General features: G+C 68.1%; 93 protein-coding genes and 3 tRNA genes. 44 read left to right on the top strand and 52 right to left on the bottom strand.

Annotated elements, in window-relative coordinates:
• Window positions 1-245 precede the first annotated feature (245 nt).
• The gene (locus tag ACFWYW_RS48685) at window positions 246-1,007 is read right to left on the bottom strand and encodes a MerR family transcriptional regulator (protein ID WP_379615463.1); all 762 of its coding nucleotides are present in this window, start codon (window positions 1,005-1,007) and stop codon (window positions 246-248) included.
• 55 nt (window positions 1,008-1,062) lie between these two features.
• Between ACFWYW_RS48685 and ACFWYW_RS48680 the strand changes: the two genes are divergently transcribed.
• From ACFWYW_RS48680 to ACFWYW_RS48670, 3 genes are read left to right on the top strand one after another with little or no spacing between them, the layout of a single operon-like run.
• Complete coding sequence (locus ACFWYW_RS48680) at window positions 1,063-2,352, top strand: TIGR04013 family B12-binding domain/radical SAM domain-containing protein (protein ID WP_379615465.1); 1,290 nt, start codon at window positions 1,063-1,065, stop codon at window positions 2,350-2,352.
• 52 nt (window positions 2,353-2,404) lie between these two features.
• Window positions 2,405-3,598 (top strand): FxsB family cyclophane-forming radical SAM/SPASM peptide maturase, encoded by a 1,194-nt coding sequence (locus ACFWYW_RS48675; protein ID WP_379615467.1) that lies wholly within the window; start codon window positions 2,405-2,407, stop codon window positions 3,596-3,598.
• A complete protein-coding gene (locus ACFWYW_RS48670; protein ID WP_379615469.1) occupies window positions 3,598-4,908 on the top strand; it encodes an HEXXH motif domain-containing protein in 1,311 nt (436 codons plus the stop codon). The genes ACFWYW_RS48675 and ACFWYW_RS48670 overlap by 1 nt, the downstream gene beginning before the upstream one ends.
• Here ACFWYW_RS48670 and fxsT (ACFWYW_RS48665) read toward each other — a convergent pair.
• Both fxsT (ACFWYW_RS48665) and fxsT (ACFWYW_RS48660) read right to left on the bottom strand, forming a co-directional pair.
• Complete coding sequence (gene fxsT, locus ACFWYW_RS48665; RefSeq protein ID WP_379615471.1) at window positions 4,868-7,342, bottom strand: FxSxx-COOH system tetratricopeptide repeat protein; 2,475 nt, start codon at window positions 7,340-7,342, stop codon at window positions 4,868-4,870. The genes ACFWYW_RS48670 and fxsT (ACFWYW_RS48665) overlap by 41 nt on opposite strands.
• A gap of 326 nt (window positions 7,343-7,668) precedes the next feature.
• On the bottom strand, window positions 7,669-10,194 hold the full coding sequence (gene fxsT, locus ACFWYW_RS48660; protein WP_379615473.1) for an FxSxx-COOH system tetratricopeptide repeat protein: 2,526 nt from the start codon (window positions 10,192-10,194) through the stop codon (window positions 7,669-7,671).
• A gap of 114 nt (window positions 10,195-10,308) precedes the next feature.
• On the opposite strand from fxsT (ACFWYW_RS48660), the gene fxsA reads away from it, so the two are divergent.
• The 3 genes from fxsA to ACFWYW_RS48645 all read left to right on the top strand — a co-directional run bounded on the left by fxsA (window position 10,309) and on the right by ACFWYW_RS48645 (window position 13,419).
• Complete coding sequence (gene fxsA, locus ACFWYW_RS48655) at window positions 10,309-10,494, top strand: FxSxx-COOH cyclophane-containing RiPP peptide (RefSeq protein ID WP_379615475.1); 186 nt, start codon at window positions 10,309-10,311, stop codon at window positions 10,492-10,494.
• Window positions 10,495-10,555: 61 nt separating this feature from the next.
• Window positions 10,556-11,446, top strand: a complete 891-nt coding sequence (locus ACFWYW_RS48650; RefSeq protein WP_379615477.1) for an SIR2 family protein — start codon at window positions 10,556-10,558, stop codon at window positions 11,444-11,446.
• Window positions 11,443-13,419, top strand: coding sequence for a tetratricopeptide repeat protein (locus ACFWYW_RS48645; protein WP_379615479.1), 1,977 nt, complete (start codon window positions 11,443-11,445; stop codon window positions 13,417-13,419). The genes ACFWYW_RS48650 and ACFWYW_RS48645 overlap by 4 nt, the downstream gene beginning before the upstream one ends.
• A 90-nt stretch (window positions 13,420-13,509) precedes the next feature.
• Here ACFWYW_RS48645 and ACFWYW_RS48640 read toward each other — a convergent pair whose 3' ends face one another.
• Together ACFWYW_RS48640 and ACFWYW_RS48635 are read right to left on the bottom strand one after the other, a co-directional pair.
• Window positions 13,510-14,448, bottom strand: a complete 939-nt coding sequence (locus ACFWYW_RS48640; RefSeq protein WP_379615481.1) for a carbohydrate kinase family protein — start codon at window positions 14,446-14,448, stop codon at window positions 13,510-13,512.
• A complete protein-coding gene (locus ACFWYW_RS48635) occupies window positions 14,445-15,614 on the bottom strand; it encodes a hypothetical protein (RefSeq protein ID WP_379615483.1) in 1,170 nt (389 codons plus the stop codon). Before ACFWYW_RS48635 ends, ACFWYW_RS48640 begins: the two co-directional genes overlap by 4 nt.
• Before the next feature lie 269 nt (window positions 15,615-15,883).
• On the opposite strand from ACFWYW_RS48635, the gene ACFWYW_RS48630 reads away from it, so the two are divergent.
• Window positions 15,884-19,024: a tetratricopeptide repeat protein gene (locus ACFWYW_RS48630; RefSeq protein WP_379615485.1), complete on the top strand. Its 3,141-nt coding sequence runs from the start codon at window positions 15,884-15,886 to the stop codon at window positions 19,022-19,024.
• Between the two features lie 229 nt (window positions 19,025-19,253).
• Here the strand turns inward: ACFWYW_RS48630 and ACFWYW_RS48625 are convergent, their stop codons facing one another.
• Window positions 19,254-21,368 (bottom strand): tetratricopeptide repeat protein, encoded by a 2,115-nt coding sequence (locus ACFWYW_RS48625; RefSeq protein ID WP_379615487.1) that lies wholly within the window; start codon window positions 21,366-21,368, stop codon window positions 19,254-19,256.
• Between the two features lie 675 nt (window positions 21,369-22,043).
• On the opposite strand from ACFWYW_RS48625, the gene ACFWYW_RS48620 reads away from it, so the two are divergent.
• Complete coding sequence (locus ACFWYW_RS48620) at window positions 22,044-22,400, top strand: hypothetical protein (protein WP_379615489.1); 357 nt, start codon at window positions 22,044-22,046, stop codon at window positions 22,398-22,400.
• Window positions 22,401-22,615: 215 nt separating this feature from the next.
• Here ACFWYW_RS48620 and ACFWYW_RS48615 read toward each other — a convergent pair whose 3' ends face one another.
• From ACFWYW_RS48615 to ACFWYW_RS48600, 4 genes are all read right to left on the bottom strand, one after another.
• Complete coding sequence (locus ACFWYW_RS48615; protein ID WP_379615491.1) at window positions 22,616-23,257, bottom strand: hypothetical protein; 642 nt, start codon at window positions 23,255-23,257, stop codon at window positions 22,616-22,618.
• 12 nt (window positions 23,258-23,269) lie between these two features.
• Complete coding sequence (locus tag ACFWYW_RS48610; protein WP_379615493.1) at window positions 23,270-24,145, bottom strand: hypothetical protein; 876 nt, start codon at window positions 24,143-24,145, stop codon at window positions 23,270-23,272.
• Window positions 24,142-25,857 (bottom strand): hypothetical protein, encoded by a 1,716-nt coding sequence (locus tag ACFWYW_RS48605; protein ID WP_379615495.1) that lies wholly within the window; start codon window positions 25,855-25,857, stop codon window positions 24,142-24,144. The genes ACFWYW_RS48610 and ACFWYW_RS48605 overlap by 4 nt, the downstream gene beginning before the upstream one ends.
• A 524-nt stretch (window positions 25,858-26,381) precedes the next feature.
• Window positions 26,382-26,457, bottom strand: a tRNA-Arg gene (locus ACFWYW_RS48600).
• 144 nt (window positions 26,458-26,601) lie between these two features.
• Here ACFWYW_RS48600 and ACFWYW_RS48595 point away from each other — a divergent pair.
• The gene (locus ACFWYW_RS48595; RefSeq protein WP_379615497.1) at window positions 26,602-27,729 is read left to right on the top strand and encodes a sensor histidine kinase; all 1,128 of its coding nucleotides are present in this window, start codon (window positions 26,602-26,604) and stop codon (window positions 27,727-27,729) included.
• Window positions 27,726-28,361 carry a response regulator gene (locus tag ACFWYW_RS48590; protein ID WP_379615499.1) on the top strand — a complete coding sequence of 212 codons (636 nt, stop codon included), beginning with the start codon at window positions 27,726-27,728 and terminating at the stop codon, window positions 28,359-28,361. The genes ACFWYW_RS48595 and ACFWYW_RS48590 overlap by 4 nt, the downstream gene beginning before the upstream one ends.
• Here the strand turns inward: ACFWYW_RS48590 and ACFWYW_RS48585 are convergent, their stop codons facing one another.
• From ACFWYW_RS48585 to ACFWYW_RS48575, 3 genes are read right to left on the bottom strand one after another with little or no spacing between them, the layout of a single operon-like run.
• Complete coding sequence (locus ACFWYW_RS48585; protein WP_379615501.1) at window positions 28,362-29,591, bottom strand: hypothetical protein; 1,230 nt, start codon at window positions 29,589-29,591, stop codon at window positions 28,362-28,364. It abuts the gene before it with no gap.
• Window positions 29,588-30,064: a SigE family RNA polymerase sigma factor gene (locus tag ACFWYW_RS48580; RefSeq protein WP_184958952.1), complete on the bottom strand. Its 477-nt coding sequence runs from the start codon at window positions 30,062-30,064 to the stop codon at window positions 29,588-29,590. Before ACFWYW_RS48580 ends, ACFWYW_RS48585 begins: the two co-directional genes overlap by 4 nt.
• 39 nt (window positions 30,065-30,103) lie before the next feature.
• Window positions 30,104-30,559 carry a MaoC family dehydratase gene (locus ACFWYW_RS48575; RefSeq protein ID WP_184958953.1) on the bottom strand — a complete coding sequence of 152 codons (456 nt, stop codon included), beginning with the start codon at window positions 30,557-30,559 and terminating at the stop codon, window positions 30,104-30,106.
• A gap of 272 nt (window positions 30,560-30,831) precedes the next feature.
• Here ACFWYW_RS48575 and ACFWYW_RS48570 point away from each other — a divergent pair, with 272 nt between their 5' ends.
• Window positions 30,832-32,013: an AAA family ATPase gene (locus ACFWYW_RS48570; protein WP_379615504.1), complete on the top strand. Its 1,182-nt coding sequence runs from the start codon at window positions 30,832-30,834 to the stop codon at window positions 32,011-32,013.
• A 103-nt stretch (window positions 32,014-32,116) separates the two neighbouring features.
• Here the strand turns inward: ACFWYW_RS48570 and ACFWYW_RS48565 are convergent, their stop codons facing one another.
• Together ACFWYW_RS48565 and ACFWYW_RS48560 are read right to left on the bottom strand one after the other, a co-directional pair.
• Entirely contained in the window at window positions 32,117-32,899 is a 783-nt protein-coding gene (locus tag ACFWYW_RS48565; RefSeq protein WP_379615506.1) for a MauE/DoxX family redox-associated membrane protein, read from the bottom strand.
• 6 nt (window positions 32,900-32,905) lie between these two features.
• Window positions 32,906-33,859, bottom strand: coding sequence for a hypothetical protein (locus tag ACFWYW_RS48560; RefSeq protein ID WP_379641307.1), 954 nt, complete (start codon window positions 33,857-33,859; stop codon window positions 32,906-32,908).
• Window positions 33,860-34,053: 194 nt separating this feature from the next.
• Between ACFWYW_RS48560 and ACFWYW_RS48555 the strand changes: the two genes are divergently transcribed.
• Window positions 34,054-34,563: a SigE family RNA polymerase sigma factor gene (locus tag ACFWYW_RS48555; protein ID WP_379615510.1), complete on the top strand. Its 510-nt coding sequence runs from the start codon at window positions 34,054-34,056 to the stop codon at window positions 34,561-34,563.
• On the opposite strand, the gene ACFWYW_RS48550 is transcribed toward ACFWYW_RS48555, so the two are convergent.
• Entirely contained in the window at window positions 34,517-35,014 is a 498-nt protein-coding gene (locus ACFWYW_RS48550; RefSeq protein ID WP_379615512.1) for a MarR family winged helix-turn-helix transcriptional regulator, read from the bottom strand. The genes ACFWYW_RS48555 and ACFWYW_RS48550 overlap by 47 nt on opposite strands.
• A 104-nt stretch (window positions 35,015-35,118) precedes the next feature.
• Between ACFWYW_RS48550 and ACFWYW_RS48545 the strand changes: the two genes are divergently transcribed.
• On the top strand, window positions 35,119-35,679 hold the full coding sequence (locus ACFWYW_RS48545) for a YceI family protein (RefSeq protein WP_379615514.1): 561 nt from the start codon (window positions 35,119-35,121) through the stop codon (window positions 35,677-35,679).
• A gap of 132 nt (window positions 35,680-35,811) precedes the next feature.
• Window positions 35,812-35,901, top strand: a tRNA-Ser gene (locus tag ACFWYW_RS48540).
• 316 nt (window positions 35,902-36,217) lie between these two features.
• Here the strand turns inward: ACFWYW_RS48540 and ACFWYW_RS48535 are convergent.
• The 5 genes from ACFWYW_RS48535 to ACFWYW_RS48515 form a co-directional block, all read right to left on the bottom strand.
• Window positions 36,218-37,027, bottom strand: a complete 810-nt coding sequence (locus ACFWYW_RS48535; protein WP_379615516.1) for a protein phosphatase 2C domain-containing protein — start codon at window positions 37,025-37,027, stop codon at window positions 36,218-36,220.
• 3 nt (window positions 37,028-37,030) lie between these two features.
• The gene (locus ACFWYW_RS48530; protein ID WP_379615518.1) at window positions 37,031-37,870 is read right to left on the bottom strand and encodes a sigma factor-like helix-turn-helix DNA-binding protein; all 840 of its coding nucleotides are present in this window, start codon (window positions 37,868-37,870) and stop codon (window positions 37,031-37,033) included.
• A gap of 146 nt (window positions 37,871-38,016) precedes the next feature.
• Complete coding sequence (locus ACFWYW_RS48525; protein WP_379615520.1) at window positions 38,017-38,298, bottom strand: hypothetical protein; 282 nt, start codon at window positions 38,296-38,298, stop codon at window positions 38,017-38,019.
• Window positions 38,289-38,687, bottom strand: coding sequence for an ATP-binding protein (locus ACFWYW_RS48520; protein ID WP_379615522.1), 399 nt, complete (start codon window positions 38,685-38,687; stop codon window positions 38,289-38,291). The genes ACFWYW_RS48525 and ACFWYW_RS48520 overlap by 10 nt, the downstream gene beginning before the upstream one ends.
• A 95-nt stretch (window positions 38,688-38,782) precedes the next feature.
• Window positions 38,783-39,622, bottom strand: coding sequence for a helix-turn-helix domain-containing protein (locus ACFWYW_RS48515; RefSeq protein WP_379615524.1), 840 nt, complete (start codon window positions 39,620-39,622; stop codon window positions 38,783-38,785).
• 199 nt (window positions 39,623-39,821) lie between these two features.
• Between ACFWYW_RS48515 and ACFWYW_RS48510 the strand changes: the two genes are divergently transcribed.
• Window positions 39,822-40,691: a helix-turn-helix domain-containing protein gene (locus tag ACFWYW_RS48510; protein WP_379615526.1), complete on the top strand. Its 870-nt coding sequence runs from the start codon at window positions 39,822-39,824 to the stop codon at window positions 40,689-40,691.
• 1,685 nt (window positions 40,692-42,376) lie between these two features.
• Here ACFWYW_RS48510 and ACFWYW_RS48505 read toward each other — a convergent pair.
• Genes ACFWYW_RS48505 through ACFWYW_RS48490 form a run of 4 tightly spaced genes read right to left on the bottom strand, consistent with a single transcriptional unit; the run spans window position 42,377 to window position 44,195 of the window.
• Complete coding sequence (locus ACFWYW_RS48505) at window positions 42,377-42,538, bottom strand: hypothetical protein (RefSeq protein WP_379615528.1); 162 nt, start codon at window positions 42,536-42,538, stop codon at window positions 42,377-42,379.
• Window positions 42,504-43,238, bottom strand: coding sequence for a hypothetical protein (locus tag ACFWYW_RS48500; protein ID WP_379615530.1), 735 nt, complete (start codon window positions 43,236-43,238; stop codon window positions 42,504-42,506). Before ACFWYW_RS48500 ends, ACFWYW_RS48505 begins: the two co-directional genes overlap by 35 nt.
• Window positions 43,211-43,789 carry a hypothetical protein gene (locus ACFWYW_RS48495; RefSeq protein ID WP_379615532.1) on the bottom strand — a complete coding sequence of 193 codons (579 nt, stop codon included), beginning with the start codon at window positions 43,787-43,789 and terminating at the stop codon, window positions 43,211-43,213. The genes ACFWYW_RS48500 and ACFWYW_RS48495 overlap by 28 nt, the downstream gene beginning before the upstream one ends.
• Complete coding sequence (locus tag ACFWYW_RS48490) at window positions 43,782-44,195, bottom strand: hypothetical protein (RefSeq protein WP_379615534.1); 414 nt, start codon at window positions 44,193-44,195, stop codon at window positions 43,782-43,784. The genes ACFWYW_RS48495 and ACFWYW_RS48490 overlap by 8 nt, the downstream gene beginning before the upstream one ends.
• 437 nt (window positions 44,196-44,632) lie before the next feature.
• On the opposite strand from ACFWYW_RS48490, the gene ACFWYW_RS48485 reads away from it, so the two are divergent.
• The 6 genes from ACFWYW_RS48485 (at window position 44,633) to ACFWYW_RS48460 (ending at window position 48,481) form a co-directional block, all read left to right on the top strand.
• Window positions 44,633-44,833, top strand: a complete 201-nt coding sequence (locus ACFWYW_RS48485) for a hypothetical protein (protein WP_379615536.1) — start codon at window positions 44,633-44,635, stop codon at window positions 44,831-44,833.
• 23 nt (window positions 44,834-44,856) lie between these two features.
• Window positions 44,857-45,153: a hypothetical protein gene (locus tag ACFWYW_RS48480; protein ID WP_379615538.1), complete on the top strand. Its 297-nt coding sequence runs from the start codon at window positions 44,857-44,859 to the stop codon at window positions 45,151-45,153.
• Window positions 45,154-45,202: 49 nt separating this feature from the next.
• Window positions 45,203-45,988, top strand: a complete 786-nt coding sequence (locus tag ACFWYW_RS48475) for a CHAP domain-containing protein (protein ID WP_379615540.1) — start codon at window positions 45,203-45,205, stop codon at window positions 45,986-45,988.
• Between the two features lie 92 nt (window positions 45,989-46,080).
• Window positions 46,081-46,344: a holin gene (locus tag ACFWYW_RS48470; RefSeq protein WP_379615542.1), complete on the top strand. Its 264-nt coding sequence runs from the start codon at window positions 46,081-46,083 to the stop codon at window positions 46,342-46,344.
• A gap of 295 nt (window positions 46,345-46,639) precedes the next feature.
• Window positions 46,640-47,095 (top strand): hypothetical protein, encoded by a 456-nt coding sequence (locus ACFWYW_RS48465; protein WP_379615544.1) that lies wholly within the window; start codon window positions 46,640-46,642, stop codon window positions 47,093-47,095.
• A 75-nt stretch (window positions 47,096-47,170) separates the two neighbouring features.
• Window positions 47,171-48,481 (top strand): IS701 family transposase, encoded by a 1,311-nt coding sequence (locus ACFWYW_RS48460; RefSeq protein WP_379615546.1) that lies wholly within the window; start codon window positions 47,171-47,173, stop codon window positions 48,479-48,481.
• A gap of 91 nt (window positions 48,482-48,572) precedes the next feature.
• Here the strand turns inward: ACFWYW_RS48460 and ACFWYW_RS48455 are convergent, their stop codons facing one another.
• Both ACFWYW_RS48455 and ACFWYW_RS48450 read right to left on the bottom strand, forming a co-directional pair.
• Window positions 48,573-48,977, bottom strand: a complete 405-nt coding sequence (locus tag ACFWYW_RS48455) for a hypothetical protein (RefSeq protein ID WP_379615548.1) — start codon at window positions 48,975-48,977, stop codon at window positions 48,573-48,575.
• Window positions 48,978-49,242: 265 nt separating this feature from the next.
• Window positions 49,243-49,866 (bottom strand): hypothetical protein, encoded by a 624-nt coding sequence (locus ACFWYW_RS48450; RefSeq protein ID WP_379615550.1) that lies wholly within the window; start codon window positions 49,864-49,866, stop codon window positions 49,243-49,245.
• A 245-nt stretch (window positions 49,867-50,111) separates the two neighbouring features.
• Here ACFWYW_RS48450 and ACFWYW_RS48445 point away from each other — a divergent pair, with 245 nt between their 5' ends.
• Together ACFWYW_RS48445 and ACFWYW_RS48440 are read left to right on the top strand one after the other, a co-directional pair.
• Window positions 50,112-51,284, top strand: a complete 1,173-nt coding sequence (locus ACFWYW_RS48445) for a Fic family protein (protein ID WP_379615552.1) — start codon at window positions 50,112-50,114, stop codon at window positions 51,282-51,284.
• A gap of 269 nt (window positions 51,285-51,553) precedes the next feature.
• Window positions 51,554-51,796, top strand: coding sequence for a hypothetical protein (locus ACFWYW_RS48440; protein ID WP_379615554.1), 243 nt, complete (start codon window positions 51,554-51,556; stop codon window positions 51,794-51,796).
• Window positions 51,797-52,559: 763 nt separating this feature from the next.
• Here the strand turns inward: ACFWYW_RS48440 and ACFWYW_RS48435 are convergent.
• Complete coding sequence (locus tag ACFWYW_RS48435) at window positions 52,560-52,988, bottom strand: hypothetical protein (protein WP_379615556.1); 429 nt, start codon at window positions 52,986-52,988, stop codon at window positions 52,560-52,562.
• A gap of 248 nt (window positions 52,989-53,236) precedes the next feature.
• Here ACFWYW_RS48435 and ACFWYW_RS48430 point away from each other — a divergent pair, with 248 nt between their 5' ends.
• Window positions 53,237-53,437 (top strand): hypothetical protein, encoded by a 201-nt coding sequence (locus tag ACFWYW_RS48430; protein WP_379615558.1) that lies wholly within the window; start codon window positions 53,237-53,239, stop codon window positions 53,435-53,437.
• Window position 53,438: 1 nt separating this feature from the next.
• On the opposite strand, the gene ACFWYW_RS48425 is transcribed toward ACFWYW_RS48430, so the two are convergent.
• Window positions 53,439-54,485 carry a hypothetical protein gene (locus ACFWYW_RS48425; protein ID WP_379615560.1) on the bottom strand — a complete coding sequence of 349 codons (1,047 nt, stop codon included), beginning with the start codon at window positions 54,483-54,485 and terminating at the stop codon, window positions 53,439-53,441.
• A gap of 422 nt (window positions 54,486-54,907) precedes the next feature.
• Between ACFWYW_RS48425 and ACFWYW_RS48420 the strand changes: the two genes are divergently transcribed.
• Together ACFWYW_RS48420 and ACFWYW_RS48415 are read left to right on the top strand one after the other, a co-directional pair.
• Window positions 54,908-55,303 carry a hypothetical protein gene (locus ACFWYW_RS48420; RefSeq protein ID WP_379615562.1) on the top strand — a complete coding sequence of 132 codons (396 nt, stop codon included), beginning with the start codon at window positions 54,908-54,910 and terminating at the stop codon, window positions 55,301-55,303.
• 324 nt (window positions 55,304-55,627) lie between these two features.
• Complete coding sequence (locus ACFWYW_RS48415; protein WP_379615564.1) at window positions 55,628-55,777, top strand: hypothetical protein; 150 nt, start codon at window positions 55,628-55,630, stop codon at window positions 55,775-55,777.
• Window positions 55,778-55,782: 5 nt separating this feature from the next.
• On the opposite strand, the gene ACFWYW_RS48410 is transcribed toward ACFWYW_RS48415, so the two are convergent.
• From ACFWYW_RS48410 to ACFWYW_RS48385, 6 genes are all read right to left on the bottom strand, one after another.
• Window positions 55,783-55,959 carry a hypothetical protein gene (locus tag ACFWYW_RS48410; protein ID WP_379615567.1) on the bottom strand — a complete coding sequence of 59 codons (177 nt, stop codon included), beginning with the start codon at window positions 55,957-55,959 and terminating at the stop codon, window positions 55,783-55,785.
• An 11-nt stretch (window positions 55,960-55,970) separates the two neighbouring features.
• On the bottom strand, window positions 55,971-56,417 hold the full coding sequence (locus ACFWYW_RS48405; RefSeq protein WP_379615569.1) for a lamin tail domain-containing protein: 447 nt from the start codon (window positions 56,415-56,417) through the stop codon (window positions 55,971-55,973).
• Window positions 56,418-56,571: 154 nt separating this feature from the next.
• A complete protein-coding gene (kstD, locus tag ACFWYW_RS48400; protein ID WP_379615571.1) occupies window positions 56,572-58,305 on the bottom strand; it encodes a 3-oxosteroid 1-dehydrogenase in 1,734 nt (577 codons plus the stop codon).
• Window positions 58,306-58,396: 91 nt separating this feature from the next.
• Entirely contained in the window at window positions 58,397-59,326 is a 930-nt protein-coding gene (locus tag ACFWYW_RS48395) for a hypothetical protein (RefSeq protein ID WP_379615573.1), read from the bottom strand.
• Window positions 59,317-59,652 (bottom strand): hypothetical protein, encoded by a 336-nt coding sequence (locus ACFWYW_RS48390; protein WP_379615575.1) that lies wholly within the window; start codon window positions 59,650-59,652, stop codon window positions 59,317-59,319. The genes ACFWYW_RS48395 and ACFWYW_RS48390 overlap by 10 nt, the downstream gene beginning before the upstream one ends.
• Before the next feature lie 53 nt (window positions 59,653-59,705).
• Window positions 59,706-60,275, bottom strand: a complete 570-nt coding sequence (locus ACFWYW_RS48385; protein ID WP_379615577.1) for a TetR family transcriptional regulator — start codon at window positions 60,273-60,275, stop codon at window positions 59,706-59,708.
• A gap of 85 nt (window positions 60,276-60,360) precedes the next feature.
• Between ACFWYW_RS48385 and ACFWYW_RS48380 the strand changes: the two genes are divergently transcribed.
• The 6 genes from ACFWYW_RS48380 (at window position 60,361) to ACFWYW_RS48355 (ending at window position 64,834) form a co-directional block, all read left to right on the top strand.
• Window positions 60,361-62,145: an MDR family MFS transporter gene (locus ACFWYW_RS48380; RefSeq protein WP_379615579.1), complete on the top strand. Its 1,785-nt coding sequence runs from the start codon at window positions 60,361-60,363 to the stop codon at window positions 62,143-62,145.
• Window positions 62,142-62,528, top strand: coding sequence for a hypothetical protein (locus ACFWYW_RS48375; protein WP_379615581.1), 387 nt, complete (start codon window positions 62,142-62,144; stop codon window positions 62,526-62,528). Before ACFWYW_RS48380 ends, ACFWYW_RS48375 begins: the two co-directional genes overlap by 4 nt.
• Window positions 62,525-62,767 (top strand): hypothetical protein, encoded by a 243-nt coding sequence (locus tag ACFWYW_RS48370; protein ID WP_379615583.1) that lies wholly within the window; start codon window positions 62,525-62,527, stop codon window positions 62,765-62,767. The genes ACFWYW_RS48375 and ACFWYW_RS48370 overlap by 4 nt, the downstream gene beginning before the upstream one ends.
• Window positions 62,768-62,780: 13 nt before the next feature.
• Window positions 62,781-63,239: a universal stress protein gene (locus tag ACFWYW_RS48365; protein ID WP_379615585.1), complete on the top strand. Its 459-nt coding sequence runs from the start codon at window positions 62,781-62,783 to the stop codon at window positions 63,237-63,239.
• A gap of 23 nt (window positions 63,240-63,262) precedes the next feature.
• The gene (locus ACFWYW_RS48360; RefSeq protein WP_379615587.1) at window positions 63,263-63,973 is read left to right on the top strand and encodes a M15 family metallopeptidase; all 711 of its coding nucleotides are present in this window, start codon (window positions 63,263-63,265) and stop codon (window positions 63,971-63,973) included.
• A gap of 72 nt (window positions 63,974-64,045) precedes the next feature.
• Complete coding sequence (locus ACFWYW_RS48355) at window positions 64,046-64,834, top strand: NUDIX domain-containing protein (protein WP_379615589.1); 789 nt, start codon at window positions 64,046-64,048, stop codon at window positions 64,832-64,834.
• On the opposite strand, the gene ACFWYW_RS48350 is transcribed toward ACFWYW_RS48355, so the two are convergent.
• Both ACFWYW_RS48350 and ACFWYW_RS48345 read right to left on the bottom strand, forming a co-directional pair.
• A complete protein-coding gene (locus ACFWYW_RS48350; protein WP_379615591.1) occupies window positions 64,817-65,728 on the bottom strand; it encodes a BtrH N-terminal domain-containing protein in 912 nt (303 codons plus the stop codon). The two genes, ACFWYW_RS48355 and ACFWYW_RS48350, sit on opposite strands and share 18 nt — an antisense overlap.
• The gene (locus ACFWYW_RS48345; protein WP_379615593.1) at window positions 65,725-66,042 is read right to left on the bottom strand and encodes an STAS domain-containing protein; all 318 of its coding nucleotides are present in this window, start codon (window positions 66,040-66,042) and stop codon (window positions 65,725-65,727) included. The genes ACFWYW_RS48350 and ACFWYW_RS48345 overlap by 4 nt, the downstream gene beginning before the upstream one ends.
• Before the next feature lie 58 nt (window positions 66,043-66,100).
• On the opposite strand from ACFWYW_RS48345, the gene ACFWYW_RS48340 reads away from it, so the two are divergent.
• Window positions 66,101-66,187 (top strand) — tRNA-Ser (locus ACFWYW_RS48340).
• A 1-nt stretch (window position 66,188) separates the two neighbouring features.
• On the opposite strand, the gene ACFWYW_RS48335 is transcribed toward ACFWYW_RS48340, so the two are convergent.
• Window positions 66,189-68,177, bottom strand: coding sequence for an AAA family ATPase (locus tag ACFWYW_RS48335; RefSeq protein WP_379615595.1), 1,989 nt, complete (start codon window positions 68,175-68,177; stop codon window positions 66,189-66,191).
• Window positions 68,178-68,327: 150 nt separating this feature from the next.
• Here ACFWYW_RS48335 and ACFWYW_RS48330 point away from each other — a divergent pair, with 150 nt between their 5' ends.
• Both ACFWYW_RS48330 and ACFWYW_RS48325 read left to right on the top strand, forming a co-directional pair.
• A complete protein-coding gene (locus tag ACFWYW_RS48330) occupies window positions 68,328-69,284 on the top strand; it encodes an NAD(P)H-quinone oxidoreductase (protein ID WP_379615597.1) in 957 nt (318 codons plus the stop codon).
• A 5-nt stretch (window positions 69,285-69,289) separates the two neighbouring features.
• On the top strand, window positions 69,290-69,802 hold the full coding sequence (locus ACFWYW_RS48325) for a bacterial proteasome activator family protein (RefSeq protein ID WP_379615599.1): 513 nt from the start codon (window positions 69,290-69,292) through the stop codon (window positions 69,800-69,802).
• Here the strand turns inward: ACFWYW_RS48325 and ACFWYW_RS48320 are convergent.
• Window positions 69,793-70,590 carry an HAD family hydrolase gene (locus tag ACFWYW_RS48320; RefSeq protein WP_379615601.1) on the bottom strand — a complete coding sequence of 266 codons (798 nt, stop codon included), beginning with the start codon at window positions 70,588-70,590 and terminating at the stop codon, window positions 69,793-69,795. The genes ACFWYW_RS48325 and ACFWYW_RS48320 overlap by 10 nt on opposite strands.
• Window positions 70,591-70,813: 223 nt before the next feature.
• On the opposite strand from ACFWYW_RS48320, the gene ACFWYW_RS48315 reads away from it, so the two are divergent.
• Window positions 70,814-71,017: a cold-shock protein gene (locus ACFWYW_RS48315; RefSeq protein ID WP_157248489.1), complete on the top strand. Its 204-nt coding sequence runs from the start codon at window positions 70,814-70,816 to the stop codon at window positions 71,015-71,017.
• 71 nt (window positions 71,018-71,088) lie between these two features.
• On the opposite strand, the gene ACFWYW_RS48310 is transcribed toward ACFWYW_RS48315, so the two are convergent.
• Entirely contained in the window at window positions 71,089-72,234 is a 1,146-nt protein-coding gene (locus ACFWYW_RS48310) for an FAD-dependent oxidoreductase (RefSeq protein ID WP_379615604.1), read from the bottom strand.
• Between the two features lie 90 nt (window positions 72,235-72,324).
• Here ACFWYW_RS48310 and ACFWYW_RS48305 point away from each other — a divergent pair, with 90 nt between their 5' ends.
• The 3 genes from ACFWYW_RS48305 (at window position 72,325) to ACFWYW_RS48295 (ending at window position 75,995) form a co-directional block, all read left to right on the top strand.
• A complete protein-coding gene (locus ACFWYW_RS48305) occupies window positions 72,325-72,867 on the top strand; it encodes a TetR family transcriptional regulator (RefSeq protein WP_379615606.1) in 543 nt (180 codons plus the stop codon).
• Window positions 72,868-73,176: 309 nt separating this feature from the next.
• Window positions 73,177-74,544 (top strand): hypothetical protein, encoded by a 1,368-nt coding sequence (locus ACFWYW_RS48300; protein WP_379615608.1) that lies wholly within the window; start codon window positions 73,177-73,179, stop codon window positions 74,542-74,544.
• Window positions 74,541-75,995 carry a hypothetical protein gene (locus ACFWYW_RS48295; protein ID WP_379615611.1) on the top strand — a complete coding sequence of 485 codons (1,455 nt, stop codon included), beginning with the start codon at window positions 74,541-74,543 and terminating at the stop codon, window positions 75,993-75,995. Before ACFWYW_RS48300 ends, ACFWYW_RS48295 begins: the two co-directional genes overlap by 4 nt.
• On the opposite strand, the gene serS is transcribed toward ACFWYW_RS48295, so the two are convergent.
• From serS to ACFWYW_RS48275, 4 genes are all read right to left on the bottom strand, one after another.
• A complete protein-coding gene (serS, locus tag ACFWYW_RS48290; protein ID WP_379615613.1) occupies window positions 75,959-77,221 on the bottom strand; it encodes a serine--tRNA ligase in 1,263 nt (420 codons plus the stop codon). The two genes, ACFWYW_RS48295 and serS, sit on opposite strands and share 37 nt — an antisense overlap.
• A gap of 194 nt (window positions 77,222-77,415) precedes the next feature.
• Window positions 77,416-78,336: a prephenate dehydratase gene (gene pheA, locus ACFWYW_RS48285; protein ID WP_379615615.1), complete on the bottom strand. Its 921-nt coding sequence runs from the start codon at window positions 78,334-78,336 to the stop codon at window positions 77,416-77,418.
• 18 nt (window positions 78,337-78,354) lie between these two features.
• The gene (locus ACFWYW_RS48280) at window positions 78,355-78,756 is read right to left on the bottom strand and encodes a DUF4446 family protein (protein ID WP_379615617.1); all 402 of its coding nucleotides are present in this window, start codon (window positions 78,754-78,756) and stop codon (window positions 78,355-78,357) included.
• Window positions 78,757-78,791: 35 nt separating this feature from the next.
• Window positions 78,792-79,973 (bottom strand): glycosyltransferase family 87 protein, encoded by a 1,182-nt coding sequence (locus ACFWYW_RS48275; protein ID WP_379615619.1) that lies wholly within the window; start codon window positions 79,971-79,973, stop codon window positions 78,792-78,794.
• Between the two features lie 60 nt (window positions 79,974-80,033).
• Between ACFWYW_RS48275 and ACFWYW_RS48270 the strand changes: the two genes are divergently transcribed.
• On the top strand, window positions 80,034-82,235 hold the full coding sequence (locus ACFWYW_RS48270) for a hypothetical protein (RefSeq protein ID WP_379615621.1): 2,202 nt from the start codon (window positions 80,034-80,036) through the stop codon (window positions 82,233-82,235).
• Here the strand turns inward: ACFWYW_RS48270 and ACFWYW_RS48265 are convergent.
• Window positions 82,117-83,523 carry a glycosyltransferase 87 family protein gene (locus tag ACFWYW_RS48265; protein ID WP_379615623.1) on the bottom strand — a complete coding sequence of 469 codons (1,407 nt, stop codon included), beginning with the start codon at window positions 83,521-83,523 and terminating at the stop codon, window positions 82,117-82,119. The two genes, ACFWYW_RS48270 and ACFWYW_RS48265, sit on opposite strands and share 119 nt — an antisense overlap.
• Window positions 83,524-83,614: 91 nt before the next feature.
• Between ACFWYW_RS48265 and ACFWYW_RS48260 the strand changes: the two genes are divergently transcribed.
• Complete coding sequence (locus ACFWYW_RS48260) at window positions 83,615-85,042, top strand: serine hydrolase domain-containing protein (protein WP_379615625.1); 1,428 nt, start codon at window positions 83,615-83,617, stop codon at window positions 85,040-85,042.
• On the opposite strand, the gene ACFWYW_RS48255 is transcribed toward ACFWYW_RS48260, so the two are convergent.
• Window positions 85,039-85,374, bottom strand: coding sequence for a winged helix-turn-helix transcriptional regulator (locus ACFWYW_RS48255; protein WP_379615627.1), 336 nt, complete (start codon window positions 85,372-85,374; stop codon window positions 85,039-85,041). The two genes, ACFWYW_RS48260 and ACFWYW_RS48255, sit on opposite strands and share 4 nt — an antisense overlap.
• Before the next feature lie 54 nt (window positions 85,375-85,428).
• Here ACFWYW_RS48255 and ACFWYW_RS48250 point away from each other — a divergent pair, with 54 nt between their 5' ends.
• Window positions 85,429-86,289, top strand: a complete 861-nt coding sequence (locus ACFWYW_RS48250; RefSeq protein ID WP_379615629.1) for an NAD(P)-dependent oxidoreductase — start codon at window positions 85,429-85,431, stop codon at window positions 86,287-86,289.
• A gap of 69 nt (window positions 86,290-86,358) precedes the next feature.
• Here ACFWYW_RS48250 and ACFWYW_RS48245 read toward each other — a convergent pair whose 3' ends face one another.
• Together ACFWYW_RS48245 and ACFWYW_RS48240 are read right to left on the bottom strand one after the other, a co-directional pair.
• On the bottom strand, window positions 86,359-87,084 hold the full coding sequence (locus tag ACFWYW_RS48245) for a glycosyltransferase family 2 protein (protein WP_379615631.1): 726 nt from the start codon (window positions 87,082-87,084) through the stop codon (window positions 86,359-86,361).
• Window positions 87,081-87,428, bottom strand: a complete 348-nt coding sequence (locus tag ACFWYW_RS48240; RefSeq protein WP_184959005.1) for an STAS domain-containing protein — start codon at window positions 87,426-87,428, stop codon at window positions 87,081-87,083. Before ACFWYW_RS48240 ends, ACFWYW_RS48245 begins: the two co-directional genes overlap by 4 nt.
• A 208-nt stretch (window positions 87,429-87,636) precedes the next feature.
• Between ACFWYW_RS48240 and ACFWYW_RS48235 the strand changes: the two genes are divergently transcribed.
• The gene (locus ACFWYW_RS48235) at window positions 87,637-88,029 is read left to right on the top strand and encodes a hypothetical protein (protein WP_379615634.1); all 393 of its coding nucleotides are present in this window, start codon (window positions 87,637-87,639) and stop codon (window positions 88,027-88,029) included.
• Between the two features lie 131 nt (window positions 88,030-88,160).
• Here the strand turns inward: ACFWYW_RS48235 and ACFWYW_RS48230 are convergent, their stop codons facing one another.
• Window positions 88,161-88,799, bottom strand: coding sequence for a DUF6461 domain-containing protein (locus ACFWYW_RS48230; protein WP_379615636.1), 639 nt, complete (start codon window positions 88,797-88,799; stop codon window positions 88,161-88,163).
• 61 nt (window positions 88,800-88,860) lie between these two features.
• Here ACFWYW_RS48230 and ACFWYW_RS48225 point away from each other — a divergent pair, with 61 nt between their 5' ends.
• The gene (locus ACFWYW_RS48225) at window positions 88,861-89,517 is read left to right on the top strand and encodes a maleylpyruvate isomerase N-terminal domain-containing protein (protein ID WP_379615638.1); all 657 of its coding nucleotides are present in this window, start codon (window positions 88,861-88,863) and stop codon (window positions 89,515-89,517) included.
• A gap of 3 nt (window positions 89,518-89,520) precedes the next feature.
• Here ACFWYW_RS48225 and ACFWYW_RS48220 read toward each other — a convergent pair whose 3' ends face one another.
• The 3 genes from ACFWYW_RS48220 to ACFWYW_RS48210 are packed head-to-tail and all read right to left on the bottom strand — an operon-like array spanning window position 89,521 to window position 90,758.
• The gene (locus ACFWYW_RS48220) at window positions 89,521-89,955 is read right to left on the bottom strand and encodes an SRPBCC domain-containing protein (protein WP_379615640.1); all 435 of its coding nucleotides are present in this window, start codon (window positions 89,953-89,955) and stop codon (window positions 89,521-89,523) included.
• Between the two features lie 12 nt (window positions 89,956-89,967).
• Entirely contained in the window at window positions 89,968-90,309 is a 342-nt protein-coding gene (locus tag ACFWYW_RS48215) for an ArsR/SmtB family transcription factor (protein WP_379615643.1), read from the bottom strand.
• Window positions 90,306-90,758 carry an SRPBCC family protein gene (locus ACFWYW_RS48210; RefSeq protein ID WP_379615645.1) on the bottom strand — a complete coding sequence of 151 codons (453 nt, stop codon included), beginning with the start codon at window positions 90,756-90,758 and terminating at the stop codon, window positions 90,306-90,308. The genes ACFWYW_RS48215 and ACFWYW_RS48210 overlap by 4 nt, the downstream gene beginning before the upstream one ends.
• Between the last annotated feature and the right edge of the window lie 533 nt (window positions 90,759-91,291).

The following is a 91,291-nucleotide window of genomic DNA, read 5'->3' as shown; positions in this document are numbered from 1 at the left end:
CACATCCACTACTCCACCCTGGCCGGCTCCGGACCGGGCCCCCTCCTCGGCCTCACCCTCGTGACCACCGGCCTCGTAGCAGCGGGCCTGTACGGGCTCCGCCGCCGCGACCTGGCCCTGTAACCACCAGCCGCACCCCGCACCCAGGACATGCCCTGCCCCGGCCCTCGGCCGGCACACCGTGGCATACGCCAGGCGTCAGAGAGCAGCCGTTGACGCAGGTCAGGCAAGGGTTCCGGCCGCTCCTAGGACTCGTGCCGCGCCGCGTTGGCGTGGATGGCGTCCCTGATGTACTGGGTCAGTCCCTCGGCCAGTGGCTCGTAGTTGGCCGCGAACCGAGGGTCGGCCACGTACATGTCGCCGAGTCCGCGGTGGATCTCGAAGGTGCAGTCGTAGCACCAGCGGGTGAGGTGCTGCCGGTGTTCCTCGGCCAGGTCCATGGCCCGCGGGCCGTCGGCGGGCGCGCCCGCCTGGTACGCCTCGGCCAGCGCACGGGCCACGGCCCCGCCCTCCTCGGTGAACTTCACCCAGTCGGCCTTCGTCATGTTCGCCATGCGCGTGCGGGACTGCTCGTAGGCCGTGCCGCCGCCCCAGCGCCGCTCCGCCTCCTCGGCGTGGTCCTCGGGGCGGAAGTCCCCGAACACCTCGAAACGCTCCTCGGGCGTCAGGTTGATGCCCATCGTCCGTGCCTCCATCTCCTTCTCGATGGCCGCGGTCAAGTTCTTGAGCCGGTCGATGCGCCGCACGAGCAGTTCGTGCTGGCGCCGCAGGTGCGTCATCGCGCTCGCGTCCGGCCGGTCGAGGATGACCGCGATCTCCTCCAGGGGGAACCCGAGCTCGCGGTAGAACAACACCTGCTGGAGCCGGTCCAGGTCGGACTCGGTGTACCTGCGGTAGCCCGCCACCGTGCGCTCACCCGGGCTGAGCAGCCCGATCTCGTCGTAGTGGTGGAGCGCGCGCACGGTGACACCGGCGAGCCTGGCGACCTGGCCGACCGAGTAGCTCATGTCAGAAGTCTGCGGCCTCACGCTACGTGAGGGTCAACCGCGTAGCCTGGCCTGCATGCCGTACCGAGTGAGCGTGGTCGTGCGTTACCGCAAGGCGGTGACCTACGGCGTGCACGCGCTGCTGGCCGCGCTCGAACGTGCGGGGGCGGAGTGCGAGATCCACTTCGGCGCGTCCGCGGCGGAGACGGCGGCGCTGGTCGCGGCGAGCGGCGGCGAGCGGGTGCTGGTCCTGTGGTCGTTCTACTCCCCCGACGCCGAGGCGATGGCCGCCGAGCTCGCGGAGGTGCGCGCGCTGGGCGACGACTCGCGCGCTCTCCACATCGCGGGCGGGGTTCACGCCACCGCCGAGCCGCAGCAGGTCATCGACGCCGGATGGGACCTGGCGGCGATCGGCGAGGGCGAGTCCACGATCGTGGCGCTGGTGGCGGCGCTGCGCGCGGACTCTCCGCTGCGCGAGGTCCCCGGCCTGGCCCTGCGCGACCACGACGGCGTGGCCCTGCGCACCCGCCCGGCCCCGCAGCTCCCGCTGGACGCCTACCCGTCCTTCCCCGACCGGCGGCGCAACTTCGGCCCCATCGAGATCACCCGCGGCTGCCGCTACACCTGCCGCTTCTGCCAGACGCCGTTCATGTTCGGCGCGCAGTTCCGCCACCGGTCCGTGGAGTCGGTGCGCGAGCACGTCCGGCTGATGACCGCGCACGGCATCAAGGACGTGCGCTTCATCACCCCCACCTCCCTCTCGTACGGCGCGCCCGGCCCGGACCCCGACCTGGACCGCGTCGAAGAGCTCCTGGACGGCGTCCGCTCCGAGCTGCCGGCCCACGGCCGCGTCTTCTTCGGCAGCTTCCCCTCCGAGATCCGCCCCGAGCACGTGACGCCGGAGGCGATGCGCCTGCTGAAGCGGTACGTGGCCAACGACAACATCATCATCGGCGCCCAGTCGGGCTCCGACCGCGTCCTCGACGCCTCCGGCCGCGGCCACGGCGTGGAGCCCGTGCGCGCCGCGGTGCGAATCGCCATGGAGTACGGCTTCCGCCCCAACGTCGACTTCATCTTCGGCATGCCGGGCGAGTCGGCGGCCGACCAGTCCGACTCCCTGAAGCTGGCCGCGGATCTGGCCGGAATGGGCGCCCGCATCCACACGCACACGTTCATGCCGCTGCCGGGCACGCCGTGGCGCGACGCCGAGCCCGCGTTCATCCCGATATCCACGAGGACCGAGCTCGACCGCCTGGCCCAGCGCGGCGACGCGTACGGCCATTGGCGCAGGCAGGCCGAGCACGCCACCCGGCTGGCGGAGACGGCCAGGTCGTATCCGCGAAGGACGCCGCGCCGCCGTACCTGACGACTGTGTTTTTCGATGCGTCCAAAGTGGTACAGGGGTAAGGTTCGGCCACGTGTCATCCTCGAATGGAGACTGGCCGGGCGGTGTAAAGCCCCAGGTCACGGCGCCGTGGCCTTTGTGTCAGTTCGTCCTAAAAATACATAGTAGATGTGACTTGAGGTGCGATTATTGTTATGTCTACGAAATGGCCGACCAGAGCTGGAAAGAGCAGCCGCGTCGGATTTCGAAAGACGTCATCGCACACACGGCTTCCCGGATCGCTGAGCACGCGCACGCGCACCGGCTGCCCTCCGTCCACCTGATCCTGCACGGCGGGGAGCCGCTGCTGGCCGGTGCCGATCACATCGCCCACGCCGTGCGCTCCGTCCGGCAGGCTCTGGGGCCGGAGGTCCGGCTCAACGTCAGCCTGCAGACGAACGGGATGCGTCTCGACGAGGCCTACCTGAAACTCTTCGACGACCTCGGGATCCGCGTCGGCGTCAGCCTGGACGGCGGCGCCGACGATCATGACCGGCACCGGCGGCGGCGCGACGGACGCGGCAGCCACGCGACCGTGTCCGCCGCGCTCGGGCTGCTCTCCGAGCGCTACCCGCACCTGTACGCCGGCCTGCTCTGCACCGTCGACCTCGACAACGACCCGATCGCCACCTACGAGGCCCTGCTCAAGTCCGAGCCGCCCAGGATCGACTTCCTGCTGCCGCACGGCAACTGGGCCGAGCCACCACCCGGCCTGCCCGCCGAAGGCGGCGCGACGCCGTACGCGGACTGGCTGATCCCGATCTTCGACCGATGGTACGACGCCCCGCGGCAGGAGACCGAAGTACGGCTTTTCGCCGACATCCTGCACCTGCTCATGGGCGGAACGTCATCCAGCGAGTCCCTCGGACTCGGCCCGGCCCGGATGGCGGTGATCGAGACCGACGGCGGCGTCGAGCAGTCCGACACCCTCAAATCCGCCTATCCCGGCGCCCCCGCCACCGGTTTCCACGTCGCCCGCGACACCTTCGACGCCGTGCTGCGGCATCCGGCCGTCATGGCCCGTCAGCTCGGCGCCGACGCCCTGGCGCAGGAGTGCCGGGGCTGCCCGATCGTGTCGGTCTGCGGCGGCGGGCTCTACGCGCACCGCTACGACCCGGCCAACGGCTTCGGCAATCGCTCGGTGTACTGCGCCGACCTGTTCCGCCTGATCACCCATGTTCGCGGCAGAGTCCAGCGCGACGTCGCCACTTTGATGGAAGGCCGCTGATGAACCTCAAGCACCATGTCATCCCGGACGAGCACTTCCTGGCGCTGGGCGCGGGCGAAGGGGGCGCGCGGGCGGCCCGGCTCCTGTCCGACGCCCAGTACAGCAAGCACCTGCTGCTCGTCGCCGGTCTGGCCGACGGCGCCGCGCGGGCGTACCGGCTGCTGGGCGAGGCCCAGCGGCACCGGCCGGAAGCGGCGCAGGCCGTGCTCCGCCACCCCGCGGTCGGCGCCTGGGCCTGGCGCACCTACCACGCGCGGGTGACGGGCTCCGGCGGGCACTCCGCCGCCCGCCTCGCGGCGGTCGCCGCCGCCGCCGCGGTCCGTTCCGGCATGGACTTCGAGGTCGAGCTGCCCACGGAGGCGGGCGGTCTCGTGCTGCCGTCGCTCGGCCGCGCCGTACTCGACGATCCTCTTGTGACGGTACGACGGGTCCGCGGCGGACCGGCGCAGGTGGTCGGCGCCGGCACGGTACGCATCCCCGATGACCCCCACCGCGACGCCCCCGGCTGGCAGGCGATGCGCTACCTGGAAGCCGAGGCCCAGGGCAGAACGCTCCGGCTCTGCGTCGACGACCTCGACCCGTACCGGATGCCCGGCGCCAGGCTCGCCGCCGACCGGCTGTCCGCCGACGAGCTGATCGTCTGGCAGGAGGCGCTGCGGCGGGCATGGGACCTGCTGCTGACCCATCACCGGACCGTCGCGGAGGAGGTGTCCGTGGCCACGCGGGTGCTGACGCCCCTGACGCACATCCCCGGTGACCAGATCAGCGGCAGTTCCCGTGAGGCGTTCGGCTGCGTCGCGCTGTCCACGCCGCCCGACGCGACGACGCTGGCCCTGACGTTCGCGCACGAGGTCCAGCACGGCAAGCTGGCGGCGCTGCTCGACGTGATCCCCCTGCTCAGGCCGTCGGCCGGCCGGCGCTACTACGCGCCCTGGCGCAATGATCCCCGCCCGCTGGGCGGCCTCTTCCAGGGGGCGTACGCCTACGTCGGCGTCAGCGGATTCTGGCGCAGGCAGCGCCGCCACGAGCAGGGGGCGGCCGCGCTCGCCGCGAGCGCCGAGTTCTACCGGTGGCGGGAGGCCGCGGAAGGGGCTACCCGGGTGATCGCCGAGAGCGGGTTCCTGACCCCGCCCGGCGAGCGGTTCGTCGCCCGGATGGCCGCGACGCTGGACGCCTGGAGGGACGAGGAGGTCTCCGCCGAGGCCGTGGAGAAGGCCCACCAGGACGCGGCGGCCCACCGGCAGACGTGGGAGGAGCGCAACGGAACGGTCACGCCGTCGACTCCAGGCGGCGTGACAGTTCCTGGATGAAGTCGCGGGCGTCTCCCCAGAAGACGGCGGCGCGCATGTTCAGCCGGGCGATCCGGGCCAGGTGGTAGTTTCTGGCGGCCTCCTCCATCCCGCCGGGGCCCGGATCGTACAGCACCATGACGATGTTCCTCCTGGGGGTGGAAACACCTGACAGGAGGGACATCAGCAGGTCGAACGCCGACGACCGCGGGTTGTAGCCGATCATCAGGAACGGGTTGGTCACCAGCGCCCCGACGATGTCGGCCGACCCTCTGTCGTACTCGACCCGCAGGCACCTCATCCGGTCGGTCTGGGACAACACCAGCGAGCCCGGCTGGTCGTACGATCCGGCCAGGTGGCAGACGAGGGGCCGCTCGGGGGTGGGCGCGATCACGGGCTCGGCCGTGGACAGCTCCGGGCGCCACGGCAGCACCTTCATGACCGGTTCCCTGCCCGCGCGGGCCAGCGACTGGGTGAGCTGGTCGTGGTAGCTGGTGGTCAGATAGGACGTGGCGGGCACTTTCGCGAGAAACGCGTGCGGGTCCTCTTCCTCACGCTGCTCCCACGTCGCCCGGAGTCCGGTCAGGATCTCCTCGGCCATGGCCGCCTGGTCCGGCAGCGTCACCGCGTAGTCGAGGATCGACTCGAAGTTCCACGCGTCCGCGAACGGGTAGCCGAGCCGGCTGGCCCACTCCCAGCTCATCGCCCGGATCCGGGCGGCCTTCTCCCAGGAGATGTCGGCGCCGACGATCGGCGTGCAGTCGCCGGTGGTCACCTGGTAGACGAGCCTGGCCCAGTCGTCGCTCTCCATCTCCCTGGCCATCAGCGCCCTGCGGGCCGAGGAGGGGGCGGGCGACGGCGGCGGGGCCGTATCGCCGGGAACGGCGGGGTGCGTACCGGTTTCGGGGGCGACGCCGCTGTAGCGTTCGGCGCTCTCGCCGTCGTTGATCGCCCGGAAGTACGTGATCAGCCGGGCGACGAAACCCAGGACGCCCTCGTCCGCCGAGTCGGCCAGGGACGACGCCTCGGCGTGTCCGGCCAGTTCGGCGTATCTGGGGAAGTTCGCCCGGTTCTCCGGGTCTCCGCAGTCGGATCCGGCCAGCAGCCGGTGGACGTCGTGCCGTACCCGCTCCTGTTCCTGGACGGTCATGCGCTCCTTCACCGTCGACTGGAGCAGGCGGTGCACCTGGATCGTGCCCCGGCTGGCCAGCCGGACGAACCCGTAGCGGGTGAGCGCCCTGATCGCGTTGTCGGCCAGCACGGGATCCTGGAACACCGCGGCCGACTCGCCCGGCAGCGGCAGCGACCCCTGGCGAAGCAGGCCGCGCGAGATCGACTCCGGCCGGAGGAACGCGCAGCACCGCAGCAAGTGGAGTCCCTCCGGGCAGGTCTGCCTGAGCGTCTCGAACCCGAGATCCCATGCCGAGGCCAGGCCGCGCCCGTAGTCGACCGGCGGATGCTTGTCCAGCATGCGGCCGGGCTGTTCGTGCAACCGCGCCAGGTAGGCCCCGGGCGCCAGGCCGGAGCCCTTGATGTACGTGATCGCCTGTACGAGGCCCAGCGGCATGTCCTCCAGTTCCCCCGCCACCTGCCCGGCCTCCTCGACGGACATGCCGGGCACGCGGCGCGTGAGCAGTTCGACACTGTCCTCCCGCTCGAACACGCCCACCTCGATGGGCACCGCGACCTCTTCCCAGGCGGGCTCGCGCGAGGTGATGAGCACGTGCCCCGGCCCGGAACGCGGCAGGAACGACCCCACGCTCTCCGGGTGCCCGGCGTTGTCGAAGATGAGCAGCCACGGGCTCCAGCGGGAGTCCTCTCGCAGCATCTTCAGCGTCCTGGAGACGATCTCCGCCTCGCCGATGCCCTCGTCCAGCCGCCTGCCGAGAGAGGCCAGATCGGTCCTGATCAGGCTCGGCTGCTCGGCCCTGATCCACCAGACGGCCATGTACCTGGACGAATGCCGATGGATGTATTCGGAGGCGAGCTGGGTCTTGCCATGGCCACCGGGCCCGACCAGGCACACCGGCCAGTCGGTCTGCGCGACCATCGCGGCGTCCAGATCGGCCAGCAGGCTGGTGCGGCCGGAGAAATGACCCCTGACCGGCGGCGAACCGCCCCCGAGAATCCGCGGCAGGTCCTCCTGCTCCCCCGTCCTGCTCATGGTCGCGGAGACACTCCGGTGCCGGTCCAGCCACCCCCGTACGCACGCTTCCTCGTCGTCTGCGAGCCCCAGCCCGTTCTCGCGCCCGAAGGCGAGGCAGGCGCGGATGTACGCGTCGACGAGCAGCCACGAGGGCGGCCGCTTGCGATCACCTTCCAGCAGGCTCTGCACGGTGCTGGGGGCCAGCCGCTCGGGATTCAGCCGGCGCAGTTCGCGGTAGGAGGGGCTGCCGACCTGCCGTCGTAGTTCGCTCATGGCGGCGATGAACGCCTGGAGGGGCTCTTCTGGCATCGGCCCTGCCTATCCGAACTCGTCCATGATTATCCACTTTATCGGCGCATTTCCCCAAGAAGGTGTTCCTGATTGTCCAGACTGTTCCGGCATCGATCCGCATCATTGCGGGACACCTCCGCGCCCGGCTTCCCTGAATACAGGACGCATCACAAGGGAGGCACAATGTGGCCCGAAATTGCCCTCTTCCTGTCGGCCGCCGCTTTTCTCGCACAGGCGCTGCGATTCCTGGTCCTGTTCCTGGGGTTCAGGCTCGCGCTCGGAAAGGCACGCCAAAGAGACCACGCGAGCCTGTATCGCGACTTCGCCAAGGCCGTAAGACCGGATCAGATGGGTGGCGGGTCGAAGTCGCAGTCCATTCGCGCGTCCTGCTCCAACGCCAGCCGGGCGTCCGGGTGATCGGTGCCCATGCCCTCGGCATAGCCTCGCTGGGCCTCGGCGTGCAGCGCGTCCGCCTCCTCCGTCCGGCCGGAGGCGCGTGTGTCGAGGACCAGATTCGTCAGGCAGGCGAGCAGCAGCGGGTACTCGCGCGTGACGATCCGCCGCAGCCTGGTCATCGTCTCGATGCCCGATTGCCGGGCCGATTCGTACTCGCCCAGCGCCGCATGGTCGCTGGCCAGGTTGATGGCGCAGGTCAGGGCGTAGTGATGGTCACGTCCGAGGCGCTCGTCGAGGCCGATCAACGCCCGCTCGTTGGAGCGCCTGGCCGCCTCGGGGTCGCCGCGGAGCCGCTGCAGGATCGCGAGGTTGGTCGCGCAGCCGTACACGTAGGGGTGGTTCTCGCCGTAGACGGCCTCGTACATCGCGACCGCCTGCTCGGCGATCGCGTAGGCGGCGGCGATGTCGCCGGTCGCGCGCAGCACGTTGGACAGGTTGCTGGCCGCCGCGACGGTCTCCGGGTGGTGGTCGCCCATGATGCGCTGCAGGCGGGAATGAACGTCCTTGGCGAGTTCGAGCGATCCGTCGAGGTCGCCCGCCCGGCGCTTGGCGATCGACAGGTCGCGGGCCGTGCGCAGCGTCCACAGGTGCTCGGCGCCGAGTTCCTGCACCCCGTAGGCGTAGGCGTCCTCGCCGAGGTCGACGGCCTCTCGCGAGTCGCCCGTCAGGCGGACGGCCCTGGCCAGGCCGTTCCAGCTGTTGAGGACGTCGGCCTCGCCGATCCGCTCCTCGCTCTCGCTCTGCTTGCGGTGCACGGTGTCGTGCAGGCTCCTGGCCGCCTGGTAGTCGCCGTTGAGCCCGTAGTCGATGGCCAGGTTGTTCATGATCTGCAGGGTCGCCGCCGCCTGCTCGCCGAACGCGGTCGTGTGCTGGGACTGCAGCCTCTCGTCCAGTTGCTGCGCCGCCGACCAGTCCCCCATGGCCCGCAGGTCGGCCGCGAACCCGCTGCTGAGCACCAGCGTCTCGCGGTGCTCGGGACCCAGAACCTCGGTCATCTTGGTCAGCGTGGCGCTGTCGAGATCGTAGGCGGCACGGTATTCGCCCAGCTCGCGGATGATCCCGCCGAGGTGGCGCTGGGCGATCAGCACGTCCGGATGGTCCGGCCCCGACACCTCGGCCCACCGCCGCACGAACTGCTCGGCGAACGAGCGCGCCGACTGGTAGCTGCCCGACCGGTAGAGGTAGTAGATGACGTCGCGCGCCATGCCCCGCACCGCCGGATCGGGGCAGTCCTCCACCTGTGAAGGCAGGATGTGCGCGATCAGCTCGTTGTAGCGCTGCCAGCTGGCCGTCTCGTCGGGCATTCTCGGGGCGGCTCCGGCCAGCAGGAGATGCACCTCGTGCCGGTACCGGCTGCGTTCGTCCTCGTCCAGTTCGTCCCGCAGGAGCGCCTGGACCAGCCGGTGCACCTGGATCGTGCGCGCCTGCGAGTCGATGGCCGCCAGCGCGAACCTGCCCAGCTCCCTGATCGCCCTGGTCAGCAGGATCGTGTCACCGAAGATGCCGCTCAACCTCAGGTCGGACGCCTGGTGGCCGGCCCGGCGGAAGACGTCGCGCGGGATCGGCTCCGGGCCGAAGAACGCGCAGCAGCGCAGCACGTCGACGGCCTCGGGAAGCTTGCTGCGCAACTGCCCCACCGAGAGCGCCCAGGCGGCGGTCATGGGCATCGGGTACTCCGACGGCTTGCTCTCCGAGAGCAGGGCGCTGGTCTGCTCCTTCAGCAGCCGCAGGTAGTCGTCCACCGAGATGCCGGTCTCGACGTGCAGCGCACCCGCCTGTTCCAGCGCGAGAGGAAGATCACCCAGCTGCTCGGCCAAGCGGTCCGCGTCACTGTCGGACAGCGACGCCCGCCTGGACAGGAACTCCACGCTCTCCTCACGGCGGAAGACGTCCACCGGCACGGTGTCGACGATGCCCTGCCAGCGGTGGTTGCGCGAGGTGATGATCACCTGTCCGGGCCCGCGCGGGATGAGGTCGCTGATCTCCTCCGGCTGGTCGGCGTTGTCGAAGACCAACAGCCATCGGTCGTACGGCTCGCCGCGCCGCAGGGCGTCGAGCACCGCGTCCGCCGCGTCCTCGGCCCCGCTTCTGGTCGCGGCCTGCAGCCCCAGGTGCGGCGCCAGGCCCGCCAGCGACGACTTGACCAGGACGGGCTGGTCCGCCGGGATCCACCAGACCACGTCGTACTCGGACCGGAACCGGTGGGCGTACTCGACCGCGAGTTGTGTCTTGCCCACGCCGCCCAGCCCGTGCAGGGCGTGCGGGACCACGGCGGTCACCTCGGTGGACAGGCCCGCGTGCAACCGCTCCAGCAGGATGGACCGACCGGTGAAGTTGACGTTGCGGGGCGGGATCTTGCCCCAGATCTCGGGAATCCGCCCAGCTCTGACCTTCTCTGGCCGTGAACCTGACATCACGCCTCCGAGGGGGGATCGTCCACCCGATAATAGAGGCTTAGCCTTTCCGACTCCTAGGACACATTTGCCGTTATCCTTTTGCGGACAGGGTTCCGGATCGTAAGGGCTTCAATGAGCGATGAGCAGGCCGAGCCAGGCCTAGTCGATGTGAGTGGCTTGTCGCTGGTCGAACTCGACAAACTGGACAAGTCAGCACTTTCCCATGCTCTGCGCGCATTGATGCGGGTGGGCGAAGATGCGATGGGGCCGATCTCCGGGTTCAGCCAGAGCATCGACGGCCACGTCACCGCCAGTTAAAAATAGGGGACATACCTCGTGCTCCACGCCCTCGTCGTGCCAGGAGAGCAGGTCGTCCCCCATGAAGGACTCCGACTGGGCCCGGCTGATCGATCAGCTTCGCACCGGTGACTGCACGCCGTTCATCGGTGCGGGGGCCAGCGGCGGCAGCATGCCGTCCAGCAGAGAGCTGAGCCGCGAATGGGCGGACCGCTTCGGCTACCCCTTCACCGACGACGGCGACCTCGCCCGGGTCACGCAGTACGTCCGCAGCGTCCTGGGCGACTCCGGGCTCAAACACGAACTCAGCCGCCGCCTCACCGCACTCGACCCCCCTGACTTCACCGCGCCGGGCGAGATCCACTCCTCCATCGCCGGCTTCCCCATCCCGGTGTTCCTGACCACCAACTACGACGACTTCCTGGTACGCGCGCTCCGCGGCTCCGGCAAAGAACCGAGCTCGGCCATATTTCCGTGGCACGAGGGCGTGCCGTACGACAGAAACCTTTTCGAGCGCGGCGCCGGCATCCGCCCCGACGCCGACCGGCCGATGGTCTACCACCTGCACGGAAGCGTGAGCCTGCCGTCATCCATCGTGCTGACCGAGGACGACTACATCGATTTCCTGGTCCACCTGACAGCGGCCCGCGCGCAGGGCAACCGGCACGTGATCCCCCCGATCATCCTCGACGCCGTCGCGAACCGGCCGCTGCTCTTTCTCGGTTACACCCTTCAGGAATGGACGTTTCGCGTGCTGTTCCACGGGCTCATCAGACGGTATCCGGCCATTCGCCGACGACGTCATGTCAGTGTCCAGCTCACGCCGGAGAACGAGAACGTGAAGCCGGGAGCCGCCCTTCGCGCCATGGAATACCTCGACCGGTATTTCGACGGCTGGGAGGTCTCCGTCTATTGGGGCACCCCGCGCCAGTTCTGCGAGGAACTCGACGAGCGAATGGGGAACCGGTCATGAGCGCCCCGCCGTACGTGGGACTGCGCTCTTATACGAAGGACGACCAGCAGCGATTCTTCGGCCGCGCGGCGAAGGCGTACGAGATCTCCGTGAAGTGGCAGGCGTACCGGTTCACGATGCTGCACGGGCAGTCGGGAGTGGGCAAGACGTCGGTGCTTGAGGCGGGCGTGCTGCCGGAACTGGCCGACAGGCGGGTGGATGTATTGCCGATCGGGCGGCTCTCCCACGGCTCCGCCTTTCCGATGGCCGCCCTGCCGGAACGTAATCCGTTCACGGTGGCGCTGCTGTCATCATGGGCGCCGGGCGAATCGCTCACGCGGCTTTCCGGGCTCACCGTCCGGCAGTTTCTCCGGCGCCGCGGGCCCAGGTTCGACAAATACGGCGACCCCATTCCCATCCTGGCCGCCATCGACCAGGCGGAGGAACTCTTCTTCGACTTCCCCCACCGCCAGGGGTTCCGCGACCCCTTTATCGCGCAACTCGCCGAGGCGCTGGCCGACAACGAGGACCTGTACCTTCTCCTGTCGATCAGGGACGAGTATCTGGCCAGGCTCAAGGCGCACGGGAACCCTCTGATGAACGCCGGCCAGTACACGGAGGTGGTGGTGGACCCCTTCGACGAACAGGAGGCGCTGGCCGCGATCAGCAAACCGCTCGCCGGCACGGGACGCTCCTACGCGCCCCAGGCGGCGGAAACCCTGGTCAGAGAGCTGCGCACGGTCCATCTCCAAGGCATCGGAACCCCGTCCTCCTACACCGTGGACACCATCGAACCGGTGCAGCTCCAGATCGTCTGCTCCGCCCTGTGGAACTCCTGCCCGAGCGATCTGACCGTCATCACCCCGGAATACGTGGAACGGCACACCGACATCGATCGATCCCTGGGCGACTTCCTCGACCAGGCCCTGGCTGAGATCGCGCGCGACCACGAGATCCCTCTCGAACGGCTCAGCGCCTGGCTAAGAGAGACGTTCATCACCGAACTCGGCACCCGCGGCACCGCGTACGAGGGCGAGACCCAGACCACCGGCATGCCCAACAGCGTGGTCAAGGCCCTGATCGACCGCCACGTGCTCAAGGCCGAGATGCGCTCGGGCCTGCGGTGGTGCGAACTGCAGCACGACCGGCTGCTTCAGCCGGTACAGCGCGCCTTCGGCGGCGCCCGCCCGCGCCCCGACTCCGGCCAGCCGCCCGTGAGCGCCGCCGAGCACCTGCGCGTGGCCGAACAGGTGCTGGCCGACGGCAACCTCACACTGGCCGAGACCCACGGCGACAAGGCAAGGCGCGCCTGCGGCGAAGACGACCTGCGCACGCTGGCGGAGATCGAGTCGTTCCTCGGCAACCTCGCCCATACCCGCGGCGACTGGGAGGTGGCCGAGCGCTGCTACAAACAGGCCAGCCAGGTGTACGAACGCCTGCGCGACACCCCGGCCGTAGGCCGCTCACTGGCCTCCGCCGGACGCGTGATCCTGCACCAGGGCCGCCCGGACGACGCCATAGACGAACTGCGATCCGCCGTAGGACGAGTACCGAACGACCTCAACCTCCAGGTAGAACTGGCCATCACGGTATGGCACACCGGCAACCCCCAGGCCGCGCTATCCATCCTCCAAGCCGTCCTGTCCGCGGACGGCGACAGACCCATCGCATTGCAGGCCCGCGGAGAAATCCTCGCCGACCTCGGCTCCCCCATCCAGGCCCTACGAGACCTGGACCGGGTACGCGAACCCACGGAACCGGCCACCATCGCCGCCAGAGCACTGGCATTGGCCGACCTGGACCGCGTCGAGGAGGCGTCAGTCGAGCTGGAGGCCGCCCTGGTCGGCGGGCGCGACCACGGCCTGGTGGCGTACCTGTGCGCCCGCGCCCTGTCCCGCATGGGCAACCGCGCCCGAGCCGCCCAAATAGCCCGCGAAGCCACCCGCCCACCCCTGACGGCCTACCAGCGCAGAATCCTGGCAGACCTGCTGTGAACGGATTCCAGGGGTTGGCAGCAGGCGACAGGCTCGGTGACCAGGCCCCGATGGGGCACCGAGCCTGGTTCGACGCGTACCGCCGAACGTTCATGCGTCGAGGTCCCAGCGGTCAAGAAGCGTGACGACAGGGTGGCTCTCCCGCATCCTGGCCAGTTCCATGGCCGTCAGCGAGGTCGCGCCGGGAAAAGTGTCACCCACTTTCCATCCGGCGTGCAGCACCGCGTCTTCGAGCGCCGCCACGGGGTTCCGGGTGGCCAGCCAACTGTGCAGGAATGACGCGAAGAGCGCGTCCCCCGCCCCCGCGGTGCTCACGACACCCCGTGGCGCCACGGCGGCGACCTCGACCAGGACCCCGTCGGCCAGCCCCATGACGCATCCTCGCCCGCCGAGGCCGACGGCCGCGATCAAGCAGCCCGGATAGCGCTGGAAGATCTTCGCCACCCATTGTCTCGGTGGGCAGGGCAGGCGTTCGTGGCTGCAGAAGATGATGTCGGCGACCTTCAGCCACGGCCGGTTGTACGCGTCGTCCACGTCCGCGATCAGATGGACATCGACCGCGATCGGCACGCCCTCCTCACATGCCGGTTCCAGGAGTGGCCGGACGAACGCGGTGTTGGTGAGCACGGCCAGGTCGGCGCCACGCACGAGACGGCGGAACACCTCGACGGGATACTCCACCGTGTTGACGGCGGCGACGTACGGATGGCCCGAGCGCTGGCCGTTCAGGGCCACCAGAACGACGCCGAGGGAAGACCGCGGCGCTGTCACCACCCCCGGGCCCCACAGCCCTCGGGCGCGCACCGCCGTGCTGATCGTGCCTCCCGCCAGATCCTCCCCGACGAAGGTGCACAGGCGTGCCTCGTCGCCGAGGGTGTGGAGTGTGCTGGCGATGTGGCACGCCGCTCCTGACACCTCTGCTCTCATCCACTCGGGGAAGCGTTCCTGCGCGTACGGCAGCGGGAAGCCCGCCACCGGCATGGCCATGTACAGGCTGGTGACACCTGCCACGACTACCGAACTACTCATGGTCCCTCCTGACGGATCGCGTGGTCGGGCGTACAGATCAGATAGGGCGCGGGGACCGGATCGGCAGGGGGCAGGATGAGGGGCTGAGGCAACCGCATCAGCCGGTACATCAGCCGTCTCATGTTCCGGTCGAAGCGGCCCGGAGCCGAGGTGAGCCGGTTCACGACCTCGGCGTGGCGTGCCGCCGGGCGGCGCGCGGCCGCCGTACGGAGTTGGGCGCACAGCGGCTGGTCAAGCCGTAACCGGGGGGCCGCCGACGCCAGGAGTCCGCCGGCGGACTCCGGATCCACGGCGTCTCGCACGTCGTCGACCAGGGATACGGAGGCACCGCACACCGTGCCGTACACCGCGATGGAACCGTGGTCTCCGACCACGTGGTCCGCAGCGACGAGGACACCGCGCCAGTCCGCCTCGGGAGGAACCAGGGCCAGTTCGTCCCGCAGGCAGTCGGCCAGCCAGTTGCGGATCTGCCAGATGCCGTGGCCGAACCAGATGTTCGGATGGAGAAGGGCGGCGAGGCGGTAGCGGTCGCGGGGAAGCTCGGCCAGCATCCGGCGGAGCAACCCCGTGTGTCTTCCGAAGAGCGAGTCCGATCCCCAGGTGGAGGTCATCACTACGAGCTCGTGCTCGTCCGTGACGCCGAGGGCGCCTCGATAGGCGCGGCGCTCGGGCGAACTGGCGATCAGCCGATCGTGGGAAGCGTCGCCGACGACTTCAGCGACGGCCACGGCCTCTGGGCAGTATCGCGCCAGCCGCTGACGTTCGCTGTCGTGGGCGAGCACGATGGCCGACGGGATCACGGCGCCGTCTCGGATCAGTTCCTGGGCGCTGAGCCCGTACACACCTCGGGACGCGACTGCTCCGCCACCCAGCCGGCGGCTGACGAGCTTGTTGTATCCGGCGCCGTGGGGCATTACCACGAGCGGTGCGTGAACATACTCGATTCCTCCGTAGGCGGCGGAGATGGCGAGGTCGAATTGCTCACGGATCGCCAGATGCCATGGCAGCGTCACGCCGCCTATGCGTCTGAGCAATTCGGTCGCCCCATTGCCGAAGACGTCAGGAGCGATCGTGAAAACCACCTGGACCCGGAGGTCGGCGGAGAGAAGGCGGACGACGTCCAGCAGGCGCTGCCCGGAGGTGACCGTGTGGACGATCACCAACACTGTTCTCTGGCTACGACGCGTCATCCAGCGTGGTGCATCCGGTCCAACCGGAACGCGGTACCCCTCCGAACACGTCATCGGATTTTTGACCCCCTGTCCTGGCCGAATCCCCAAATAGACGGCCTAATCCGATAATGTCTCGGCGTCCTAGACAAAACCTTGCAACAACCGTGAAGTGGCTATGTCTGGACAGCAGGCGGCATATGGACCGTTAACCGAGTTTGCGGGAAACTGGTGGCGAGGGCCCTCTGATCTCTGGAAGGACATTCATGGAGTTCCGGATACTCGGCTCCGTGGAAGTATGGGTCGACGGGGAGGCATGTGAGCTCGGCTCGGCCAAGGAACGGCACGTCCTGGCCGTACTGCTGCTGACTCCTGGGCAGCCTGTGTCCATCGAAAACATGATCAACCGCGTCTGGGATGACGCGCCGCCGTCAAAGGCGCGTGAGAGCGTCCACAGCTACATCGCACGCCTGCGTCGTCGCTTGAACGGGCGAGCCGGCGACCGGGCGGCACGGCTCAACTCTCGATCAGGCGCCTATGTGCTGGAAATCGATCCCCAAACGATTGACCTGCACCGATTTCGACGGCTCAGCGCACAAGCACGGGCCATCTCCGACAGCGGCGACCAGGAGGAGGCGCTGCGACTCCTCCTGGCAGCGGAGAAGCTGTGGCGCGGTGATCCGCTTTCCGGCCTGTCCGGAGAGTGGGTCACCAAACTGAGGACGAGTCTGGAGAGTGAGCATCGCGCCGCGATCGGCATGCGGCTCGCCATGGAGCGCGACATGGGCCATCACGCCGAACTGGTCGGAGAGCTGTACGGCCTCGTCCACGAGTATCCCTACGACGAGTCGTTCGCCGAGCATCTGATGGTCGCGCTCCGCCGTTGCGGGCGCCAGGGTGAGGCGCTGGAGATCTACCATCGGGCGAGCCATCGTCTCGTCGAGGACCTCGGCGCCGAGCCCGGTCCTTCGCTTCGCGGCACGTACGAGCGCATATTGCGCGGAGATGCGGACCTGACCGCGCCACCTCCACGCAACCGCGTCCCTGTCGGGCCGCTCGCCGACAATCTCCCCCGCGACATTCCGGACTTCACCGGGCGAGAGGCAGAGCTGAGCCACCTGTACGGCGAGCTGGAACGATCTCCTTCGACAGCCGTGATCAAGCCCATCGACGGAATGGCCGGAGTCGGCAAGACCGCGCTCGCCGTCCACATGGCTCACCAGCTTGCGGACCGCTATCCAGACGGACAGTGGTATCTCCATCTCCGTGCCCACGACCCCCATCAACCGCCGATCGACCCCACCCAGGGTCTTGAGGTCTTGTTACGGCTTCTCGGGGAGGACCCCGAGCGGATTCCCGAGGCTCTGGAGCCACGTGCCGCGCTGTGGCGCGCGCGACTCGCCAACCGCCGGATGCTGATCGTGCTCGACGACGCGGCCAGCGCCGACCAGGTTAGACCGTTCCTGCCGGGGAGGCCCGGCTGCCTGGTGCTGATCACGAGCCGACGGCGGCTCACTGGGCTGGAGGGGGCCCGGCCGCTGTCTCTGCCCGCGCTCATGCCCCCTGAGGCGGCGCTGCTTTTCCGCCGGATCGTCGGGCAGGACCGACGGCTCGACGCCGGGGACGTCAATCAACTCGTCCGCCTGTGCGGTCACCTCCCGCTTGCGGTCACGATCATGGCCAACCGGCTTCGCCACCGGCCGGCTCGTGGCGTCGGGGACCTGGTGACGAAATTGTCGCGGTCGAAGGACCGGCTCGCCGAGATGTACGCGGGAGACAGGGATCTCCTCACCGCGTTCGATCTGTCCTATCGAGAACTGTCACCGGAACGGCAGCAGGCATTTCGTCGCCTCGGGCTGCACATCGGCGCCGATCTCTCGGTCGATGCGGCCGCCGCGCTGATCGGCTGCGAGGCCAATCGGGCGGAACACGCCCTCGAGGAACTGATCGACCGCCATCTCGTGGAGGAGCCGGACTCCGGCCGGGTCCGCTTTCACGACCTTCTGCGGGCGTACGCCAGGGAGCGCGCCATCGAGGAAGAATCCGCGGAAGAGCCGCGGCGGGCCGTCCATCGGCTGCTCGACTTTTACCTGTGCGCCGCCGACCAGGCCGATCGCGTACTGTACCCGCACAGGCGGCGCGCCAGCGTGAATGTCGTCCACCCGTGCGATGCCGCACCCATGGAGGGGTCACGCTCCGCCGCCGAATGGTTGCGTGCCGAGCGGGCCAACGTGTTGATGTGCGTTCGCTACGCCGCGGAGCACGGATTTCCCACGCATGCCATTCAGCTTTCGCAGGCCATCGCCCTGCATCTCGAACGCTCTGCCCACTGGGAGGACGGCGCACGCGTTCACGATCTGGCCCGCCGCGTCTGCCGGGAGATCGGTGACCGCGCGGGAGAGGCGCGGGTGGAGCTCGAACTCAGCCTGGTGCGAAGTCGCATGAGCCACTACGCCGCCGCCTTCGAGCACGCCGGAAGAGGTCTCGGCATCTTCCAGGCGATCGGCGACCGGCGCGGAGAGGCCGAGACACTGGATCATCTCGCCCGTGTGTCCTGGCTGTCCGGCCGTAACAGGGAGGCTCTGGGATACGCGGAGAGGGCGCTCGAGTTGTTCAGCGCGATCGCGGACCGGCACGGCGAAGGCAACGCGCTGCTGCATGCGGGAATCGCCCTGTCGTATCTGGGACGTGCCGAGGAGGCGGTAGCGGTCTTCGAGGCCGCACTCGAGATCGTGAACGGGACGGGCGACGTCGCCACAAAGGCGATGATCCTCAACAACCTGGGCGAGCTTCATTTCAACCGCGGCGGCTATCCCACCGCGCTCGGACTTTTCCGGAAGGCGCTCGCCATTCTGCGTGAGGCGGGCTGGCGGCAGAACGAGGCTGTCGCACTCAATAATATCGCCAATTGCCATGAGCGAGAGGGCCGTCGTGACGAGGCTCTGCAATTCTATCGCGAGGCGTTGACGATTTATCGGGAGACCGGCGACCGGCGACATGAGGCCGACACGCTGAGCAACATCGGGTCGACCTATTTGGCCATGGATCTCAAAGCCGAGGCGCTGATTCATTTTCAGAAGGCGCTCTCCATCGCGGAGAACATAGGAGATCCATACGAATCGTCGCGCGCGCTCCAGAGGATCGGTGAAAGCCAGCGGCTCAGCGGCCAGTTCGCTCTGGCTCGGAATACCTGCGAGAGGGCGCGGGTCCTCGCCCGCGAACTCGGCGATCCGTTTCTCGAGGCCAATGCCCTTCTTGGCCTGGGTGAAGCCCTTCTGTCCATGCATGGGAGGACGGTCGCGGCGCGGCCCTGGACCGAGGCGCTAACGATCTTCGAGCGTCTGGGCGCACCAGAGGCGAACACCTTGAGGCGACGCCTCGAAGCGCTGAAGGCCACCGGGGCCTAGTTTTCCAAACTTGTGGCGGTCAGCAATATTTCCGGATACTGTGTAATACCTCAGGGTGTCGTGTCCGTATATGTCGGGAAGGTGTAAGTTGTTCCTGAATACTCTATATATGGTACCAACGGCCATCGCGGGCATCATGATGGGAGTTATTGACATCATGATGGGCTGATCAGCCACGACCTGGCCCTCGGTCGCCGCCCCACCTGGGGCGGCGACCTTCTTTTTCACCTTATGTTCTAGGATAACGGTCAAAAGCCTCAAGTCGCTCCTTAATTCTGAAATATCCGATAGACCCGTCTTGTCCAATAGCTTCCAGTGCGGCCTCGTACTTCCGTTTTGCCTCATCCTCACGACCGGTGCGCTCCAGGAGGCGTCCCATCGCCTCTAGGGCTGAGGCCCTGCCCGCGGCCGACCCCAGCCCGGCCATCGCCTCAAACGCGGCACGCAGTTCCTGGTCCGCCTTGTCGTGATCGCCCAGCGCAGCGCACGCATGACCGAGGAAGATACCTACGCGGGCCTGGTTGTACGGGTCGAGGGCACTGGCCAGCAGATGTCGCGCCCGTTCCAAATGGACCACGGCGTCCAGACCACGGTCCTGCGCCAGGAGCACACCCGCGAGGTCGATCAGGGCCAGAGCCGTCTTGCGGTCGGCGCCCAGAGCCTGGAACGCGGTGATCGCGTCCGTGAGGCGGGCGATGGCCTCGCCGTGGTCACCGCGTTCTGCGGCGACCAACCCGAGTCTGCGCAGCGAACCGACTTCCCTCTCCCGCTCCCCCAGCCGCCGCCAGATCACGAGCGCTTCTTCGAATCGTGCGCCGGCCTCATCGTGCCGCCCGAGGGCAAGCAGGCTCAGGCCCAAGCGGTTCAACATCTTCGCCTCGGCGTACGCGTCGCCGCAGGAACGCGCCGCGGCCAACCCCGTCTCCTCCACCGCGACACGCTCCAAGTGGTGGCCCATGAAGAGGAAGAGCGCCCACATGCTGTCCGTGAGCTGGTACGCGGTCGCTTCGCGCCCGAGCTCGCGCGCAAGGGTGACGGCGGCGCTCAGGTTCGCGCGTTCCGACTCCAGCCACTTGAGCGCGTCTTCCGGACCACCGAAGTCCGTCACCTCGGCGGGAGGCGGTTCGGCGTCACGGGGCAGTTGGGTACGGTGCGGCCGCAGTCGGCGTTCCGCGCACGCGGCGGTGGCGAGATACCAGGACAGCAGGCGGCCAACGGCGAGATCCCGAGCTTCGGGCCGGTCCTCGGCCTCGACCAGATGGGAGGCGTGCAACCGGACCAGCGCGTGGTGAAAGCGGTAGCGCCCGTCGGGCTGGTCGGTCAAAAGGTTCGCGTCCGTCAGTTCCCCCAGCAACCGCCTGGCCTCCATCCTCGGGATTCCGGCCAGCGCCGCCGCCGCGCCATCGGCGAACCTGTCTCCAGGAGCGAGGCTGAGCAGCCGGTAGAGCCTGGCCGCGTCGGGACGGAGGGCCCGATAGGACAGGTCCAGCGCGGAACGCATCGCCATGTCATCTCCGATCGTCAGCACCGCCAGGGTCCTCTGCTCCTCGGCCAGCGCGGAGACCATCTCGCGGAGGGGCCAGCTCGGGCGTACAGCTAGGCGGGCCGCCGCGACGCTCAGGGCCAGCGGCAGCCGCATACACAACTCCACCAGTTCTGAGGCGGCCTCGTGCTGCTGCTCCAGCCGGTCGCTGCCCAACGCGTCGCGCAGGAGAGCAAGACTCGCCTCAGCGTCGAACCGATCGACATACACGCCACGCACTCCGTGTGTCATCAGGCCCGCCAGCCGGTATCTGCTGGTCACCACGGTGATACTCGCGAACGAGGCCGGGAGCAACGGCCGCACCTGAGCGGCGGTCATCGCGTCATCGAGGAGGACGAGAACCCGCTGGTCCTTCGTCACCGTGCGATACAAGGCCGCACGCTGCGCCAGATTGCCGGGAATGAGGTCCGTCGGGACACCCAGGGATTGGAGAAAGTCGCCAAGAATCTCCTGCGGCGACGCCGGGTCGGCACCGGAATGCCCGCGCAGATCAGCGTACAGCTGCGCGTCCGGAAAATGCGGGCGAATCATGTGCGCCCAGGCCAGGGACAGCGCGGTCTTCCCCACGCCCACAGGTCCCGTCAACAACACGGTCAGCGGGCCCTCGGTCGCTTCCTCCCGCAGCGCGTCGAGCTGGGCGATGGCGGCCTCGCGATCGACCAGGCGCGGCGGTGGCGGAAGCTGGCTCGGCGCGGGCAGAGTAGCCGTGGCCTGGAAATGGATACCACCGAATACATCACGTGCTTGAACCAGCGGACCGTGAATCACTCCCGTGACATCGTTATGCACAATTTCGGACATATTTCGGTTGGCTATCACGTCGTTTCGAAACCAATCCCTTATTGGGCCAGCGAAACATATGCAACGATGACGCATCACCGAGGGGTCCGCAATCCGCCAATGAACGCGATGTCCCGGCACACCAACCACTCAGGGCTATCGCGGCGCCAGCCGTATCGGATCGCCGGGCGTGTGGTGGACTGGAGCAGAATCACGCGAGACCGAGATTTCAGATTCCGTGCCCGGCATGGCCCATGAACGAGTCTGCGGAAACCGATCGCTGCCTGTCCTGACAGCGCCTCATCATGTCTGCCGCCCGAAGGCTGGGCTGATCCCGGTGGAGGGCGGGCGTTGCGAGATCACCCTGGCGGTCGTCGATGTGGGCGGCCTACGATCCCGACGAGGAAGGGGACGAGTGGTAAGACGGCCATGAGGACTCGCTCAGTATCGGCGATACTTCCATGACGACCGCCCTGTCGGCGATCAAGTCAGTGAGGCGATCGACGATCATCGCGTGAGGAAGCTGAGCGACGCCCACGCCGGCTGTTCGCATTGCGCGGCAAAGCGGTAACGGAGCACCGCCACTTTGTCGAGAACTGCTAAAGATGTCCGGGCCCGAGCCCATCTGACCAATGGGTTGCGCATCCGCCGGGCGATCGATTCATAATTGGCATCACCCTACCGCTGGAGGAAAGCGTGGACACAGCTTTGGTAACCGAGGTTGTCGCCGCACTTCTCGGCGGCGCCGCCGGCGAGGTGGGAAAGAACGCGTGGGCGTCGCTGACCGCGCTCGCGAAGCGACGCTTCGGGTCCGACGAAGACTCGGTCACTGCTCTGGAGAACGCTGAAACGGCCGACACCCAGCGTGTCGTCACCATCCTCGAGCGAAAGGCAGCCGAACACCCCGAGTTCGCCTCCGAGCTTTCAGCCTGGGCAACGCAGACACAGCAGGCGATCCAGTTCACCTCGACAACCAACATCATCGGCGGAAACGCCACCATTCACGGAAACGCCATTCAAGCCGGCAACATCGGATCCATCACATTCAACTAGCCCCCACGACGCAATAGAGCCGTTGGCCAGCAGACTCGTATCGACAAAGATCGAAAAAGACCCTCTGGGATGATCCCGAAGGGCCTTTGAGCTGTGGCGCGGCCGGAGGTACTCGAAACCCCACCCATCTGATCCGTGGGTCAGTGTGTGATGGTGCATGCACCTCGCAAGATCATCCCACGTATGTGCCGGTACCCGATGATGGCACGATGTTCCTAGGCATGGTCCCAGGCTGTGGTGAAGAACTGGAGAGCGTAGTCGTACATCAGGCCGGGGCGGGGTGCCACTATGCAGGGCGAGTCGCGGCCGTGGGCCGCCCGACGGTAGAGGGTGAGGAAGGCGACGCGGTCGGTGATCACTATTCGGTGGAGGTTGGGGAAGTTGTAGCGGCGCAACTCGATGTTGTCCCTGTCAACGGCGACCTCGCTGATGTACCCGGCGTTGATATCGACCTGCTCGGCCAGCATTCCCCGGGAGAAGCCCGGGTCAATGCGCCGGATCTCGTCCTCGCGCCACTCCAGCCATGATGCGGAGGGATGGTTGGTATCGGGAAGCAGTACGTCAACGAACTCTAGGCGACGTCCTTCATCCTCCCACAGAGCGACGAACCCGTCGCGAGTGAGTTCATTCCCTCGGCCGGCCAGCACCCGTACCCACCGGGCTTTGCCGAGCTCTGCCGTGAGATCTTCGGCGGCGCCGCGCTGTCGCGGATGCACCCGAGAGATCCCCAAGCCGGTGAGTCTGGACAGAAGTAGGACCGGCCAGGAGCGCGCCCGCGGTGACAGTGCCATCCCGCCCACTACGGCAAGCGCGGCCGCGACGAGCGAACTCACCACCCCGATCACGAACTCTCCCATCGGGGCTCCCGGTCAGGTGTGATGCGGAAGGTAGGGGATTAGCGCACGCAATACCTCGGCGGCATTCCGGGCAGCGGTCTTCTGCAGAGCGTCATTCTTGTCTTTGTCCGAGTGGTCGGAGACTCCGCGAACAACTACCCAGCCGCGCATCCCAGCCTGATTGCCGCGCTCGTGGAACGCCTGAGCCAGACCGCCGGCTTCCATGTCAACCACTGAGATCTTGTCATTGTAGTGTTTGAGATATCTCCGGACCTCAGATTCGGCGTCTGCGATAACGGCGTCGCCAGTTCCGACAATACAGGGAATGACGCGAAACTCGCCCTCGCCGTTTGTGAATCGCGCCGGTTCACCGTAGTCGGTGAAAAAGCTGTTCACGGCATTTCCCACCATGGCAGACGTCTCACGGTCCTCGCCTCTGCGCTGGATTCCGTCAGCGGTTTCCTTCCGGAGGTCGTAGTAGACCGCTCGCGTTGCTATGGCGACGTCGCCCGCTGAGATGTCCGGTTGGAATCCGCCGCCGATGCCGACAAGTGCGACGACCGTCGGCCGGAACATCTCCCTGAGATTCTCGAACGCGGCCATTGTCGATCGTTGGCCCTGGCCCAGCGATCGAGTCATCACCACTCTGGTGGCGACGCCTCGGAGGTCGATGGTGCCGCACCAGAAGGGAATCCCGTTCACGGGGGCGCCTTCGAGGTTGAGGACATCTATGACTGCCCTTGCCTCCGATTCTTTGATTGTTATCACGCCGACGTCTGCGCGCCTACTGACCACCTCCCCGGTCAGATGATGGTGGACGACCGTTGCACCATCGCCGATGGCAGCGCCACTGATGGTCATGGGGCCGCCCTGATTGATTATTCCGCTGTTCTTGAACTGATCGTTCATGCGCGACCCCCGCTGGATGCGCTGCCGAAGCTCTCAGGTAGGTCGAGTTTCATCGAATTGGTGCCGACCGCAGAGTTCTCTACATTCATGGATTCGCCGAAGTTCATGATTCCGGTATTGATGATGCTCGTAGCACGTTCCTCGAACTCCGAGATGTCGACCTCTTTTTTGCGCAGGAACTCGGTCGCCGCCTTCAGCAGGCGGTCCTCTATGAGTTTCACGTGGTCGGAGATGAGCGTTCGGTCGAGTTGGGCCGTCTCCCATGGCATGCGTTTTTCTTCGCGCACACTCAATCTTGCCCCGATCTTCATACCGCGTCGGGGATCGAGAACGCGGGTTCGCCGCGCTCGAAGAGCCCCAAGCAGGACGGCCGGGACGTGGATGAGACGCCATGACTGCATGATGTCGGTCGGGAGTTCGGTAAGAGCTCGGACCGCTGCCCGGAGTATCGCAGTGGCTCCAGTCTCGCCATACTCGTCCAGGACGTGGTACTCATCCGGCGTACGCGTCAGCGCACACGCAGCGAAGTCGAGGCTGAGCGCGCTCCCTTTGATTGTGGTGCGAAGGAACACAGTGGTAACCAGCTCCCCGAATACCGATGTACGGATCTCGAGGAAGTGATGAAATCGGTCGAACGGCCGATCGATGATCTCGTCGATTTTGTGCGCAGCAGGCTCGCCCTGTAGCCAGCCGCGCTCTTGGTCGACTTCAGGCTCTGCTATATAGATACGGTCTGCTTTTCCGAAGTCCGGAAGGCTGGTGGCGTCATCCTGCCCGTCGAGCCGTTGCATCTCGTCCTTCAAATAGGCGACCAGCTCATGCGCTTTGAACGGGAGCGGATTAAATTCCCGATCGGCCATGCTCCCTTCGCCTGTCTGCAACAAGTGGATGTTGAGCGGCGGGTTCCAGCGATGAGTCAGCCGTCCGGCTCCCACGAATGGCTTATGCGAGTCGTCAAGCGCCAGGACGTCGCGGGGCTTTTCCGGCTTCGACTCCTTCTTCGGGGGCCTGCGATAGATGACGAACGTGTGGACCTGCTGTTCGTCGATTGCCCGATATCGGTGGTTGTCCGGCGAGGGCAGGGGGCCCTTGGCCGTTCGGTGCAACGCGCTGCGTTGAGCAGCACGGCAGCCACACGCCACAAGGACGGTCAACATTCCCATGATCCCTGTTTGCTGCAGCAGGTGGGAGAGCGGAATGCGGGCCACGCCGGAGATCACCGGAACGGCGACGACCAGAGCGCCACTGCCGATGCAGGCAAGCTTGAGGGAGCGGAGATGCTCAGCGAGGTCGCTCGACTCGCTGCGCCAGCGGCCGCGCCCTAAGAACCGGTCCGCGCGCTCTTTTGCCTTCAGCGGCAGAGCGACCTGCGCGCTTCTGACGGCGATGGCTGCAGACCGGCACAGGCCGAACATCGCCGCGGTTGCGGCGGTCGCGGCGGGCATCCATGTGATGCCGCCGAGGAGAACCGCGAGCATTAGCACCCATGTCAGGGTCTCCAAGCGCCACGCCTGCCAGGCGTGCACGACAACCGGCACCAGATCGAAGCCGTAGGAGGGCGCGACCATGTGCTTGGAGTCGTTGTAGACCCGACGGATGATCTTCTCTCGGAAGTCGCGATCGAGGTAGACACCGGCACAGAGGTACCGTGTCGCCTTCGAGTCGACTGCCCCCGTGCTCTTCTCGAGACGTACCGTGCTCGATTGGGCCATGAACCCCCCCGATAGCCGTTTAGGTAAATCTGACCATAAGTTCGTCACCACTTGGAGTCAACTAGACCTTTAATGGGGTATGGCCACGGGCAAGACAGTTCACCGACGCCGCCCACCCGGCTCCCTGACCGCAGCCGTGGATCAAGTGATCTTCTGCCCATCGAGCGCGGCGACCAAGGCCTGTCTCCCATGCGATGAGTCGGGTGGTCCTCAGACGAGACTTAGACCCTCCTGCACCCCTGGAACAGTCACTCCACGAAACGGACACCCAGGCTGTTATCGACACTTCGCCGTAACCCTGGTACGCGGTCTACGTCCTGATCCTGGTTCTCGGCCTTCGGCGCGGTGAGGCACCCGGCCTGGCAACTGCCGGATCTCGATGACCTGGACGTCTACACCCAGATCGCGAGCCCTGAAACCGGCTGATAGATCAGAACGCCTAAGCCCGAAGGCGTTGCTGTGCAACGCTGCTCTGCGCTCACGAAAAAGGCCCTTCGGGATGATCCCGGAGGGCCTTTGAGCTGTGGCGCGGCCGGAGGTACTCGAAACCCCAACCTTCTGATCCGTAGTCAGATGCTCTATCCATTGAGCTACGGCCGCTTGCTTCGTAAGAAAGCATAGCGGACCCCGCGGGGTGCCCAGAACCGGATGGTCGATTCGGCCCTGTGGATACATCGAAGTGTGTATCCACAGGTTGGCCGGGCGAAGGAGGGAAGGGGCGGCCGAGGGTGATGAGATAGGGCAATGAAGCGTGCGGCACTTGGGGCGGTCCTGGCGTTCGCCATGGGCGCGGCGCTGATCGCTGGAGGTGCGCACTTCCAGCGAGGCTCCACGTGGCTGCTGTTCGTACCGCTGGCCTTCGTGTGTGCCGGGGTCGTGGTGCGGACGCGGGCGCCGATCTGGTCGCTGGCGCTCGGTCTCGTCGGGGTGGGGATCGACATCTTTGTCGGGCCTTCGCTGGGGACCGTGCTGGTATTCACCGACAATCTGTACTCGGCCGCGCTCTACGGGCCCGCACGCCTGGCGCGCTGGCTGCTGGGCATCACGGCGACCATCGCCATCACCGCCGGGCTGGGGGCGGGGTTCTTCGTCGACAACCTCTGGCAGCTGGTGGTGATCTCGATCCAGCTCGGGCTGCTGCTGGTCATCCCGGTGACGACGGCCATGGTGCTGCGGCAGCAGCGGGATCTGGCGGCGGCCGAGCGGGCCAGGGCCGAGGAGGTGGTGCGGCTGGTCGAACTGGATCGGCAGGCGGCGATCTCGGCCGAGCGCAACCGGATGGCGCGCGAGCTGCACGACATGATCGCCAACCATTTCAGCGCCATCGCGATCCAGTCCACGGCGGCGTTGTCGCGCCGGGATCTCGACGCGGAGACCATCCACACGATCATGGAGTCGGTCCGGGAGAACAGCGTGAAGGGCCTGGACGAGATGCGCACCATGATCGGGCTCCTCCGGCAGGAAGGCGAGGAGACCGAGGCGATGCGGTTGCGGCTGGCCGACGCGGAGAGCCTGGTCGAGCGGTCGCGGCAGGCGGGCATGGCGGCCGAGCTGGAGATCGTCGGGGAGCCTCGGGAGTTGCCCGCTTCGGTGGATCTGGCGGGGTACCGGATTCTTCAGGAAGCGCTGACGAACGCCCTCAAGCATGGCGATCCGCCGACTTCCGTGCGCCTTGTCTATCAGGCGAAGCACGTGGTGTTGACCGTCGACAATGCGGTCAACGGGCGGAAGGCGCGGCTGCCGGGGGCCGGGGCCGGGATGGTGGGGATGTCCGAGCGTGCCGCGCTGGTGGGCGGGGAGATCGAGGCGGGTCCGCGTGCCGACGGATGGCGCGTACAGGTGAGACTGCCCACGGCGGAGGAGGCTGGATGAGCAGCGGCATCAGGGTGCTGGTCGCCGACGATCACGCGGCGGTCCGGGCGGGGATCGTGCTGATCCTCGGCGGCACCGACGACATCGAGGTGGTCGGCCAGGCTGCCGACGGCGTGGAGGCCGTGGCGATGGCGCGGGAGTTGCGGCCGGACGTGGTGCTGATGGATGTTCGCATGCCGCGGATGGACGGGATCTCTGCGGCCCGCGAGCTGGCCGGGGTCAGTGACGTGCTGATCCTGACCACGTTCGATCTCGATGAGTATGTCTTCGGGGCGTTGCGGGCGGGCGCGGTGGGGTTTCTGCTGAAGAACACCGACGCCGACGCGCTGGTGGCCGCGGTGCGGCTGGTCGCGAGGGGTGACGGGCTGATCTCGCCGTCGGTGACGCGCAGGTTGATCTCCGCGTTCGCCCAGCAGCCGGAACGGCGGACGCCTCAGGAACTGGAGAACCTGACGCCACGCGAGCGGGAGGTGCTGGCCTGCGTGGCGCGCGGTCTGTCCAACGCCGAGATCGCCAAGGAGCTTGATATGGCAGAGGCGACCACGAAGACCCATGTCAGCCGGGTGCTCAGCAAGCTGGGGCTGCGCAGCCGCGTACAGGCGGCGATCTATTATTCGGAGGGCGCCTCATGATCATCTACGGATGGCCTTCAGGTTGACGACGGTCAGTTCCTTGCCGCCGCCCTTCTCCTCGGTCGTGCACGAGTTGTTCTCGCACTTCTGGACGCCCTCGGCGTCATCGTCCCAGGCGAGGAGGCCGGGCATCGTCCAGTAGCCGAGCTCCTCCTTGCCGAAGGAGACCAGTCGCTCGCTCCCGAGGTCGTAGGCCAGCGGCAGCTTCGAGCCGCCCACGGCGCTGACGACGTCGTCCAGCAGCCGTTCCCCGGCCATGTGCGGGTTCGCCTCAATCGGGAGAACCTTCCGCGAGTCGCCTTGGGGACCCTGCGAGAACGCGCCGCTGTCCCCTGTGCCGATGCACCTGTTCTCGTTGCAGATGACGCCCTTGTCTCCCTCCAGCAGGGAGATGTCCATGGAGTTGCCGGTCTCCAGGTTGACCAGCCGGGTCTGGTTGCGTTCGCCCTGTTTGCCGGGGCCGAAGGCGAATGCCCATGGCCAGGCGTTCAGGTGGAGGTCGTCGGTGCCCTGGATCTTCTCCGGTTCGCCGCCGGTCAGCGGGATCCGGTAGACGCCGCCCGCGCGTACCGACCAGACGACGTGGTCGGCTGTGACGCTCAGGACTTCGATCCGCGCCTGGTCGCCGGTCAGTTCCGTGAGCCGGCGGGGCTCACCGCCGGCCCGCGGCATGACCCAGATGTCGGCCCAGACGTCCTTGTTGTTGGGCGTTTCGCCGTACCAGACGATCTGCTGGTCGTTGGACGCCCATTCCTGGACGAAATATCCGCGCTTGGGTTCGGGCACCTCGCCCAGTTCGCGCGTGGTCTTGGTTGTCATGTCGTAGACGGCCACGCGGCCGGCCTTTTCGAATGACTTGTCCGCGACCAGCAGGATCTCCGTCGGGCTGATCGTGGCGACCGGGCGGTATTTCCACCCGTTGGACGCTACGCGCGGGACCTTGGCGATCGCCTCCGGCCAGGCGGCGGTGACGTGTTGGATCGGGTTCGCTGTGTTGGTCGTGGTGATCTGGGTCGCCGGTCCGGCCTGTCCGCCCCCGCTGGACAGGGCGAAAGCCGTACCCCCGACAAGGACGACGACCGCCGCGGCGGCCAGCGCCATCCGCGCCCACTGCCCCTTCTTGTGCCCGCGGCGGCGTGCCGCCACCGCTTCCGTCTGGCCGCCCGGTAGGGGCTTGGCCTGGTCGGCGGCCGCTCGCAGCGTCCGCACCAGGTCTTCTTCGCTTCTCATCGCGCCTCCTGAAGCACTCGCTTGATGCGGAGCTTGTCCAGGGCGCGGGCCGCCTGGCTGCGTACGGTCCCCCGCGAGACGCCCATGATCTCGGCGATCTCGGCGTCGGCGAGGTCCTCGTAGTAGCGCAACACGAGCACGGCTCGTTGCTTGCGCGGCAGCTCCTGGAGCTCGGCCCACAGGTCGGCGTCGCCGTACCTGTCAGACCTGCCCTCTTCCGGTACGTCGGCGACAAGGTCCTCCCTGTGCCGCCGACGCCAGGCGCTGATGTGCAGCCTGGTCATCGTCGTGCGAACGTACCCTTCGGGGTTCTGTTTGTTCTGCACGCGATGCCAGGCGTCACCCAGGCGCGCCAGTGCCTCCTGGACAAGATCCGCCGCGTCCTCCGAGTTTCCGGACAGCACATAGCCGTACCGGAGGAGGGCGTCCCCCCTCGCTCGGACGAACTCGTCGAAATCAGCTGTGTGGTCCACGTATCCAAGGAGCGGCGGGCCGGCGCTTCTGTTGCACGGTTATTCGGGGACGTACAGGAAGAGCACCTCGGCGGTGCAGGCGGGGCGGCGCTCGCCCTCGACCTCGATCGTGACGTTCAGCGTGGTGAGCTGGCCGGCGGGGCTGCCCTTGACCGCGGCTAGTTCGGCCGTGGCGCGCACGCGCGAGCCGACCGGGATGGGCTTGGGGAAGCGGACCTTGTTCAGACCGAAGTTGACCGCCATCGCGATGCTCTGGACCTCGACCAGTTCCTCCAGGAACGACGGCAGCAGCGACAGGCTGAGGTAGCCGTGGGCGATCGTGCCGCCGAACGGGCTCTGCTCGGCCCGCTCGACGTCGACGTGGATCCACTGGTGGTCGTCGGTGGCGTCGGCGAAGAGGTTGACCTGCTCCTGGGTGACGGTACGCCACTCGGTCGGGCCGAAGGTCTCGCCGGCGCTCGCCTTGAGCTCCTGAAGGTTCGCGAAGGTCCGCATGGGTCGGAACGCTATTGGGCGCCCGGCGCGGCTGCCAAGTTCAACCACTTGCTAGCCCCCGGGTGAGTACTTCCTTGCGTCGGGGGTGGTGTTGCGAAGATCTTTACTCGAAAGCATCGCGCAGGTGTTCGAGTGCGCGCTACAGTTCTGGGTATCGAATCGAACACGGGTTCGGCCAGGTGAGAGGGGGTGCCATGCTCGTCCAGACACGCCGTAGCTGTTTCTTCCCAAATCTACGACGACCGCTATACCCGGCAATAAAGTCCGAGAGCGTGGACCCCGTGCGCAATCCCTACGCCCCCGGTGCCGGACAGCGTCCCCCAGAGCTGGCCGGCCGTGATCGAGAGCTGCAGCAGTTCGAGGTGGTGCTGGAGCGAGTCGCCCGCGGCCGCCCCGAGCGCAGCATGGTCGTCACCGGCCTGCGCGGCGTGGGCAAGACCGTCCTGCTCAACACCTTCAAGTCCATGGCGATGCAGCGGCTGTGGGGCACCGGCAAGATCGAGGCCAGGCCCGACCAGTCGATCCGCCGCCCCGTCTCCGCCGCTCTGCACATGGCGATCCGCGAGCTGGCGCCGCGCCACCGCGCGCCCGAGCGCATCGAGGAGTTCCTCGGCGTGCTCAAGGCGTTCGCGATGCGCGACCCGGCCGCCGCCAAGGGCACCTCCCACTGGTCGCCCGGCATCGAGGTGCCGGCCAGCCGCGGGCGGGCCGACTCCGGTGACCTGGAGATCGACCTCACCGAGCTGTTCGTCGACGCGGCCAGTGTCGCCACCGACCTCGGCGTCGGCGTCGCGCTGTTCATCGACGAGATGCAGGATGTGCAGGCCGCCGACATCTCCGCCCTGTGCGCCGCCTGCCACGAGCTGTCGCAGACCGGCGGGCCGCTGATCGTGGTCGGCGCCGGGCTGCCGCACCTGCCGAGCGTCCTGTCGGCCAGCAAGAGCTACTCCGAGCGGCTCTTCCGCTATGCCCGCATCGACAAGCTCGACCGTGACGCCGCGGATATGGCGCTGATCCTCCCCGCCCGGGAGGAAGAGGTGGAGTTCACCCAGGACGCGCTCGACGCGCTCTACGAGGCGGCCGACGGTTATCCCTACTTCGTGCAGGCCTACGGCAAGGTGGCGTGGGACCTCGCGCCGTGCAGCCCGATCACCGCCGACGACGTCAAGGTCGCGGCGCCGGAGGCGGAGGAGGAGCTCGCGGTGGGCTTCTTCGGCAGCCGGTACGAGCGGGCCACGCCGGCCGAGCGCGACTACATGCACGCGATGGCCCAGATCGGCGACGAGCCGGTGGCCACCTCCGACGTGGCCGACGCCCTGGGCCGCAAGCCGTCCAGCCTGTCACCGGCCCGCGACAGTTTGATCAAGAAAGGTCTCATCTACAGCGCCGAACGTGGTCAGATCGCGTTCACAGTGCCGCATTTCGGGAGGTTCCTACGTGCACAACCGATCTAACCGGCACTCCTAGTCCTCTATTGGGTTGTCTAGTGGGGAAGCTAGACAACCCAATAGAGCCACATCATCATGCCGCCCTACCGCTTTATAGGACGGTCTAGCGTCAGGCCGAGACTGGCGTATATTCCGGCATGGAGTCCGTGCTGACCACTGCCATGCGCACGGCAGGCCGGCGTCCGCTGAGGTAGACGGCGAAGACCACGTCGTCGCCCTCCTGGTTCTGGAAGGCGAAGAAACGCCAGCAAAGCTCCCGCCAGCTGTCGTACGGCTCCGCCGCGACGAGCCCGTCGCGGTGAGCCCGCCAGGCGCCACTGGCGCGCAGCCGCGCGAGCGTGTGGCTCTCCTGCGGCGCCGGACGCTGCTCGCACGGCGCCCGATACCGGATCCGGTCGACCGCCTCCTCGATCTCGGGCGAGAGCACGGCCAGCACCGCCACCCCCGCGAGGAGGAACCACGACGGGTTCGCGAAGGCCACCCAGCCGGGCACCGGCGCCCATACCGACACCAGCGCCATCCCGGTCAGCACCAGCGTGCGCCCGATCGAGCGGCGGCCCACCGGCGCCGAACTGACCTCGCCGAAGCAGCCGCATCCCGCGTCGGGGCGGCGCCTGCGCAGTTCCATGAGCACGTAGGTGGACAGCGCGAAGAAGAGCACCGTTCCCCAGCGGAACAACGGGTGCGTGGTCAGCACCAGGCCGGTCGCCAGCACCAGCTCACCGACCGCGCAGCACACCAGTGCGGGGGCCTGCAGCTTGTCGGGGACCAGGACGGCGGGACCGAGGCGGCTGAGGGCGCCCGGTTCGCCGCCGGTGTACACCGTGGCGAGTTTGGCGACCGTACCCAAAACGAGGAGGACGATCAGCACCGGCAGCTGCGATTCGAGCATGTGCGGTCACCCCAATCCGATCTGGGCATTGAAGCAGCCCTTGGTCAGTTCGCCCCCCAGTTCCACGAAGGACGAGGGCGACAACTCGGTGATCCGCCCCCGCGGAGAGGTGCCGCACTCCACACACCGGTCACAGAAACGACCGGCCAGGCAGCCGCACGCCACGATCGGCACGTTCGCGCTGCGTGTCGTACACAGGTTCTTGACCTGCAACAACGATCCGATCGCCAGGTACGGCAGGCCGACGCAGGACACCGCCGAATCCGGGCACCCGGCGTCGGAACGCTCCAGCATGGGATAAGCCGCGCCCCGCTCGTCCTCGTCGAAGGCGTCGGCCCAGGTCGCGGTGCCCGAGATGCGCGGCTGCTGCCCGGCGTAGGCGGGCGGCGGCGACGGTACGGACCTGGCCGGATAGGCGGGCTGCGAGGTGGCGGGCAGCAGGGCGTGGCTCTCGCCCTGGTCCCTGATGCCGATGGCGTCGAAGAGGTAGCCGGGCTCGAACTGCGGATGCCGTACCCGCAACCGCCCGGTGGTGCGATACGGGATGACGATGGTGCGGCGGCCGCGATGGGAGCCGCAGTCGAGCTCGACGGACAGGTCCTTGCGGCCGTCGATGGAGACGATGGTGCCGGTCATCCGGGTCACATCACCCCAGATCCGTTCGACGACCCGGCCGTCGCGCAACGCGCGCAGCATGACCCTACCGCCCACGGGCAGATCGGCCGGCGCGACGTCGCCGCCCCGCCACGCCGTCGCCCACGGCGCGATGACCAGCCGCTCTTCCTCGCCGTCCACGGTCTCGATGATGATCAGATGCGGGCTGACGTCGAGGATCTCGCCGGCCACGGCGGTTAACGGCGCGCCGTCCCCGGGATCCGGGCCCGGCACGCCCGCCTCCCGGCCCAACGCGGCCGCGGCGAGCGCTCTGCGCCGCTCAACACTCGGAAACCCCACGCGCATAGCCTCACACGAGATCCGGTACGGCAGGCACCGGACACCCCAGATGAGAGCAAAATACGCAACCCCGGGGGAAGGTGTAGACACCCGGTGACGAACAAACTGCCACCGGCATGTCCCGACCTTTATGTTTGGTAGACCGAATCCTGAATTCCGGTTCAGCCCGAACAGGCCCTCACCCTGCGATTCTGGCCACGATGCAGACTGCCAGCCGGGAAGAGGAGTTCCGCGAGTACGTGACGTCTCGCGGTCCCGCCCTCCTGCGCACCGCTCACCAGCTCACCGGGCACGCCTGTGACGCCGAGGATCTGCTGCAGAGCGCGCTGGCCAAGACGTACCTGGCATGGGACCGCATCCAGGACCGCGGCTCGCTCGACGGTTACGTACGGCGGGCCATGGTCAACATCAACATCTCCCAGTGGCGGCGGCGGAAGCTGGAGGAGTACCCCTCCGACGAACTGCCGGAGACCTCCTCCGAGACCGAGGCCTGCGGCGAGGTCCATGTGCGACTCGAACAGGCGCTTGACCAACTGCCCGCGCGGATGCGGGAGGCGATCGTGCTGCGGTACTACGAGGACATGAGCGAGCCGGACATCGCCAGAGCGCTCGGGATCAGCGTGGGGACGGTCAAGAGCACCGTCTCACGGGCGATGGCCAAGCTCAGGCTGGAGTTGTGCATTCCCGCTCAGCCGCCGCCCCAGCCGTAGCGCCGGGCCGTACGACATCGCGCATTTTGCGCAGTGCGGAGAGAAAGGTCGCGCGCTCGTCGTCGTCGAGGAGCGTGGTGTAGCAGTCGTCGATGTCGGCGAGGTGGCGCGGCAGCACGTCGCTCAGCCGCTCACGTCCCGCGTCGGTCAGCACCGCGTAGGAGGCCCGGCGATCGGTCGGGCACGCCATCCGCGCGACCAGGCTCTCACGCTCCAGCCGGTCCACCACGCGGGTGACCCCGCTCGTGGACAAACCGGTCTGTGCCGCCAGATCGGTCATCCGCAGGCGCTGCTCGGGTGACCGCGACAGCCTGATCAGCGTCTCGAAGTCGATCCAGGACAGCCCAGCCGCCTGGAAGACCGGGTTCATCCGTGCGGACAGGCCGGCATGGACCTCGGCGATCAGGCCCATGGCCGTAAGGCGGGGGTCGTCAAAGGGGCTCACGCTCATACTGTATCTGACGATAGTTGACGCGAGGAATATTCCTCGTGTAGACATTTGTTGGCGCAAGCATCTGTCCGAACCGACTTCGCTCTGACTTCAAGGAGACCCCGATGAGCACTCGTACCTGGGACGGCCTGGACATCCCCACCGCCGGCACCTACAAGCTCGACGCCGCCCACACCAACGTCGGCTTCACGGCCAAGCACATGATGGTCAGCAAGGTACGCGGCCAGTTCGCCGACTTCGACGGCTCGGTCACGATCGCGGAGAACCCGCTCGATTCCACGGCCGAGATCACCATCAAGACCGCCAGCATCACCACCGGCCAGCCCGACCGCGACGGCCACCTGCGCAGCGAGGACTTCCTGTCGGCCGAGAAGTTCCCCGAGCTCACCTTCCGGACCACGCGCGTGACCGGGCACTCCGGCGAGGAGTTCACCGTCGTCGGCGACCTGACGATCCGCGACGTGACCCAGGAGATCGAGCTCAAGGTCGAGTACAACGGCGCCGGCACCAACCCGTGGGGCCAGCAGGTGTGGGCCTTCAGCATCAGCGCCGAGTTCGACCGCGAGACCTTCGGCCTGACCTGGAACCAGGCCCTGGAGACCGGCGGCGTACTGGTGGGTAAGAAGGTCAAGATCGAGATCGAGGGCGAGGCCAATCCTGCCTGAGCCCATGCGCCTGGCGACCCTGTCCACAGGTGTGGACAGGGTTATCCACAGGCGGTGGACAACATGCGTTGCGTAACCGCTTTGCTGCCTCGCCAGAAGGCCGGTACGCTGTCGGAAGCCACGTGGCTACCGGGAGGCTTCGCCTAGTCAGGTCTATGGCGCCGCACTGCTAATGCGGTTTGGGTTTACCGCCCATCCGGGGTTCAAATCCCCGAGCCTCCGCACGGCATGGTCTTGCCCCTCATGCGCGCTTCGCGCGTGGGGGGCAAGGCTGTTTCTCCAGTCGAGCTGAAGCTCGACCCCTGAAGGACCTCCCTCCGGTCGGACGCCCCCTCTGGCCCGCCCGTTGCCCAGCTAAGTGGTTGGGCAGTTGGATCCACCCTGGTCAAAGGTGCTCCGCTTCGCTCCGCGCGTCCTTTCTTGAGCTTGCGCGTGGTCATGCCTCGTCATTCCTATGTGTGAGGTTCGATGGCTACCTCGCTCCCGGCAACGTCCCTTCTTACCGCTCGGGAGCTGGCGGGTCCTGAGGCGATACCGCCTACACGACGCAGTACGCGACTGTCGCGTCGTCGTATGCCTTGCCACGTGGCCAGCGGTTGCCTTCAGGGTCGGAGCGTTCGGTGTCGCGGACCTGCTGGAGCAGGGCTTGGGGGCCTTGCTCGGCGAGGAGGTCGAGGGTCTGGCGCCAGGTGGTGATGGCGAAGCGGTCGACCGGGCGGGAGGCGCCGTCGCTGAGGAGCGCCGCCGCGTGGACCTTGTCGGTCGGCAGGCTTCCGGTGAGGGCTTGGCCTGCGGCGTGCGGATCGGCGGCCGCTACCCAGAAGCCGCCGTCGCGATTGCGATAGGAGCGCAGGGTCTCCACGTAGCGGCGGTGGGCCTGGGTGTGCTCCGGGGTGCCAGATGGAAGAGCGTCCATCTCGGCCCGATGCGAGGCGCCGATCTGGGCTTCGCGGTCGTCGCAGATGACCATGGGCTCCCCCACGTCCAGGACAAGCACGGAGTCGGCAAGGACCAGCCATTCCACGGCGTCAGCCGTACGCCGGAGCATGACCACGGTCGCGGACGGAGAGCCTGGATGGGACAGATCGCAGATGCCGTCATGCAGGGAGGCGACCGACTTGATCCCTTCGGCCAGCAGGCCGGCCAAGGCGTCACCGCTCTGAGTCATCGAGGTGAGCAGCGTGGAGCCAAGGGTTCGGGAGTACCAGGCCACGCCGTGCGAACAGCCAGAGTCCGAGCCCGCTGGTGTGCCGGCGCCATCGAGCAGGACAACGGCGTCAGGGGTCGCGGCGACGAAGTCCTCGTTCGGACGGCCGGGGGCGGCTTCGGTGGCGAAGGTGACCCGCACGGGCTATGCCTCCTCATGTAGGTAGAGCGGACTGGCCAGCTCCGCCTTTACGGCTTCCCCAGTGTCGGGGTCGTATTCGGCTCTGATCACCGTGGAGAAGGATTTGTCGGCTACTTGGCCCCACAGGGTGGCGATCTCGGTCTGGAGGAGCTGGACCACGCCGAGCGTCCCCTGTGGGTGGATGCCGGTGAGGACGAGCAGGCTCCCCTTGCCGTCCGGACGCGGGAGCCGTCCGAGGTAGGCGTAATCGACCGGCTGTGCGGGGTCGCTGTCCGAGCCCGACCGATAGGTCTTTCCGGTACGGCTGTCGCGGAGCGTCCACACGTCGTCTTTGACCCATTCGAAGACCGGGTCGGACTCGTACAGGGTCGCCATGACCGGCGAGGGCCTCGGGCCGCAGATGACGATGAGGTTGGGCCGGTTGAGGTTGATCGCTCCGCCGAGCGGAATGTGTTCAAGGTCCGTCGAGAGATCGAAGCCGCGGGCCAGGTCCTCCAGGCGCTTGGCCGCGGTGACGTCTTCCATCGCGACGACTGGCCGGGCGTTGGTCGCCTCTTGCTTGAGCGGAGTTGCCAGGGTGAGGGTCCCCGTACCCAGGAACGCGCCCTCCGGAGCCGGGCCGGTGTGGCGGATCTGGTGGATACGGCCACGCGTGAGGCCGGCTTCTTTGGCGATCTGGGCATACGAGAGCCCTTGGGCGTGAAGCTCCTGGATCACTCGGCGCCGCAGCCGGGACAGCTCGGTGACCTCCTGCTGAGCGGCGTTCAGGCGCTCGGTGGCGACTCTGAGCAGCTGGTACGGGTCTTCGATCGCGGCGATACGCTCAACGTCGTTGGATGGCACGGCTCCCCCACTACTTGCTTGCCGCGAGTCTAGGCCCCTAGACGAAATGACGTCTATCCCCCTTGACAGTACGATGCGTACCGCTTCGCCGGTGATAGAGCTAACTGCGCGGATAGCCGACCGGCGATTGGGGACGCCGCGCGGGCTCATCGGACCAGGCCGAGGGTGAGCGCAGACCAGATCTTCTGGGTCTCCGCCGAGGGTCCGCGGTGGGTCTCGGCGATGATGACGCGCTTCGCGGTCCGCGACGTGCGCCGGATGAAGGTCTGGCCGCCGGCTGCGCACAGCTCGAAGTAGACGGGGCGGCAGTCGCAGGTCCACGCGATTACTCGGCATCGCTCATCGTCGCGTGGCGGTAGCCAGGTGAGGCGGATGGCGTCTGCGCGCGGCTGGCACGGGTATGGCGAGAGGCAGGAGGTCAGGTCCACGGCATCTCCCGACCGGCGATCAGGGTTGCCCAGACAGTGCGGCCGTTCTCGTCACCCCAGATGCCCCAGTCGGCCGACAGTTCGGAGACCAGGAACAGGCCCCGGCCGCCTTCCCCTTCGAGGCTTGGGCGGAAGCATTTCGGCGTGCTGAGGCCGCCTTCGTCCACGACGGCGAGCCAGGCCCGTTTGGGTTGTGCTTGGACGGTGACGATGAAGCGTCCGCCGAACCGGCCGCTGGCGGTGTGGTGGATGGCATTGGTGGCCAGTTCGCTCACGATGAGTTCGGCGGTCTGGGCCATGGGCGAGCGGCCGAGCAGGGCCGTGACGAAGCGACGAGCTTCGGTGACCGATGGGGCCGAGCCTAGGAAGTGACGGGAGAAGGGCGGCATGGACAACTCCAGTGTCTAGGGGTCTATACATCCATGCCATCAGCGTATGAGTGTTCTTCACCATCACTCAAGGTATTCGACGTATAAATGCGCCACTATTCGAATCGAGAGACCAGCTCACGGAAGTCGGCCGCGATGGAGCCGAGCAGCTCCCGCAGCGCATCGCCGTACACAGCGACGGCGGCGAAGGACTCGAAGGTCTCCACGTGAGCCGCCAGTTCCTCTGGTTCGCTCATCGTGAGATCACCGGTCAGGCTCTCCACCACGCTCAACGAGCCGTCATAGATCGTGAACCCATGAAGTGGGAGCCCTGGAGTCGGTAGAGACCACGGCACGATCCCGAGATGCACGTTAGGCAGCGTGGCCACCTGCGCGAGACGATCGAGCTGGGCCAGCATCAACGACGGAGTCCCCGGCCACGTGCGGACAGCACCCTCCGTCAGCACGAAGGAGAAGTCACGCCCTGGCTCGAAGATGACCGCTTGAGTCTCCACCCGTACGGCCGCAGCCTTGGCCGCATCCGTCTCATCCACGTCACTGCCGAACGCCAGGCAGAGCCTGGCGTACTCGCCCGTTTGCAGGAGAGCCGGGATCATGCCCGCCTGGAACGACACCACGCGGCGGGCTGCTCGAATCCGGGCCATGTTCGCCGACTCCCGGCCAGCCAACCCACCCTTCAACCGAGAGACCTCATCACGCAGCCTCAGAACAAGCGCGTCCAACTCGGCACGCAAGGCATCGTCCAGGCGGAGCGCCTCAACCAGCCGATCAACGGTCTCCGGAGTCGGGAGAAGCTGCCCAGTCTCGATCCTCGAAATCGTCGGCTGAGCAATCTGAGCCCGAAGCGCAAGATCCTTACCGGTCAGCCCAGCGTCCTTGCGCCGACGACGCACGAACTCCCCAAGCGCCCGAAGCCGATCCCGACGATCCTCCACACCCAGCGTTCTATCACCCGACTACGCAGACCACTGCCGAATCCTTCTTATATGGATCAAGGACGGCGCTCCGCGCCGCCACGCGGCCCGAGTGGCAGCCCGCACGCTGCGCGTGCGGCCTGGGGGCCGTTCTCACGCGCGGCCTGCCACTCGGGCTACGGTTGCTTTCGAGGCAGTGACAGGCTCTAGTGTATCGACTATGGAGTTACTCTCTCGATTCGGAGTCCCCAGCGATCTCTCGACTAGACAAGGGCTTGAAAGGCTGATTAGCGAACACATTACCGAGACTCGCCACCTTGACTTCAAACGCCAACTGGGGAGCCCGGAAGATCTCGCAGATGACTTAGTAGCCATGGTCAACAGCGGTGGTGGGATTCTTGTCGTCGGCGTAGGCACGGATCGGCATGACCGCGCCTCGTCGCTCTACCCTCAAGCCCTGCGGACACTTGAACAGCAAGTTGTCCAAGCTGCGCGTGAAGGTGTTGATGAGCCTATCCGGGTCGATCCAATACAGATCCCAAGCGAGAGTGATCCATCCTCAGGCTATCTAGTTATTGCAATACCGCCAAGCGATAGGATTCCTCACATAAGCTCCAAGCGTGGGCGCATTCTTCACCGCGTTGGCACGCACAACAAACCCATGACCCGAAGGGAAGTAGGTGCGTCTTTCTGTGCAAGCGGAGCATCATTTGCTCGTGAATTTGGATTGATGACAGCTAGTGATCCCGCACTCATAGTGGGGTTCGTCAATCGAGAATACAATAGCCAGAATGGGTGGATCCGAGTCAAGAATAGCGGTGGATCCACAGCCTTCAATATTACGATCTCCACCACAGCGAGCCCGCTGATGTACAAGGCGCCTCGCAGCCCAGAAGACTCTCCCTTCGGAGACACCAACACCAGTACACCGCCATATCTGCCAATAGCTGCGCTACCTCCCGGAGCGGAGGTTTGCTTCTACGTGATGCGTGAATGGGGGTGTTCAGATCAGGACCTGTTGACTTTTACCTGGGAAGACCAGGCCAACGAGATCCGCCAAGCTCAGCAATCCGTCACATGGGAGTCATAGCAGGATTCTTGGGAAGTTTGCCATCGCGCTCACGTGGTCTACAGATCGGAGGGCGTTAAGCATCAGACTGGCTGTCCAAAGAGAATTCACGTCTAAATTAGCGTGGATTATGTTTTCCTCATCGGTCCAGCCTTTGTGGCATTTACTCGTCGCCAGGCATCCAGAGGGATCGCTCTCCGAGCGGCTTAACGTTTTTGACCCCGAGCAACTCGTTGACATTATCCGCTAACTCCTCTTGCACCATCTTTGAATCTATACCGTGAACCCCGGTCTGATTCTGCGCAAGCCTGACCTTGACTATTTGCATCCCTACTGGGCCAAGAGGGACTTCGTAGACGACCTTAATGAGCGACGCGTACGGATCCGGAAGTACGTGTAGGCGAACTATAAGCTGCCGCACTATCTCTGTCCGCTCTTTCCCCTGCAAGATAGAGGCTTTGGAGTACAACTCGCCCACATGCAACAACTGCGTAACCAGGAAGTCTCGCCGATCTCTATTGTGCTGTTCGCCGAGTTGCTGCAATAGGCGTTTATCTGCTACGGATCGTTCTTCATGCAATCGCCGATCGGCATCAGCTCGATCTTCTGCGCGCTGAAGATCACTATCCCTTCTGTCTTTTTCTCTCTGACTCTTCTCTCGTTTCCAACCAACAATGGCAATGGTTAAGCTACGAGGACGGCAGCAGCAGTACCCCAACCTTGGAGATGGTCCGTCAAAGGCACATCGTCTGGCTTGGAGTGGGGCATAACCGTAACGGTTACGGTTACGGCAGGCGTCGGGAGCTTCGGCTCTGGGCTGAGGACTGACGTCAAGTAACCCCCACAGTCGTGTCCGTATGCTGAGCGGCAAGGTGTTACGGTCGAGTGATCAAAGGCTTAGCCTAAGGCCCCACCGTGGCACAGGCCACAGACGTTGATAGTTGTACCGCCCTCACGATCGCCTGACGTGGGCTGAGCGCCAGCACTGGCTGGGGGCGATCGAAGGTCCGGGACTTCGTTCCTCAGCCCCGGCCCAGCGAGCATCGACGCGGGCGCCTGTGGGTGTGCTGGACATGCTATTCAGTCGAGCAATACGCCCGCGTAGTCCTGGCAAGCCATGTGCGCCGGAAGCCCTTGCAGGTCAGCAGACTGGGTACCGGTTTCCATCCCCCACCGACACAAACTGTGCCTCCGGCGGGGGCGCTCCGGCTCCGGGATGATCGCCGCACGCGCCGGCGGTTCGTGGGTGGCTGGGGTGGAAACCTGATCATCCCGCCCGCCAGCGACTCGGGACAAGCCGAGCAGGCCAGGGCTATGGGTACCAGATCGTTCGTCCAGTGGGGCGCTCCATCTGGTACCCATGGCCCAGGCCCGCTTCCCCTTCGGGCGGGTCGACGGCAGACGGGATGATCAGCCGGCACGGTGCGCGCTGACGCGAAGGAAGATCGTTGTGGGTTGCAGTTTGGGTTGCAGTTCCGCGTCGTACCACCCCGTTCCAGAACGTTCGTGCGGCCGTGATGGTCCACGTTGAACGTCCTAGGACGGCCTGTCTCCTAGCTGCTAATGCGGTTTGGGTTTACCGCCCATCCGGGGTTCAAATCCCCGAGCCTCCGCAGCTGGAAGGCCCTTTCTCGAAATCATGAGAGAGGGCCTTTCGATCTATAAATGGGCGATGCCGGACCATTGCCGGACCATCCCGCCAACGATCATGTTTTCCGGTTCGCCCGAGGGATGATCGCGATCGTCGCGTTGGCCGCTGCCTGAGCCACATCGGGCATGACCGAGGTGTAGGCGTCCATGGTGAATGAGTAGCGCGCGTGACCGAGAGTCGCACTAACGATCTTCGGGTCGATGCCCGCCGCGAGCATCAGCGACGCCGCGCAGTGCCGAAGGTCGTGGAACCGGATCGGCGGCAGGGTCGGCCGCCGCGGTCACGATCGCGGCAAACCGCTCGCTGACGTACTCCTCCCGCAGGGCAGTGCCGTCCGGGTTGGTGAACATCAGCCCTGTGTCCACCCACGCCTCTCCGGCCGCCAGACGCTCGCGCATCTGCTGCCGGCGCCACGCGGTCAGCAGGACGGCGTTCTCGTCGCCGACCGCGAATGTGCGCCAGGCGCTCTCCGACTTCAGGCCGTCATCGTCCTCTTCGCCGGACTCCAGGAGGCTGATCGTCTTCGCGACCTTGAGTTCTGAGTCCTCCCACCGGGCGCCGCACAGCTCGCCTCGCCGCGGGCCGCGCGTGGCCGTCAGGTGGTAAAGCACATAGAGCCGCTCATCCCGCTCCGCGCAGACGTCAAGGAATCGACCCGCCTGGACCGGTGTCCAGACCATGACCGGGCTCGGTACCCGGCCGGTCGCCTGCCAGCGGGCGACGCGCTCATCGGTCCACACCAGCGGGCGGACCTTCCTCACCTTTGGCAGCTCAACGTGCGCGGCTGGGTTGTGCTTGATCCGCTTCTGCTTGAACGCCGTCCCCAACGCCGATGACAAGGACCGATGCACGCGCTGGATCCGTGACGGCTTCAGCGGCGCCTTCCGCTTCAGGCCCGGCTGGGCTGCGTCCGCCACGGCCGGTCGTGGGGCGTGTCGAGACGCTTACCCTTGCTGTCGCGACCGTATTTCCATGGGGCAGGCGCCCGGGCCGCCAGCAGTCGCTTGAGCATCTCGCTGGGCTCCTCACCCGGCGGCAGGTTGTTGATCTGCCCCATGGCCTCGTACAAGGCGCCCAGGTGGGTCTCGTTCAGCTTCGTCAGGTAGATGTGCCCCAGGCCCGGCTTGCCGTACAGCTTCACGGCCTCGGCGTAGCTCTGGTAGGTGGAGGGCTTCAGGTTCTTCTTTCCGGCGAGCCAGTCGTCCACCCACTGGCCGAACCTCAGCTTGCCGTCGGGCACAATCCCCGCGTCGACGTCGGCGAGCAGTTTGATCAGCTCGGTCTTGGCCTCTCCCTCGGTCCGGTAGGGGCCGGCCCACGGGCGCCGCCGACTGCCATCAGGGCCCGCGGGGGCTTCGTAGCGGACCCACCACTCGCCATGAGCCCTCCGAGTGAGCTGGGGGCACTTCTGTCCGAGCTTCTTGCCGTTCTCGTCGCGGCAGTTGCATTTCTTGACTGGGTTAGCCATCACGACTCCTGGGGGGAGTGACGCGTCGCATCAGGTGAGTGGACAGCCCGGCAATCTGGTGGGCGGTGAGCCGACGCGCCAGGCCGTGAGCAATGTGCACGTCGGTCTGGCGCGGGTCTACCTCCACGTGAACGAGTTTGTTGCCGGGCATGTGGCGCTCGACGTAGCAGCGGATGATCGGGGGCCTGCCGGGCTCCAGTAACGGCAGGAGGTCGTGGAACGCCTGCTCGCCAGCTTCGGCGAGCGGGTCGAGCAGCGCCGGGTCCGCGCCGGCATGCGGATCGATCCGCAGTTCGATCTGCCCCGATCTCGTAAGGGCCAGATCTGCCTGGCCGCCGATGATGATTTCCGAAGGTCGCGCGAACCGGACGGTCAAGCCGTGGCGCGGGTGGTGCGGGGTGGTCATCTCTGCCTCTCTGGGCGGAGGAGTGTGCTGTGGCGAGTGTGACCACCAGTGTCCGGTTTTTGTTGTCCGCATTTGCGAACAGAAATCATGTTGTTACCTGAGTTACCGTCCAGCTACATAGCGCTATTTACCCAAATGTCGCACCATATCCTCCGCCATGCGGACAAACCGCTCCCTCTCCTCCTCCGACCACGAAGCAGGAACGGAGACTGCCACCCAGTCGTCGCCCTCTCGGTCCTGAAGTGCACCAACCCGCTCCGCGAACCGCGCCCGCTGCTCATGCGTGAGGCCCGCCGGCACCGCGATGGCCACCCATCTATCCCCGGTAGAGAGTTCGGCGACCTCGATTCCCAACCATTGAGCACCCGCCAAATCGGCGAGAAGCCGGACCGGCACCTGCATCGCGGCCGCCAGCGCGCGCAGCCGCCAGACCTCTGGTGCTCGAGACGCCCGGCCTGTGGCTGATGTGCGGCGGCTACGCCTTCTACTCGATCACCGTGGTGGTCGGCCTGGGAATGCACGGCCTGGCCGCCGGGATCATCTCCGGCGCGCTGGCCGTCGGCTGCATGGTCAAGGTCCGACGGATCATGCGCGCGGCCGCGCAGGCCCGCGAGAACCAGGAGAGGGGTGAGGCGTGACGTGGGTCGACGTCCTTGTATCCGTGGCACAAGTCGCCCTGGGCGGTGGCATCGTCCAGGCGGTCATGGCCATCACCCGCCGCCGGCAGTCCCTGCGCCAGCTGGACCGGGAGACCGACTCAGTGGCGGTGGAGACGGCCGACAAGGTCGTCACCATGCTCAGGACGGAGCTGGACACGGCCAAGGCCGAGATCGCCGAACTCCGCCAGGAGCGAGCCGACCAGCAGCGGCAGATCGCGCAACTGGCCGAGCAGGTGTCGGTGCTGCGCGCCGAGCTGGCCGTGGCCAAGGCGGAGATCTCCCGCCTCAGCAACCCCTGACCAAAGGCAAGGAGCGACCGGATGGTGGACAAGAAGGAGGAGGGCGGACATGCCCACGGTTGAGGACGCCGGCCGGGAGCTGGCGCGTCACCTCGGCTACCGCGAGGCCGGCACCAACCTGACCCCGTTCAACCGCGAATTCGGCGCGATCCCCGGCTACCCCCACGGTGGCCTGGGCTACCCGTGGTGCCACACGTTCGTGTCCGTCGGCCTGAAACGGGCCGGGCTGACGGCGAACGAGGACTTCCCCTGGACGGCCGGGTGCGAGACCGGTGTGGCCTGGTTCAAGCGGCGCGGCCGGTTCGGGACGACGCCGCGCCCGGGGGCGCTGGTCTACTACGGGCCGCGCGGCGGCACCCACGTGGAGTGGGTGGAGAAGGTGACCGCGGCCGCCATCGTCACCATCGGCGGCAACACCTCCGGTGCGCTGGCCGGCGCCTACTTCAACGGCGACGGTGTCTACCGCAAGACGATCGCGAGGACGAGTTCCCGCATCTACGGCTACGGCTACCCGATCTACGAGGAGGACGACGACGTGAGCGCGAAGGACGTGTGGAGTCTGGAGATCCCGGTGCCGTTCGGCAGCCCGGGCAACCCGGAGTGGCAGGCCAAGAACATCATGGTCAACACCGCCGCGTGGGTGCGTGAGCTGCGTGAGCGCACGGCACGCCTGGAGGCCAAACTCGACGGCCAGAACGCGACGATCACCGCGCTGGCCGAGGCCCTGGCCGCACAGAACGCGACGCTCGACGTCGAGCAGCTGCTCGCCCGGATCCGGGCCGAGATCGAGAGCGTGACCGTCCGGCTCGACATCCCGGACACACCGACCGCCTGACGTCAGGCGGTCCTGACGGCCCATACATGCCCCGACCAGGGCTCTTCGTGGCCGACTTCTACTTTTGTCACCTCGTTTGAGGGGAGATCATCATGGAGCGGAAACTGCTCAACGCCAAGTTCTGGGGCGACGCGACCGAGCGCATGATCGGCGCCGCGGGAACCGCTGCCCTGGGCGTGATCGGCACTGGCGCGGTTGGCATCCTCGACATCGCCTGGCCGACCGTCGGCTCGATCGCCGGCGGCGCCGCGCTCGTGTCGCTGATCATGTCGGTCGTGGCCGGCACCACCACCGACCCCGCGACCGCGGGGTTCGTGACCCACGCCGATCGGGGAATGCCCCGCATCGTCCGCTGAACCGGCGCTAGCGTGAGCGACATGCCGACCACGATTCCGGCGCTGTTGCTGTTCGTCGTCTTATTGCTGCCGGGGAGACCAGCCGTAGGCCCACCGCCAGGCCTCCAGCGGCAGCACTAAGGCAGCTCCAGCAGGATGCTGGCTGCGATCCGCCTGCGCGCCGTCTACCAGGGCGGCCCGGAGCTGGGACTACTGCGGCGACGTAGGTGTTTTCGCATACGCTCCCGATACAAAGCCCTGTTCGCTTCGACAAGCGCTTCTCGCGCTGCACGGTAGGTGATATCTCTCAGGCTTTATGAACAACTACTTCGGGATCATCACCCGCGACGGTGCCCGTCATCGCGCCAGAGTCGAGGTGCCGAATCAGCCGGATGTGATCGTGGTCACGGACTCGGCCCAGGACGCGGTCCGCGCCACCAGCGACGCACTCGCCAGCCTCCTGGGAATCCCCGCCAGGGACGTGAGCTTGCAGCTCTTCGGATACGAGGGAGACGAAGGCGCTCAGATCTACGCGGGAGCCGCCGTCTTCGACGGCGACCAGTGGCTCACCCAGTTCCCCGCTCAGGAGGACCTGCCGGTGGCGCTGGTGATACCGCCGTCACCAGCATTCGAGATCGCGACCGCACGAGTACGCACCGCGCTGGCGAGCGCACTCGGCCGCCCCGAAGACAGCCTCGACATCGAGTTCTTTCAGATCACGCCGGACAAGTACCTCGAAAGGCCTGCCGGTACTACATCGGTAGATCTTTGAGCCGTTCACCTGCGTGACCGTGGGTGTATCGGTGATGATCTGCGAGTAACCTTGTGCCTCACCTACGATCTCGTCGTGTCCTGGGATGCCGGACTCGCGGCAATGACCTCGCGGATCGCTGATCGGTTGTTCAAACGGCCAGAACCGAAGGCGACCTTCGGGGACCTGGTCCGTGGGCTGCTGACCGATGTGCCGCGCAAGAACTCCTGGCAGTTGGCCGACCATCTCGGACATCCGACCGCCAACCCGATCGAGTGGCTGCTGTCGCGGGCGTCGTGGGACGCCGCGGTGTTGCGTGATGAGGTGCGCGCGTACGTGGTCAAACACCTGGGCAGCCCGGACGGGGTGCTGATCGCCGATGACACGCAAGCGATCAAGAAAGGGGACAAGTCGGTCGGGGTGGCCCGCCAGTACTGCGGGCTGACCGGCCAGGTCGAGAACTGCCAGGTGATGCCGATGCTCACCTACGCCTCCGCGGCGGGACACGCCTTCATCAACCGGCGGCTCTACCTACCCGAAGACTGGGCCGGCGACGCGGAACGGCGCAGGGTGGCGGGCGTGCCGGAGCAGATGGCCTTCGCGACCAAGCCTCAGCAGGTGATCGACATGCTCGCCGAAGAACGGCGGGCGGACACCCCGTTCCGCTATCTGGCCGCGGACTCCGGTTACGGCCGCGATCCGGGCCTGCGCGCCTTCTGCCACACCAACACGATCGCCTACTGGGACCACTACGCCACCGGCGTCGCCGCCGACAACAACAGCCCTCCCGAGCTGGCGCTGAAGAACGCCTTCGGCTGGACCCAGTACGACGGTCACGGCCCCGGCGACGAACTACTCGACGACCCCGCGACCGCGCTGGAACTCGGCTGCGGACGCGGACACGCCGTCGCCGCGCTCGCCACCAAAGGCGTGGAGGCCACCGGCATCGACCTGTCGCCCGTTCAGGTCGAGGGCGCCAGGGCATTGTGGGGGCACCTGCCCAACGCGCACTACGCCGAGGCCGACGTGATCGAATTCCTCGACGACGCCAACCAGCAGTGGGCAGCGATCTACTCCATCTTCGGCGCGCTGTGGTTCACCGACCCGGCACACCTGCTGCCGCGTATCCACCGGCGACTGGCGCCCGGTGGCCGGCTGGTCTTCAGCCAGGCGCCGGCCGTACCCGGCTCCTACGGCGTCCAAGGCATGTACGGCGCAGGCTTCTGCGGCCCGCAAACGTGGGTGTATCGCTGGGCCTACGAGCCCGAGACATGGGCGCGCATGCTCGCCGCGCACGGATTCGTCGACGTCCGGGCATGGCACGAGCCCGCGCCCGACCTTGACCACGTGGGCACACTTCTCGTCCAGGCCCATCGACCCATGTGCGGGCCGGCGGGGAACGCCTGACGGGTCAGGCTGCGTGGAACGATCTGGTCAGTATGACGAAGCCCGGCCTCTGGCAGTGCAGAGGCCGGGCTTTCGCATGTCCGGGGAGCGATCAGCAGTTGTTGACCCACAGGTGACCTGTGATGGTCTTCTCCACGGACTTCCCCTTGTCCGGCCCCGAGCTCCACGTTCTCGGGACGTAGCCGACAAACCCCGGCTTGACGCACCACGAACTGCCCGCGCCGCCCTTACGCGAGTAGAACCGGATGTGTGAGTAGCTGCCGGTCCCGGCGTTGAACACGTGGTGGCGCGGGATTTGGGTGAAGCCGTTGCAGTTGTTGCTCCAATCCAGGTCGTCGCCTGCCCACTGGCATTTCCGGCCGTAGGCATCGGTGACGCACACGTACGTCTTCCGGCATTCCCAGAGGTCAGCCGTCTCGGCAGCGGCCACGCCTGCGCCACCCGCCGACATCGCGATGGCGGCTGCGAGTGCCAGTCCAACTCCGCGGAAGTTCATGCAGATCCCCTTTCAGGCGCGATCGACGGTAGAGGAGGCTGCTTTCGATCCGCTTTTGGCAAGGATCTTCGTCGTGCCAACGCCACATCCGACCGATGGGCCTGTGCGTATTCCACGCGTGAGCGTACGGTGACATTGCGCGCCTCGGGAGTGTCCGCGACCGTCGCCGTCAAGGTGGGGTTCGGGCATTGGGCGGCGATGCCCGCCTCAGACTGCTGGGGCGGGCATTGTTGCGTCGCTGCGGATCATGCCGTCGGGCTTGGCCTCACAGCAGATCCTGATCGCGCAGAGCCTTGGTCACGAGCAGCAGCCCGCGCTGCATGCCGACCAGTCGGGGTCCCTCCGTGCGGTAGACATCGAGGACGGCCTCGATGGCGTGCGGAGGTAGCCAGTCACGCAAGTCGACCGCCGCCCTCGAAAAGCCCTTCCGTGCGGCCAAGACGCCCTGGTCGAGATGTTCGGCGGCTGCCGCCGCGAGCGCGCGCGGGTTGTCTCGTAGCGCCTGGTGGGCGCGATAGTCGGGCGGCAGTGCCTCGAACATCCAGGCCACGGCAGAGTCCTGCCAGCTCGGTGTCGTGGGCGGCGCCGCCTCAGTCGGCCATCCTGGCGGGCGGTCCGCATCGGGCCCGTCGCCGGCGGGCTGCTCGACGCTCTGCCAGGGCACGGTGGTGTAGTCCTCACCGGGGATGGGCTGGAGGCCGAGGAGGGGCAGCCACTTCTCGCGCTCGGTGAGTCCGCCTCGGAATCCTTCGACGTAGTCGTGGCGTTTGACGAGCGCTTCCTTGGTGCTGCCGTCCTCTCCCATGCACAGCGCCAGCATCCATCCCGCGCTGTTCGGCGGGATGATGACCGGCACGCCGGTTGGTGGCGGGGTCGGTTCGGGCGGCATCTCTTCACCGTAGCCGTCATCGAATGTGATTTCGAGTTGCGGTGCGCCGGGCCCGCGCTGGGTGAGCAGTCCGGCTGGGTGGGCCTGCGCCTATGCGGTGCGTGAGTACACAGTGACGTCATGTCCGAGACTGGCCGGTCCTGCGGCGCGGGGGCTTACAATCTCAGCCTGAGATTGTAAGTAGAACCGCGTTCGCTTTAAATTACAGCGGTGGAATTAAAGTCGTAGCGCCTAGACTGCCCTGCGTGGATCTCGATCTGATGGCGAAGTCTCCAGTGGGCAGCCTGGTGACAATCACGGGCATGGACGCTCGGCGGGGTGTCGAGTTCGAACACAAGGCGTTCCTTCCCCACCCCTTGCCTGACAGGCTTGATCTGGAGCCTGCCACATACAGTGCGCTCATCGACGCCACAGCCGCCGTTGCGCGCCTTGATCAAGCTGCTTTCAGGCTGCCTAACCCGCAGCTACTCGCGCGCCCTGCCATCCGGCAGGAGGCTGTGAGCACGTCAGCACTTGAGGGTACGTACGCAGCGTTCATGGATGTTCTTGAAGCTGAACTGCTCGACGACGGTGGCGAGTCGGCTGCCGTGCAGGAGGTTCGGAACTACATCAGGGCGGCAGACGCTGCCTACGGTTGGATCTCGGACCTGCCAATCACGGTCGGCATGCTGTGCAACCTGCAGTCCCTTCTGGTCAAGGGGACACGCTCAGAGACAGGTGACGCCGGTCGAATCCGAACGATCCAAGTCTGCATCGGAGGTGGGGGAAACCGGCTTGAGGACGCCCGGTTTGTGCCACCTCCGCCAGGGCTTCCCCTGCAGGCCAGCATGCAGGAGTGGGCGGACTGGATCGAAGGCGATTCGTCGATCCCCCTCATCGCGAAATTGGCCCTGGGCCACTACCAGTTCGAGTCCCTGCATCCGTTCAATGATGGCAACGGTCGACTCGGGCGACTCACTTGTGTTCTGCAACTGATGCGTGCGGGCGCACTTCGAGTGCCCGTCCTCAATCTGTCGCCCTGGCTAGAGCGTCGTCGGCGCGACTATCAAGATCATCTTCTGCAGTGCAGTGTGACAGGACGTTTCGACGACTGGATTCGGTTCTTCAGCACCTGCGTGGCCGATCAATCTGCCCGAGCGGTGGAGAAGATCGACGGGCTCCTTGATTGGAAAGCGGCGGCCCTACGGAACCTCACCGACCAGCGCGTCAAGGGGGTCGCCACCACAATCACCGAGGAGCTAATCGGGTTTCCGGTGATCACACCATCGATCGCCGCGAAAGCCTACGGAGTGACGTATCCTGCCGCCAACACGGCGATCAAGCGCCTCGCCGAACTGGGCATCCTAGAGGAGCGGACAGGACGCAGGTACGGACGCCTATTCGCCGCTCCCGGCGTACTGCAGATCATCGAGTCATAGCGGAGTTGTACTCGAAGACTCCCCGGGCTTCAGCCGAGCCGCGACGGAGCCCGGATCGTACGCTGCAGGGCCCTCGTCGTGTCGGTGGTTGGTGGGCCCTCCCGCTGGTGTGGTCTGCGGGAGAGCCCTGGAGGAAAGGTTGCCGCACGCGGCCTCTGTGCCTGATGAGACGCCGAGGACGCCCGGTGGGTTCGCATGGGACTCGCCGTCGGTGCCGTGGACTGCTGATCTGCGGGTATTCCTGCGCCAGGCGTCATACGATCCGTGGTGTGGCCTGGTGGCAGTCCGGGTGGGGGGTGTGGCGCGGCGAGGAGCCGGACCTCACCGCCCCTCCCGCGTACCGGACCGACAACATCACGCAGGCGGCCTCGGATGCGGCCGCGCATTGGGCGCTCGGGGTGGTCCCGGATCACTCGTCCGTGCACATCCGCGACCCGGACGGCGCGGCGAGGTTCGTGGCCGGCATGGAGGAGCGCAGGTCGCGCCGGTGGTGGCAGCGCCTGTCTAGCTGATGTCGCGGGCGCTTTCGCAGTCCACGCTCTTGGTCTGCTCGTCGGTGGCGCGGAACTCCTTGCCGGTGTCGAACGTGCTTTTCTGCCCCGCCCGTTGCCCAGCCAAGTGGTTGGGCAGCTGGATCCCACCCTGGTCAAAGGTGCTCCGCGCGCTTATTTCATCTCGCTTGCGCCCATCAGTCCTACCTGTGAGGGGCACATCGAAAACTGGCTCCCCGGTTGGTGAACCTTGTGGCCTTGTCGCTAGGAGAGGCGGTTGGGGCCGCGGGCGAGCGATCGAGTAGGGCTGTGACGAAGCGACAGGTTTCGGCACCGGTGGGGCCGAGCCTGGGAGCGGCGGGAGAAGGGCGGCATGAAGGCTTCGATGTCCAGGGGTCATCACTCAAGGTCTTCAACGCCCAGTGTTCTACTACCCGAGCACACAGACCACTGCCGAATCCTCGCCTATGGATCGAGGGCGGCGCTCCGTGCGGTCAGATTCCAAATAGCTGATAGGCAGACCGTGTGCTGGTACTTCCAGCAGTGGGAACAGGCCAGTGTCACCGAAGCCCTGCTGGCCGAGCTGTGAGTCAAGGCACGCCGCCAGCGCGTGGCATCGACTCCCAGAACATCAAGAGCGCCGACACAGTCGGCCGCGACAGCCACCTGTCCGGGTCGCGTGGATGCGCCGGCAGCAGGCTCGCCTGCGCCCGCCGCTGCGGGATCGAGCGTCCGCAATGCGGCCTTTCAATACCCACGCGAAGATCGGGCAGAGGCGACAAGATCAGAGCTTGCCCGTGAAGGTGGTGGTGTTGTTGCACAGGTTGCCGCCCAGAAAGCAGCGCCGAGCCTTGATCACTACCGTGTCGGCGCCCTGCTTGGCGGCGACGGAGAAGGCGAAATCTCTGCTGCCCTTCTTCCGGCCCGCCTCCACCCGGCCGCCGGTGCCGCCGACCCTCTTGCCCGCCTTGGAGAAGCTGACCTCGACGACCGCCGTCCACAGATCCCACTTGGTGTCGTGCACAGTCCCCGAGGCGGCGACGTAGCCGTCACCGCACGCTTTCCACAGGTATTTGACATGACCGTGCTTGGTCTTGAGCATTGCCCCGCCGCCGGTGCAGCCCCACGCGGCGGCGGTCGCCGGGGTGGGAGCCAGTACGGCGAGAGCGACGGCGACGACGACGAGCGTCTTTAATCCGGAAGTCTTTCGCATGATCGGCAGCCTAGGAGAACCGCTTGCAACCCACTGTCAGGTGCGCATCCGGGCTACGAGGCCGGTGTCGGAGGACCTGCTCAACGCCGATCGGGTGAGGTCCAGGACAGAGGCCCACGGATGTGTCAACGAGAGCTCAGCCAGGCAGGCGGTTGGCTGGCTGAGCTCGTTGTGTGGGAGGCCGGTTCGGCAGAGGCGGTTGCCAGGGGTCACTCAGCGTCGGAGGATTGAGGCGGGGAGTGACGCTTATGTCGATGAAGGTGTCTGTCAGGGTTGTGGCGGTGTTCGTGGTGGCTGTCGCGGTTGGGTTTGCGGTGCATCGGGTGGTGTTGGCTCAGGCTGACTCCAGGTCTCCTGCCTCGCCGGCCGTACTGGAGAACGACGGGGATTCCGGGCAGGTTCTCGACTACTGGACGGAAGAGCGCCAGCGCGACGCCACCGGAGGGTGAGTCAGCGGTCCTTGACCGTGTTGTAGACGTTGACCGCTGCATCGCCCAGGTACGGGTCGCGCCACTCGTCGTTGTCGAAGAAGTGCCAGCTGTTGGCGCTGATGATGTAGCCCCAGCCGCGGGGGAACTGGAGATCGTAGAGTACGGGTCCACCGCTGGCCCCGTGGAACATGTCGCAGTGGAAGCCCATGCGGCTGTCCGAGCCCGGCTTCCAGGTGGCGCCGGTGCAGTACCAGAGGCGCTGGCCGTCCATTTCGGGGCGGTCTTCCGGGGCGGCGTCCTCGGGGTAGCCGAAGGCGTGGACCTGGTAGTCGTGCCGGCCGCTGTTGAAGTGGTATCCCTGGGAGCCGGTGATGTCCTGGACGTTGCCCTGGGAGTTCGGGGCCAGGGCTATGGCGCCGATGTCGTAGGCCCAGTCGCCGTTCTCGGTCCAGCCTCGGGGGGACGACGCGGTACGCCAGCCCCAGGCGCCCAGCGAACTGCCGGCGTCGAAGTCGGGGCGGAACAGGAAGTTCGTGAACCAGCCCTGGGCGCCGCCGCCGCCTTCGCGGTGGACGCAGTGGCCGGCGGTCCAGATGGTGTTGCGGTTGTTGGCGTTGATCACGGAGGCGGAGCAGTAGCGGTCCGCGCCCTGGTCGTTGGTGTAGAAGAGTTTGCCGATCGTGGTGGCCGGCATCACGCCGTGGCTGTTCCAGCGCTGCGCCTTGACGATGGCGGCGCGGACGTCGCGCGGGCCCGGGCTGGCGGCCCTGGCGGGGCGCGTGCCGGCGGAGGTGAGGGGCGGGAGGCTGGTTTTCGGTACCGAGGTGCTCCTGTTGCCCGCGCCCCGGGTCGTGGGCCGGGTCTCTTTCGCGCCCCTGATGCGGGCCGGGGTCCAGTAGGCGGAGAGTTGCGCCGCGGTCTGACCGGCTTGCTTGACGGCCGCCCGGTCCGGGTCGGCTCTGCTCGCGGTCGCGGCGGTGGCGTTCACTGTGCTCATGGCGAGGCTCAGCACGCCGAGGATGACGAAGAAGCGCTTTCTTGCTGTACCGAAATTGTGGTGAGCCATCCGTAGTATCCTTCTTGTCGGAATTTGTTGGCCGGTTTGCTACCACTCGCAGTTCGCGTTTGCGCATCCGTCAAACCCTGCCTCGACCTCCCTGTATGCGCCTATGCAGTTCCGAGATGCGCACATCAACAATCAATTGTTGAGATGGGCTGGTCAAGGCTGTCAAAGATGAAATCTTGGAGTGCGGGAATTGCGCTGAATATTCGGGCCATAGTGCCATTTATCCCTTTTAGGGAGGCGCCCTGGATCGCGCAGGTGCTGGGCACCAGGCCCTCTCGGAGGCCGAGGGATCGAGTCGGCCGCCCCGGAGCGCGTCCCCGACACCGTTGCGGTCCCGCCGGCCCCGTTCCCCGGGATTGCTTGAAATGCTGTGCGCAGTGCTTGCTTTGCTGTGTATGCTCTGCACAGAGAGGAGATCCCTGATGGCGCTCATTGAGGTATCGCAGGACACCAAGGACAAGGTGGCGTTCGCCGCGCGTATGGCGGGCACCACCGAAGGGGAGATCGTGCGGCGCTTGATCCTCGACCCCTCGGCGGGTGGGGATGCCGTCTCCCCCAAGACGACGGGAGACGGCATCCCCATCTATGCCGACTACGCAGGACATCGAACCCGTGCGCAGTTCATTGCTCCGGCCCGGGTCGAGATCGTTGACGGGCCGCTGGCAGGGACGTCCTACAAGTCCCCCACGGGGGCGGCTCGGGCTGTCGTCGGGCACTACCAGCCGGAGGTGAACGACAACCGCAACGGCTGGATGTTCTGGGCGATCGAGAACGGTGGCGGGCCTCGCGTCTGGCTCCAGACGATTCGTCCGGAGTAGGCACCTCAAGCAGGTGGTTCGTCGCGGCACCGCACTGCGGTTCGCTCTGCATCCCCGAAGGGCACGAGTGCCCCTCGCGACACGTCCGAGCAGGGGAGCGATGAAAGTGCTGCTCAACCCCCAAATGTTTCCGACATCGTCCACTGCGCCACGCTGTACGGCGGAGCGGAAAGTCAAGACGTCCTCAGCGGGTTTCTGCGGCATCGCACGCGGGATCCGCACTTCATCCGCGTCGAGATCCCCGGCGGCCCTGAGCACCTCGATATCGCCAGATCCGTAGTGTCAGACGGGCTGAATCGGTCCATGTAGTCGCGGGATGTCCGGGTGGCCCCGTTCGGGGACTCTGTCTGCCTGTCCATCGAGATGCCCGCAGACTCGGATCTGACGTTCCTGATCGCCCGCGAGTCGCTCGGCGCGTTCCTGGCGGAGCACGACCTTCTGACCGAGCGGACCGAGCGGACCGAGTCGTCCTGAGGGTGTCAGAAGCCGCCGGTGGTGCCGTCGTTGTAGAAGTCCGCGCCGCGGATCACGTCTCCCGTGTCGTTCTGGCCGCCGGTCGGGGAGGACGGGGTGTTGAGGTCCTGCCGGCGCGCCCTCCGGCGGCGGAATCGTCGCTTGGCGAGGATCTGGCGGATGCGGCGGCGTAACCATCTCATGGACCGCAAGGCTAGGGGCAATGTGTCCAGGCGCGGCCGCGTCCCCAGGAGCAGGTGTCGATCTTCTTCAGGTCGGATGACCGGTGGATGCTCGCGGTGTCGCCGTCGTTGTTCCACACGTACTGGCCGCGGTTCCAGTACACGGTGGAGGTGCCGTCGTCGCCGGTGCCGGTGCGGACCGTCACCGTCTTGCCGGGCTTGAGGACTAACGCGAGGAAGCGGTACTTGTAGCCGGTCTTGTCGCGCAGGATCCACTTCTCCATCTGGATCGGCTTGCGGGTGGTGTTCTTGAGGACGACGTACTCGGCGTTCAGGCTGGTGCTGGAGCGGGTGTCCTTGCCCGGGCTGTCGTAGTACACCTTGATGATCTGTACGGCGGGCGCCGCGGCCTGGGCGGGCATGCCGGTGAGGGCGGCGGCGGTCAGGGTGGCGGCGGCTGTCCGAAGGAGGAGGCGCATCGTCGGATCCTCTGCGTCCGAAGGGAACGGGAACGCTCCATGGGACGGGTGGTCCATGACGGTGGTTGTCGGCCTGGCCGCATCCGGTCAGCAGGGGTCGGGTACGGAAGCGGGCTCCCCGACGGACAGAGCCCGCACACCGAGAATGCCCGGCCTACAGGTGGCGGGCGGCGATGTAGCCGAAGGTCATCGCCGGGCCCAAGGTTGAGCCGGCTCCGGCGTAGCTGCGGCCCATGACCGGGGAGGAGGCGTTGCCCGCCGCGTACAGGCCGGGGATGACAGTGCCGGCGGTGGTCAGGACTCGGGCGTGGACGTCGGTCTTCAGACCGCCCTTGGTGCCTAGGTCGCCGGGGACGATTTTGAGGGCGTAGAACGGCGGGAGCAGCAGGGGCGCCAGGCAGGAGTTGGGGATGACGGCGGGGTCGGTGAAGTAGTGGTCGTAGACGCTGTCTCCGCGGCGGAAGTCCAGGTCGCGGCCGGTCCACGCGAAGCCGTTGAAGCGGGCCAGCGTCGAGCTCAGGGCGGAGGCGGGGACGCCCATCTTGGCGGCCAGGCCGTTCCATGACCATGACTTCACGACCGCGCCCGCGCTGTACCAGGAGCTGGGGAAGTCCAGCGTCGGGGCGATGTCCTTGAACAGGTAGCGGTTGCGGTAGTTCTGGTCGATGACCAGCCACGCCGGGATCGCGTCCCGTTCGTACATGACGTGCACGACGTCGCTGTACGGCGCCGCCTCGTTGACGAACCGCCGCCCGGCCCGGTTGACGATCAGGCTGCCGGGCAGGGTGCGTTCGGCCAGGCAGAAGTACGGCTCGCCGGGCAGCGGGATGGACGGTCCCCACCAGGCGTCGTCCATGAACTCGACGGCGGCGCCCACCTGGAGTCCCGCCCGGTGACCGTCGCCGGTGTTGGCCGCGGCGCCGACGGTCCAGTCGGTGCCGATGGGCTGTTCCTGGTACTGGTCGCGCATGGCGTCGTTGTGCTCGAAGCCGCCGGAGGCCAGGATGACCGCGCGGCGGGCGCGTACCAGCGTCTGGGTTCCGTCGCGCGTGACGAGGACGCCGGCCACGCGGCCGTTCTCCACACGCAGGTCGGTCAGGGGCGTGTTGAGCCAGACGGGGACCCCGGCCTGGGCCAGCCCGGCGCGTAGCGCGCCGGCCAGCGCCTGTCCCATGGTCAGGGGTTCGATGCCGCGGGCCTTGGCGGCCAGCCAGCGGGCCGCGCCCTCCAGTGCGACGGCGGCGCCGCGGGCGTTGACGAGGGCGAGGTTGAGCCACTTGTAGTCGGCGCTGAAGATGACCTCGCCGGCGGGGACGGGGATGTAGGCGGGGTTCAGGTTGGCCAGTTCGGCGCCGAGGAGGTTGCCGTCGAACAGGTCCGGCTCGATGGAGCGTCCGTTGGGCTGGCCGCCGGGGAGTTCGGGGTAGTAGTCGGAGTAGCCCTCCATCCAGCGGAACCGCAGCGGGCTGTTGCGGGTGACGAACGAGATCATCGCCGGCCCGTTGGCGAGGAACGCCGCCTGCTTGTCCGCCGGCACCCCGCTGGGCCCGACCACGGCTCCCAGGTACGCCGCCGCCTTGGCCGGTGTGTCCGGTACGCCAGCCGCCAGGATCGTCTCGTTGTTGGGAACCCAGATCCCCGCCCCCGACCTGGCCGCCGAGCCGCCGAACGTCGCGACCTTCTCCACGACGAGCGTGCTCAGCCCGCGCTTGGCGGCCGTGAGCGCGGCCGTCATCCCGGCGGCCCCCGCTCCGACCACGACGACGTCGAACTCCTCGGTGACGGCGGCGTCGGCGTGGGCGGCGTTGGCCCCGAGGATCAGCAGCCCGGCTCCGGCCGCGGTGCCGCGTAAGACGGTCCGGCGGGTGGGGTGGGGGTGTGCAGGCATGGCGGAACCCTTCGCAACGGAGTGAAGTACGGCCTCGCGCCAAGGGCCACAGCCACCCAAGCATGCGTTTGGTTCGATCACCTGTCAACCGTCAGCGGTACCTCCAGCCGGGCGGGAAGATGAGGGCCCGCATGCCGTGGCCCTCCAGCTTGCCGATCCATTCGTCGCCCGTCGGCAGGATGGTGCCGTCTCCGTCCAGCGCGCTCTTCACGGGCGTGTAGCCGAACCCGGAGCCGAACAACCGGGCGGCCAACTCGCCACCGCGCGTCGCCGGGCCGGGCAGGGCGAGCTTGGCGGCGTCGTAGCCCAGGATGTAGCCGGTGTTGGCGGTCACGATCTTGCCGAACTCGGTGGCCGACGGGTTCACGTCCCTGCCGTGGGCCACGTCCACGGCGGCGTCGGCGGCCATCGAGCCCGCGGCATAGGCCGCGCCGTCCACCGCGGCGTAGTTCAGGGTGGTCAGCACGTACTTCGGGAAGGTCAGCCGCAGAATCCTGGCCACGTTGTGGAGGAAGACGGACTTCAGGACCTGGGCCAGCTTGACCAGGCGGGCGAGCTGGACGGCGGCCATCGCCTGGGCCACGCCGTACAGGGCGGTGGTGAGAGGTTGGAAGGCGACCAGCCACAGCAGCTGCATGATGGCCTTCTCCAGCTCGACGAACCGCTCGCGCACGTCCTCCACCATGCGCGCGTACGCCTCGCAGCCCACCGCGATCACCCGGCAGTCGTTGGCGAAGGCGTAGGGGAAGAACCTGAGGTTGGTCAGATAGAGCTTTGAGAAGGCGTCCACGCCGTCGCCGGAGTTGTTGAGCCAGACCGTGGAGGCGGCGGCGTTCGCCCTGGTGGCGATGGCCCCGTCGCCGCGGTCCAGGTCGTCGGCCAGCTCGCGGAAGGCCTTGGCGGCCTTGCGCAGCTCGCCGGGCGGGATCTCCGGCGCGGTCACTCCCGCGTAGACGCGCAGGGCGACCATCGAGCCCGTGCCACCGGCCATGAGGGCCAGCAGCAGCGCGTTCACGGCCATCGGTACACCGGGACGTCGGCGATGCGCAGGTCGTCGGCGACGCCCCAGTCGACGGTGGCGACGTTGCGCCGCATCATCAGCAGGCCCTCGGCGAGGTCGCGGTAGGCCTCGGCGAAGTCCTCGATCATCTCCGGCATCTCCCGCCGTTTGGGGCCGTACCAGGCGACGAACGCCTCGTCCGCCTCCTCGCCCACGGGCCAGGAGCCCAGCCGTCCCAGGATGTCCTCGGCTCTGCGCACCGATCTGGCCAGGTCGTCGGCCAGGTCCGTGAAGGCGGGCGCGGCCTGCTTCGTGAGCTGGTCGTGCGCGATCGACGTGTCTCGCATGCCGGACATGCTGCGGGCCGGATGTTACGGCTACCGCCTCACGTACGTAACGATCACGTGTGCGGGCGTAGACAGAGCTCGAAGACGGCGGTGATCCGGTCGACGTCGGCCGGGGTGGGCACCTCGGGGCCGAGCAGGCGGCGCATGGTCCCGATTCCCAGGAAGACCGCGATCGCCAGCCGCGCCCGCGCCTGCGCGTCCTGCCCTTCGAGCCCGGCGGTCATCGGGGCGATGATCGCGTTGCGGAGCCGTTCGCGGACGAGTTCCTGGATCTCGGGGTCGCCGGCCGAGCGTTCCAGGGAGCGCAGGATCGGGCTTTCCGGGTCGGAGTACATACGTTCCGCCGCGTACTCCCCCAGCCGTCTGGCCAGGCCCTCCCGGTCGCCTTCGATGACCCGGGCGACCGTGGGCTCGCCGGCCAGCACCTCGCCGAACAGTCCCGCCTTGGAACCGAAGTAGCGCCCCACCAGCGCGATGTTGGCGTCGGCCGCCGCCGCGATCATGCGGACGGTCACCTGCTCGTAGCCGTGCTCGGCGAACAGTGAGCGCGCGGCGCGCAGCAGGCGCTGCCGGGTGGCCTCGCGATCACGCGGCTTGGTCTCCGTGGCCGCCTCGGCGTTCATGCCCGAACTCTACCCGCGCGGGGGCCACTTGCCGCGCGGCTAGTAAACGGGCGTATACTCGCGTGGTATTCGAATGTCAAAGGGGGTGGGGCGCTTGGTAGCCCAGGCCGAACGGCGGCAGTATTCGCATCGCGAGATCCTCGAGGTGATGGCCGGGCTCATGCTCGCGATGCTCACCTCGATGATCTCGACCTCCGTCGTGGGCACCGCCCTGCCGACGATCGTCGGCGAGCTCGGCGGCCAGGACCAGTACTCGTGGGTGGCCTCGGCCACCATGCTCACGATGACGGTCTCGACCCCGCTCTGGGGCAAGCTGTCCGACCTGTTCGGCAGGAAGCTGCTCTTCCAGACGTCGCTGGCGTTGTTCGTCGCCGCGTCGCTGGCCGCCGGGCTCTCCCAGGACATGGGCCAGCTCATCGCGGCGCGAGCCGTACAGGGGCTCGGTGTGGGTGGTCTTTCGGCGCTGTCGCAGGTGATCCTCGGCGACATCGTCTCCCCGCGCGAGCGCGGGCGCTACTCCGGCTACATGGGCGCGGTCTTCGGGCTGTCCACGGTGGCGGGGCCGCTGCTCGGCGGCTTCATCGTCGACACCGACTGGCTCGGCTGGCGCTGGTGCTTCTACGTCGTGGTGCCGTTCGCCGCCGTCGCGTTCTTCGTGATCCAGAAGTTCCTGAAGATCGAGCACGTCCGGCGCGACACCACAGTCGACATCTGGGGCGCCTTCACGATCACCGCGAGCGCGAGCGCGCTCATGCTGCTGCTGACGCTGGGCGGCCAGGAGTTCGAGTGGAACTCCTTCTGGACCTACGCGCTGGCCGCGATCAGCCTGCTGATGCTGGCGCTGGCCGTACTGGCCGAGCAGAAGTCGCGCGACCCGATCCTGCCGCCACGGCTCTTCCGCAACCCCACGTTCGTCCTCACCAGCATCGCCTCGCTGCTGGTCGGCATGGCGATGTTCGGGGCGATGATCTACCTGCCGCAGTACCTGCAGATCGTGAAGGGACTCAGCCCGACCAACTCCGGGCTGATGACGCTGCCCATGGTGGTCGCGCTGTTCCTGGCCGGCGTGATCTCCGGGAAGATCGTCACCAAGACCGGCAAGTGGAAGATCTTCCCGGTCGCGGGACTGCTGATCGTGGCGATCGGGCTGTTCCTGCTGTCCCGGCTGCACGTCGACTCCAGCGAGTGGCTGATCGGCTTCGACGTGGCGGTGCTGGGCATCGGGCTGGGCCTGTCCATGCAGATGCTCATCCTCGCCGCGCAGAACGCCTCCGAACCGCGCGACATGGCCTCGACGACCTCGGGCGTCTCGTTCTTCCGCTCGCTCGGCGGCGCCGTGGGCGTGGCCGCGTTCGGCGCGATCCTCACCAACCGCCTCAAGGACGAGATGGCGGGGATGCTCCAGGCGGCCGGGATCAACCTGCCCGCCGGTGGCACGCCGAAGCTGGGCAGCCCCGAGGCCATCCAGCACCTGGCAGAGCCGGTCAAGGGCATCGTGCTGGAGTCGTTCACGCGCGGGCTGGAGACCGTGTTCCTGGTCGGCGTGCCGATCGCGGTGCTCGGCTTCGTGGCCACGCTGTTCCTCAAGGAACTGCCGCTGCGCACCAACCAGCCCGTCGCCGCGCCCCAGACGCTCACCAAGGACGACATGGTCCTGGCCGGCCTCCTGCTCGAACTCATCGCCCAGCGCGTCGAGAACACCAACGGCCACCCCTCCGCCCTGCTGAGCGCCGTCGCCAGAATGGCGCCGCCGGACGAGCGCCCGGAACGCGAGCGTGCCAGATCCGTGGCCCACGACGTGCTCCGCCCGACCTCGCGGGCGCTCATCGCACAGGCGGCGCCACCCGAGAAAGAGAGAGTCACCCTATGATCCGCAAGTTCGTGGGCGCGGTCACGGCCGCCCTGGCGCTGCTCGCCGGGCTGTGGCTGATGATCGCCCCGTTCGCCCTGGGCACCCAGCCCGAGGGCGCCGACTGGACAGCCGCCACCAACTCGGAGTTCTTCACCGGCCTCGGCGTGGCCGTCGTCGCGCTCGCCGGCGCGGGCGCGTTCATCGCCGCGATCCATGAGGAGCTCGTCGCGCGCGGTCTGGTGACCGTACGGCAGCGCCCCGCCGAACCCGAGCCCGCCCCCGCCGCCCCGGCCGGCACGTCCTCCGCGGAACTGGCCACGATGCTGGCCCCACTGGTCGAGGCGCTGCGCGAGGACATGAGAACCCGGCAGAACGGCTCCCTGGTGGAGGATAAGCGATGAAGGCGAAGCTGGGCGTGAGCGCCCTGGTGCTGTTGTTCCTCGGTGGCCTCTGGCTGGTCGCCGCACCGTTCGCGGTCGGTTACCAGCCGCGCGGCGCCGCGTACACCGACGCGACCGTCAACGACCTGTGGCTCGGCGGCATCCTGGCCGGCCTGTCGTTCGCCGCGCTGGTGGCCTACGCGGCCGACGCCCTGCGCGAACTGGCCCGCCGCGGCCGCCACGTGGCCGAGAAGCGCTGACCAGGGACGTGCCGTGTATCCCCAAGGGGAGCCGCTGGCCGACCCCGGGTTCGAGATCGGCAAGGACGGAGCCGGCCTGATCGTGGTCGGCTACGACGGCTCGGGCCCGAGCCGCAACGCGCTCGCGTACGCGGCCGGGCTCGCCCGCCGGGACAACGCCGGGCTGCTGGTGGCGTTCGTGGAGTCGCTGAACAGCGCCACGCTCTGGTTCTTCGCCGGTGCGCCGATCGTCCCCGATCCGGCCGGCGACCTGGCCGAGGACCTGCGGGACGAGATGCGCGGCGTCGGCGTGCCCTGGCAGTTCATCGCCATGCGCGGCGACGCCACCCGCGCGCTGGAGTCGCTGGCCGACGCGAGCATGGCCGACGCGATCGTGGTCGGCCGTTCCCGCTCGGTCTGGCGCGGCTTCACCGGCTCCGTCTCGGTGGGACTCGCCCGGCGCTCCCGGCGCACCGTCCTCATCGTGCCATAGCGGAAAGCACGTATCGTGGCTGGATGAAGCGTGTATCAGCCCTGGTCATGGTGCTTGCGGCGGCAGCGTGCGCCGGGCAGCAGAAACCGGTCGCCTCAGCCGCGCAGGCCCCGGCTCCGCCTACGACCGCACCGCCGACGGAGACCCCCAGCACGCCGGCCGGCCCGCCGGAGTTCACCGCCAAGATCTCCAAGGTCTCCCGCGACCAGGTCCCGTACTCGTGGCGGCCCGGCTGCCCGGTGCCGCTCGGCGACCTGCGGCTGATCACGATGACCTACTGGGGCTTCGACGACAAGGCGCACACCGGCGAGCTGATCGTGCGGGAGACGGTCACCGACGACATCGTCACGGTCTTCAGGAAGTTGTACGCCGAGCGCTGGCCGATCAAGAAGATGGAGCTGGTCGACGCCTACAAGGGCGACGACTACGACTCGATCGACGCCGACAACACCTCGGCCTTCAACTGCCGTCCTGCCACCGGGTCGAGCAACTGGTCGAAGCACGCCTATGGCCAAGCAATCGACATCAATCCCCGCGAAAACCCGTACGTCACTGCAGACGGCGGCACAGCCCACCAAAACGCGAAGAAATTCACCGAGCGGCCAATGGACGGTAAAGGCGTCATAAATCCCCGCGACAAGGTGGTGAAGGCTTTCGCCGCCGTCGGATGGGAGTGGGGCGGCTACTGGTCGGGCACGAAGGACTACCAGCATTTCAGCAAGGGCGGGGGCTGACAGACTATTCGCATGGCGGCGAAAGACGGTGACGGATGGGCCCAATGCGCGCGTGGACACCGGCATTGGGGGGTGCACGGGGCATCGGGGCTGCTGGCCGTACACCATGACGAACAGGGCACCCCGCACGTCCTCATGCAGAAACGCGCCTGGTGGAGCCATCACGGCGGGACGTGGGGGCTGCCCGGCGGCGCCCGCGACAGCCACGAGGACGCGATCGTCAGCGCGCTGCGCGAGGCTCACGAGGAGGCGGCGCTCGGCGCCGACGGCCTGCGGGTGCGCGGCGTCTACCTCGACGACCACGGCGGATGGACGTTCGAGACGGTGATCGCCGAGGCCGGCGCCCTGCTGGACGCGGCGCCCGCGAACTCCGAGAGCTCGGAACTCCTCTGGCTGCCCCTGCCCGAGATCGCCGCCAGGAAGCTGCACCCGGGCTTCGCCGAGACGTGGGACGAGGTCCAGGGCGTGCTCGTCCCCGAGACCGTCGTGCTGGACGTGGCCAACATCGTCGGCGCCCGCGCCGAGCACGGCTGGTGGAACGACCGCCTCGGCGCCGCCACCCGCCTGGTGCGCGACGTGGCCGCCCGCAGCGGCCTCACGCACCCGCTGCTCGCGCAGTGGTACCCGAGGATCGTGGCGGTCGTGGAGGGCGCGGCCAGGCAGACGCCGCCCGCGGGCGAGGTCGAGGTCGTCGCGGCCGCGGGCAGCGGCGACGACACCATCGTCGAACTGGTACGGCAGGCCAGGCCGTGGGAACGCTACCGCGTGGTCACCGCCGACCGGGGCCTCAAGGAACGGGTGGCCGGACTGGGCGCCGAGACGTCGGGACCCCGATGGCTGCTCTCACAGCTGCGCTCCTAGCTGGACGGCCCCACGCTCCTCCTCCCGTACGGCGGAGGCCACCAGCTCACCGATGCGCGGGTAGGACTCCCCGGCCCGCGCCGCACTCACCACATCCGCCCAAATTTCCCCCGAAGCCCGATAAATCCGGGAAGCGGGGTCCTCCCCCGCCTCGGCCAGGAACTCCGCGAACAGCGGCCGCGACGCCGCCGGAGCCGTGTACTCCACGTCCAGGCACGTCGCCAGCCGCTCAAGCGCGACCCCGGCATCGGTGAACCGGCGCGTCCACCCCTGCTTGGTCGAGGTGTCACCGAGCTGCTCGGCCAGCTTGCGCATGCCCGACAGCCCGAAGTTGACGTCGAAGTTGTTGCCCAGCACCGGCCCGGTCAGCCTGGCCGCGGTCTCCTTGATCGCCCCCGCGACGTCCGGCCGCCCGCCGCCGGTCCCGGTGATCTCGATGAGCTGGTGGCGCTCCTTCTTGGCCGCCGACCACGCGCCGAGGAACGCTTCCAGCGACATCTCGCCGTCGCCGAGCCGTACCCGATCGCCGTCGAGGTCGAGCACGTCCACGTCGACGGGTTCGGGGAAAGGAAAGTCTGGCCGCCAGGGCAGCCGATGCCGGTCCACCCGGCAGACCACCCGGTGCCCCGCGCCGAGCGCGGCGCGCAGGTTCCGCTCCGCCACCTTGGCCGAGCCGGTGTGGCGGATCTCATGCCGGACCCCCGCCCGGTCCAGGGCCCGCGCGACCATCGGCTCCGGGTGCGCCTGGGCGATGATCGACAGGTGCGGCGGCTCACCGGAGTACTCGAAGACGAAGTACATGAAGCCGATCCCGCCGCCCAGGCCGAACCACATGGCCTCGGACAGTTCCTCGCCGAGCACGCGGCGCAGCAGCGCCGACTCGTAGTGGGTCATGGCGCCCTCACCGGGTAGAAGACGGCCCTGAGGCCGGTGATGTCGAGAACGCGCTGCAGGATGCCGTGCACGCCGCTCAGCCGCATGGTCCCGCCGAGCGCGGTCAGGCGCCGGTGATGCTCGACCAGCACCCACAGCCCGCTGGAGTCGCAGAAGTCGAGCAGCGCCGCGTCCAGCACGATCGTGTGGCAGCCGTCCTCGGACAGCTCCACCAGCCGCTGCTTCAGCCGGGGAGCCGACAGCTTGTCGAGATCCCCCTCAAGACGCACGAGGGCGTCCCCACCGGCGCGTTCGACCTCGACCCTGAGATCCACCCACCGAACTTACCGCGAGCGTCAGGAGCGGAACAGCCGCTAAGGTGGTGTGCGCACTGGAGGGTTCGCATAGTGGACGAGTGCAGCCGCCTTGAAAGCGGCCAGGCCAGCGATGGTCTCGTGGGTTCGAATCCCACACCCTCCGCTCACTCCCGGCCGGCGAAGCCGTCCCCCACGCTGGCGGCGAGCTGGAGGTAGGACTCCCTGGTCGCCTCCTGCAGCCGGTCCAGGTCGATCTCCGCGCCCTCCTCCAGATGCGGGTCGTACGGCACGCGAACCACCGCCCGGCACCGCGCCGCGAAGTGGGCCTCCAGCTTCTTGATGTCCACGGCCGACTTCGAGCGCGGCCGTACGCTGCAGAGCACCACGGTGGCGTCCCTGACCAGGTCGCCGTAGTGGTGCGCCTCCAGCCAGTCGAGCGTCGCCGAGGCGGCCCTGGCGCCGTCCACGGAGGGCGAGCTGACCAGCACGATCTGGTCGGCCAGGCCCAGGACGCCGCCCATGGCCGAGTGGAGCAGGCCGGTGCCGCAGTCGGTGATGCAGATCGAGTAGAAGTTCTCCAGCACCTGCGCGGCGGCCTGGTAGTCGGCGCCGCTGAACGCCTCGGAGACCGACGGGTCGCGGTCGGAGGCGAGCACCTCCAGCCGGGAGGGCGCCTGCGAGGTGAAGGCCCTGATGTCCACGTAGCGCTTGACCTGGTCGCGCTCGTTCAGCAGGTCCCGCACGGTCGCGGAGGTCTCCAGCTCCAGCTTGTCCGACAGGGTGCCGCGGTCGGGGTTGGCGTCCACGGCGATCACCCGGTCGCCGCGCACCTGCGCCAGCGTCGCGCCCAGCCCGACCGTGGTCGTGGTCTTGCCGACCCCGCCCTTCAGGCTCAGTACGGCGACGCGGTGGTGACCGGTGGCCACCGGCGTGCGGGCCCGGTTGAGCAGCTCTCGGCGGCGGCGCACCTCGGCCGGCTCGCCGGGCTTGATCCAGCCGCCGGAGGCCTTGTACACCAGCCTGCGCCAGCCCTTGGACGGCGCGTTACGGCGCCCGCGCAGCAGCGACTCGGGGTCGAGGCTGTCGGCGGTGGGCCGGCCGGTGACCGGCGGGCGCGGCGGCGAGGTGAACACCGGCACGGGCGCGGCCCGGCGTCGCGTCGCGGGCCGCTCGGCGGCGGGGCGCTCGGCGGGCTCGGGGCGGACGGCTGGTTCAGGACGAACGGCCGGTTCAGGACGGGCGGACTCGGAACGGGCGGATTCGGAATGGGCGGGCTCGGGGCGATCGAAGCCCCGGTCCGCGGGCTGCGGCCGGTCGGTGAAGGACTGCTCGGTGAAGGACCGCTCGTTGAAAGGCTGCCGCGGCTCGGCGGGCTGCTGTGGCGGCTCCGGGGCGGGGCGGTCGGCAGCGGGGCGGTCGGCCGGCTGACCGAACGGGTCGTTACGCGGTGACCAGTCCGGCTTGAACGCCTCGAAGCGCTTCTGCAGCCGCTCCTCCTCCGCGGCGTCCTCCGAGAGCTCCGGCGCGTCCGGCTCGGGCAGGTCCACGGCCGCGCGGGAACGTTCGAAGTCGAGGGGAAGGTCCTGCGTGAAGGGACTGTCGAAGTCCTTCTCGAAGCCGGCCTTCGGCTCGTCGAACGCGGGCTTGGGCAGGTCGAAGGCGGGCCTGGACCACTCGGGCGGCTTCGGCCACGGGTTGTCCGGCTGGGTCTCGGCCTCGGTGTACTCCGCCTTGGGCGGCGTCTCCTCCTCCGCCGGTGCGGGAGCGGGAGAGAGCGTGTAGCTGTCGGTGTCGTCCGGCCTCGGCAGCGGCTTCAGCGGCGCCAGGAAGCTCTCGGCCTCCTCGTCGACCGACCCGGCCGGCTCCTTGCCGGGCGCGGCCTCGTCACCCAGCCACTCGGCGGCCTCGCTCTCGGTGGCGGGCAGTTCCTCCGCGGCGGCGGAGCCGTACACGGAGTCGACGGCGGCACGGAACAGCGGCGGGGTCGGCGTCTCCTGCGCGGACGGCACCGACAGCCATGGGTCCTTCGGGTACGGCGAAGCCGCGGCCTCGGCGGTGGCGCTCACAGCCACCGGCGCCTCTTCCGTCTCCTTGATGGCGTCGAGCCAGGCCAGCTGCTCTTCGAGAGATTCTTCGCGATCGTGCCTTGCCACCGTGTTCCCCCTCGGGTGGGTCTAAAGGGGCAGCAAATACATTGCAGGTTAACGTCAAGCGTCGCGCCGGACGGCGGCAACCCTCAACTTCTTTGCCCGGCACCCCCGCTCCGGGGCTCGGCGGGGCACCACGCGCCTATCTTGGTCAGCATGCGAGCGATTGTGATCTCCAAGATCGGCGCGCCTGAGGTTCTGGAGTGGCGCGAGGTGCCGGATCTCCGCCCCGGGCGGGGAGAAGTGCTCATCGACGTGGCCGCCTCGGCGTTGAACAGGGCGGACGTCCTCCAGCGGCTCGGCTTCTACAACCCGCCTCCCGGCGACTCGGAATATCCGGGCCTGGAGTGCTCGGGGGTCGTGGCCGAGGTCGGCGCGGACGTGGAGCACTTCCAGGTCGGCGATCGAGTCTGCGCGCTGCTGGGCGGCGGCGGATATGCCGAACAGGTGACAGTGCCGTGGCAGCAGGTGATGCCGGTGCCGGACAACGTCTCCCTGACCGAAGCGGCGGCGCTGCCCGAAGTGGTCTGCACGGTGTGGTCGAACGTGTTCATGACCGCGCGGCTGCGGCGTTCGGACACCCTGCTGGTGCACGGCGGAGCCAGCGGCGTGGGGACGATGGCGATCCAGCTGGCGAAGGCGTTCGGCTCGCGGGTGATCGCGACCGCGGGCACCGCGGAGAAGCTGGAGCGGCTCAGGGAGCTGGGCGCCGACGAGGTGATCAACTACCGGGAGGAGGACTTCGCCGAGAAGGCGGAGGCCGACGTGATTCTGGACATCATGGGCGCAAAGTATCTGTCCCGAAATATCAAAGCTTTGCGGACGGGTGGGCGGCTCGTGATCATCGGTCTGCAGGGCGGCACCTCGGCCGAGCTCGATCTGCGGATGCTGCTCAACAAGCGCGCGGCCGTACACGGAACCACGCTGCGCTCGCGGCCCGCCGACGAGAAGGGCGTCATCGTGCGCGGGGTCGTCGACAACGTGTGGCCGCTGGTCAGCGCGGGTGCGGTGCGGCCGGTGATCTACGCGGAGGTGCCTCTCGCCGAGGCCGCTCGGGCGCACGAAATGCTCGATTCCGGGGAACACGTCGGCAAGATCCTGCTAGTACGGTGAGACGTATGAATGCTGAGGAGAACAACACCCCCCACATCGTGGTGGTCGGGCCTGACTTCCAGGGGCAGCAGGGCGACGGCGGCGAGGAAGAGCGCTCGGTGGCGGGCCTGGTCGAGCAGCCCGCGAAGGTGATGCGCATCGGCAGCATGATCCGCCAGCTTCTCGAAGAGGTCCGCGCGGCTCCTCTCGACGAGGCCAGCCGCAAGCGGTTGAAGGAGATCCACGAGTCCTCCATAAAGGAGCTTGAGGACGGCCTCGCCCCCGAGCTGGTCAACGAGCTGGAGCGGTTGTCGCTGCCGTTCACCGACGACAACGGCGCCCCGCCCAGCGAGGCCGAGCTGCGGATCGCCCACGCCCAGCTGGTCGGCTGGCTGGAAGGGCTCTTCCACGGCATCCAGACGACGCTGTTCGCCCAGCAGATGGCGGCCAGGGCCCAGCTGGAGCAGATGCGCAGGGCGCTGCCCGGAGTGCCGCAGGAGGGCCAGCAGCAGCCCGGCGGCTCCGGCCCCTACCTGTAGAGCTCTTCGAGCACGCGGGCGACGCCGTCCTCGTCGTTGGCCTCGATCGTCTGACCGACCACGGCCAGCACGTCGCGATGCGCGTTGGCCACCGCGTACGACCTGCCCGCCCACGCGAGCATGGGCAGGTCGTTCGGCATGTCACCGAACGCCACGGCGTCCTCGGGTCCGATGCCGTGCCGCCTGGCCAGCGCCGCCAGCGCGGTGGCCTTCGTGATGCCGTGCGCGCTCATCTCGACCAGCGCGCTGCGGCTGGAGTGGGTGGCGGTCACCAGGTGCCCCACGAGCTCGTGCACGGCCCCGTGGAGCGCGTCAGGGTCCATCTCCGGGTGCAGGGCGAGCAGCTTGGCGCACGGCCGCGAGGTGAGGATCCCCGGTCCGACGCCGCCGCCGCGTCCCGCCCGTCGGTCCAGGCCGCCGAGCCTGAAATCTGACTCGTGCGCAAAACCACCTTCGTACTCGACCGAAAATGCCAGTCCGGGGATGTTCGCTCTTAGCTGATCCACGACCTCCACGAGCACGTCGGCCTGGATCAGGTGAGATTCAAGAATCTGTTCGGTGTGGAGATCGTAGACAAGCGCCCCGTTCGCGCAGATCGCCACCCCGCGGTGCCCGACCACCTCGGCCACCTCCCTCATCCACCGAGGCGGGCGGCCGGTGACGAGTACCAGCACAGCCCCGGATTCCTCTACCCTGGCGAAGGCAGCAGCCGTTCGGGAAGAGACCGTTCCATCGGAGCGCAGGGCGGTTCCGTCGAGGTCGGTGGCCACAAGGCGAGGGGTGTTCATAACGGGTTCCAGTTTGCCCGGTGATGCCGTCCAACAGAAATCTTCCTAGCGAGGGGAACACCAAGGCGGTGGAATGGTGTTAGATGTGATGGCGTTGTATTAGCTGATCCCGTAGTGAAAACCAGCATGACTTTGTCTGAGCCACCCCGGGTTGCTGCTGTACGACACACCGGGACCCATGAGGTGTGGGTCCCATAGATTCACATCCTGAGGGAGAGCTTTTATGGCTCAGGGAACCGTCAAGTGGTTCAACGCTGAAAAGGGCTTCGGCTTCATCGCTCCGGACGGCGGTGCACCGGACGTGTTCGTGCACTTCTCCGAGATCCAGGGCAACGGCTACCGCAGCCTCGAAGACGGCCAGCGGGTCGAGTTCGAGATCACGCAGGGACAGAAGGGGCCGCAGGCCTCTGCCGTCCGCGCCATCTGATCTGAAGTAAGCGAGGTAGGGCGGGGTTCGCTTCCAGCGGACCTCGCCCTTTCCGCTGTCCAGGCCGCGGTTCACCGGTAGACCAGCCCCGACAGCCGCCAGGCCAGTGCCCGGCGGAAGGGGGGCAGGGTGGCCAGCAGCCGCAGCACCACGTTCCTGACCGGCCGCAGCGCCCGGCTCATCGTCGCCAGGCGGGTCAGCCGGCCGGCGAAGGCCACGACCTCCCGGGCGACCGGGCGGCGGGCCGCCGCGTAGGCGTCCAGGGGCGCCTCGTGCCCGGTCTTGAGCGTCTCCGCCAGGGCCTCACCCAGCGCCACGGCGTCCTGGACGCCGGTGTTCATCCCCTGACCGCCCGCCGGGCTGTGCACGTGCGCCGCGTCGCCCGCCAGCACGACCCTGCCGCTTCTGTACGCGTCCGCCACCCTGTGGTGGACCCTGAAGCGCGAACCCCACACGACCTCGCTCACCACGGCCCTCTGGCGCCGCGGGCCGCGCTCGTCCAGCAGGCGCTGCACGTAGGCCACGTCGGGCTCGTGGGGCGCCTCGTCGACCGTGGCCACGATCCTGAACGTCCCGTCGGGCAACGGGGCCACCACGACCAGCCCGGCCGGCGAGAAGTACAGCACGACCTCCTCGCTGGGCACGCCGCCGCTGAGCCGTACATCCGCCAGCGAGAACGACTCCGGGTAGGAGGCGCCGCTGAACCCGATGCCGGCCTGCTCCCGCACCGTGCTGTGCATGCCGTCAGCGCCGACGACATAGCGGGCGCGCACGCTGCTTCCGTCGGCGAAGGCCGCCGTCGCGCCCGCGCCGTCCTGGGTGAGCCCGGTCAGCGTGTACGGCCGCGCCACCCGCCCGCCCAGCGCGACCAGCCGGTCCAGCAGGATCCGCTCGGTCTCCGCCTGGGAGATCATCAGCGTGTACGGGTAGTCCGTCGGCAGGTTCCCGAACGGAACCGGCACCAGCACGCGGTCCCCGTCCCTGATCGTGAAGCGCTTGGCGTGGATGCCCCGCTCGACCATGGGACCGGTGACGCCGAGCGGCTCGAGCTGCTCCAGGGTGCGGGCGTGCACGACGGCGGCGCGGGAGGTGTTGTCGCCCTCGGCCTGGTTGTCCACGACGGTGACGTCGAGGCCCTTGAGCGTGAGCGAGATCGCCAGGGTGAGGCCGGTGGGGCCGGCGCCGATGACCAGAACGTCGGTGGCGGTGGGAAGCATCTTCGTTCTCCTTTTGGTCAACGCTTGTTGGCATCAGTCTGCGCCTGGCGTGCTGGCTATGTCAACACTTGTTGGCCTACAATCGTTGACATGAGAAGGAGCTCCGCGGACACCAAGGCCGTCATCCTGGCCGCGGCCAGGGAACGCTTCGCCGCAGACGGCTACGAGAAGGCCACGATCCGGTCAATCGCCGGTGACGCCGGGATCGATCCGGCGATGGTGATGCGCTACTTCGGTAACAAGGAGAAGTTGTTCGCCGCCGCCGCCCACATCGACCTGAAATTTCCGGACTTCTCGGCACTGCCGCGAGACCAGCTCGGCGCCGGGCTCGTCGGCCACTTCCTCAGCCTGTGGGAGCACAACGAGGCGCTGCAGGTGCTCCTGCGCACCGGCGTCACGAACGAGGCGGCCGCCGAACGCATGCGTGAGATCTTCGCCACCCAGCTGGCCCCCGTCATAGCCACCCTGACCGGCCCGGACGAGGCCCCCGTACGCGCCGGCCTGGCCGCCTCCCAGATCCTGGGGCTGGCGCTGGCCCGATACATCCTGAAATTTCCGCCCATCGTGGCGATGCCCCGCGACGATCTCATCCGCTGGGCAGCCCCCACCATCCAGCGCTACCTCTGCGACTGACCCGACCCACTACGAGAGGCGTGCACGCCCCACAGCCTCGGCCTGATGCGCCCAGGGTGCGCGTGGGGATCGCCAACCGCCCGAGGGGTCCAGAGGTCGGCGCACAGGACACCGGACGGGTGAGGAGAGGCGGAGGGGACCGAGAGTGCCGATGGCGGCTGGCAGCGGCCCGGAGACGGCGCGGCCCAAGCGCGACGGACGGTGCGGGAGACCTGGAGGGGTGGGGTGGGGCGTTACGGGGGGATCACGAGTGTGACTCGAAGCTCGTTTCGGCCGAACGACCGCATTTCCGGAGCCGTCGATGAGTGCATGAGGTACGCGTGGCTGTGCCATCCCGCGACGCTCGTCGCGGCGTTGCTGTTGCTCGTCAACGACCACCTGCTCAAACAGGCCTGGCCGGGGTTCGTCACCGGCAAGCTGAGCGATGTCGCCGGACTGGTCGTCGCCGCTCCCCTGCTGTCCCTCCTCCTGCTGCGCAAGGCCGACCTGGCCGCCACCCTGCTCACCGGGGCGCTGTTCACCCTCGTGAAAACCACCGAGACGGGCGCGGAGGCCGCCTCCCTTGCCTGGACCTTCGTCGCGGGCCCTTCGCACGTCCTGGCCGATCCCAGCGACCTCCTGGCGCTTCCCGCGCTCGGGCTGGCGTGGTGGGTCAGGAAGCACGAGGCGCCCCGGAGGTGGCTGGCGGTGGTGGGGGTGCCGGTGGCCGTACTGGCCGTGGCGGCCACGGGCGCGGCGGGGAGTCCACCCGCGGCGGACGCGGTGCGGGTCGACGGCGGGCGGATCACGGTGACGGGGACCTGGGCCTCCGGCAACGTCTCCACGGACGGCGGCCGCACCTGGAGGCTCGCCCCCGACAGCGATCCGAGCGCGCAGGGACAGAAGTCGATGTGCGTGCCACGGGAGCCGCGGCGCTGCTACTGGGTACGCGGCGACGGCATCAGGGTCATGCGGTCGGACGACGCCAGCGTGACCTGGCAACCGTCGTGGGAGCTCTCCCCGGGGCGGCTCGAACTACTCGAACGGTCCTATGGCGAGCGGGTGTCCTCGGTGTCGCTGGCGGTTCAGGCGACGGCGCGGGGTCATGTGGTCGTCGTGGCGAACGGGCGCGACGGCGTGGCCGTACGGGATGAGAGCGGGCGGTGGACGCGGCTGGGGTACGACCCGTCGGGACGGCTGACCGCGGGCGCCGCCACGGCGGTGGACGGCGGCCAGGAGGTCTCCGGCGAGCTGGCCGTCGCGCTGCTGGCCGGGGTGTGGGCGATCGTGGCGGGACTCATGATCGCGGCCAGGGGCAGGCGCAGGATCGCCACCCACTGGATCGCGCCCGCTCTGGCGACCGTGGGCGTGCTGCCGTACATGCTGCTCGATCCAGAGGCGGGCGGCGTCGCCGCCCTGCTGTGGCTGGCCGGCGCCCCGCTCCTGCTGGCCGCGGTCGTGCTCGCGATCGTGGAGTCGGTCCTCGCGAAGATCCCCTCCACCGCCCTCTGGTGGGCGCTGGGCACGGGGGTGCTGGTCGCGCTGGGCATCGCGGCGCCGTTCCGTGGCTGGGCGTTCGGGTGGCCAGACTCCTATGACGTGGCGCTCGCCATGGCCGCCTTCTTCTCCGTCGCCATCGGCGCCCTCGGGCTGACCCTGGTACGGCGGACCGCCCGCGACCCAGCCGACCAGACATGAGGCGCGCCTGGTTATGCCATCCGGCGACGCTCGCCGCGGCACTGGTCCTGCTGATCAACGACCACGTGCTCAAGGCGGCCTGGCCCGGCCTCGTGACCGGGAAGCTGAGCGACGTCGCCGGGCTGGTGGTGGCGGCGCCGCTGGTGTCCCTGCTGTTCGCGCGCCGGGCGGATCTGGCCGCGACGGTGCTCACCGGGGTGGTGTTCACGCTGGTGAAGACGACCGGGGCGGGCGCTGAGCTGGCGTCGGCGGCCTGGACGCTGGTCGCCGGACCATCGCGGGTGCTCGCCGACCCCACCGACCTGCTGGCCCTGCCCGCGCTCGGGCTGGCGTGGTGGATCAGGAAACACGAGGCGCCCCGGAGGTGGTCGGCCGTGGTGGGGGTGCCGCTGGCCGTACTGGCGGTGGGGGCCACCGGGCCGGCGGGCGGGCCGCCTGTCGCCGAGAACGTCCACCTGGACGGCGGCCACATCGTCGTCACGGGTCGCTGGAGCGCCGGCACGGTCTCCTCGGACGGCGGGCGGACCTGGCGTGCGCTGACTGGGAACGGGCAGGCGCCCACGCCCCAGAGCCTCGCGCCGCGGACCTCCGTCTGCGGCGCGGAGTTCTGCTACCGGATCGTCCCCGGCCGGCTCAAGGTCGAGCGGTCGGCCGACGGGGGAAGGACGTGGACGTCCGCGTGGGAACTGTCACCCGGGCGTACGGAGTGGCTGAAGCGGGGTCACATCGGCGACGGGCGTCCCCGGGACCCGCGCTCGCTCGCCATCGCCCTCCAGGAACGCCCCGACGGCCACGTGGTCGTCGTCGCCAACGGCCGGGACGGCATCGTGGTCCGCGACACCGGCGGCGCCTGGCGACGCCACGGCTATGGCGCCGACGGCGGCCTGAGCACCGGCGCGGCCGTCCCGCTGACACGGCCGGGCGAGCGGGTGGACGGCGAGATGCGCGTGGCCGTCGTGGCCGGGCTGTGGATGTTGCTCGCGGGCCTGGTGGCCGTGACGCCGGCGGTGGTCCGCTCCGGCCGGGTGACCCTGGGCTACGGGCTGATCGGGGTGCTGCTCCTGCTGCCGTGGCGGTATGAGGAGTTCTTCGGCTACTACTCGCTGATCAACCTGCCGGGCGTCGTGGGCGCGGCGGCGGGGGTGAGCGGCGGGGCCCTGTTGCTCATCGTGCTGGCCGGTGCGGCGCTGGCCGCGTGGAGAGAGGATGCCGCAGGCGACTCGGTGAGGGAGGCGCTGTGCCTGGCCGTGCTGGTCGCGGCCGGGGTGGCGCTGCCGTTCCGTGGCTGGAGCGCGGGCTGGCCGGATGGCTACACGGCGGCGCTCGCCCTCGCGGGGCTCTTCGGCCTCGGCATCGGCACGGCGGGGCTGGTGATCCTGCGGCGGAACGCGGTCCGGCGTTCCGCCGCGATCGGTTACTTGACCGGCTCCAGCACGTCCAGCCCCAGGTAGGGGCGGAGCGCCTTGGGGACCACCACGGAGCCGTCGGCCTGCTGGTGGTTCTCCAGGATGGCCACGATCCAGCGGGTCGTGGCCAGCGTGCCGTTGAGCGTCGCGACGTGCTGCGGCTTGCCGTCCTTGTCACGGAAGCGGACCGCCAGGCGGCGCGACTGGAACTCGGTGCAGTTGGAGGTCGAGGTCAGCTCGCGGTAGCGGCCCTGGGACGGGATCCAGGCCTCGCAGTCGAACTTGCGCGCCGCCGACATGCCGAGGTCGCCCGCGGCGGTGTCGATGATGCGGTACGGCACCTCGATCTTGGCCAGCATCTCCTTCTCCCAGGCCAGCAGGCGCTGGTGCTCGGCAGCGGCGTCCTCCGGGCGGACATAGGTGAACATCTCCACCTTGTCGAACTGGTGGACGCGGATGATGCCCCTGGTGTCCTTGCCGTAGGAGCCCGCCTCGCGCCGGAAGCACGACGACCAGCCCGCATAACGCAGCGGCAGTTCGGCGCCGTCGAGGATCTCGTTGGCGTGGTAGCCGGCGAGCGCGACCTCAGAGGTGCCGACGAGGTAGAGGTCGTCGTCGGGCAGGCGGTAGATCTCCTTGTCGTGGGCGACGTGGAAACCGGTGCCCGCCATCGTCTCCGGCCGCACCAGGACCGGGGTGATCATCGCGGTGAACCCGGCCTCGATCGCGTGCTGCATGCCCATGTTGAGCAGGGCCAGCTGCAGGCGGGCGCCGACGCCCTTCAGGAAGAAGAACCGCGAACCCGACACCTTGGCGCCGCGCTCCATGTCGATGGCGTCGAGCGCCTCGCCGAGCTCCAGGTGGTCCTTGGGCTCGAAGTCGAACGCGCGCGGCTCGCCGATCGTCTCCAGCACGACGAAGTCGTCCTCGCCGCCGTGGGGAGCCGCCTCCTCCACGATGTTGGGTACGGCGTGGGCCATCTCGTCGAGCTCGGCACCCAGCTGCTCGGCTTCGACCTCGGCGGCCTTGACCTGCGCGGCGAGCTCCTTGGCCCGCTGCAGCAGCGCCTGCTTCTCCTCGCCCTGCGCCTTGGACACGGACTTGCCCATGGACTTCTGCTCGGCGCGCATGGTCTCGAACGAGGTCAGCGCGGATCGCCGGCGCTCGTCGAGGGCCAGCAGCTTGTCGACGATCGAGTCGTCCTCACCCCGCGCGCGCTGCGACGCTCGCAGCCGCTCAGGGTCCTCCCGAAGTGTCCGCAGGTCAATCACAGGCCAAGCGTACTCGGTCCCCCGCTGACGGCAGGACCAATTAAAACCACCGCAACGGCTCACGTGGGCCGTTGCGGCGCGCCACCCCGTCCGACGTGAGAAGCGACCCCCACGATCGGCGGTCACCCACGTCGGCGGGTGGCGGTGGTGCGGCTTGCCGTAACAGATAAAAGGCCCGTAACGGATAAAAGCAGCTACGGCTGGCCCTGGCGGATATGGGTGAGCCAGCTATCGGCCTCGGTGAAGGCGGCGTCGGTGGTGGCGGGTTTGATCTGGGGGGTGATGCCGTCCGCGCGCGGGTAGCTGCCCAGGAAGCGGACCTCGCCGCAGATCCGGTGCAGGCCCGAGATGGCCTCGCCGACCCGGGCGTCGGCCACGTGCCCCTCGAAGTCGAAGTGGAAGAAGTAGCGGCCGATGCCGTCGCCGGTGGGCCGCGATTCGATCCGGGTCAGGTTGACCCCGCGCACCGAGAACTCGGTCAGCATCTCCAGCAGCGCGCCCGGGTGGTCGTCGGCCAGGAAGACCACGAGCGTGGTGCGGTCGGAGCCGGTGGGCTCCGGCAGCGCGCCGGGACGGGCGACGCGGACGAACCTGGTCACCGTGTCGGTCCGGTCGCCGATGTTGGCGGCGATCTCGACCAGGCCGTAGTGCTCGCCGGCGATGCGGGCGGCGATCGCCGCGTCGTAAGGCGAGCCGGGCAGCGACACCTCCTGGGCCGCGGCGGCCGTGGAAGGGGCGGAGACCACGACGGCGTCGGGCAGTTCGCGGTTGATGTAGCCGCGGCACTGCGTGATGGCGGCCGGGTGGGTGTAGACGCGCTTGATGTGCACCAGCTCGGTGTCGGGCCGGGCCAGCAGCGAGAACCGCACGGGCAGCAGCAACTCGGCGGTGATCAGCAGCGGCTCGCCCCACGCGAACTCGTCGAGGGTGGTGGTGATGCCGCCCTCCAGCGAGTTCTCCAGCGGGACGACCGCGCCGTCGGCCTCACCGGACCGTACGGCGTTGAGCGCGGCACCGACGGTGGCGCAGGGCATGCGGTCGGCGTCGGGCTCCATGAGCCGCAGGGCTTCCTCGGTGAAGGTGCCCTCGGGTCCGAGATAGGCGATTCTGGGCATGACACCAGAGTAACCAGCTCAGCGGCGTGCCATCTGTGGTTCTATCTCCGGGCCGAGTCCGAGTCTGGCCGCGCGCACCGCCTCCTCCTCTTCCGGGGCCAGTGGCGTCTTGCCCTTTCCGCCCACGACCGGCCGCACGTACGTGCGGGTCTCCGAGCGGCCGTTGATCGAGGTGAGGACGATGCCGTCGCCCAGGCCGTTGATCATCGCGATCGAGAACGACAGCCTTCCGGTCATCTCCTCAAGGGCGTCGTAGCGATAGACGGCGACGTCGCGGATCGCTTTGAGGTCGCCGCCCATGGTGCTGACGGTGGACTGCCTGGCCAGCATCTGCTGGCAGTCCTGCACGGCCAGCCTGGCCTGCTTGAGGGCGACGTAGCCGATGACGACGCCGCTGACGCCCGCGAGGACGCCGATCATGACCCATACGGTAACGAGCACAACACACAGGGTAATCAGTTGGTCAAGATCCCGCGGCGTTTGGGCAACCAGGCGGCCAGGAGCCAGACGAGCGCGATCGCGCCCAGCCCGTAGCCGTTCTGCACGATCTTGCCCAGGACCGGGCTGAGGACGGGGATCTCCAGCGCCTTGAGCGAGACGCCCCACCAGGGGACGGGGACGACGTAGTAGACCCAGACTCCGGCCGCCACCCACAGCCTGACCCGGTCGCGCCCGTCGCCGACGATCGCGCCCAGCACGACGACGACCCAGGCCAGGTGGTGGATCCAGGCGACCGGCGACAGCAGCACCGCCATCAGGCCGGTGAGGGCGACCGCGGTGACCATGTCCTTCGCCTGGTACGCCCGGTAGGCCCCGCGGAAGCCGTACCAGCCGATGAAGGCGATGACCGCCACCCAGATCGCGGACGTCAGCAGGTCGGGCAGGTACAGCCGGATGAGCATGCCGCGCACGGACTGGTTGGTGGTGGCGGCGTTGGAGCCCAGGCGTTCGGGGTCGAGCAGCGCGGAGAACCAGAACTGGGCCGCGTCCTGCGGGATGACGGCGAAGGGCAGCAGCGTGAGCAGCGCGGCGACGAAGCAGGCCATCCAGAACGTCCGCCACTGCCGGGTGACCAGCAGGTAGATCAGGAAGACGCCGGGCGTGAGCTTGACCGCGGTGGCCAGGCCGATGAGGAAGCCGCGCGGCCACTTCGGCCGGACCGCCAGCAGGTCGGCCACGCACAACGCGACCAGCAGGATGTCCACCTGCCCGAAACGCACCTGGTCGCGGATGGGCATCAGGTAGGTGCAGCAGACCATGGCCAGCGCGAACAGCAGCGGCTTCCTGTCCACCTGCGCCTGCCTGAAGGAGAACCAGACGGTGACGGCGAGGGCGGCGAAGACGCCGATCGTCCACACCCACTGCGCGGTGGTCCACGACATCATCGCCAGCGGTACGGCCAGCAGCGCCGCGACCGGCGGGTAGGTGAACGGCAGCAGTTGCGGCGCGGGCGTGAAGAACTCGTAGACCGGCCGCCCCTCCCGGATCATCTCGCCACCGGTGCGGTAGACGTCGAGGTCGACCAGCCGCTGGTCGTCGGGGTTGGTCAGCCAGTACTCGACCAGCGGCCACGCCGCCAGCACGACCAGCGCCGCCGCCGGCAACCACGTCCACCACTGCCGCTTGCCACCTGTCACGGTCTGGCACGTTACCGTGGCTCCAGTCGATCGAGGACGCACACTGCGGGGGTTGCGCTCATGGCACGTCGGTTCCTGGCGGCTCTGGTGCTGGGCGCCGTCCTGGCGGGCGTCCTTGGCGCCGGTACGGCTTCCGCCGCCCCCCGAGGCCGGGTCGTGCTGCTGGGAGTGCCCGGACTGGAATGGGGCGATCTCCACCCCTCGCGCACCCCCAACCTGTGGAAACTGGTGGCCGCGGGCGGCTCGGCCTCGATGTCGACCCGTGCCGTGCCACCGCCGGACCGGGGCGTCACCTGTCCGGTCGCGGGCTGGCTGACGGTCTCGGCCGGGCAGCGCTCCGGCACCGCGGGCAAGGGCTGCGCCCCGGTGCCGAGGCCGGAGCCGGACGGCGCGGGCGCCCGGGTCCCCGGATGGGAGTCGCTGGCCGCCTACCAGTCCGGCACCGGGTACAACGCGGTGCTCGGGACGCTGGGGCAGCTCGTGGCCGATTCGGGCGGCGTCGTGGGGGCGGTGGGTCCCGGTGCGGCGCTGGCCGCCGCCGACAAGAGCGGCCGGATCACGAAATATGCGGACAACGTGGAGGGGCTGGGCGACCTGACCGGCTACGCCCTGGTCGTCTTCGAGGCCGACGCGCTCGCCGCCGCCTGGGCCCGCATGCCCCAGGACGAGGCCGGGGTGCCCGCCGGACTCCCCGCCGAGCAGCGCGCGGCCGCCGTGGCCGAGGCCGACAGGCGGGTCGGCACGCTGATGGCCCGGGTTCCCGAGGGGAGCACGGTCCTGGTGGGCGGCATCTCCGACACCTCATCCGCCGCCCATCTCCACGTGGCCATGGCCGCCGGGCCCTCTCCCGGCGGCCCGCCGTACCGTCGTGGGTTTCTCACCGCGGCCTCGACGCGGCAGGACGCGCTCGTCACCATCACCGACCTGACCGCCACCGCGATCGGCGCGCTGGGGCTCGAGTCGCCCCGCGCGGTCGTCGGGCGGGCCTGGAGCGACGGCGGCGACGCCCCCGCGACCACCGAGGAGACCGTCGCCCAGCTGGCCGACGCCGATCTGGCCAGCCAGGTGCTGCGGGAGGTGCGCGGGCCGTTCTTCGCGGTGTTCGTCGTGGTCCAGTTGCTCTTCTATCTGTTCGCCGCCCTCGCCCTGCGCCGTCGTCGCGCGCAGCCCGCCGCGCCGCGGGACGGCGAGGCGGCGGCGTCGCGGCTGCTCGTGGTCGTTCAGGTGGTGTCGGTGCTGGCCGGCTCCATCGCGGTGGCGACGTTCCTGGCCCAGCTCGTGCCCTGGTGGAGCCTGCCCGCGCCGATGGCCGCGCTGATCGTCACGATCGTGGCGGCGGCCGGGCTGATCACCGGGCTGGCCTTCGCCGGGCCGTGGCGGGCGGCGGTGCTCGGGCCGCTCACGGTGGTGGCGGGCGTGACCTCGCTGGCCCTGCTCATCGACGTGATGACCGGCTCCAGGCTGCAGGTCAACGCGGTCAGCGGCTACGAGCCGGTCACCGGCGGCCGCTTCTACGGGTTCAGCAACATCGCCTTCGCGATCCAGTCCACCGGCACGATCCTGGCCCTGGCGGGTGTCGCCTGGGTGCTCAGGGCGCGTACCTGGCTGGCTTTGGGGGTGTGCGCGGCGTATGGGATGTTCGCGGTGTTCGCGGATGGCTGGCCGGCGTGGGGGGCGGACTTCGGCGGCGTGCCGGCGTTCGTGATCGGGCTGGCGGTCTTCCTGATCCTGCTGTCGGGCCGCCGGGTCTCGGTGGGCAAGCTGCTGGTCGTGGGGGTCGTCGGGGCGTTGCTGATCGGTTCGATCATGGTCTTCGACTTCATGCGGCCGGCGGCGCAGCGTACCCATCTGGGGAACTTCGTCCAGCAGATCCTGGACGGGCAGGCCTGGACGGTGATCGGCAGGAAGTTCAGCGCGATGATCGGCGTGACCGTCGGCAACTGGTCGCTGACGCTGCTGTCGCTGGTGGCGCTGGCCTTCCTGTTCCTGGTGCTCAACCGGCCCTCCCGATGGGGCGCCTCCGCGCTCGGCCAGGCCTACAAGCTGGCGCCGCCGTTGCGTGCGGGCCTGTTCGGCGCGCTGACCTGCGCTTTCGTCGGCTTCCTGATCAACGACTCGGGCATCGCGATCCCGGCCATGGCGCTCACTGTGGCGGTGCCGCTGGCTGTGGCCGCGTCCGTGCGCGCGCTGCAGCTGTCCACGCCCATCCCGCCAGAGCCAGCGTCAGAGCCAGCAGCGCCCACGGCGCCACCTGCTGCCTGACGACGGTCCGCAGCCACTCCAGGTCGACGGGCTGCATCTCGACCCGGGCGGGCAGGTACGCCAGCGACAGGATCACCAGGTGCCCCGCCAGGAACCGGTCCACCACCGAGGCCCCCGCCATCGCCACCATCGCGAAGGCCAGCCCGTCATACCAGGGCAGGATGTACGGCGTGGCGAACACGTAGGCCACCGACAGCACCGCCGCCACGGCCAGGGCGTCCCGGCCCGGCAACGCCCGGAACAGCGCCCAGGCCAGGAGCGCCAGCACGAGCAGCGACGCCACCTGGATCTCGCCCCGGTACGCGCTGCCCTCCCCCACCACGGCCTGCAACATCCCCTGGAACGTCTTCCAGTAGGAGGCGTGCGAGATCGCCTTGCTGGTCCTGCTCACCGGCTCCAGCGCGGCGAGCCCGGCCAGCGAATATCCGGCCACCACGACGGCCAGCGCCACCCCCGCCATCACGGCCAGCCGTCCCGGCCGCCGCCGCAGCTCCCACGCGGGGCCGAGCGCCACGATCCCGGCATTGAGCTTGACCGCGACCCCGAGACCCAGGAGCAGCCCCGACGCCGCCGGCCTCGACCTGGCCAGCAGGGCGGCGACCATGCAGGCGATGGCCAGCGTGTCCACGTGCATGCCGGCGACGAGCTGGTAGAGCAGCAGCGGGTTGGCCGTCCACAGCAGCGCGGCCCGCAGGCGGCGGGCGGGGTCGTCGCGGGTGAAACGGTCGAGCAGCAGCCCGGTGGCGATGAACGCGGCGGCGTTGACCAGCGCGAGCACCAGGACGGTCAGCCACAGCGAGCCGCCGCCCACCCAGCCGGCCAGCGCCTGGACAACGGTCGCGACCGGCCCGTAGACGCTGGCCTCCTCGCGCCACGGCGCCTCGACGGCCCCGGCGATCGGGTCGCCGGGCAGGTCGGCGGCGCCGTGGGTGTAGGGGTCGACGCCGAGCGCCACCATCCGGCCGTAGGCGGCGTAGTTGAGGTGGTCGGCCGAGCCGGAGGGCGGGAGGAAGGCCAGCACGGCGGCGGCCGTACAGCCGAGGACGACCAGGAGCCCGGCGGGCAGGCGCGAGCCGTACGCGAGCCCGCCGAGCAGGCCGAGACCGCCCAGCACGATCGCCGCGGCGGCCAGCCCGATCACGAGGTGGGGACCGGGGTCCAGGCCGAGCGAGGGCCCGCCCAGATCGGGAACGACCGCCGACGGCCCGAGCAGCCCGATGACGATCGTGAGCAGGACGCTCGCCGCGGTGCACAAGGACGCGCTCAGGGCCCTGCTCTCGGAAGTCACCCGGAGATTCCAGCACACCTGACGAAAGTCGGGGGACACCGCTGCCGATCGGGCGGTCCGCCGGGAGTGGTGGGATTTCTACGGTTTCCTCATGCGAACTCCGATGGTGATCACCGCCCTGACCGGTGCTTTCCTCCTTTCCGCCATGGGTACGGCCAGCGCCGACGACACCCTCGGCATCGACTCCTACGTCCGTGACTACGTCGAGCGGACCGGCCTGCCCGGGGCCATGGTCGCCGTCACCAAGGGCGACAAGGTGGTCCTCACCGCCGGCTACGGCCACACCGCCGACGGCGACGCGATCACGAAGGACAGCCCGATGCCGCTGGCCTCGGTCTCCAAGTCGTTCACCGCCCTGGCGGTCACCAAGCTGGCCGAGGAGGGCAAGGTGAAGCTCGACGCCCCGGTCAGGCAGTACCTGCCGGAGTTCACGATGGCCGACCCGCGCGCTGCGAAGATCACCGTCAGGCAGCTGCTCCACCAGACCTCTGGCATGTCCGACCGCAGCTTCCCCGAGCTCACGCTCGACGCCCCCGCGACGCTGAAGGACTCGGTGGCCATGCTGCGCACCGCCGGGCTGAGCGCGGAGCCGGGCGCCAGGATGTACTACCACAACCCCAACTACTCGCTGCTGGGCCGCCTGGTCGAGGTCGTCGCGAAGCGGCCCTTCGCCGAGCACATGGCCGCCGGCGTCTTCCGCCCTCTCGGCATGAACGCCACCAAGACGGTCGACACCACCCTCGAACTGCCCGGCGCCGCCAAGGGCTACGTCCGCGCCTACGGCAGGACCGTGCCGCGCTCGCACCCCGAATGGTTCATCAACGGCAGCTACGGCGTGGTCTCCACCGCCGACGACATGGCCAGGTGGCTCATCGCCCAGAACGGCGACCGGCCCGCGATCAAGGCCACCCACCAGGGCTCCGGCGTCGGCGAGAGCACGTACGCCATGGGCTGGAACACCGGCCGCACCCCCGGCGGCGCGCCCATGCTCAAGCACACCGGCTGGCTGCTCACCCACAACTCCGCGCAGATCCTCCTGCCCGGCAGCGGGTACGGCATCGCCGTGGTCACCAACACCGGCATGATCTCGGGCGACGACGCCGCGATCATCGCCGACGGCCTGATCGACCTCGCCGAAGGCCGCCCCGACCAGCGGCTCGCCCCCTTCACCAGTTCCGCCGACCCGATCCTGGCCGGAATGACCCTGCTCACGCTGGCCCTGGGCGCCCTGGGCGTCTACCGCGCCCGCACCTGGGCTCGCCGCCGTTCCGGGCGCGCGACCTGGCGTCTGGTGGTACGGCTGGCGCCGTACGCGCTGCCGGTGGCGCTGTTCGCCGGCCTGGCCGAGCTCTTCGCCCTGCTGATGAACCGCTCCGGCACCCTCGCCCAGATCTCCTACGTCTGGCCTGCCCTGTTCGTCTGGACGGCCACGGCCGCGCTGACCGCCCTGGCCGTGGCCGGAACCCGGATCTTCCACACGGTCCGCGCCCGCCGCCAGAGGGTGACGTTCACCGGCTAGTCGCGGGGGATGGCCTCGATGCGGGCCATGTGCTCCTCCCCCCAGTCCCCGAGCGGGATGAGCGCGGCGAGCAGGGAGGAGCCGAACTCGGTCAGCGAGTACTCGACCTTGGGCGGGATCTGGTGATAGTCCTCACGGAGCACCAGGCCCGCCTTCTCCATCTCCCGCAGTTGCAGGGTGAGGATGCGTTCGCTGATCCCGGGCACCTCCCGCCTGACCTCGCCGAACCTGCGCGGGCCGTCGTACAGGCCCCACAGGATCAGCACCTTCCACTTGCCGCCCATCACGTCCATGGCGGCGTCGAGACCGCAGGTGTAGCGCGCCTTCTTCACGAACAAAATAGTAGGTACTTGATGAAATGTTCGCTAGCCCCGAGCATAGCAAGCATGAGAACACCAGTAACGATCATCGGCCTGGGCGCCATCGGCACCGCCCTGGCCAAGGCATATGTCGCCGCGGGGCACCCGACGACCGTGTGGAACCGCTCCGCCGGAAGGCCGACACCGGAAGGGGCGGTGCGGGCGGCGAGCATCGAAGAGGCCGTGGCGGCGAGCGAGCTGGTCATCGCGATCCTGACCACCTTCGAGGCCGCCCGGGAGGCGCTGGAACCCGCGGCGGGCAAACTGTCCGGCCGTACCTTGGTCACCCTGAACACCGGAACCCCGGCGGGCGCGCGCGAGACCGCGGCGTGGGCGGCGGGGCACGGCGTGGACTTCCTGGCGGGCGCGATCAAGAACGTGCCCTCGGCGGTCGGGTTGCCGGACACCTTGCTGTACTACAGCGGCGACCGGGCGGTCTTCGACCGCTATGCGCCGACGTTGCGGGTCTTGGGCGGCGACACCGTGCATCTGGGTGAGGAGCCGGATCTGGCCGGGTTGTACGAGCTGGCCGTGGGCGGCACGCTGCTGCCGACCATCGTCGCCTTCCTCCAAGGCGCGGCGCTGGTCACCTCACGCGGGCTGGAGGCGAGCTCGCTGGTGCGCTACGAGACGAAGTGGCTGGAAATGATCATCCAGTTGCTGCCGTCCCTGGCCGAGGCCGTGGACAAGGGCGACTACGCCGACCCCGAGTCGGCGCTCGGCCTCTTCCACGAGGGCATCTCGCACGACCACGAGATCGGCCGGGAGGGCAACCTGGACGTCACCTGGCACGAGCCCATGCACGACCTGCTCAGGCGGGCGGTCGCGGAAGGACGCGCCGACCAGAGCATCGCCTCCCTGGTCGAGCTCCTGCGCAAGCAGCCGTAACGGACCGTCCTGGCGGCCGAAACCGCCGAGACACGTCCGCAACGCCCTCAATTGAGGGCCGGAACCGCGTTAACGGGCGGGCCGCTTGCCGAGCGCGCCGCGGACCGCCGGCTCCCTGACCGCCAGCGCCAGCGCCACGTCCCGCAACTGCTTCGCGCGGTGCAACTGGGCGCGCCAGTCGTTGCCCGTGGCCCGGTGAGCCATCTCGACCTCGACCTCGGCCACCCGGTAGCCCTTGCGCACCAGGTCGATCGTCAGCCCCGTCTCCACGCCGAAGCCGTGGGCCAGCGGCCTGGCCGCCTCGAACGCCGCCCTGGTCAGGCAGCGCTGGCCGTTGAGCGGCTGCGTCGCCTCGAACCCGCCGGTGGCCCGCCGGATGCCGTCGCGGGACAGGCGGACGACGATGCCGTGGCCGCCGAGCCGTACCCGGGTGGCGAAGACCGCGATCGACATGTCCGCCTTGCCGGCGCGTACCGGCTCGATCAGGGCGGCCGCCGTACGCGCGGACTCGCCCAGATCGGCGTCCAGGAACAGCAGGTGCCGAGGCGTGTCGCCGTCGAGCAGACGGACCGCTTCCGAGCCCGTCTCCATGGCGGCGGCCTTGCCGCGGTTGCGGCTGTGGCGCACCACCCTGGCGCCCGCCGCCCGCGCCACCCGGCCGGTCTGGTCGAGCGAGCCGTCGTCGACGACCACGACGAGATCGACCCCGGGCAGTTCCAGGGCCGCCCGTACGGTCGCGCCGATGCGGTCGGCCTCGTTCTTGGCCGGGATGACGACCGCCGTGTCCGGCGTCATGACCCCTCGGAGATCAGGAACTCCTCGGGCACCTCATCGTGCACGGTGAACACCGAATCGAGTCCCGTGACCTGAAGGATCTTGCGCACCGCGGGGCGTGGGGCGGCCACGTCGAGCTCACCCCCCTGCTCCTTCATGCGTTTGAGTGCTGACAGCAGCACGTTCATCCCCGTGGAGTCACAGAACTCCACCAGGGACATGTCGATGACCACGCGATTGGGCCCGTCCTGCAGGAGGCGAGTGAACTCCTGCTGCAGGCGGGGCGCCGTATAGAGGTCGATTTCACCGGCGATCGCAACTAGTGCATGGCCGGCATGTGATCGAGTCGAGACCTTGAGCTCCACATGGGCAGGCTAGCGGGGTGGAGGCGTCTGGTCACGTTCTCACGCCGATAGTGGAACGCCAGGTTTTTGTCCCGCGTTTGGGCTCCATGAAAACGGAGAGTACGCGAAGCTTGACACTGTGACACCGGCAAGTGCCGGAAAGGGGGGTTGCACGGGCCCTCCTGGTCAATACCATCGCATCACGGAAGCCAGGGGCCCGAGCGTACACATGACCACAGAGCATTCCGAAGATCCCCAGCGCCAGCGCCTGCGCGAACAGCTGGAGGCCATCCACATCCGCACCGAGAAGGCCACCTCGTGGCACGACGAAGCAGGGCGCCTGCGGGGGCTGCTCAACAACGACGGGTACGTCCCCGTCCGCACCAGGCTGGCCGGCGAGGACCTCGACTTCCTCGGCGACGCCAGAGACACCCTGCTGACCTTCGCCGAGCTCGGCCTGCGCCTGCTCGACCTGCACCAGCCTCGTGACGCCGGGGGGATCACGAGCGACACGGCCCATCCGATCCTGCGGTGCCGGAGCTGCATGTGGCGCTGGCCCTGCCCCACATTTCGGGCAATGTCCGAATCATTCGGTACGCCTCGGGTGCCTTCGCCCGCCTAAGGGCATGCTCCTCGCGGATGGCGCGCTTCGCGCGATCAACCAGGGTCAAGCGCTCCTTCCACGCCCGGGGCTGTCTTCATGCGGGCCAGGCGCGCGAATGTAACCACGTGCCATGCCGGTGCACGCGACGGCTAACGATCCTGGGGGAAGGGCACGCGGGCCTGGCCGCAGAGGAAGGTGCGGTCGGCCAGGAGTTCGGGGGTGACGCGGATGCCGGTGAGGCGTTCGGCCAGGGCGAAGGAGGCGGCGATGAGCGGGAAGGTGAAGTCGATGTCCTCCACCGAGGCGTCGTCGCGCAGGTCGTAGCCGATCTCGACCATGTCGTCGAGCAGGGCGTCCGGGGTGCTGCCGCGCCGGTCGTTGGCGTACAACGGGTCGAAGTCGAGGCGGACGTCGCCGTCCTCGGCCCAGAAGAACCGGTAGCGGCCGTTTCCGCCCTCGTAGTGGGAGACGACCCGGGTGCCGATCGACACCGGGATCATCGCCTCCGCGGTGATGCCGAGGTGGCCGTTGCTCTCGTAGGCGAGCGTCCAGTTCTCGCCGGGTACGGCCGCGGCGCCGATGAAGAGGGCCTCACCGGCGCTTCGCAGGTCGTAGCTGACGTCGTGGAAGTCCGCGTCCAGGCGCATGGGCCGGGGGCGGGTCTCCGCGTGCACCCGTGCCATGAACTCCTCGGGCGTGAGCCCGCGTACGAGTGTCAGGCAGTAAGGGTCGTCGAGGGTGCCACTGTCGGCCCAGGCGTAGTCGGTCGTGGTCGGCATGGCGGTCATCTGACGATCTTAGGAACGGTTCGGCCGTGCGCGGTGCAGGATCGCGCCATAGTCTGCCGAGGTGGACCTCTTCTCACGTTCTTGGACGGCATTGCGTACGGCGGTCGCCGAACTCCCCGACGAGGACTTCGCGAAGCCGTCGGGCTGTTCCGGCTGGCTGGTACGGGACCTGGCCTGCCATCTCGTCATTGACGCCCAGGATGTCCTGATCACTCTCGTGACCCCGGCCGAGACGGAGCCGACCCGCGACGCGGTGACCTACTGGGAGGTCACCGGCACGCCCCCGACCGGCGACGATCCGCTCGACGCGCTGACCGTGCGGCTGGCGGCCGCCTACGGGGAGCCTTGGATGCTCAAGTTCCACCTTGACGACGTCGGCTCGGCCGCCGGGCGCGCCGCCGTACTGGCTGATCCGGGGGCTTGGGTCGGCACCAAGGACATCGTGCTCACGGCGGGTGACTACCTGTCGGCGTACGTCATCGAGTGGACGCTGCACCATCTCGACCTGATCGCGTACCTGCCCGAGGTGGCCGGGCCGCCCGCGGAGGGGCTGGCCCGGTCTCGCGAGATGCTGGAGAAGATCGCCGGGGCCGCGTTCCCGGAGTCGTTCTCCGACACGGACGCGCTGCTGGTCGGTACCGGACGGCGTGCCCCCACCGAAGCGGAACGGGCGGAGCTGGGCGATCTGGCGGCGAAGCTCCCGTTCGTCCTCGGTTGAGCGTCAGTTCCAGTTGTCTATCTTGACGTCGTGCGGATCCGGGGCGCCTGTCCCGGTTTCGACCAGGGACTTGAGGCTCATCAGGAAAAGCGCCCACTTGGTGCTGCAGTGGTGCATGAACTCCACCGGCTCCGCCCAGCCCTCATGTTTGAACAGGATGATGGTCTGGTCGTCGGCCCGGTCGAGGTCCCAGACCACGTGCGTGCCGATCCACTCCTCGGGCCCCTCGACGACCTCCCACAGCACACGCTTGTCCGGCTGGAGTTCGAGAACCTTCATGTCGAACCCACCGGCCCCGAACCGGAACGCGATCACGTCGTCGCCGACGTCCTTGGTGTCGGTCGTCCACCAGCCCGCGAGTCCGCCGGTGGTGGTCAGGGCCGCGTACACCTCGGAGGCCGGTGCCTTGATGCCCACTCGGTGAAGGATGTCCACCATGTCGAGCTCCTCTCACTGTTCGTCTCTGTTGCGCTGAATCGCCTCGGCGATCCGCTTGATGCGCTGCAGCCTGGCGTCCCACGCCGCGCCCACGGCGGACAACTGGGCGACCGCGCGCGCGAGTTGCGCCTCGTCCACCTGGTACCGCCTCTCCCTCCCGTACGGCGCCGCGTGCACCAGACCGACGCGGTCGAGCACGCCGAGATGTTTCGCGATGGCCTGCCGGGTCACGGGCAGCCGCTCGCTGAGGCTGGTGGCGGTGCCGTTGCCGTCCGCCAGAAGCAGGTCGAGGATCCGCCGACGGGTCGGGTCACCGACCGCGGACCACAGCTCGTCGTCGACGGCGGCACTCACGGAGCCGACACCAGCCGCGCGATGTACTCCCCGAGCCGGGGCACGAAGGTGTCCCACCCGACGACGTGATCGCTGTAGACCTCCTCCAGCTTGGCCGCCTCCCAGCCCATCTCCCGGAACCCGGACTCGGTGAGCCGGATCCGCGTACCGTCGCCGGACGGGGTGAGCTCGAAGGTGACCAGCAGCGAACCGACGGAGTCGTCGACCTTGCCGCCGGGATGACACCAGCGGAACGAGAACAGCCGCGGCGGTTCGGCGCTGACCACGGTGAACGGGACGACGTCCACCCGATCACCCCAGACGAGCTCGCCGACGGCGCCTGGGGTGGGTTCGATGGAGGCGTCGTCGCTCCACCACTGCGAGATGTGCTCCGGGCGGCTGACGACCTCGTAGACCACCTCGGGCGAGGCCTCGACGTGAATCTCCCGCTCGATACTCCCGTACTCCATGCTCGTCCCCACTTCGCTACGTGCAACTTTTGGTTGCACGTCACCTTAGCGGTTGGCCCGCCAACACGCAACCACTGGTTGCATGAGACAAGAAGCCAAATTCGGAGCCGAGCGGGTCGCGGCCATCGTCCTGGAACGGCATGTGAACCCCGACTACGTGCTATGGGAGCCGCTGTTAAAAGCAGTCAAAGATCGACCGTATCGCCAGGATATCTGCGCGGTACATCGCTGACCGGCTAGTGGCCAGAAGGCTGAGTCCATCCGACGCTGACGTGCGTCCTCGCGCGCGGCGCCGGCGCGCAGGTTGTGCGTACGGGGCTTCGGGTTGAGCGAGCGGCAAATGTAACCGGGGAGCGAGCAAATGTAACTGGCACGCGGTTACATTTGCGCACCTGCGGTCCGAGACAACCCCGGGTTCGGAAGAACTGCTTGACCCTGATCGAGGTTTTCGAAGACCGGGTTTCCGTGCCGTGCCCGGCCGGCCGCCCGGGGTCCGGGGGGGGGGCCCCGGGGGGGGGGGGGGGGGGGCGCGG

Source organism: Nonomuraea sp. NPDC059023 (assembly GCF_042740095.1).
In the GTDB taxonomy this organism is placed as follows: Bacteria; Actinomycetota; Actinomycetes; order Streptosporangiales; family Streptosporangiaceae; genus Nonomuraea.
The sequence above is the reverse complement of the archived record's forward strand: the minus strand, read 5'-3'. Positions and strand labels throughout refer to the sequence as shown.

Coding starts and splice junctions, on each gene's coding strand:
- ACFWYW_RS48310 (WP_379615604.1), bottom strand. CDS start 72,234: ATGCTTCCCACCGCCACCGACGTTCTGGTCATCGGCGCCGGCCCCACC.
- ACFWYW_RS48360 (WP_379615587.1), top strand. CDS start 63,263: ATGAAGCGTGTATCAGCCCTGGTCATGGTGCTTGCGGCGGCAGCGTGC.
- ACFWYW_RS48325 (WP_379615599.1), top strand. CDS start 69,290: ATGAATGCTGAGGAGAACAACACCCCCCACATCGTGGTGGTCGGGCCT.
- ACFWYW_RS48550 (WP_379615512.1), bottom strand. CDS start 35,014: ATGAGCGTGAGCCCCTTTGACGACCCCCGCCTTACGGCCATGGGCCTG.
- ACFWYW_RS48625 (WP_379615487.1), bottom strand. CDS start 21,368: ATGTCCGAAATTGTGCATAACGATGTCACGGGAGTGATTCACGGTCCG.
- ACFWYW_RS48590 (WP_379615499.1), top strand. CDS start 27,726: ATGAGCAGCGGCATCAGGGTGCTGGTCGCCGACGATCACGCGGCGGTC.
- ACFWYW_RS48680 (WP_379615465.1), top strand. CDS start 1,063: ATGCCGTACCGAGTGAGCGTGGTCGTGCGTTACCGCAAGGCGGTGACC.
- kstD (WP_379615571.1), bottom strand. CDS start 58,305: ATGCCTGCACACCCCCACCCCACCCGCCGGACCGTCTTACGCGGCACC.
- ACFWYW_RS48385 (WP_379615577.1), bottom strand. CDS start 60,275: ATGAACGCCGAGGCGGCCACGGAGACCAAGCCGCGTGATCGCGAGGCC.
- ACFWYW_RS48220 (WP_379615640.1), bottom strand. CDS start 89,955: ATGGTGGACATCCTTCACCGAGTGGGCATCAAGGCACCGGCCTCCGAG.
- ACFWYW_RS48560 (WP_379641307.1), bottom strand. CDS start 33,859: ATGCGCGTGGGGTTTCCGAGTGTTGAGCGGCGCAGAGCGCTCGCCGCG.
- ACFWYW_RS48435 (WP_379615556.1), bottom strand. CDS start 52,988: ATGCGAAAGACTTCCGGATTAAAGACGCTCGTCGTCGTCGCCGTCGCT.
- ACFWYW_RS48395 (WP_379615573.1), bottom strand. CDS start 59,326: ATGGCCGTGAACGCGCTGCTGCTGGCCCTCATGGCCGGTGGCACGGGC.
- ACFWYW_RS48455 (WP_379615548.1), bottom strand. CDS start 48,977: ATGAACTTCCGCGGAGTTGGACTGGCACTCGCAGCCGCCATCGCGATG.
- ACFWYW_RS48465 (WP_379615544.1), top strand. CDS start 46,640: ATGAACAACTACTTCGGGATCATCACCCGCGACGGTGCCCGTCATCGC.
- fxsA (WP_379615475.1), top strand. CDS start 10,309: ATGAGCGATGAGCAGGCCGAGCCAGGCCTAGTCGATGTGAGTGGCTTG.
- ACFWYW_RS48610 (WP_379615493.1), bottom strand. CDS start 24,145: ATGAACGATCAGTTCAAGAACAGCGGAATAATCAATCAGGGCGGCCCC.
- ACFWYW_RS48595 (WP_379615497.1), top strand. CDS start 26,602: ATGAAGCGTGCGGCACTTGGGGCGGTCCTGGCGTTCGCCATGGGCGCG.
- pheA (WP_379615615.1), bottom strand. CDS start 78,336: ATGCCCAGAATCGCCTATCTCGGACCCGAGGGCACCTTCACCGAGGAA.
- ACFWYW_RS48565 (WP_379615506.1), bottom strand. CDS start 32,899: ATGCTCGAATCGCAGCTGCCGGTGCTGATCGTCCTCCTCGTTTTGGGT.
- ACFWYW_RS48650 (WP_379615477.1), top strand. CDS start 10,556: ATGAAGGACTCCGACTGGGCCCGGCTGATCGATCAGCTTCGCACCGGT.
- ACFWYW_RS48630 (WP_379615485.1), top strand. CDS start 15,884: ATGGAGTTCCGGATACTCGGCTCCGTGGAAGTATGGGTCGACGGGGAG.
- ACFWYW_RS48430 (WP_379615558.1), top strand. CDS start 53,237: ATGTCGATGAAGGTGTCTGTCAGGGTTGTGGCGGTGTTCGTGGTGGCT.
- ACFWYW_RS48210 (WP_379615645.1), bottom strand. CDS start 90,758: ATGGAGTACGGGAGTATCGAGCGGGAGATTCACGTCGAGGCCTCGCCC.
- ACFWYW_RS48555 (WP_379615510.1), top strand. CDS start 34,054: ATGCAGACTGCCAGCCGGGAAGAGGAGTTCCGCGAGTACGTGACGTCT.
- ACFWYW_RS48280 (WP_379615617.1), bottom strand. CDS start 78,756: ATGATCGGCGTCCTCGCGGGCGTCAGCGGCGTCGTCATCGGCTACGTC.
- ACFWYW_RS48370 (WP_379615583.1), top strand. CDS start 62,525: ATGAAGGCGAAGCTGGGCGTGAGCGCCCTGGTGCTGTTGTTCCTCGGT.
- ACFWYW_RS48475 (WP_379615540.1), top strand. CDS start 45,203: ATGCCCACGGTTGAGGACGCCGGCCGGGAGCTGGCGCGTCACCTCGGC.
- ACFWYW_RS48425 (WP_379615560.1), bottom strand. CDS start 54,485: ATGGCTCACCACAATTTCGGTACAGCAAGAAAGCGCTTCTTCGTCATC.
- ACFWYW_RS48450 (WP_379615550.1), bottom strand. CDS start 49,866: ATGCCGCCCGAACCGACCCCGCCACCAACCGGCGTGCCGGTCATCATC.
- ACFWYW_RS48470 (WP_379615542.1), top strand. CDS start 46,081: ATGGAGCGGAAACTGCTCAACGCCAAGTTCTGGGGCGACGCGACCGAG.
- ACFWYW_RS48605 (WP_379615495.1), bottom strand. CDS start 25,857: ATGGCCCAATCGAGCACGGTACGTCTCGAGAAGAGCACGGGGGCAGTC.
- ACFWYW_RS48300 (WP_379615608.1), top strand. CDS start 73,177: ATGAGGTACGCGTGGCTGTGCCATCCCGCGACGCTCGTCGCGGCGTTG.
- ACFWYW_RS48575 (WP_184958953.1), bottom strand. CDS start 30,559: ATGCGGACCTTCGCGAACCTTCAGGAGCTCAAGGCGAGCGCCGGCGAG.
- ACFWYW_RS48490 (WP_379615534.1), bottom strand. CDS start 44,195: ATGACCACCCCGCACCACCCGCGCCACGGCTTGACCGTCCGGTTCGCG.
- fxsT (WP_379615471.1), bottom strand. CDS start 7,342: ATGCCAGAAGAGCCCCTCCAGGCGTTCATCGCCGCCATGAGCGAACTA.
- ACFWYW_RS48495 (WP_379615532.1), bottom strand. CDS start 43,789: ATGGCTAACCCAGTCAAGAAATGCAACTGCCGCGACGAGAACGGCAAG.
- ACFWYW_RS48375 (WP_379615581.1), top strand. CDS start 62,142: ATGATCCGCAAGTTCGTGGGCGCGGTCACGGCCGCCCTGGCGCTGCTC.
- ACFWYW_RS48505 (WP_379615528.1), bottom strand. CDS start 42,538: ATGCTCGCGGCGGGCATCGACCCGAAGATCGTTAGTGCGACTCTCGGT.
- ACFWYW_RS48520 (WP_379615522.1), bottom strand. CDS start 38,687: ATGCCGCCCTTCTCCCGTCACTTCCTAGGCTCGGCCCCATCGGTCACC.
- ACFWYW_RS48390 (WP_379615575.1), bottom strand. CDS start 59,652: ATGCGAGACACGTCGATCGCGCACGACCAGCTCACGAAGCAGGCCGCG.
- ACFWYW_RS48315 (WP_157248489.1), top strand. CDS start 70,814: ATGGCTCAGGGAACCGTCAAGTGGTTCAACGCTGAAAAGGGCTTCGGC.
- ACFWYW_RS48640 (WP_379615481.1), bottom strand. CDS start 14,448: ATGAGTAGTTCGGTAGTCGTGGCAGGTGTCACCAGCCTGTACATGGCC.
- ACFWYW_RS48670 (WP_379615469.1), top strand. CDS start 3,598: ATGAACCTCAAGCACCATGTCATCCCGGACGAGCACTTCCTGGCGCTG.
- ACFWYW_RS48245 (WP_379615631.1), bottom strand. CDS start 87,084: ATGACGCCGGACACGGCGGTCGTCATCCCGGCCAAGAACGAGGCCGAC.
- ACFWYW_RS48330 (WP_379615597.1), top strand. CDS start 68,328: ATGCGAGCGATTGTGATCTCCAAGATCGGCGCGCCTGAGGTTCTGGAG.
- ACFWYW_RS48270 (WP_379615621.1), top strand. CDS start 80,034: ATGGCACGTCGGTTCCTGGCGGCTCTGGTGCTGGGCGCCGTCCTGGCG.
- ACFWYW_RS48645 (WP_379615479.1), top strand. CDS start 11,443: ATGAGCGCCCCGCCGTACGTGGGACTGCGCTCTTATACGAAGGACGAC.
- ACFWYW_RS48235 (WP_379615634.1), top strand. CDS start 87,637: ATGACCACAGAGCATTCCGAAGATCCCCAGCGCCAGCGCCTGCGCGAA.
- ACFWYW_RS48545 (WP_379615514.1), top strand. CDS start 35,119: ATGAGCACTCGTACCTGGGACGGCCTGGACATCCCCACCGCCGGCACC.
- ACFWYW_RS48405 (WP_379615569.1), bottom strand. CDS start 56,417: ATGCGCCTCCTCCTTCGGACAGCCGCCGCCACCCTGACCGCCGCCGCC.
- fxsT (WP_379615473.1), bottom strand. CDS start 10,194: ATGTCAGGTTCACGGCCAGAGAAGGTCAGAGCTGGGCGGATTCCCGAG.
- ACFWYW_RS48230 (WP_379615636.1), bottom strand. CDS start 88,799: ATGACCGCCATGCCGACCACGACCGACTACGCCTGGGCCGACAGTGGC.
- ACFWYW_RS48350 (WP_379615591.1), bottom strand. CDS start 65,728: ATGACCCACTACGAGTCGGCGCTGCTGCGCCGCGTGCTCGGCGAGGAA.
- ACFWYW_RS48320 (WP_379615601.1), bottom strand. CDS start 70,590: ATGAACACCCCTCGCCTTGTGGCCACCGACCTCGACGGAACCGCCCTG.
- ACFWYW_RS48295 (WP_379615611.1), top strand. CDS start 74,541: ATGAGGCGCGCCTGGTTATGCCATCCGGCGACGCTCGCCGCGGCACTG.
- ACFWYW_RS48685 (WP_379615463.1), bottom strand. CDS start 1,007: ATGAGCTACTCGGTCGGCCAGGTCGCCAGGCTCGCCGGTGTCACCGTG.
- ACFWYW_RS48305 (WP_379615606.1), top strand. CDS start 72,325: ATGAGAAGGAGCTCCGCGGACACCAAGGCCGTCATCCTGGCCGCGGCC.
- ACFWYW_RS48410 (WP_379615567.1), bottom strand. CDS start 55,959: ATGAGATGGTTACGCCGCCGCATCCGCCAGATCCTCGCCAAGCGACGA.
- ACFWYW_RS48615 (WP_379615491.1), bottom strand. CDS start 23,257: ATGGGAGAGTTCGTGATCGGGGTGGTGAGTTCGCTCGTCGCGGCCGCG.
- ACFWYW_RS48250 (WP_379615629.1), top strand. CDS start 85,429: ATGAGAACACCAGTAACGATCATCGGCCTGGGCGCCATCGGCACCGCC.
- ACFWYW_RS48585 (WP_379615501.1), bottom strand. CDS start 29,591: ATGAGAAGCGAAGAAGACCTGGTGCGGACGCTGCGAGCGGCCGCCGAC.
- ACFWYW_RS48260 (WP_379615625.1), top strand. CDS start 83,615: ATGCGAACTCCGATGGTGATCACCGCCCTGACCGGTGCTTTCCTCCTT.
- ACFWYW_RS48420 (WP_379615562.1), top strand. CDS start 54,908: ATGGCGCTCATTGAGGTATCGCAGGACACCAAGGACAAGGTGGCGTTC.
- ACFWYW_RS48510 (WP_379615526.1), top strand. CDS start 39,822: ATGGAGTTACTCTCTCGATTCGGAGTCCCCAGCGATCTCTCGACTAGA.